This window comes from Mucilaginibacter oryzae (assembly GCF_003148845.1).
GTDB classification, from domain to species: Bacteria; Bacteroidota; Bacteroidia; order Sphingobacteriales; family Sphingobacteriaceae; genus Mucilaginibacter; species Mucilaginibacter oryzae.
Window position 1 is genome coordinate 90,928 of the sequence record NZ_QGHA01000003.1, and the last position, 115,343, is coordinate 206,270.

Below are 115,343 nucleotides of genomic sequence, written 5' to 3' on the forward strand. Positions count from 1 at the left end.
GCTGAAGGCATAAAGCATTTTTATAAGCTGAAAGCATAAGGCTGAAGGCATAAAGCGTTTATTTGCTTTAAGCTTTCAGCCTTCAGCTTTTTGCTTTCGGCTTTTTGCTTTCGGCTTTCGCCTTAAAAATCTATTTTAGCCGCATGAGTAAACGCGTTGCAGTAATGGATTTGGGCACAAATACCTTCCATTTGTTGATTGCCGAAGGCGAAAGCCATCATTACCACGAAATTGTACACATTACCGAGGCGGTAAAACTGGGCGAAGGTGGCATCAACAAAGGGTACATTATTCCCAGGGCCTTTGCCCGCGGAGTTAGCTGCATGCAACGTTTTCATGACCTTATTGAAGCCAACAAAGCAACCAAAGTGCGGGCCATTGCCACATCGGCCTTGCGCAATGCATCAAACGGACATGATTTTATTGAAGCTGTAAAAGATAAAACCGGCATCGCCATCGAAATTATTGATGGCGAACAGGAAGCAGGTTTTATTTACCAGGGTGTAAAACTGAGCGGTTGCCTTTCGGCAAAAACATCGCTGGTTATGGATATTGGCGGCGGCAGCGTGGAGTTTATTTTAGGCAATGCCGATAAGATAACCTGGAAGCAAAGCTTTGAAATTGGCGCAGCACGCCTGATGGACCTGTTTCATCGTACCGACCCGATTCCACCGGCCTCTGTCGAAGCCTTGAATTTATACCTTGAAGATAAGCTGACCGACCTGTTTACTGCCACCGCCGATACCGAAATTGATAAACTGATAGGCTCGTCGGGCGCGTTCGAAACTTTCGCTGGATTGATAGCCGCCGAAAAAGGAGAGCCTTTTAATTTAAAAAACATTCAAAGCTGTGATTTTGATGAGGAAGAGCTATTGGCGCTCACCGGAAAAATAGTCCAATCAACCCACCTGCAGCGGGCGGCAAACACGGGGATTATCCCGGTGCGGGTTGATATGATCGTAGCGGCTTCGTTAGTTACCCGCTTTATGATGCAACGGCTACATATCCATCAGGTAAGCATGTGTACCAACTCATTAAAAGAAGGTGTTTTGGCGGGGATGTTAGCTTAAAGCTTAATGCCCGCTGATGTTGACCATACCAATGCAGGTTGAAAAACCGATAACCAAAACCATAAGGGCGCTCAGCAACCAGGCCCAGCTCCGGTTAACTATAGCAAGTATGATCCCTGCACTAACATGTATCCCGATAAAAAACATATCTAAAATGGCGCCATCATTCAGGTTAAACCTGCAGATAATTGTATAAGCTATCAATACCAACAGGTTGTAGCCCACTATTTTCATGTTATTGGGCTTTTTGTTATGCCCGCCAAAAGGTGTATTGCCTGGTGCCGGGCTTCCGGCGGCCTGCGGGTTTAAATTGTGTTCATCCATTTTATATTATCTAAAACTTATAACCTGAACTCGCCGACATATACGCAGGTGGAAAAGCCGATGGCGAGTACCATAAAAGCACTTAATAACCAAACCACATCCCTGCGCACAGCCGATAAAACCAGACATATCAACACCTGCGAAAAAACAAGAAAAGCTTCGAGCATCAGGCTGCCAACATCATTAATCAGTTTACACAACAGGGTATAAACTATAAGCGCAAGTAAATTAAATCCCAATATTTTGATCCTGTTGTTATTTCTTCGGCTTTCTTCACCCGGCTGTGTTTGGTCTGTATTTATATCACCGCTCATATCGCCATCTCCTCCCGCAGCTGTTCGAGGTATTGGCGCTTATCATCCCGGTAAAAAAGGTTCATCGTTTCAAAGGGGATGATCTGCAGATCTTTATTGACAATATGTACGCACGATTTTTTGATGGCCCGCACATCAAAGTTATGCGCATCAATAAACTGCATAATAATCACCCTAAACAGGTTATCATACCCCAGGTTTGGCGCATCAATCTCGGGCAGGCAACATAGCAGCGAATGCAGATGTTCTTTAGCCTTATCAACCGAGTTGCCCGTGCTGAACATGTTAAGCAGGTGCCCTTTCAGCCGCTCATCGTTTTCATACACAATGGTATTTTTCGAGTTGTCCAGCAAATCGTCGGGGTTAATCATCCGGGTTAGCGGAATCACCTCACCCCCTATTTTAAGCGCGTAACCCATTACCAGCGCGTCGGGATTGCAGGGTACCGGAATCAGGTCGTTTTTGTTGAATACTTTGGTCTGGTCCAGTATGGCGTTACGCACTTCGGTCATGGTATACCTGTCGGTCTGGCTGTTAAAATGATCCAGCCGACCGGCCTCCTGGGTGGGTTGAAAAGTTACGCCGCGCACACAGGGCTGTTGCAGGGCATACTCAATAATTTTACCTATCTCATCGGTATTTAACCCTTTTTGCAAGGTTACCACCAATGTAGTAGACAGGTTATATTTATTCAAATGTTCGATGGCTTTTAACCTCACCTCGCGCAAATCCTCGCCCCTTAACTGCTCAAGCGCTTCTTTTTTAAAGGAGTCGAATTGCAGGTAGATCTCAAAATCGGGCATGTAAGTGGCCAGGCGTTTAACAAAGGCCTCGTCCTTAGCAATACGGATGCCGTTGGTATTCAGCATCAGGTGTTTAATGGGCTTTGTTTTGGCGATATCCAGGATCTCAAAAAACTGCGGGTGTACGGTAGGCTCTCCCCCGCTAATCTGTACAACATCAGGCTGGCCTTCGTTAGCTACCACTACATCCAGCATCTGTTCTATTTCGGCCAAAGAACGGTGTCGGCCATAAGTAGGCGATGACATGGCGTAACACGTAGGGCAACTCAGGTTACAGCGGTCGGTTACCTCCACAACGGTTAAGCACGAGTGCTGTTCATGATCCTGGCATAGACCGCAATCGTAAGGGCAGCCGTAATGTGTTTTGGCGTTGAATTTCAAAGGCATTTCGCTGCGCTTGGCATAATTGCGGCAGTTTTTATAGTATTCAACATCGGTGGCTATCAGCACTTTTTCAAAGCCATGCCGGCGGCAGTTTTTAAGCATGTAAACCTTGTCATCTTCAAAAACAATTTTAGCGTCCACACGGCGCAGGCAGGTTGAGCAAATGCTCAGGGTAAAATCATAATATATATACGGGCGTTCAGGCATGATCTGTAAACAGGGTTTTAGGGTATAAAAATACTTTATAATAATACAAAATACCGCCGATACAAACCAACTGAATCACCGATAAACCGAAACTAAAAAAATAATCGGGCTTGATAAATTCAACCAAAAGCCTGAATACAAGGTAACTTACCATAAAAACTTTAAACCTCGCCCCATCGGCAAAATGATTTTTTTTTTCGATGAGTTTCAGCACGAGCCACAGCATCAGCCAAAATAAAATCTCGTACAAATTGGTGGGGTGCCTGTGGATGCCGTCGCCAAAATCGATAGCCCAGGGTAAATCGGAAGATATTCCAAAGGTGCCATCCTCCAACCCGGCCAAAAAACAACCGGTGCGACCGATGGCCATAGCCAAAATGAGCGGGTAAACCATCATATCGCCCGATGAAACGGTTACGCCCAACTGCTTTTTGGTAAGTTCAACACCAATTAAACCACCCAGCATACCGCCAACTATGGTTTTATTCCCCATGAAATAAAACAGGCTGAAATGCGAAAACAATTGCTGCGGGTTTTCAAAAACTCCTACCAGGTGTGAGCCAAAAAAAGCGCCTGCCGCCGCGCCGATAAAAATAATGAGCCGGTGCTCGGCGGTGATCAGGTCGTGCGTATGGCGGCGCAACCAGGCATAGTATCGGTAACCCAAAAAGTACGCGAGCGTTTCGCAAACAAAGTGTACCGGTATTGCCGACCGGCCTAAAGGAATATTTACAGGAAAATGCAAGTCTGGCTTTTATAAAGCACTAAAATAGGCTTTTTATTTTATGCCATAGGCGATGAACAAAAGAATGACCAACAAAGGCGCCGCCTACAAGCTTCCATTTTACTCCTTTTTAATCGGCAAGCCTTTAACCACACCGCCCAAAACGTGCGCCGTAGTATCGGCTGCACGGATAATCTGGAAATTTTTTACCTGACTGGAATCTACGAAGGAATAGCTTACTTTCCCGACTATAGCATCATCATATGGCAAACTTGGGTATCTCACAGCTTTAACGGCGCTGTTATTATTTGCGGATGACTTGCCTCCGGCTTTTTTGTTGACTACAGTTTTTCTATTCAACGCGCGTACCTGTAATTTCCCTATATACTTTGTTTTTTGTTTTGTATATAATGAATCAACGGGCCTCAACCAGGCGGTAGTTACTTTTGCATTGGTAATAGGTGCCACACCTATTACTGAAGCAGCGATCCATATAGCCTTTCTAAAATATCGTGATGTATTTTTATCGGAGGCGGAACTATGCGTGGCGGTTAATTGTTGCCTTTTAAACCTGCCGCAAACATTTTCATTAGCTGATAAATGGGTAATGATCTCTTGATTACTCATCGCACTGAAATCAACTACCGTTTTGCAGCAATGGTCACAATAGCGGCCATCGGTTACCACAGTCATCAGTTGCCATTCCTGGTGGCATGGTTCTGGGATTGTTATACTCTGGATTGGATGCATTTATTGTCTATTTAGTTATATGATGCAGTGAGGCTTACTATTCCATAAACTCTTTTAAAACTTTTTTGGTAAACCGATTTTCCGGGCATCCTTTGTATATTGCCTGCCTAATTACACAGCATGAAATTAAAATATATCGGCATTGGCATACTGTCGGTTTTAGCTATCAGCGCGGCTGCGCAAAAACAAAAACTCAACCCAAACGATACCACATCAAATTATAACCCGGCAGCGGCATTTTCGCCGATGTTTTATACCGAAAAGGGCAATGATTACCACTCGGCCAACGGTGCACCCGGACCAAAATACTGGCAAAACCGCGCCGACTATACCCTGAATGTTAAACTTGATACCGTAAGTAAAACCATTGGCGGCACGGTGGTTATCAATTACACCAATAACAGCCCGGACGCCCTCCCGTTTTTATGGCTGCAACTGGACCAGAACACCTATAAAAAAGACGCCCGTTCAAACTTTTTTACCGATCGTACACCTGCATTTGATCAGCATACCAATGGCTACCAGATTGAGTCGGTATTGGTAGATGATGGCGGCGTTGCTAAAGCCGTGCCCTTTATAATTACCGACGCCCGCATGCAGGTACGTTTGGAGCATCCGCTGCAAAAAGGGGCCATTAAACTGCGTATTAAATATCACTACACCATCCCTGGCAACTTTGGCAACCGTACCGATTATTGTGATACCAAAAACGGCAAGATCTACGAGATAGCTCAATGGTTTCCGCGGATGTGCGTTTATGACGACAGCCACGGTTGGGACACCCTACCGTTTTTAGGCAGCGGCGAGTTTTACCTGGATTATGGCGATATCGATTATTCGGTTACCGTGCCCTGGGATATGATCGTTGCCGGATCAGGCGAGTTGCTAAACCCTAAGGATGTACTGACCGCCAAACAAATTGCCCGCCTGGAACAGGCCCGCAACAGCGATAAAACCATTATGATCCGCGATTTGGCAGAGATAAACGACCCGGCCAGCCGCCCGGTTAATAAAGGTACTCTTACCTGGCATTTTAAAATGCTCAATACCCGCGATGTGGCCTTCGGCGCATCGAAGGCCTATATCTGGGACGCGGCGCGGGTTAACCTGCCCGGCGGAAAGAAATCCCTGGCCATGAGCGTTTACCCTGCCGAAAGCTATGGTAACGATGCCTGGGGCAGGGCGACTGAATACCTGAAAAAATCGATAGAGTATTTTTCGGAAAAATGGTTTGTGTACCCCTACCCGGTTGCAATAAACGAGGCCGGCATAGCAGGCGGTATGGAGTACCCCGGTATTGTTTTTGATGGTATTACCGATAAAGGCAGCGTACTATATTGGGTAACCGCGCACGAAATTGGCCATAACTGGTTCCCGATGATCGTAGGATCGAACGAGCGCCGTTACGGCTGGATGGATGAAGGCCTGAACACCTTTATTGATATTTATGCTTCTGACGCGTTTAACAAAGGCGAATATGCCCCTAAGCGTGATAGCGAATATGCCCCGGACGGCGGCAACCCTGCCGACGAAATAATCCCCGCCATGCTTGATCCGCAAAGCCCGAGCATCATGACCGCGCCAGATGCCATTCCCGAAAAATACCGGCACCCGCTTACCTATTATAAACCGGCCTTTGGTTTGGTTTTGCTTCGCGAGCAGGTATTGGGAAAAGACAGGTTTGACTATGCTTTTAAAAATTACATTAAGCAATGGGCCTACAAGCACCCGCAGCCCGATGATTTTTTCAGGTCGATGGAAAACGGGGCTGGCGAAGACTTGTCGTGGTTTTGGAAAGGCTGGTTTTATAACAACTGGCTGCTGGATATCGCTTTGATTGATGCCCGATATGCCGGTAAAGACGCTTCAAAAGGTATCACCATCAAAGTAGTGAACAAAGAGCAATTGCCAATGCCGTTTACCGTTGAGGTGAAATTTAAAGATGGCAGCAAAAAACGTTTTTATATGCCGGTAGAAACCTGGCTGCAATACAAACAGATTACGTATACCCTGCCCACCACCCGGGAAGCCGAATCAGTAACCATAGACCCTGATGCGGCCCTACCCGATTTAAACAGGAACAATAACACCCAAAAAATAAAATAAACACCAAACCCATAAGCGTCGGCATTCTGCTAAAAGCGCTTATGGGCTTTTCCTCATTAACATCCTGCCTGGTATTACAGATGCGCTGTTATCAACGCGCCCATCAGTAACCGGCCAGGTGCTGCCCACCAGGTACTCCGGTTTAGCCGACCATTTCAAAAGTGCTCATTGCGAGGTAATTTACCTCTTGCCAATCAAAGCCATCTAAACCCATTAGACAAAAACGGGTAAAAAATTCCTCAAATCGGGTAATTTAAACTTGGAATTTAATACCCACTACATTTCCATTTTTGCAATAAAAGCGCACGTGCGGTGCCCTGTTTTTAACGCAAGTGCGTTCCGGATTTAATACTCACACCTTACAGGCATATATATTGGAATTAGCATAATTATTGCAATTGCGATCGTTAAAACCTATCATTTTGAAAACACAATTACTCCGGTTTATAGCTTGCGGCATGCTGCTTTGTTTGGTTAGTGCGGTTTCCGCACAGGAAACAAGCGACAATGCAACATATTACTATAACAACTTTGAAACCGCTACTGCCGGCAACACGGCATCGTTAGGCGCATCAAGTATGGGTAATGCCTTCCGCACAAGTTCATCTGTTACCATTGATGCCTCAACTACATCCCCCCTTAACGGATCGGTAAGTTTACAATCGCTTGTTCCGGCAACAAACGCCATCAGTGCTATCAGATGGGATTTTGTGGGTAATGGCACATCAGGTGTCGACATGACCCAAAACGATTTTGAGTGGAACTTCATCTATAAAAATAACAGCACTAATGGTCCGGACGACCCGGATGTGATGACCGTTGGCAACAACACCTGGCGTTACTGGCTGATGGCCAACAGCTATACCACCAACAACATGCAGGGCTTTTATATAACTCATACCGGCACTTCGCTCAGTTTAAGATACAGGAATAGTACCAACTCGGGCAGCGGCCATTATAATGAGTTGTTAAATACCTCGATGGCTAATGATCAAAATACTTACATGATCAAAGTGCAGAGATTAAAAGATGGAACCTGGACAATATTTAAAGACGTTTTTGTACCGGGCATGACAACGGCAAAAACACTGGTTGCATCAAGCACAAACAATACCGGCAATGGTTACAGCACTTATTACTACTCGTACCTTGAATCAACCTGTACTACCGCCGCCCGTTTCCAGTGGGATAACTTTGATATGTACACCCGTGTTTTACAATTCAGCGCAACCGGGGTTAACGGCACAGCTAATAACGTTACACAGCCCGCTTACTACCCGAATGAAAACGTTATATTTTATGGTATGAAGATTACCGCAAGGGGTAACTTTTTAGTTAACCAATTTGCGTTGAATACATCCGGTGCGGGGTTTGAAGGATATTTTAATCGCACTGGTGGCCTGTACCGTTCTGTTGATTCTTATTACTCAACCTCTGCCGACTCATATATAGGCTCAATGGACCTTACCGGAAACGCTATACAGAATTACGGCATAAGTGACCTGTTAGCAACATCGGGCAATACCGATGGAACTTACTCGATTCCAGGATATTACTTCTTTACCGGCACTATAAAATCACAACTCAATTTCGGGAACACTCCGTATGGCACAATAACCGTTACTAACATTAATACTTTTACAGGCGGCACGAAAAACAGCTCGGCAATACCGTTCACCGGCCCGTCATCAAACGGCAATGTGATCACCTTTACCAACACCCCGCCGCCTTCGCCGCCAAGTGTTGCACCGGTTACGCTTTGCGGCGCGGGTTCAGCTACTTTAACGGCAACGGGCACTTCAGGATCAGGCACTTATAACTGGTATATCGATAACACAACCACAACACCGCTTTATACCAGCACCACAAACACTTATACCCCGTTTATTGGCGGCACTACTACTTTATATGTTTCGTTTACATCGGGCGGCTCCGCAAGCTCACGCACCGCGGTAACAATTACTGTAAACCCTAAAGCATCGTCATCGATTAACAGCCCTATGCTGAGTTACCCGTTTGAAAACGGCAGTTTAACTGATTGGTCGGGCCTTGGCAATAACGGTACCCTGCAAGGCAGCACGCTCCCAACCACCGTTGCCGACAGGAACGGCCTGGCCAACGGGGCGTACAGCTTTAGCGGCAGCAACGCCAGCCCTCAATATATTTCAACCACAACACAGTATTCGCCGTTAATATTTAGCTACAGTATATGGTTTAAAACAACCACTGCCGGAGGTAAACTGATAGGCATTGGCGGCAACCAAACCGGCAGCAACGCCACCCAGGACCGTAACTTGTATATGAACGACTCGGGCCAGCTTTATTACGGGGTTTACAGCAGCAGCGCGGTAACTATTAACACCCCGGCAGGCACGGCCTACAACGACGGGCTATGGCACCACGTGGTTGTTACCGACGGACCAACCAATGGGATGCGGCTTTACGTAGATGGAACCTTACAGGCATCAACAGCAACGTATACCACACCGCAGCAAATCAGCGAATACTGGCGGATAGGCGGCGATAGCCTGCAGGGCTGGCCTGGCCGCCCCTCAAACGATTATTTTGTTGGTGTTCTGGACGATATCGCTATTTACAATCATGAACTTTCGGCTTCGGAGATCGCCTCGAACGATATGAACCTGTATAAGTTCTCCTCATCCTATTGCGCCAATAATCCTATAACTATTAACGCGCAAAGCTGGCCCGGCAGCCCTGCTTACAGCTGGGTTGACAACGCCAATACCAGCCTTACAGGTACAGGCAGCCAGGTTACTTTTAGCAAAGCCACTACAACTAACTACACGTTAACCACTACCACCAATGGCTGTACCCAAAGCACCGCTATTGTAACGCCAGCCATACCAACCTATACCTGGACGGGCGCTGCCGGTACAACTGATTTAACCAATGCCAATAACTGGACAAATACATCAACCGGCATAACGGGTGTTGCGCCGGCTTTAAACGGCACAGAGTATATTGTTATACCAACCAATAGCTCAAATATTTACCCTGTTTTAACAGCAGCTAAAAGCGTATACACACTAAATATAGCAAATGGCGCCAAATTGAACCTTGGCGGGTTTACCCTGAGTGTGGGTTGTAATATATTTAACAGCGGCACCCTAACCAAAGGCACCACAAATTATAATAATTCGGCAATAACCTGGAATGGGGTATCGCCGGTAACCGCGCAGTCATTTACGGGCAACAGCACCGCGGCTTCAACAGATGTAGGCAACATGACGGTAAATAACACCGCGACTAATGGAGTGGTAACACTTGCATCGGGCAAGCTTGACCTGTATAACGTGCTTACGTTAACCAGCGGAAGCCTCGCGGTAAGTTCGCCTGCTACTTTTACATTAAAAAGCAATTCGACACAAACAGCTACGGTAACAGCAATCCCTTCGGGTTTAACCGTTACAGGTAACGTAAGCGTTGAACGGTATATAGCAGGCGGCTCGTCAAAGCGCGGTTACCGCTTGCTAACGTCGCCGGTAAATAATGGCAATGGTGTATTCAGCATCAACTTTCTTAAAAACTCGGCTTATGTAACGGGTACAACCAAGGCCTCGGGAGGTTTTGATGTTTCGCCAAACGCCAATAACCCTTCTATTTATTTTTTCAGGGAAAATACAGCTATATCCAACACCACCTTCAGCAGCGGTAATTACCGCGGGGTAAACAACATCAATAACGCGCCCAGCTATTCTTTTGATAATGAATCAGGTACTTTCACGCTGCCGGTAGGGAATGGTTTCTTATTCTTTTTCAGGGGAGACAGGAGCGTTGCCGATATCGCTACAGAAACCGTTGCAAGCTATGTGCCAACGGGTACCACCTTCACAGCCACTGGTACGCTTAATACCGGCAATATCACCGTAAAAAACTGGTACGATCAAACAAAAAGCCTTCTCTACAGCACAACCAGCAACAACGGCGTTAAGAGTGTTTCAGGCTATAACCTTGTGGCTAACCCGTATGCCAGCACCATCAATATGGAAAAATTTAACAGGCAATCAAACCAGGCGGCATCATCCATATATGGTAACGGCTTCCCGAACCAATCGGGCACTACGCTGACCAGCCCGTTAAAAATCTGGGTTTATAACCCTACCAGCAAACAATATTCAACATACGAGCAAAAAACTTCCATCAATTCGGTGGCTGATACTACAACCAATACAAATCCGGGTATCTCGAGCGACGGCTACGCAAGTAACCTGATCGCTTCGGGCCAGGCTTTCTTTATCCGGGCCACCGCCGCGGGACAAACTTTGACGTTCCGCGAATCGGCCAAAACAAACAGTCAGCCCTCGTCGGCAATCACCCAGGCTATATTAAGCGCGCCCGACAGGCCGGTACTGGCATCGACATCAAAATTCGCAGCCTTCGCAGCCATGCCGACTGAGCAAATTGCGGCGACAGCGGCAAATACCTTAAGCAGTGGAGGAGAATCATTACTGAGGTTTAAATTGATTAAGGATAGCATTAATACCGACGCCATTGTAATAGGCTTACGAACCAACATCAGCCCGGTTTATAATGAAAATAAAGACGCTGAAGATTTAGGCGGCAACGGTGCGCAGGTAAGCCTCTCGGCCATGTCGAGTGATAGCGTTAAGGCTACGATTTACCGCAGCCCCTACCCGCATAAAGTACAGCAGGTGATCCCGCTGTACGCCGATGCTACAACCTCGGGGGCTTACCAGTTAAACTTATCGGATGTAAGCAATCTGCCCGCTTTGTATGAGGTTTGGCTTAAAGATAGCTTCACTAAAGACTCGGTGGATATTAAAGCAAGCAAGCTTTACAATTTCAATATTGATAAAGGCAACGCCGCGTCATTTGGCAAAAACAGGTTTAGCCTTGTTTTACGCCAAAATCCCGTGCTTGGCCTGCGCCTTATCGATTTTACGGCTACCAAGGTGGCAACCGGCGCTCAAACCGGCTGGCAGGTTCAAAACGAAGCTAATTATACTTTGTTCACCGTTCAGCGGAGTACGGATAATGGAAAAACATGGGATAACATTAGTGTATTTAAATCAACCGGCCTGGGCACTTACAGCTATACAGACCTTAACCCTGCCAATGGCTTGAACAAATACAGGTTGCAGCTTACCGATGTCAATAACGAGATCAGCCTGTCTAAAGAGCTGCCGCTGATGTACGCGAACACCAATAATAATTTAAGCAACAACCAGGTATTGGTATACCCTAACCCGGCAACAGATATGATTAATTTGAGCATTAAGCAAACCAAAGCATCATCAAATTACAACATCCGCATAACCAACAGTAGCGGAATACTGTTAAAAAATGTAAATATCACGCAACTTTACTGGCAAAACAACGTCAGCAACTTGATACCCGGAACTTATATGATCCAGGTTATTGATAATAAAACCAAAAGCTTATTTGGAATAGCTAAATTTGTAAAGTTGTAATAAACGATCTGTGAATATGATAAGGAAGATATTATTAACCACCGTGCTTTTTATAACAACCACCCTAAGCTGTTTTGCACAACTTGATATTCCGTGTGATGGTACCGACGCGGATGCGGTTTGTCCGCTTGATAGCTGGGTCGCCCTGTTGGCTGTAGCGGCTTTTGCCGTAACGATTGTTCATTTATATCGCAAACAAAAATCTGTCCGGGCGTAAGCCAACAGGGATTCAATTAGTTTTCATCTATAACAAAAACACCTCCGGGCTTCAGGCCCGGAGGTGTTTTTGTTTTTTTTTCTTTTTCCTGGTTTTGTTATCAGGCCTTTTTAACAGGCATTTGTTGTTGTAACTGGTTAAGTTGTAACTGATCAATAATACCGTCAACCACTTTGGGCAGTTCTTTTAAGGTTTTCTGCGGGTTGTGCAATTCGCCAACACCAAAGCCACGCCATACCAGTTTGCGGGTACGGTTATCAACCAAATCGATAATCAGGGTGCCCTCTTTATAAGGAACGCGGGCATAACCGCCGCCGCCGTAACCAAAGCCATAGCCCCAGCCGCCGTACGGGTATCCCCAACCCCAGCCGCCGTAACCGTAAAACGGTCTGCGGTAACCCCAGCCCCAGCCATAACCGAAGCCTATACCGGGATAACCCCAACCGGCATAATAGGTAGGGTAAAACTCGGTACGCATGCCTCTGCCTGTTATGGTTGAGTAACTAAGCAACAAATCAGCATCACCTTCCTGGTATTTAAGGCCTTTACTTTCAAGCGCCGCTATAGCAGCGTCTTTTACTCTTTCATCTGCCACTTCTCTTTTAACAACTGCGCCGGCTTTATTGGTCATGGTTGCAGGAGGTAGCCAGGCAAAGGTGCGGTAAGAAGAGAGATCGGTTTTGTTACGGGCTGCTGTATAATAACTATAGCTGCTACAAGCCGACAAGGTGGCCAGCAGCAAAAACGCCATCCCTGTGATAATAGATTTTTTCATGACAAATTACTCCCTTTATTTATAACATTAGACTATGCGCAAAACAAAGGTTTAATTTAGATAAATAATTTTATTAAACAACGGGATATGGAATCTGGAAGAGCCAGAGATTGATTACGAAAAAACAGATAGCAGAGGCGGAAAACAGGAAAAAGCAGACCGGCGATCGCTTTTGCTTTCCAGCGGGACGATTATTGAAGTACGGTACCGTTTAAAATGATTACCTGCTTAAGCTAAGCAACTGCGCGTAAACCTTCTCGGTAGGCAAACCAACCACATTGGTATAGGAACCGTTGATCCGCTCGATACCGATTAAACCGATACGCTCCTGGATACCGTAGGATCCCGCCTTATCAAGCGGCTGGTATTTATCAACATAGCTTTTGATCTCGGTGTCTGTAAGTTTGCGGAAAAACACTTCCGACCGATCAAAAAACATATTGTAAGTACCTTTGTAAAGCAGGCAAACGCCGGTAATTACTTCATGTACCCTGCCCGATAATCTTTGCAGCATTTCAACAGCCCCGCCCGGTGTTTCCGGCTTACCCAATATTAATCCATCTATACAAACAATGGTGTCGGCGGTGAGCACCACTTCATCGGTTACTGATTCGGTATAAGCTTCGGCTTTTTTTCGGGCTATATATAAGGCCACTTCAGGCGGGGTTAAGCCCTCCGGGTACGATTCATCAACATCCTTCAGCACAACACGAAAATCGATATCCATCAGCCGTAGCAGTTCCTGCCGCCTTGGCGATTTTGAAGCGAGAATTACAGGTGGAATACCCCCCTCTAAATCTCCCCCGGCTGGGGAGACTTTTTGATATTCGTTAGGAAAGGATGAATTCATAAATATAAAAAGATTATTAAGCCCTCTCCTCCGGGGAGGGTTGGGTGGGGTTATTACCAGCTATAGGCCTGCTCGCTCATCCATTTATCCTGTACCTTGAGCACTTTTTCGATGATATCGCGGGCGCAGCCTTTTCCGCCGCCATAGGGCGAAACATAGGCGCTTACCGCCTTAATTTCTTCTACAGCATCGGCAGGACAAACCGGCAAACCGGCAAGTTTCATTACTTCAAGGTCGGGAATATCATCGCCCATGTACAGTACGTTGGCAGCTATGATACTTTTTTCTTCAAGATAAATTTTAAATCTCTGCGATTTAGTATGCGTTCCCATATAAACATCCTGGATACCAAGACTATTTAAACGGTACATAGCGCTTTTTGAACGGCTGCCCGATATCGCGCAAACATTATAGCCGCATTTAACAGCCAGCTGCAGTGCATAACCGTCTTTAATATTAAAGGCGCGGCTTTGCTCGCCGGTATCAGTAACAAAAACCGACCCATCGGTTAATACGCCGTCTACATCAAAAATGAGGGTGGTAATATCTTTTAATTTGTTAAGGAACGATTCCATTTTTTAGGGATTACGCCGATTTCTTATTTTCGGGATTACACCGATTATTTTATGATTACACCGATTCTACCGTTTGCAGATCTGGGTTTGCTGTGCTTAACTGCAATTGCCGCTTCCACTAATGGCCAACCACCAATTGAAACTATTGGTTATCTCTCCATTCGTAAACCCAGGCCGATTGGATCTGTTCGAGATGCCCCTCGTTGGATTCGGCACGGGTACCCGCGAAGTTTGGCAGGCTCAGCACCCACTCCAGCAGTTCGGTAAAGCGGATACGGTATATCTTTGACTCGTCGAAATCGTCACCAAACTTCTCATAAAGTTCGATAGCAATATCTTCATAATCATTCCAATGAATTGGTAAGGCAAATTTATTATCGCTCATTTCTATTGATTTTACGTATTACCCCGATCTTGTTAATACGGTGCAAGTTATACGTTTTATTTAGTGTTTTAAAGGGATTGCTGCAATTTAGTGGCCTAAAAACTGCGACTGATCAGGTAAAGTAACTTCGATATCGCCATCGATGATAACACACTGGCAGCCAAGGCGTGAGTTGATGCGCGGGTTTACTGCCCTATCAATAAAATCCTCTTCCTTATCTGATATTTCCTGAATGTTGTCCATCCCCTTATTTACGTAAACATGGCAGGTGCTGCAGCCGCAAACACCACCGCAATTGTGCTGAAGCTCGATGCCATTTTCGAGGCATACGTCCAATACAGATTCTCCTTCGGCTATTGGCAACTCAATACTTTCGTGCCCTTTTTCCTCAAAGTTGACCTTTATCTTATAAATGTTCATTTAGGCAAAAGTAACAAAATTACCCGTTTGCGCTAATCTCATTATTGTTTTTGATAATACCCTGACTTAACAAAGTATAAATATCTTGTAACAGAGGCGTATCGTTCAGCATTTGCAGGTGCGCGGCCATGGTACCCGTATCGTTACGAACCGCCGGACCGGTTTGTACCTCTCCCGGCATCTGCTCCTGAACTTTCAGCGCGGTTTCCAGGATCAGGGGGCGCAACATTTCAAAGTCCATCTGGTTACGGGCAAGTACTTGCCGTGCCGTGTTATATAAGTAATTGGGGAAATTACAGGCAAATACGGCTGCCAGGTGTAATACCCTGCGCTGTGCAGAACTAACGGCATATACATTATTGCTTATGGTGTAGGCCAATTCTTTTAATTGCGCCAATATCTCATCGTTCCCGCCTTCCAAACAAAGCGGAACTGACCTGAAACTAACCTCACGTACTTTACTGAAAGTTTGCAGCGGATAAAAAACGCCTGCATTGGCAGTAAACGCAATTAGGGTATCAAGGTCGGTAGCTCCTGATGTATGCACCATCAATTTATTGTGAACGGCCAGCGCCCGGGCAACTTGCGCTATCGCGTCGTCTTTTATCGCGATTACAAATAAATCGGTATCCGGTAAAATATGGTCCAAATGATCAACGGCTTCGGCACCAACATGATAAGCTAATAACCATGCCTTTTGCAGATCGCGGCTATACACCTGTACAATACGGTGCCCGGCATTTTTAAACGCGGCTGCCATATGGGTAGACACATTGCCCGAGCCTATTATTGTTATGCGCATAATACGAAGATTAGAAATCAATAAACTACAAATCCTTTACAAACAAGATCGAAATATCAGATGCAAAGAGACACTTTTACTTTGCAAAAAAATCAATTACTAAAACCTCTCGGCCCAGCTAAGTCCGTCAGGTAATTCAGTTCTGCTAAATTCGATATGCACTACCCTCCTTTTTCTGTTATCAGAAGTGCGGCCGGAAGCATGCATCAGCAAAGGCCGCATTACCATCATGCCCCCTGCCTGCACATTGCTGGTTACAGAAGTAAAAACTTGATGATTGATACTTTCAGGACGAATAACGCCATCAAGGTGCGAACCGGGGATAACTTTCAAAGCGCCGTTACCTTCATCAGTATCATCTAAATGGATCCGGATGGTAAAATTATCTTCAAGAATGTTTAAAGGGGGCTGTACGGCAAACTGGTTATGCTTCAATGTCCAGGGGACATATCCTGCAATGTCGTTTTTTTTATCAACCGAAATTGTCAGGTCCTGGTGCCATGCTACAAACCAGTTAGATAAGGCCGGCTTATCAAAGTAAATGGACTTTACTACAAAATAGCCTTCACCAAACAGCATTTGAAGGCAGGCATGGAGTCTATTTGTAAAAATTAAGGCAGATATGCAAGGAATAGCCTTAAGAAACTGCCGGATGGCAAACAGATCATCGGTTTGCCTGAACAAGGGGCCGGTTTTATCGGCACGTTCAATGGCAGCAATGATAGTATTCACCTCGGCATCAGTATAAATAGCATTAACAACGGTAAAACCGTCGGTTTTGATTTTATGCTGATGCCGGGCAATGTCCACTTAAACGGTTTTAAGTTCTTTATTACGGCGCCTGATTGATAAAAGGAAACCTATTACCATAATTACAGACCCGCTCCAAAAGAAGTTGATATAAGGGAAGCTGATGGCGCGCATCACTATCCATGGCTTTTTATTTTGAGGCTGTTGGTAAACAGTAATCTCCATTTTTTTGCTCTCCGGGTTAATCCTCGAGAAACGGAGTTTCAGTCCTGCATCCTCAACCTTGCGGGCAAAATCAAATACGTTACCATCCTTAATCATAAATACCGGCTCGGCATTGTAAACGGTATTGTTGGCATGCACCTCGAGGTTAGCGCCAATAGCAACATCATTAGGCCCAACCTTAATATTTTGTACACTTGCCTGTTTGTTGATCGATTTCAGGATTATGAAACCATCGCGATATCTGATAGTATCGCCAACGGCTACCTCGTGCGCAACAGGTTCATCGTAGTTTTTATCGTCGTTACCTTCATCATGAGCCGCTTCGCCGCCCTGCATATTAAAGCCCTGGCTTGGCACGGCAGTAATGTGGGTATACAAATCGCTGGTTAGATAATGCTTGGTATCCGGCGATGAAGCAAAACCCGCTTCACGACTGGCCTGTACCTTTGGCTTCAGTACAAAGTTTTCGAGCACTTTTCCGTTAGCATCCAGTTTTTTGTAATCAACCTTATAAAAATGCTCGGGCGTGGAAATCGAATCGCCGAGGTAGGTAATGGTATAATCGCCCATTTTTACCGGCACATTCTTATAAATCATGATGTTTTCCTTAACGTTGCCAGCTTTTTCGTCAAAACCCTGCACAGCAAGTTCGCCGCTTGCGTTTTGCGAAACCACTTTGCTGGTACCAGCCGCTATCACCGCGCCGATTAACAGAAAACCGAAGCCAAGGTGCGCCACAGCGGCACCCGCCAGCTTAAATTTACCTTTAAAGGCATCAACCAAAACTTTGGCATTAGCCACTACCGAATAAACCGAGCCGCACATCACCAATATAAACACAACGTTTAGCTTGTAAACGCCCGTAACAACCACTATTAAAGCAGTGATCAGCATGGCGAAAACAAAGTAAACGCCCGTAGTGATGAAGAAACGGGTAATATCTGTTTTCTTATATTTTAAAAACTGTGTAAAGCCGGTAAGTATGGTAACCACAAAAGCGAATGCCGATTGAATCACATTGTAATGTTTAACGGCATCGGCAGGCGGGGCTATTTTAGTACCGAACATAGCATTCCACACCGGTACCGATGTAACAACGATAAGGTGGAAACATGACAGGCCCAAAAACACCGAGCCTACAAACATCCAGAATTCGCGCGAGTAGGTTTCTTCATCCTTTTTGGTGATCGGGAGCTCCTTCCATCGCCATACCAAAACACCAATGGTGATGGCCAGGAATATCAGGATGCCGATTACAAGCTGCCAGAACATGCCCAGATCGGTAAAGGCATGCACCGAACTTTCGCCAAGGATACCGCTGCGTGAAAGGAACGAGGTGTACCAAACCAACACAAAGCTGATCAGCACTAAAAATGTAGCTGTAAAATACGAGTGACCGCTATTTTTAAATACGATAAGTACGTGCAATGCAGCAACTATGGTTAACCAGGGAAAGATAGAACCGTTCTCTACCGGGTCCCAGGCCCAGAAGCCGCCGAAGTTTAATGATTCATAAGCCCAAAACGAACCCATAATCACCCCGGTGCCCAAAATCATCGAGCCAAATAAGGTATATGAAATAGCAGGCTGTATCCATTCTTTATAGCGTTTTTGCCAAAGGCCGGCCACTGCGTAAGCAAAGGGAACAACCAGCGAAGCAAAACCCAAAAACAATGTAGGCGGGTGAATGATCATCCAGTAGTTTTGCAGTGAAGGGTTCATGCCCTGCCCGTCTTTTATAAAATCGAGGTAGTTTGGCTGCGAGAAAATTGGCGCTTCAATACCCGAATTACGCAACAGCAAAAACGGCGAGCTGCCTATGCGGGTACCCAAAATATCAATGCCCAACACCATGGTAGCCAGGATCACCTGCGATAAGGCCACAACCGTCATCACCGGACGCTCCCACGATTTTGCTTTAACAATTAACAGGTTACCTAAAACGGCCTGCCAAAATGCAAACAGCAAAAAGCCGCCCTCCTGCCCGTTCCAAAAACCCGATACCAAATAGTAAACCGGCAACGAACGCGAAGTGTACGACCATGCGTAATGATATTCAAAGTAATGATTGTAAAGGATATAAAACAGGCAGATACCCATCCCCAAAATGCCGATTGAGTTAACGATAAAGCCTATCCGACCTAAACGCTGCCAGCTGCTGTCCAGCTTTCCGGCATCATCGGTAGTGGCAAAGTAATAGCTTAAAAACGACAACAGGGCTGCTCCAAACGAAAGAACGATAAAAAACTGGCCGATCTGCCCCGGTAGAAGGTGCTCGCCCTTAAATACTGTATTCATCAAAAATGGTTAAATGCTGGCTTGTTTGGCCTTTACTTCGGTAACGTCTAATTTATCCTGGGTATATTTAGATGGGCATTTCATCAGGATCTTGCTGGCGTGAAATTCGTTGCCAACCATTTGGCCTGTAACCACCAATTGCTCTGAACGCTCAAAATCCTCAGGTTTTGTGCTGTTGATGATAACTTTACGCTCTTCGCCTTTATTATCATTCATGTAAAATGAAAAATAATTCGCATCCTTGGTGGCATCGTAAACAAGTTCCTTCTTTTTGTTGAGGTGCCCGATCACGTGCAACTCGGTACCCGATTGCTGCGCCTCTGCAAAAGTAGCATAGGTACTTGAACTTGAATAAACACTTATAATAACCGCTATAGCAACTGCTATAACAACCAAACCAAAAATAGCGCTCTTTTTCATTTTACGGTTTATATTAATTTAAATCGATTTGCAAAAATACAAAACATGCAGCTAAATAAGTTTATTACAAGATATATGTATTATTTAGAACCATTCTTAATAATTAAAACGTACCGAATTTGCGCTTCAGATTGACAGCATAGGTAGTGTCTCATTAAATAATGATGGGTAATTAGGAGGCAATAGGTTACCCGCAAAGTATCGGCACCACGACTTTACAAGGTAAAATCAACCTGCTTTGAATAAAATTGCCGTTAAACAATTCATGAATTTGTTTAACGGCAACTTTAAATACCTGTTCACTGAACCGAAAAGGGAACAGGCAGGTTTTCGCGTATGCAAATCATCCCAAAGCTTATGTGGCTACGTACTTAAAGCCTTCAGAATTCCCGCTGAACACATTAAATAATTTTAGCCTTCTCCAACTCTGCCTGCATTTGCTGCTGTAAGCTCAATGCTTCGGCCCTTGCGGCTTCGGCAAAATCCTCTCCGCTGCCTGCATATAATATGGAACGCGACGAATTAACCAGTAAACCGCAATCTTTAGTAATGCCATACCGGCAAACATCTTCCAGGCTGCCGCCCTGCGCGCCTACACCCGGCACCAGCAAGAAATTATCAGGCGCATACTGCCTTATATTAGTAAACTCGGTGCTTTTGGTAGCGCCCACTACATACATGATCCTGTCGGCACCGGCCCAGGTATTGGCCTTTTTTATCACGGTTTCGTACAAAAAATTATCTCCCGTTTGCAGGTATTGAAAATCCATACTCCCCACCGAAGAGGTTAAAGCCAGAATAATCACCCATTTACCTTCGTAAGCCAGGTAAGGCGTAACGCTATCATTACCCATATAAGGCGTAATAGTAATAGCATCAAAACTCATCCCGCCCGATTGCTCATCAAAAAAAGCGCGGGCGTATTTATCCGAAGTATTACCAATATCACCACGTTTGGCATCGATAATACTCAGGCAGTCTTTGGGCAGATATTTATAGGTATCAATCAAGGCCTGCAGGCCTTTGATGCCATACGCTTCGTAAAAAGCGGCATTGGGTTTATACGCTACGCACAAATCTTTGGTGGCGTCAATAATCCGTTTGTTAAACTCGAATATCGGGTCGGGGTAAGATTTTAAAAATTCGGGGATCTTATTGATATCCGGGTCGAGCCCTACACATAAAAACGACTTCTTCTTTTTGATCTGTTCAATTAAATCCTGGCGCGACATCATATAAGGGTAATAAATATTTTAATTGTCAAAAAAACTAAAAATTTAGCTTACACGTTATCTCAGCACAGATATTTATTTTTAATAATTTGATTTTAAGAAATAATTGTTTACAATTGCATCGTTTTCCAATGAATTTTTCTTGCACTAAAGAAACAATTTAAATCACCACGCTTTTTATTATCACTTTCATATAATACTGGCACGGGTTTGGATGTTTACTAAAAACAGGTTTCAAGATCAATTTCTTTCAATTATTGCCTTGCGCGCTTTTGCGTACGCTGAGCTTTAACACTTGCTTGGAAATTACCATTTGAAAAAAGATACAATAAAAAATCCCTTTTGAACTATAATTCATATCATGTCTGATAAAATTGAATTGAACGACAAACTCGTTTCTGAGTTGCGCGAAATTGCCAAAAATTTAGGTATTACCGAAGCAGACGAGCTTCGTAAGGCACAGCTTATAGCCCGCATTAATGAACAACAACAATTAATTGAAGCCGCCAGGGCTCAGCAAAATATAATTGAAGCAGCATATACCCCCACCCCCGTGGCTGGCGAAGTTACTGCTGAAACCGCAGAGAAACCCCGTAAACGGACCCGTGTTATAAAACCCAAACAATCATCATCAAAACCACGGGTTGAAGTACCTTTAGACGATACAAACCTCTTTGATACGCACGAAGATGAGCCTGCACAGGATGAAGCCGAAAATGAAACGCCGGTAGCAGCCCCCGCCGAAACTGAAACACCGCAACCTGGTGAAGTAACGGCGGCGAAAATGGAAGAATTGGTTTCGGAAGCCCGTACACAAAAATTTGAGCGACGTGTTAATCCAAACAATCAACACCAGCAAAAAGCGCAGGAACCTGCAATTAACCTCGATTTTGATAACGTTATCATTAACGAAGGCGTACTGGAAATTATGCCCGACGGTTATGGCTTTCTCCGCTCATCTGATTACAATTACCTCACCTCGCCCGATGATATTTATGTATCGCAATCGCAGATCAAACTTTTCGGTTTAAAAACAGGCGATACCGTGCGCGGCAGTATCCGCCCGCCAAAAGAAGGCGAAAAATATTTTCCGCTGGTACGCGTGGAAGCCATCAATGGCCGTGTTCCTGCCGAAGTTCGCGACCGTGTTCCGTTTGATCACTTAACGCCGCTTTTCCCGTCAGAAAAACTAAGCCTCTTTACCGATCCTAACAACTACTCAACCCGGATCATGGACCTGTTTTCGCCAATTGGCAAAGGCCAGCGTGGTTTGATCGTGGCTCAGCCAAAAACAGGTAAAACCATGTTGCTGAAAGATGTGGCTAACGCAATAGCAAAAAACCACCCCGAAGTATACCTTATTATATTACTGATTGATGAACGCCCTGAAGAGGTTACAGACATGGCCCGCAGCGTACGCGCCGAAGTGGTTTCATCAACATTTGACGAGCCGGCCGAGCGCCACGTAAAAATAGCCAATATTGTACTTGAAAAAGCTAAACGTATGGTAGAATGCGGTCATGATGTGGTGATCCTGCTGGATTCTATCACCCGTTTGGCCCGCGCCTATAATACCGTTGCCCCTGCATCAGGTAAAATATTATCGGGTGGTGTTGATGCCAACGCGCTGCACAAACCCAAACGCTTTTTTGGCGCGGCCCGCAACATTGAAGATGGCGGCTCGTTAACCATCATCGCTACGGCACTTACCGAAACAGGCTCGAAAATGGACGAAGTTATTTTTGAGGAGTTTAAAGGTACCGGTAACATGGAGTTACAACTGGATCGTAAACTATCCAACAAACGTATCTTCCCTGCTATCGATATCACTGCTTCAAGCACCCGTCGCGACGACTTACTGCTTGACCGTGAGACACTTCAACGCATCTGGATTCTGCGCAACCACCTTGCCGATATGAACTCTCAGGAATCGATGGAGTTTTTACAGGCCCAGATTCGCGGAACAAAAACCAACGAAGAATTTTTGATTTCGATGAATTCGTAATATTTTAGCGATAATGAAGTTATAAGTAATGCAGAATATTATTTGTAACTTCATTATTACTTAATAAAACCCTGATAACTTCGATGGCGAAATGAAGAGACGCGTAAAAAAACACCTTCCAAATGCTATTACCTGTGCCAATCTTTTCAGCGGCTGCATCGGTATAGTTTTCGCTTTCCAGGGTAACCTTATTGTGGCTGCATATGCCATTTTTTTAAGCTCGATATTCGACTTTTTTGACGGCCTTGCCTCAAGGGTTTTAAATTCCTACTCGTTTATCGGTAAAGACCTCGATTCGCTTGCAGATATGGTAAGCTTCGGTGTATTACCATCGGCCATCATGTATGAGTTGTTTTTACAAGCCCCTCAAATAGATGGTATAAGCCACCTGTTAAAGTATGCCGCTTTTCTGTTGCCAGTATTTTCGGCGTTACGCTTGGCTAAGTTTAATAATGATACCAGGCAGTCTGACAGTTTTATAGGTTTGCCCACACCGGCTAACGCTATACTGATAGCATCATTACCTTTAATCATGCAACAGTATGATGTATTGGCGCATTACATATTAAGCCCTTACCTGCTTACTGTTTTGATATTGGTGATGTGTTCGCTGCTGGTGTCTGAAATACCGCTGATGTCGCTTAAATTTAAAAACCGCGACTTTAACAAGAACATTTTCCGTTATTTACTGCTCATGTTTTCGGCAATACTGATACTATTTTTTAAATTTGTGGCCGTTCCGGTGGTTATATTTATTTATATCACCTTATCCTTAATTCAAACAAAACTCACAAATGACAAAATTCCAGGCTGAAATAGACGTAATGCCCAAAAAAGAAATACTTGACCCGCAAGGTAAAGCGGTAACCGGTAGCATGAAAAACCTTGGCCTTGCCGAGATCCAGAACGTGCGCATAGGTAAACACATTACACTCGAACTTGAAGCCGAAAGCGCCGAAGCCGCCGAAGCCAAAGTTGACCAGGCCTGCAAAAGCCTTTTGGCTAACCTGATTATGGAAAGCTATACCTTTAAGGTTTCTGAGGTTGCTTAAAGCTGAAAGCCGAAGGCTTAAAGCGAAAAGCATATTAAAAAATATAAAAAATTCGATATAAGAAAAAAGGCGACCCTTAAGGTTGCCTTTTTTCTTATGATGTTCCTATTTATATTAGAAAAGGTTTTGGCCGTTGGCTTTATGCTTTAAGCCTTGGGCTTTCAGCTTACAAATTAGCTTCTTTCTCTTCCTTAATTTGTTTCAGGGTATTTAAATTGGCCGATACCAGGGCGTTTACCTGGTTAAATTTATCCTGGATTTCGGCAGGGTTCTGGCCTCCGGCTTTGCAGGCCAGTTCAACTTCCTGTATAATGGCCTGGCTTATGGGCATGCCAAAAAAGCCAAGGTTGGGTTTTAGTTTATGTGCAGCCTGGGCTGCTACAGGCCAATCCTGTGCGGCGATGGCATTACCGATATTTTTCAATAACTCGGGCGATTGCTCCAGGAACATGCCTATCGAATCAACAATAAAATCGTCGCTGCCGTCAGCAATCTCATATAAAAAGGATAAGTCAAGATCCTGATCTGGTGAAATATATGCCATATATAGAGCTTTGTATTATTCAAAAGTATACTTTTTTACGATTAAATTGTCTTTAAGTTGAGCCTTTAACTCTAAAATATTTTTTCCGAATACAGGATGTACCAGTTGAGGGGCAATTTCGGCCAGGGGGATAAGCGTAAAGCTCCGCTTATATAACTCGGGGTGCGGTACCACCAGGTTTGATTCATGGATAACCTTATCGCCATAAAACAAAATATCGATATCAATAGTGCGGGCGCCCCATTTTACTTCCCTCCTGCGGCCCATCTTTAATTCAATCGCCAATACCTTTTTCAATACCTGCTGTGCGGTAAGGGTGGTTTGCAGCATCAGCACCTGGTTCAGATAGTCGGGTTCATCCGTTTTCCCCCACGATTGCGTTTCGTATACCGACGAAACTGTTACCGGCACCGCAACCTCTGCCGAAATCAGCTCAATCGCCTGCTGCAGAAACAATTCGCGGTTGCCGAGGTTACTACCCAATAGTAAAAAAACATTTATCATGTTGTAACAAATATAATGGAACCCGCTCTTAGCATTATACGGTGCCTTATTATTAAGTTTGCGCATAGATAACAAGATTTATAACGTTAATGAAACAATTCTTCAAATTCGTTCTGGCTACAATTGTAGGGGTAGTTATATCTGCCATTATTATCGGTGTTATAGGAATAGGGATTATCGCAGGCCTTGTAGCCTCGGCAGGCAGCGATAAAGTAACCGAAGTTAGCCCTAACTCGGTTCTTTACATGTCGCTTAAAAACCAGATCACCGAACGTACGCCTAACAACCCTCTGGCCGGACTTGGTTTTTTAGGACTTGATGAAGATAAATCTATCGGTCTGAATGATATCCTGGCAGATATTAAAAAAGCCAAAACAGATGCCAATATCAAAGGTATTTACCTTGATGAAAGCTACATGACCGCCGGGCAGGCCACCACCGAAGAGATCCGCAACGCCCTGATCGACTTTAAAAAATCAGGCAAATTCATCATCGCCTATGCCGAAGTTTACACCCAGGGATTTTACTACCTGGCCTCGGTTGCCGATAAAGTTTATATTAACCCTAAAGGCGTTTTTGAATTTCATGGCTTTAGTTCGCAAACCACTTTCCTTAAAGGCGCGCTGGATAAACTGGGCATTGAAGCGCAGATTATTAAAGTTGGCACATTTAAAAGCGCGGTTGAACCATTGTTCCTTACCAAAATGAGCGATGCCAATAAACTGCAGGTAACCTCCTACCTCGGCTCATTATATGATCATTTTTTAACCGGCATCAGCAAAAGCCGCGGTATTAATAAAGATTCGTTGTTTACTTATGCTGATAACATGCGCATCCAGTTTCCGGAAGACGCATACAAACTTAAACTGGTTGACGGCTTAAAATATAAAGACGAAATACTTAACGATTTAAAAAAACGTACGGGCACCGATTTAAAGGATGATTTAAAAAGCGTTGATTTAAACGATTATGCCAAAAACAAAGCAGACGACGGCGATGATAAATCTGACGATTCGGCATCCAAAAACCGCATAGCGCTGGTTTACGCCTCGGGCGATATTAATACCGGCGAGGGGCAGGATAACACCATCGGCTCTGAAACGATATCAAAAGCGCTGCGTAAAGCCCGGTTAGATGACAAGGTGAAAGCGGTAGTGCTGCGTGTAAACTCACCCGGCGGCAGTTCGCTGGCTTCCGACGTGATCTGGCGTGAGGTTAAACTTATACATGAAACAAAACCAATCATTGTATCCATGGGCGATTATGCCGCTTCGGGCGGTTACTATATATCATGTGCCGCCGATTCTATCATCGCGCAACCCAACACTATTACCGGCTCGATAGGTATTTTCGCGGTACTGCCGAATATGCAGAAACTGTTTAACGATAAGCTTGGCGTAACATTTGATGGCGTAAAAACCGGCAAGTATGCCGACTTAGGCGATGTGAGCCGCCCCTTAAGCCCCAATGAACGCCTCATTTTACAAAACAGCGTAAACCATGGCTATGACGATTTTACCAAAGCCGTAGCCGAAGGCCGCAAAAAAACGCAGGCTTACATCAACAGTATTGGCCAGGGCCGTGTATGGACAGGCGAACAGGCATTGAAAAACGGTCTGGTTGACAGGTTGGGTAACATAGATGATGCCATAGCCTCGGCCGCCAAAAAAGCTAAGATCAAAAACTATAGGTTAGTGGCTTACCCGGAGCAAAAAAGCTTTTTCAACAAACTGGGTAACGGCCTGAGCGCCGAAGTAAAAACCCGAATGGTAAAAAGCGAGCTTGGCGAAAACTACCGCGTTTACGAGCAAATAAAGGGCTTAACACAAATGATGCGTACACCCCAGGCCCGGTTACCTTACGATCTGGTGATTAAATAACTGTGGGTTCAAGGTTCAATCATTTACTTTCTATCTTGATCTCATTGAAATCAATAGCACCTTCAATATCAATCACAATTTCTTTACTTATATATGAAGGAGCATCCTGTAAATAACCAATCGCATAATATTTACTATGCTCTTTTATTATTTTAAGTATTCCGCCTTTCTGCTTCGAAACAATTGCAGGTAAAAGAAAATCCATCCTTTTGTTATTTCCAACAAAAACAAAAGCCTTATCCGGTTTAGAACCATACAAAAGCTGGATTTTTTGCGAAGGATAAATTGTTATACCTTTATAAACAAGCGTGTCATTCTTTAAAACCGCATCCTGCGCCGAGGCAATACTAACCTGTGTAAGTACCAAACCCAGCAAAACCAATACTTTTTTCATAACATGTAGATAGTGTTATTATATGTCTAATATACTGATACTTTTAGAAGTATTGTATAGTATCTAAAAACAAACCCGCCCCCTAAGCTGTCATTACAATGGCTTTTTGTATTTTTACGCCCTCACTGTATTTATGGAAAATAAACCCATAGCCCGTACGCTTCGTTTGCTGTCACAACTCATGGAGCTGCATGAGGTTAACCCTTTCAAAATCAAATCGGTGGCTAACGCTGCGTTCAAAATTGACAAGTTGCCCTTCCCTATTGCGGGTAAAAAGCTGGAGGAGCTGGAAAAGATTGATGGCATTGGTAAAAGTATAGCCGGTAAAGTGGCGGAGCTGTTGGAAACCGGCACCCTGACCGATCTGCAGGAGATGCTGGATAAAACCCCGGCAGGCATTGTAGAGATGATGGGCATTAAAGGTATAGGCCCTAAAAAGGTTGCCATCATCTGGAAAGAGCTGGGCATCGAAAACACCGGCGAACTTTTTTATGCCTGCAATGAAAACCGCCTGATAGAAGCGAAGGGTTTTGGTTTAAAAACCCAGGAAGAAATTCGTAAAGCCATCGAATTCAGGATGGCCAGCAATGGCAAATTCCTTTTTGCACAGGTAGAGAAGGAAGCCAACGAGCTGATGGAAGAGGTTAAGGCGATCTTTCCGGACGCCCTGAAACACTTCGCGGGCGAGTTCAGGCGGTTGAATGAGATCATTACCGAAATTGTAATTGTAGTTGGCAGCATTAACCACCACGTTGCCTTTGATGCCCTGGTAAACTCGGCAATACTTTGCAATGTAACCCAAAACAAAAACCATGTGCAGGGCGAACTGAAAAACGGATTGTTAGTTGATATTATTTGTGTTGATAAAGCCGATTATTATAAAGAGCTGTTTATCAACACCGGTACCGACGAGCATGTACAGGCGGTTTTTGACCGGATCAATGTACCTATAGAACAACCGGAAACCGAGGAACTGATTTACACCAAGGCTGGCCTGAGCTGGATGCAGCCCGAATTGCGCGAAGGCACCCTGTTTATTGAAAAGGCAGAAAAGAACGAACTCCCTACCCTGATTAACCTGCACGACCTTAAAGGAACCCTCCATAACCACAGTACCTGGAGCGACGGGGTAAACACCATTGAAGAAATGGCCCTATACTGCCGCGATATCCTGAAACTGGAATATTTAGGCATGTGCGATCATAGCAAAAGCGCCGTATATGCCAAGGGACTGAGCATTGAAAGGGTATTGCAGCAACATGAGGAGATAGATGCCCTAAACAAGAGATTAAACGGCTTCCATATATTTAAAGGTATCGAATCGGATATATTATACGATGGCGCGCTGGATTACCCTGCCGAGATATTACAGAAATTTGATTTTGTGGTAGCATCTGTGCATTCAACCCTTAAAATGGACGAAGAAAAAGCGACGTCAAGGCTTATTACAGCAATCGAAAACCCTTATACCACCATTTTAGGGCACCCCACCGGCAGGCTGTTGCTAAGCCGCGCCGGGTACCCTATCAACTATAAAAAAGTAATAGATGCCTGTGCCGCCAACAAAGTAGTGATAGAAATTAACGCCAACCCGCTCCGGCTCGACCTGGACTGGCGCTGGCACCAGTATGCCTTGGATAAGGGTGTAATGCTCTCTATAAACCCGGATGCTCACCGTATTGAGGGCTTTAACGATGTGCATTACGGTGTGTTGGCTGCCCGCAAAGGCGGTTTATATAAAGAAAGGTGCTATAACGCGTTATCCTTGCAGGAAATAACCGAAGCGTTTGCTAAAAAAAGAGGTTAATTTTAGTGATTAGAGGTTGGGATCAGAGATCAGAGGTTGGAGATTAGAGATTAGAGGTTGGAGATTAGAGATTAGGTTAGGCAAAAATGAATTTGGCAAAATGACTCAATGACCTAATGACTTTAATGACTATAATGACTTTAATGACTTTAATGACCTAACAACAAAAAGGAGATGAATTTAAAAGATAAAGTACAAACCATACAGGCATCTGCCAAAACACCATCTATTTTGGTAGTTGGCGACCTGATGGTTGACCATTATATCACCGGCAGCGCTTCGCGCCTGTCACCCGAGGCTCCGGTGCCGGTAGTTAATGTAAAAAATGAAACTACCACCCTTGGCGGCGCGGGCAATGTGGTGCAAAACCTGGTATCGTTAGGAGCAAAAGTAGTTGTAGCCGGTATTATAGGCAATGACAGCGCGGGCGGCGACCTGATTTCGATACTATCCAAGGAAGGCGTTGAAACCGATACGATTATTAAAGATGGCAGCCGACCCACCACGGTGAAAACGAGGGTTTTGGTGGGTAGCCATCAGCTGGTGCGTGTTGACCGGGAAGTTACAGACGAGGTAAGCGAAACCATAAGCGCTGAGCTGATCGACAAACTGAACGGCTACCTTGACGAGGTTGATATGGTGCTTTTATCTGATTATAACAAAGGACTGTTTTCGCCGTTTTTAACACAGGCTGTGATCAGGGCGGCAAATGCAAGAGGTAAAAGAGTGATCATTGACCCCAAAGGGCTTAATTATAAAAAATACGAGGGCGCATTTATCATTAAGCCTAACCGCAAAGAGTTGGCAGAAGCGGCAAAAACGGAGAAAATAAACTCGGTTGAAAGCTTGCAACAGGCTGCAGGGATTATTTTGGAGCAAACAGGCGCCGAATATATAGTGGTTACCCTATCTGAAGAGGGTATGGTGATATTAAGCGAAAACGGCTACAGCTTGCTGCCCGTAAAAGCCACCGAGGTATTTGACGTAACCGGCGCGGGCGACACTGTGCTGGCAACCATGGCGTATTTTATGGCCGGAGGGCTTACGCTCGAAGAAAGCTGTGAACTGGCCAACCATGCGGCCGCCATAGTGATTCGCCGTGTTGGAAGCGCCACCACTACCATACAGGAAATTATCGAAGATATTGAGAGAGGCGAAAGCTAAAAGGTTAAAGGCGAAAGGTTATGAGCCGGAAGAAAAATGACCTAATGACTCAATGACCTAATGACTGATAAGAAATGAGTAAAATATTAAACGAACTTAAAGATCACCAGGAAACGTTGCAACGTGTAATTGATACGCTAGGGAATGATATTGAAACGGCTTGCGAAATGATCACCAAAACCATAAAAAACGGCAATAAGGTGCTATTGGCGGGCAATGGCGGCAGTGCGGCCGACGCGCAGCACATAGCGGCAGAGCTTACTGGCCGTTATATGAAAGACCGGCAACCCTTGCCTGGCATCGCGTTAACGGTTGATACATCGGCTTTAACATCGATAGCCAACGACTATGGTTATGAGCATGTGTTTTCGCGCCAGTTGGAGGCATTTGCACGCCCGGGCGATCTGTTTATAGGTATATCAACCAGTGGCAACAGTCCGGGGATATTGGCTGCCTTTGAATCGGCCGGGAAACTGGATGTTAAAACCCTGGGCCTTTCGGGCCGCGACGGCGGTAAAATGAACGGGCTTTGCGATTTGAATATCATCGTTCCATCAAACATTACAGCCCGGATCCAGGAAATGCACATTCTGATCGGGCATATCTTATGTACCGCTGTAGATGATCTTTTTTAATTGGAACATTAAGAAAAATACTAATCATCCGAAGACGGCATATTTGTGTCTCTACATCAAAAAAATAAAATGAGAACAGGTTTCGAAAAAACATTGCTTGATAAAATAACAGATCTGCCATCGCTGCGGCAAAAGGTAAAAACCTGGCAAAGCGAGGGTAAAAAAGTGGTGTTTACCAATGGCGTGTTTGATTTGCTGCATATCGGCCACCTTACCTACATGGCCAAAGCAGCCGAACTGGGTGATAAGCTGATTATAGGTCTGAACGCCGATAGTTCGGTTAAGCGTATTAAAGGCCCTACCCGGCCGGTTAACGATCAAAACAGCCGCGCGGCTTTATTGGCTGCGCTTTTTTTTGTGGATGCCATTGTGGTTTTCGAAGAAGACACACCGCTTAACCTGATCTCGACACTGCTGCCTGATATTTTGGTAAAAGGTGCAGATTACGCCGTTGAAAATATTGTGGGCGCCAAAGAGGTACTGGCTAACGGCGGAGAGGTAAAAACTATTGATTTTGTAGACGGATATTCATCCACTTCGATAATTGAAAAAATCAGGAGCCAAATTTCCTAAAGAGTTTAGCGATATGAAGATACTGGTAATCCGCTTTAGTTCGATGGGAGATATTATATATACTACTCCTGTTGTGCGCTGCCTTAAAACACAACTGCCGGATGCCGAGATTCATTTTTTAACCAAACCGGCGTTCAAATATATTTATGACAGTAATCCTTATGTTGATAAATTACTGTTGCTAAAGCCTTCTTTAACTGATACCATTAACGAGATCAAAGCTGAAAAGTATGATCAGATCATCGATCTGCATAATAACCTCCGCACCGGTATTATTAAACTACGAACCGGCATCAGGGCATCAACTTATAAAAAGCAGCCTGTACGCAAATGGCTAACGCTCAAGTTCAAGCTGAATCTGATTGCCCCGGAACACCTGGTAGACAGGTATTTAAAAGCGGTTAAGTTTTTGGGCGTGGTGAATGATGATAAGCCTATTGATTATTATGTTAAAAATCAACATGATATCAATAAACTTCTTCCTCCAGGCCACCAAAACGGATATGTAGCCTTTGTAATAGGCGCCACCCATTTTACCAAGCGGATGCCTAACTACAAAATCATCAGTATTTGTAAGCAGCTGAACATGCCGGTTTTACTTTTAGGCGGCAACGATGTAAAAGCAAATGCCGACGAAATAGCGGCTGCTGTAGGAAAACAGGTGCATAACGCCTGCGGCCTTACCTCGTTGGATGAATCTGTTTTCCTGGTATCAAAAGCTAAAAGTGTGATAGGGTTTGATACGGGCCTCACCCATATCGCCGAAGCATTTAATGTACCTATAGCTTCGGTATGGGGCGGTACCACGCCAGATTTATTGGGTGTATGGCCCTATAAAGTCAAAAACTCCTTAATTGCCGGTATTGAACTTTCATGCAGGCCCTGCTCAAAATTTGGTTTGGAAAAATGCCCGCTCGGGCATTTTAAGTGCATGAACGAGATACCCGAAACCGGGATAGCGGATTTTGCCAACACCTACAAACCATCCAACAACTTATAAATCTGCAAGTTAAATACCGATCACGTGATTTAAAGTTAAAATCCGCGTTATTTGTATTATTTATATATCTTTGCGACTTAACTTAAAATCTTTTCACACATGAAAAAAATCTTACTAAGCCTTTGCTTTTTAACAGCTTCTTTCGCGTCATTTGCTCAATTACCAACTTTTGGTGTTAAAGGTGGTGTTAACTTTGCAACCTTACATGCCACTGTTGACGGTGTAAGCGGATCAGGAAATTCAGGAAGCTTAACTACATTTAATGTAGGCGCTTTTGTCGATTTTAAATTTGACAACGTATCAATACAACCTGCTTTAAATTTTACCGGTAAAGGAGGCTCGTCAAGCGTATCAATTGATCAAGAGGCCGGTTCATCAGGCAAAGTAAAACTTTACTATTTACAGGTGCCTGTAAATGTTGTTTACCATGTACCTGCTGCTGTGGGTGAGTTTTACTTTGGCGCAGGCCCTTATGTTGGCGTGGGTGTTTCGGGTAAAGCGAAAGACGATCAGGGCAATTCTGAAAACATCAGTTTCGGCAGTACAGAAAACGACATTAAGAGAACAGATTTCGGAGCCAACGCCATTTTGGGCTTCAAATTTAAAACCGGCTTCCTGATCAATGCCAATTACGATTTAGGTTTAACCAACATTACCAATGTTAACGGTGTTAAACTTACCAATCGCGTTTTCGGCGTTTCTGTAGGTTATGCTTTCTAAACTTCGGTAAAGGAATGTATTTGATAAAAAGAGGCTGTCTCAAAAAGACGGCCTCTTTTTTATTGGCATAACTGAAAACCTATTCAAAAAAATTCACGTTATATTTACAAAGTTATCACACTATTATCCTGTTTGCTTCTCAATTATAACCATGAAAAAATTAATGCTCATTCGCCACGCCAAAGCTACTCATGAGAGTGGTTATGCCGATTTTGACAGGCCCCTTAAATCAACGGGAATACAGGATGCCGCGCTTATGGCTACGCTTTTAAGAGGGCGAATGGAGATCCCCGAAGTTGTTGTTACCAGCCCGGCGTTACGTACGCTTACTACCGCCGAAATATTTGCCAACCAGTTCAAAATCCCGGCTCCGCTTACCGATAAAAGAATTTATGAGGCCGCAGAAAATACCTGGATAAAGGTTATAAACAGTTTACCTGCCAATCACGATTTTATAGCCGTAGTAGGCCATAACCCAGGCATAAGCCAGATACTATATTATTTAACCGGGCAGGTAAAAGATATGCCTACCTGTGCCGTAGCCGTCGTTACTTTTGAAAATAACGATTGGCAATCCATCGACGAAGAAGATGGCAAACTGGTGCATTTTGATTCGCCGAAAGGGTGATTCTAAGAAGTCGGAAAGTCTGAGAAGTCAGCAGTCTGAAGTCCGTAAGTCCGAAGTTCGGAGTTGGAAAGTTTGAGAAGACCGAAGACAAAAAGCTATTTGAGAATAAGTTTCTTCTAACCTTAATTGGAAAATCCAAACGAACCGCCCGCAAACTTCGGACTTCCGGACTGCAGACTTTAAAATCAACCTATTCTATACATTTTCCCTGGTAATGAACTGATATATCCCTGCATCTCCATATTAAGCAGGTTCATAGTTAGCTGACTTAAGGGCATATTCGCTTTTAAAGTAAGATCATCGATAGCAATGGGAGTTGTGCTTTGCCGGATGAGCTCCAAAATCACGCGTTCTTCTGCCGAGAGATCTAACGGGAGCGAGAACTGCTCAATAGCCGGTTTGTTATCACCTGTCTTTTCCCAACCCAGGCTAAAAGCCAGATCGGCCATGCAGCTAAGCAGGCTTGCCTTATTATTGCGGATCAAAAAGTTGCAGCCCTCCGAAAACTCATCCCCTATCCTGCCCGGAAAAGCGAATACGTCGCGGTTGTATGAATTGGCAATCTCGGCTGTAATTAAGGCGCCGCCCTTTATACTGGCTTCTATTACCACGGTAGCATCTGCAATACCGGCCACTATCCGGTTACGCTGCGGAAAGTTCTCTCTGTCGGGATTGGTTCCTGATGGATACTCGGTTAGTAAACCACCGTTTTCAAGCATTTTATCGGCGATTGCCCGGTTTTGTGATGGATAGAGCCTGTCCAGTCCGTGGCCCAGAACACCTACCGTAGGCACGCCCGATTTAACGCATTCCTTATGGGCAGCCACGTCAATACCGTGGGCAAGTCCGCTTATGATCAATACATTGTATTGCTGCAACTCTTCTATCAGTTGCCTGCATAATTGCCTGCCATAGTCGGTTGCATTGCGGGTGCCTACAATACTGATAATATGCGGCGGGTTCAGCTCCATGTTGCCCCGGGCGTAAAGCAGCACCGGCGCGTCGTTACAATTTTTGAGCCGTTTAGGGTAACGGGCATCGGTATAAAATATAACTTCGATATTGTTTTTCCTGATAAACAGCAACTCTGCCTCTGCCTTTTTAAGCGCTTCATCAAAATCAATCTGTGCTATTGTTTTTTCGCCAATCCCGGGTACCCGCAGCATCTTTTCTTTCGAAGCTTTAAAAACCTCTTCGGCGCCGCCCATATAGGCAAGGAGTGATTTTGACGCCACCGGTCCAATATTTTTTATAAAAGTTAATGCTACCTGGTGTAGTAATGACATGGCTTAGATTTGATTTTAAGTATGCGGATTATTGATGTGCAGATTATTGATTTGCAGATGTGCAAATTACAAATGTGCAAATGAAGGAACTCCTCTCCTTTTCAATTAATTTTTTTAAATATGCCATCTGCATCTGTAATTTGCACATCTGCACATCCTATCCGGCTTCCGCTAAAGTACAAATAAATCCTAAAAAAATTAGCAATAAATAAAACTACAAAAATAGTTTGCAAACTATAAAAATAGTTATACTTTTATCTAACTATAAAAATAGTTTAGTATGCTTATAAAAGAATTAACCAAGGCCGAAGAGCAGATCATGCAGATCCTCTGGCAGCTAAATGAAGCCATTGTGAAAGATATTATTGAAGAAATGCCCGAACCCAAGCCTGCTTATAACACCGTATCAACCGTGGTTAGGGTATTGGAAGGCAAGGGTTTTATAGATCATAAGGCCTACGGAAACTCGCACGTGTACTTTCCCACCATCAGCGAAGCGGATTATAAAAAGTTTACGTTTGATAAGATGATGAAAAACTATTTCAGCAATTCGTACCAAAGCCTGGTATCCTTCATTGTTGATGAAAAAAAGATAAGTGTACAGGAACTGGATGAGTTAACCTCATTAATTGATCAACTTAAAAACAAAAAACAATGAACTGGCTGTATTACCTTTTAGAGGCAAACCTGTACCTGTGCGTATTTTACGCCTGTTATTGCCTGTTTTTAAATAAGGAAACCCATTACACGCTAAACCGGGCTTACCTGCTGCTAAGTTGTGTGGTATCATTCATTATACCGGTGGTGCAGATTGGCTGGCTGAAACCCGGCCATCAGCCGGCACAAACTTTTATAGTAAAGGGGGTGCCCCAGCTGCAAACACAGGCAGAAACAACAACTGCTGCCAACCGGTTAACCACCAACGATGTATTGATTTATGCATATATTATTGGTGTTGTGGTGCTTGCCGCGTTGCTTATTATAAAATTTTACCAGCTTTTAAGGTTAACAAAATTGAGCAAAACGCGCATCAGCGATAAATACAAACTGGTGAACATTGAAGGAACCAATACCGCGTTTTCATTTTTTAACTATCTTTTTATAGGCACTAAAACCGCGGCAAACCATATCGTTATTAAGCACGAGCTGGTACATATCCGCCAAAAGCATTCGGCCGATATTGTTTTTTTGGAACTCATCAAGATCATTAACTGGTTTAACCCATTTATTTACCTGCTGCAAATCAGCCTGAAAACCATACACGAGTACATTGCCGATGAGCAAACAGCCGCCGAAGAAAGTGACGCTATCAGTTATTCGTCGTTCCTGGTAAGCAATGCTTACGGGCTTAGCGGCAGCGCACTATCAAATTCATTTTTCAATTATAATTTACTAAAAAAGAGGATCATTATGTTAAACCAAAAACGTTCGGGGAAATTAGCCAGGCTAAAATACCTCGCGGCCGTGCCTATAAGTTGCGGCCTGCTTTGCGCATCAACGCTGGTATTCAGTAAAACTTATGGATTTATTGATCTGTTGCCTAAACACCAGGTAAACGGAATGCCGACGGCATCGGCAGCAGATACGAATAAAACCGCAACGGTTACCCGTACATACAATACTTCAAAAGGTTATAAATTTGAAGAAACCGGCTATCTTAACAATGGTAAAACCGATTACCGGGTAATGATCACCGAAAAAAACGGCGAGCAAAAAGAATATTACAAAAGCAAAACCAGCCCGGAAGAACTGGCCATGCTGAAGAATAAATACGGTTATACCTTCCCCGACGCGCAATTTTTTGCCAAACTTCCGCCGCCGCCACCGCCGGTTCAGGCTTCGCAAAAATTAAACAGGCAAGTGCCTCCGCCACCGCCCGCGCCGCCTAAAAAAGGTAAAAAAGCTAAGAGTGTAGAAGTGGATCTGCTTCCGCCTCCACCGCCGCCTGCAAACGGGGAAAATGTGGCGCCGCCACCACCGCCACCCGCTGCCGGCGAGAATGTACCGCCGCCACCGCCGCCTGCCGATCCGTTTTATGAGTTGTATAGATATATAGGAAGATACACACGCTATCCTGCAAAAGCGCGCGAAAACCACCTTACCGGCCGTGTAATTTTAACGTTTAATATTAATAACGGTAAAATAAGCGACGTAAAACTTGTAAGAGGCGTTGACGAATCTATTGATAACGAAGTGCTTAGGGTTTTAAATCAATTTGATGGTAACCTGGCAGTAAAATCAGGCTTCTACAGCATACCGGTATACATGGGGCTTCAGGATGCCAACGACCATGCACTTCCTCCAACCCAACCCAAAATTTACCAGGCAACCGCTCCCAATAAGCCTTCTACAACGCTGCGAGAGGTGGTGGTGATAGGTTACGGCGCTTAATTTCGCCTGCAATTTATCAATTAAGGGCATTCAAAGCCCTATTAATTGCCGACCGGCCTAACACCCGTCCCGGCAATTTTTGGCGTAAATAACTTTCCTCTTTTTTAGTGATTTAACGCGAAAGAAAAAACAAATACCCTTTTGCTTTTGTAGTATTAATACAGTTTATACAACCCTGAACCTGCCAGCTGATTATTCATTTTTAAACTTTATAATATGAAAAAGTTCGGTATCATTTTGGCAATTGTAGGCATTGTAGTGCTTATTGCCGGTAACTTTTTTTACGGCTCTACCGTTAACGCTGTAGATAGCTCGGGCAGTTCGATCATCACCACAGGAACCGGCGGCGGATGGACATTTAAGTTACCTGTTTTTGCAGGCGGCGCAGTTTTTTTTCTCGGTTTTGTTTTCTGGGCGGCCTCGCGGACTGATAACCAACACCACGATCACCTGATATAAACCCCACCCAACCCTCCCCGGAAGGGAGGGCTTAAAACGTTCTTAAAAGTCTCCCCTTCCGGGGGAGATTTACAGCGGGTTCTTCACGTATATCACCTGTTTAGTATCAAAAAACTCTTCGTTGAAGTAATCTTTTAAATGATATTGAACAACGTTGAGTCCCGATTCTTTGATCTCCTGCGCAAGGTCGCCACCCTTTAAATAAAGGATACCATTGGGTAATTTGTTGTTGGATTGCCTGTTAAATTTACCTTTAACCCATGGATAAAAATCCTTAAGTTGGGTAACCGCGCGCGATACAACAAAGTCGAATTTTTCAGTTAATTGTTCGGCGCGAAGGTGCGAAGCACGTACATTTTCTAAGCCTAAAGCAGCCGCAACTTCGGTAACAACCTTAATTTTTTTCCCTATCGAATCAACCAGGTGAAACCTGGTTTCAGGAAATAAAATAGCTAAGGGGATGCCCGGAAAGCCGCCGCCGGTACCTACGTCAAGCACATTTTCGCCTGGCAAAAACGCCACAACTTTGGCAATTCCGAGCGAGTGGAGTACGTGCCTTTCAAATAAAAGATCAATATCCTTACGCGAAATTACATTGATCTGGCTGTTCCAATGTTCATATAACGCGGGTAATTTTTCAAATTGCTCACGCTGTTTTGTAGTAAGATCCGGAAAATATTGTAAAACTATTTCAGATGTCATCCCTGTTAAAACGATTAATAATATTACCCAGCAGGTACCTCGCCCTGAATAATTGCGCCTTCACCGTACCCAGCGGCAAATCAAGTTGCTGCGCTATTTCCTCGTACGAAAGTTCGTCGAAATATCTTAACGTAATGAGATTTTTATAACGGGTAGGCAGGCTTTCTATCAACGTTTTTAATTCCTGGGTTTGTTGTTTTTTGATAGATGTTTCTTCGGGATTGAGCGTATCCGCCTTTATTTGCAGCGGTTTTTCATCGCCTTCATCATCCGTCATACCATGGATAGACATGGTATTGAGTTTCTTTTTGCGGATAAAATCGATACAATTATTAGTGGCCACCCTGAAAAGCCAGGTACTGAAAGCAAAATCCGGCTGGTATTTATCAAGCTTTTCAAAAGCCTTGGCAAAGGTTTCTACGGTTAAATCCATAGCATCCTCCTTGTTGTTTACCATTTTAAGCACCATAAAATAAATCGAATCTTTATAGCGGTGCATCAAATCGGCGTAAGCTTTCTGATTACCCTGGCGGGCCTTTACCACCAGGTGAAAATCATTCTTAGCATTTTCGGTAAAGTTGGCGTTTATTTCCATTGTTTCGTTTTAAAAAATGTACCGATCACTCCAAAAACAGTTAAGTACATGTAATATATCAAATCAAAAATCGGGAAATACCACAACAGGTTTTTTGCTTCGAGCTTCTTGAATATACGATTATAAATGGCCAGTTGTAGTATCATTCTCAAACCAAACAAACCCAATGCCAGTACCGGTTCGTATTTTAAACTAAAAGATAATATTAACAGAATATAAAATATAAAACCGCTTAAGGCGTCAAAACTAATCATGCGCCTGTGCTTATTTTTATAAAGTTTACCCACGCCCATGTGCCGTTTTTTTTGCCTGAACCACGATTTAAACCCGGTTTTAGCTTCTGTATAAACAAAGGTTTCCGGATTTAGTTCAATCGCCGTATTGCTGCTTGTGGCATGCTGGTTAACAAACAAATCATCATCGCCCGATAGCACATGCATGTGCGATGCAAAGCCCTTGGCGCTAAAAAACAAGGTTTTTGTATACGCGAGATTACGACCTACGCCCATGTATGGGTCGCCGGTGAGTGCTCCTGATAAATAATTTATAGCGGTTTTAACAGTTTCAAAACGGGTAAAAGCGTTTAACAAGCCGGGGCGTTTGGTATAAGGCGAATACCCCAGAACGATCTCAACGCCGCCCGAAAAATTAGCTGCCATCCGGCTGATCCAATTTTCGGACGCAGGCCTGCAATCGGCATCGGTAAATAAAAGATATTCGTTTTTTGAGGCTTTTATTCCCAGGGTAAGCGCAAATTTTTTCCCGGTTTTAAACCTGTCGTGCTCGGTTATGGTAACCACTTTAAGGTGCCTGTACCTTTTTTCCAGTTCTTCCAGCACCTCGTCCGACCGATCGTACGAGCAATCATTAATCACCACAACTTCAAAATCGGGATATTTTTGTTCAAGAATAGCGGGCAGGTTTTCCTGCAGATTTTGCGCCTCATTACGGGCGCTGATGATGACAGATACCGGGATCAACACCTGCGGAGGCGGCCCCATGGCCGGTTTATAGCCTGCAAGGCGGGTGTGCCTGCTTATCAAATAATACAGCTGAACTATAAAACAAAGCTGAAAAAGAATAAAAAGCGCGTTTTGTACGTACGTTTCCAAAGAAAAAATATAATCAGGCAAATTTGTTAAAAATCAATGAAATTAAGGCGGGGGTTCAGCGTTAATTTAAAGTTTAATCATGTATTAACACAATAGTTCTCAACAGTGCTCAACTTTATCAACATGGGTTTAATATTCAGCGCGTTCGCCAATTGCCTTCAGGCACTCTTATATAACCACACAACAGGGTTGAGGCTTTTTTTTGCTAATTTTGCCACCTCAAAATGAAATTTACTTTAACAACGCAAGATCCGCTTTCGAAGGCAAGGGCCGGCGAGATCACTACCGATCACGGTAGTATACAAACCCCTATTTTTATGCCTGTAGGTACAGCCGGCACCGTAAAGGCAGTACATCAGCATGAGCTTAAAAATGACATTGAGGCACAGATTATATTAGGTAACACCTACCATTTATACCTGCGCCCCGGCCTGAATACGCTTGAAAGCGCGGGCGGCCTGCATAAATTTAACGGGTGGGATGGCCCGATCCTGACCGACAGCGGCGGCTACCAGGTTTACTCGTTAACCGAAGTGCGTAAAATAAAGGAAGAAGGCGTTACGTTCCGCTCGCACATCGACGGATCAAAACATCTTTTTACGCCCGAAAATGTAATGGACATCCAGCGGGTAATCGGCGCGGATATCATTATGGCTTTTGATGAATGTACCCCCTACCCCTGCGACTATAATTACGCCAAACGATCAATAGAAATGACGCACCGCTGGCTTAAACGCTGCTGCGACAGATTTGACAGCACTGCGCCAAAATATGGCTACAGCCAAACACTTTTCCCAATAGTACAAGGTTCGGTTTATAAAGATCTTCGTGTGCGTTCGGCCGAGGTAATTGCATCCTTTGAGCGGGAGGGCAATGCCATTGGCGGCCTTTCGGTAGGCGAACCTGCCGAAGAAATGTACGCCATGACCGAGATAGTTTGCAACATATTGCCGGAGCAAAAACCCCGCTATTTAATGGGCGTTGGCACCCCAGTAAATATACTGGAAAACATAGCCCTTGGCATTGATATGTTTGATTGCGTAATGCCAACCCGCAATGCCCGCAACGGCATGCTGTTTACCAAAAACGGCATCATTAACATCAAAAACGAGAAGTGGAAAAACGACTTCTCAGCTATTGAAGACGACAGTGACCTGTTTGCCGATAAAGCTTATACCAAAGCTTATTTACGCCATTTAATCCACTCGGGCGAGATGCTGGGCGCGCAGATAGCAACCCTTCATAACCTTCATTTTTATTTATGGCTGGTGAAAGAAGCACGAAAAAAAATCATCGCAGGCGAGTTCTATGACTGGAAAAACACTATGGTAAAACGTTTTGGTCAGCGTTTATAAACAGACGAAAATTCACCGAAATAAAAGCAAAAAAACAAACAAAATAATCGGAAAATGAAGGCTGTTTTTCACAGATATTTAAAAATTATCGATAGGTTTATCATCGGCAAATACCTGGGTACTTTTATATTTACCATGGGTATTTTTATGGTGATATCCGTAGTGTTCGATGTATCAGAAAAGCTTGATAATTTCCTGAACAAGCACGCCAGCTTGCATGATATTATCTTCAGATATTACGCCGGATTCGTGCCGTTTTACCTGAACATGCTGTCGCCGCTGATTAATTTTTTAGCGGTAATTTTCTTTACGGCAAAGATGGCAAACCAAACAGAAATCGTTCCGATTTTAAGTGGCCGAGCGAGCTTCAACCGTTTTTTGAGGCCTTATGTAATCGCATCCACGCTAATTTTTATCGTATCATTTTTTGCTAATGTTTATCTTATTCCATATACCAATCGCTTAAAAATAGATTTTGAAAATGCGAACGGAATGATTGATAACGACCCGACCAAAAGCGAAGTACACATGCAAATTGACAAGCATACGTTTGTTTATTTAAGCAATTATGATCCTACCACGCACCTCGGTTACAATTTTATCATGGAAAAATTTAACGGTGATACGCTTCGCGAAAAGCTAATCGCTAACCAGGTACAGTATGATTCGGTGAAAAACAGATGGAGTTTAAAGGATTATTCTGTTAAATACGTTAACGGAATGAAAGAACAATTCCTGCCAAATCAATCGCAAAAAGACACTGTTTTGGACATGCATCCGAGCGATTTTATTGTGTATGATAATGTGTATACGGCCATGTCATTAAGCGATTTAAATAAGAATATCGAGAAGGAAAAACTGCGGAGGCCGGAGTATTTAAAGTCGATCTACTTTGAAAAATACCACCGCTTTGTATATCCTTTATCAGCTTATGTACTCACTTTAATCGGTGTCTCTATCTCATCGAGAAAGGTTCGCGGAGGGGTTGGCTTGCCGCTTGGCATCGGCATTCTTTTGTGCTTCGCTTATATTATATTAGAGCGGTTTGCCCTTGTATTTTCGGTAAAAGGAGGCATGCCGCCGCTGGTGGCCGTGTTCATTCCTAATGTCATTTTCGGTATGTTGGGCTATTATCTGTTATTAAAAGCACCCAAATAATGTCGCAAACAGCCCGTCAAAGCCTAAACAAGAACCTGATAATTCTCCATTTTACCGTTTTTGTGTGGGGATTCACAGGAATTTTAGGCGCATTAATCACCATTTCGGCCGTACAATTGGTGTGGTACCGGGTGTTAATTGCCTCGGTATCGTTATTTTTATATTTTAAATTCAATAAAACAGATTTCAAAGTAGACAGGAAATCGCTGGTAAAATTAATCGCCACGGGTGCAATTGTGGGCGCCCACTGGATCCTTTTCTTTGCTGCGATCAAACTTTCAACCGTTGCTGTCACCCTGGTTTGCCTCTCTTCCATTACTTTATTTACGGCAATTTTCGAGCCGCTCATCAATAAAAAGCGTATCTCCAAACTCGAGATCCTCGCGGGAATTTTGATTATCGCCGGCATTATTTTAATTTTCAAATTCGAATCACGATACACTAAGGGTATCATAGCGGGCCTTGTAAGCGCGGTTTGCGCAAGCCTTTTTTCAATTATCAACTCGCGCCAGGTTAAAAAATTCGAGGCGCCGATTATAGCCTTTTATGAGCTATCAGGTGCATTTGTGTGGATCTCCGCCTACCTTTTTGCTACCTCTGGTTTTACCCGCGACATGCTCCTGAAGCCTGCCGATATCGGTTACCTATTGTTGTTAGGCACCATATGTACATCGCTGGCTTATGTTGCCGGGGTATCAGTAATGCGCGAGCTTTCGGCGTTCCGGGTTGCACTTATCACCAACCTCGAACCGGTATATGGCATCATCATGTCGTTCATTTTTTTTGGCGATATGAATAAAATGACGCTCGGTTTCTGGGGAGGCGCGGTGCTTATTTTGTCTACCATCTTTCTATACCCGGTAGTCCGGACTCAAATTTCAAAAAGAAAAAACGCGTCTTAATCTTGTAATTTCCCCGCCGATCATCAACAATTTTTTCGCAAAAGCCGTCTCTTACCAGGACGGCTTTTCGTTTAAGTTCCATCCTGATTCAAGCTATCCGCATCCCTGATCAGCTCTCATATTTTTCAAAAGGGGAGGAAAAACCCAATTGATGACAAAGGCATTTTTAGGCTCTATAAGCCATTATAATTTTTCGACAGGTTTATCAATTCAAAAACATTTCGCGGCAAACAGGGGCAAAATTGAATTTTAAGTTAGTGTACTTAAAATTCAATACCTCAAAAAAAAGAAACAGCGCCTGTTAAGGTTTTTAAGCATAAAAAACGTCATTAAAAAATTAAAATTAGAAGAATTAACAAAATTTAAAACTTTAAAAATCAATTAAATATAAATTTTAACTAAATTAAAAATACACAAAAATAGCCTAAATAAAAAGTCAAAAAACTAATAAATTTAGCATTTCAAAATAGAGACAATTTTAAACAACACTAAAAATTATAAATCAAATACTTATATTACTTTATATAACTATAAACTTCATTAAACCAACAAGAGCGAAAGGATTTAGCTTAGTGTACAGAGTTAAAAAATGAGAATTGGTAAAAATCCGGTGCTTATCTCCCGCTTATGTTCTTCGTGGAATTTCAAGACAGATTCTGCGAATACCTTTTGACATAATAAACGCCCCCAAGAAAAAGAGATCCGGGATTTAGGAAACCATCTAACCTTACACGCGGCAGGAATTGATGGGGCTACCTACGGCTCCCATAAAACCAAATGAATGCGTTAATCATTTTTATGACAACCAACCGTGCCCGGGAGATTGAGATAGAGGCCACCCTGGTTGGATATTTGGCAGTCGTCAAAAAACCGGTAACAAAATGCGACCAGCCACCGGGGTTGCAAAAAGCCAAACAGTACTACCGTAGCTACTGCTATATTTTATTGAAGTTTTATTTAAACATTTAAAAAGCGAATATTGTATTATCTAAAATCAAGATCCGCCATGAGTATTAAAACAATTGCCGTTGTAATCGTAGCCGTTTTGCTGACCATCGTATTAATGCAAAATACCGACGAGGTTTATTTCAAATTCCTGTTCTCCACTTTCAGGGTTTCTAAACTGATGATTATGCTGGTGGTGGCCGTAACAGGTTTTGTGCTTGGCCTTATTGTTGCCTGGCCCAAAAAGCAAAAGTTTGACATAGGAGGATATCACGACGCACTGCGCGACAAAAACGATACCGATACACTAAGTGACGAAGACAGAGAATACATCAGTTAATATATGAAAACAACAATTGGCTTTATAGGCCTTGGCAACATGGGTACGCCCATCGCTAAAAACTTGCTTGCTTCAGGCTACCACTTACAGGTTTACAACCGCACACTTTCTAAAATTGACGAACTGGGAAGCGAAGGCGTTACCAAATGCCAGAGCCCTGCCGAGGCGGCTGCTTCGGTGCAGTTTGTGATCTCCATGCTATCAGACGACGAGGTTTTGCGGGAATCGACTACAGGCGACGGCGGAATTTTAAAAACGCTACAGCCAAATGCCGTACACATCTCCATGAGCACCATTTCGCCGGACACGGCCGAAGAGCTGGCCAAATTGCACCAACAGGCAGGTAGCAGTTACCTGGCCGCACCGGTGTTTGGCAGGCCCGAAGCCGCGGCTGCGCGCAAGCTCTGGATCTGCATATCAGGCGACGAAAAGACCAAGACAAATGCCCGCCCGATACTGGATTGCCTGGGCCAGGCCGTGATTGATTTTGGTGATAAAACCGGCGGCGCCAATGTGGTTAAAATCGCAGGGAACTTCATGATCATGGCCTCGATGGAAATGATGGCAGAAGCTTATACGCTCGCCGAAAAAAACGGGCTCGACCGGGTACAGGTTTCGGAGTTTTTTGGGTCGACACTTTTTGCCGCTCCTATCTTCCAAAACTATGGCAAGCTCATCGCCAATAAGCAATACCAGCCGGTAGGCTTCAAATCAAAATTAGGTTACAAAGACGCCCGCCTTGCATTTAAATTATCGCAAACCAGCGAGATGCCTATGCCAACCGTAAATACTGTACATAACCGCCTGTTAACAGCAGTAGCCAAAGGCTGGGGAGAGACAGACTGGGTGGAAGGCGTAAGCCGGGGCGTAAGCGACGACGCGGGGCTTTGATTTCGGATCTCGGAAGTTCAATTTCGGATTTTAGGAGTTAGAAGTTTTGATTTTTTGATTGGAAATTTTTGGAATCGAATTTTGAATTTAGTGAAGTATTGGATGATGTATCGGCGATTTACAGGTCAATATAATATTCCGGCATTTTCTTATCCGACCAAGAGGACTCACCCCGGCGACGCTTCGCTGACCGACCCTCTCTTAGGCACAGCCGAAAAGAGGGGTGTCGGGTGAAGCGACGACGGGGTGAGTAAGTGGAACATCCAGGTCGGAAAGCGATTCTCATTATATGCAGAATTATTCGGGCCTTACGGACGATTGTAACAAAAAAAAGGCGCCATCGCAATATCCCGCAATGGCGCCTTTTCCCTTTTTTCAGTTTTCCCAAAATCAACCAAATCCGAAATCGAAAATCCGAAATCCGAAATCAACAATAAAACACTTCGTTCTCCTGTTCCAGGAATTTCACATCGGGCGTATCTTTAAAAATACCGAATACTGAAGCCCCGCTTCCGCTCATGCTCGCGTAGATGGCACCGGCCTCATAAAGGGCTGCCTTGATACCGCGGATCTCCGCATGGTTTTTAAATATGGATGTCTCAAAATCGTTTTTGATAAACTTCTTCCAGTCGGCTATCGGCAGCTTGATCAGGTCAAATAAAGATTCCTTTGGCTGCGCGGGTACAATACCCCTGAAAGCTTCGCCGGTAGATACGTGAACAGGCGGCATCACCAGTACAATTTTATAAGCCGACAGATCAAGTTTAACAGGTTCAAACTCGTCGCCCCGCTCAAAGGCAAACACCGGTTTGTTCTCAATAAAAAAAGCGCAATCCGCGCCGAGGCGGCGGGCATATTCCGTCATGTCATCAACTGATAAACCAAGCTTGAATTCTTCATTCATCAACCTGATAAAAAACGCGGCATCTGATGAACCGCCCCCCAGTCCGGCGCCTATCGGGATTTGTTTGTGGAGGTGGATACTTACCGGCGGCAGGTTGTGATCCTGTTTCAGCATATGATAGCCTTTAACGCACAGGTTATCTTCCATCCTGCCCGGTATATCAAGGCCTGATGAGGTAAAGCTAAGCCTGCCGCTCTGCACTACTTCAAGCGCATCCTTGATATCGAGCGGGTAAAAAATGGTTTCGAGGTTGTGGTAGCCATCAGGCCTGCGCTCGGTAATATTGAGGCCAATGTTTATTTTTGCGTTCGGAAATAAAATCATACAAAGTAATTAACAGCTGTTGTTTTTGCCAACATCAGTAGGAAACCAAAAGTAGATTATTTTTCTTTGCAAATTGGTGATTGAGTTATTTGGTTATTAAGTCATTTTTTATTCCGGCTTGGTAACCCTCGCTAACGCTATCACCTTAATCTAACTAAAACAAAAATGAAACAGTATCTCGACCTGATGAGGCATGTGATGGAAACCGGCGCACAAAAGCACGACAGAACCGGCACCGGTACGATAAGTGTATTTGGCTACCAGATGCGTTTCAACCTGAACGATGGTTTCCCGATGGTGACCACCAAAAAGCTCCACCTTAAATCAATCATCCACGAACTGATCTGGTTTTTGAGCGGCGACAGCAACATTCGCTACCTGAAGGAAAACGGCGTGCGCATCTGGGATGAATGGGCTGACGAAAACGGCGACCTTGGTCCGGTGTACGGCAAGCAATGGCGCTCCTGGCCAACACCCGATGGCGGCCATATCGACCAGATCCAGCAGGTGATCAACCAGCTAAAAAACAACCCCGACTCGCGCCGCATTATGGTATCGGCCTGGAACGTGGCCGAGGTAAACCAGATGGCCCTGCCGCCATGCCATAGCCTGTTCCAGTTTTACGTAGCGCCCCCTAACCCATTGAAGGGAGAATTGAAGGGCAAGCTATCATGTCAGCTCTATCAGCGCAGTGCCGATATTTTCCTGGGTGTGCCGTTCAATATTGCCTCCTATGCCCTGCTCACTATGATGATGGCGCAGGTATGCGATCTTGACCTTGGCGACTTTGTACACACCTTTGGTGACGCCCACCTGTACAACAATCACCTTGACCAGGCACGCCTGCAGCTAAGCCGCGAACCACGCCCGTTACCTACCATGAAGATCAACCCGAAAGTGAAAGATATTTTCTCGTTTAAGTATGAGGATTTCACTTTGGAGAATTATGATCCGTGGCCGCATATCAAGGCGGAAGTGGCGGTTTAGTTTTAGTCATTGGCTTCGCGTCATTGGGTCATTGAGTCATTTTTTGCTTATCCTGTTTTATGATCCTGACTTATCATGGGTAACCGAATTGAGGATTTAGAGGTTTATAACCTTTCGGAGGCCTTTGGCGACCGTATCTGGTTTGGTTGCGAAGTGGGAATATTTTGCCAAGGATACTTTAGGGAAGCAGATTGTGCGTTCTTCCGACTCGATAGGCGCGAATATTGCCGAGGGCTTTGGCCGCTATGATTACAAGGAAAATAAAAACTTCTGCTACTTTAGTTGTGGTTCCGTAATTGAAACCAAAGGTTGGCTCAAAAAAGCAAAAACAAGAAACCTGATCAACGAAGAAGATTATCAATCGCTACTGAAAGAACTGGAAACCATTCTATAAAACTCAACATCTACATCAAATTCATCGGGAAGGGAAACCTGTAGGCAGAGGTCAAAAAAATGACTTAATGACCCAATGACTTAATGACCAAAAAGAAATGACATTATCCATCATCGTAGCCATAGCTAAAAACCATGCTATCGGCAAAGACAATAAATTACTCTGGTACTTACCTAACGATCTGAAACATTTCAAGGATACCACTTCAGGCCATACCGTGATCATGGGTCGCAAAACTTTCGATTCGGTGGGCAAGCCTTTACCCAGGCGCCGCAATATTGTGATTACCCGGCAGGCCATCAGCATTGAGGGCTGCGAGGTGGTTGATTCATTGAAGGCCGCTATAGCGCTTTGCAAGGCCGAGGACGAAGTTTTTGTAGTAGGCGGCGCTGAGATATACCGACAGGCCATTCCTTTAACAGATCGCATCTATTTGACTATAATAGACCAAAACTTTGAGGGGGACACCTTTTTCCCGGAATTAAACCAGGACGATTGGCAGGAAACGAAACGCGAAGAATTTGAACCCGACGAAAAAAACCGGTACAAATATTCGTTCATCACACTTGACCGTCGCTAACATTTTTTGTCATGATTTTGTTTTAATTTAAAATTTTGTGCTTACGAAATTTTATTAGATTTGCTGCCTTATTAAAAAAAGCTTATAAACTAATTTTTTACATATTACAAATTCGATGCAAGGCAAAGGGGTTATTAAATTTTTCGCCATACTACTGGCAGTGGTGTGCTTGTACCAGCTATCATTTACGTGGGTGGCCCATAATGTTGAGAGTGATGCCAAAGCGTACTCAAAAGGTGATCCGGCAAAATACACCGCCTATCTGGATTCAATGTCCAATCAACCGGTTTATCCGCTACTTAAACACGACTATTCTTATGTAAAGCAACGGGAAATTGCCTTAGGTTTGGACCTTAAAGGCGGTATGAACGTAACTATGCAAATTCAGTTGAATGAGCTGGTGCGTAAAATTGCCAACAATAATCCCGATCCTATCTTTAACCAGGCTTTGGCCAATGCCGATAAATTACAGGCAAACGCGCAAACCAGCCAGAAAGATTACATCGCGCTATTTGTAAGCGAGTATGAAAAGTTAAACCCTAACGGTAAGCTTGCCGCTATCTTTTCAACCAAAGACAACCAGGACCGCCTGAAATTTAACGCTTCAAACAGCGAGGTTAAAGCTTACCTTGAAGATTTGGCAGCTACCGCGGTAAAACAATCATTCACGGTATTAAACACCCGTATCAACCAGTTTGGCGTTACCCAGCCTAACATCCAGTTACAACAGGGATCGAACAGAATTTTGGTTGAGCTGCCTGGTGTAAAAGAACCGGAGCGTGTGCGCAAGCTTCTTTCAGGTTCGGCCAAGTTGGAATTTTACGAAACTTTTGACAACGCCGAAGCTTACCAGTATCTGATCAATGCGGATAACGTATTGGCTGCAAAAAACAAAACAGCCAAAAAAGACTCTGCTAAAACCGACACAACAGCTAAAGTTGCTGCAGCAAAAACGGATACTACGGCTAAAGGCGGTTCGCTGTTAAGCAAGGTTCAAAAAAGCGCTTCTAAAAACGATACATCAGCAACTTCCTTAAACAAATCAAAACAGGCATCAGAGCACCCGCTTTTTGCCGTAATGCGTTTAAACATTATACCAGGCCCTAACGGCCAGCAGCAATTAGGTGGCGGCCCGGTTGTAGGTATAGCTGCTTTACAGGATACCGCTAAAGTAAACGCTTACCTTAACAGTGCCGATGTTAAAGCGGTATTGCCCCGCAATATCAAGTTTTTGTGGGAAGTAAAACCTCAAAAAAACACCAAGAATTTCCTGTTATATGCTATCAAACTTAGTGGTGCCGATAACGGACCGGTATTATCAGGTGATGTAATTAACGATGCGCATGCCGATAATAACCAAAAAGGTTTACCTGATGTGGTGATGGTGATGAACTCGGAAGGTGCTCAAAAATGGCGTACTATTACTGCCGAGGCTTCTTCCGGTCAGAATAAAAAAGCTATCGCCATTGTGTTGGATGATAACGTATACTCGGCCCCTACCGTACAAAACGAAATTTCGGGCGGTGTATCCTCTATCGATGGTAACTTTACCATCGACGATACGCATGACTTGGCCAACGTTTTAAAAGCTGGTCGTTTACCGGCTCCCGCGCACATCGTGTCAGAATCGATTGTTGGTCCGTCGTTAGGTCAGGAAGCGATCAACGCAGGTATCCTGTCAAGCGTATTAGGCTTGGTAGTGGTATTGATCTTCATGATTGCCTATTACAACCGTGCAGGTACAGTAGCGGTGGTTGCGGTTATCATCAACGTATTCTTCCTGATGGGTGTACTTACCAGCCTTGGCGCGGTATTAACCGTACCGGGTGTTGCAGGTATCGTATTAACCTTAGGTATCGCCGTTGATGCTAACGTATTGATTTACGAACGTACACGTGAGGAACTTGGCCTGGGCAAATCATTAAAAGCTGCCATAGCCGATGGCTTTAAACACGCTTTACCATCAATCCTCGATTCGCAGATCAGTACTTTCCTTACAGGTTTAATCCTGTTTGTGTTCGGTTCGGGTCCAATACAGGGTTTTGCAACCACGTTGATGATTGGTATCGCCACTTCGTTGTTCTGTTCATTGCTGATCTCGAGGGTGATATTTGAATGGATGCTCGATAAAGGCATGGATATTAAATTTTCCAACCCATGGAGCTCACACACCTTTAAAAATGCCAACTTCGCGTTTGTTAAAAACCGCTTTAAGTTTTACATTATCTCTGGCTTGTTCATTTTAGCGGGCTTAATTTCTATCTTCACCCGCGGCTTTACCTATGGTGTTGATTTTGAGGGCGGTCGTAACTATATTGTTGGCTTCCCTAACAAATCGGTTACTACCGAGCAGATTCACGATGCCATTGATGCTACGTTGGGCCGTAGTACCGAGGTTAAAACAATGGGTACCGATAAATTCAGCATCACAACCAACTACCTGTTTAATGATAACTCAACCGCTGCCGATGCTAAAGTGAGATCGACACTGGTTAGCGCGCTGGGTAACAAAGCTGAAACTAAAATTACCGACAGCAACATCTTAGGCGGATCAAAAGTTAGCGCCACAATTGCCGATGAGTTGAAAACATCAGCTATCTATACGGTAATTTTCGCCATATTCGTGATCTCCGCTTACATCCTGATCCGTTTCCGCAAATGGCAGTTCAGTTTGGGTGCGATGGTTGCAACCGCGCACGATGCCCTGTTGGTATTATCGTTCTTCTCGTTGTTCAATGGTTTCTTACCGTTCTCGTTGGATATCGATCAGGCCTTTATCGCCGCGATATTAACGGTTATCGGTTATTCAATTAACGACACCGTGGTAGTGTTCGACAGGATCCGCGAGTTCCTTGATCACTCAGGTAATGAAAAACAGGAAGACGTTATTAACCGTGCTATTAACAGTACATTAAGCCGTACTATTATCACAGCCCTCACCGTGGTATTCGTGTTATTGGTATTGTTCATCTTCGGTGGCGACGTCATCAAAGGCTTCTCATTCGCCTTGCTGATCGGTGTATTATTCGGTACTTACTCGTCGATCTGCGTGGCAACACCGGTGATTGTAGACTTTGGGAAAAAGCAACTCAAAAAATAATGTAATAAAATAAATTTTGAAAAGGCTCCAAAGAACATTTGGAGCCTTTTTTGTTACGTTATTAGCGTAAAGCTTAAAGCCGAAGGCTGAAGGCTTTAAAAGTAAATAAAAACAGCTTTAGGCTTTTTGCCTTCAGCTTTAAGCTAAACAATATGGACAACCTCAATAAATCAAAATTTCCGTTAGTTGTTATAGTTGGCGGCGGCTTTGGCGGCCTGCAAGTGGCTAAGCACCTTAAAGACAAACCTGTTGATGTGCTGATGCTGGATAAGCATAATTACCATGTATTTCAGCCCCTGCTTTACCAGGTAGCCATGGGTGGCCTCGAATCAGAATCTATCGCTTTTTCACTCAGGAAAAATTTCGCTAACCAGAAAAATTTTCGTTTCCGGATAGCGGAGGTTACGCGGGTTAATGCCGAAACCAATACCCTGGAAACTACCATTGGTGATATCAGCTACGATTACCTGGTAATAGCAACCGGATCAACCACCAACTTCTTCGGCAATAAGGATATTGAGCACTTCGCCATGCCGATGAAATCAATCCCCGAGGCACTTAACCTCAGGTATTCGATCTTGCAAAATATTGAAGAGGCATTACTGAAAACAGGTAAAGCCGAACGCGACCCTTATTTAACCTTTGTACTGGTTGGTGCCGGCCCAACCGGTGTTGAGCTTGCAGGTTCGCTGGCCGAATTACGTAATCACGTACTCACCAAAGATTACCCGGAGTTAAAAAAAGAGGATATGAAGGTTTACCTTGTAGACTTTTTGCCAAAAGTTTTGGGCCCAATGTCTGACCAGGCTTCCAAGGCAGCTAAGGATTTCCTGACCGATATGGGAGTTGAAGTTTTGTTAGGCGTAAAGGTAGAAAGCTACGACGGCGAAGAGATTAAGTTTGAAGGCGGTAAAACCATCCGCACCAAAAACGTGATCTGGAGCGCGGGGGTTATGGGCGTTGTTCCGGAAGGATTTAGCAAAGACAGCATTGAACGCGGCAACCGCATCAGGGTTGACAATATTGGAAGGGTTACCGGCAGTAGCAACATTTTTGCAATTGGCGATGTGGCCGCTATGATCACCGACGAAACGCCTAAAGGCCATCCCGGTGTAGCCCAGGTAGCTATACAAATGGGGCAAAACGTAGCTAAAAACATCATCCACCTTATTAACGGCGAACAAACCCAGCCATTTAAATACAACGATAAAGGCTCATTGGCTACTATCGGGCGCAATAAAGCTGTGGCAGATTTAGGTAAAATAAAATTCCAGGGATTTTTTGCCTGGCTGGTTTGGATGTTTGTACACTTGATTTCGCTTTTAGGCGGCCGTAATAAGGTGATCGTATTTATCAACTGGGTATCGAGCTATGTAAACTATAATGGCGGTACAAGGCTTATAATCCGTAAATTTGAGCGACAAGGCTTAACGGAAGACCAGCATTTGCCTAACACCGTGAATTGAGTTGGAAAGTCTTAAGTCGGGAGTTTTTAAGTCTTAAGTCTGCCTTAAAAATCTGACTTAAGACTTAAGACTTAAAACTACCCGACTTATCCCTTATTTCTTACTTTTGACTTAAGACTTATAACTCCCGACTTAAGACTTCAACATCATGCCAATTAAGATAACCGAATGCCCGCGCGATGCCATGCAAGGCATTCATGATTTTATTCCGACAGATGTTAAGGCCGGATACATCAACCGGCTTTTAAAGGTGGGCTTTGACACGATAGATTTTGGCAGCTTTGTATCGCCCAAGGCTATACCACAGTTACGCGACACCGCCGACGTGTTAAGAAAACTTGATTTTGGCGGTACACGATCAAAATTATTGGCTATTATTGCCAACTACAGGGGTGCGGAAGAGGCTGCAAAACATCCTGAAATTACATACTTAGGCTATCCCTTTTCCATATCCGAAACTTTTCAGCTCCGTAATACCAATACAACCATAGCCCAGGCTTTTGAAACGGTACAACGCATTCATGAGTTGTGCTTGGTAAATAATAAATACCTGCTTGTTTACCTGTCCATGGGTTTTGGCAACCCTTACGGAGATGAATGGAATACCGGCATTATTGAACAGTGGACAGAAAAGCTGGTTACTGAAGGCATTAAAAATATAGCCTTAGCCGATACTACAGGCGTCGCCAACGAAGCGCAGATAGCCCGGATTTATCCGCGGCTGGTTGAATTATTCCCCGCCACAGAATTCGGCATCCACCTCCACTCTACTCCTAATACCTGGCAACCGAAAATAAACGCGGCCTACAGAAGCGGCTGCAAAAGATTTGACACAGCGATAAAGGGCTACGGCGGTTGCCCGATGGCGGCAGATGAGCTTACGGGCAATATTGCTACTGAAAACCTAATTGCCTATCTCGAAGCACAAAGTGAGCTTACAGGGCTTGATATGAATAATTTTAGAGAAGCGATGGATTATGCGGGAAGGGTGTTTATCTGAATCAGAATTTACAGAATTTGAGGATTAACAGAATTGCTGTTGCAAGGGAATGAAATTACAACCAATGTTCACTATTCATTCTGCAAGTTCTAAAATTCCGTAAATTCTGATTCAGACAAACCTTTTACGCGGCCGCGCTCTTAGACGCTTTAACCGGTTTACTTTTAACAACTCTGTCAAAATTTTCCATTACCAGTACCGCCGCGCCAATCAGTTCAGCATCGAAGCCTAATTCGGACACCAGCAATTCTGTTCCTGCTGAAAGGCGCGGAATGCAATATTTATGCAAGGCCTGCTGGATAGGCGCCATTAATATTTTGGCAACTCTGGCACCACGACCACTTAACACGATGATTGCTGGGTTCATGATGTGGATCAGGATGGCCAGAGCCTTCCCAATTTTGTAACCTGCATCTGATAATAGTTCGATGGCAAACTGGTCGCCGTGATTGGCAGCCTCAATCAGCGCGTCACCCATTAGTTTTGAATGATCGTCTTCGCTGTGTTTTAAACTGGTTACCCGGCCTTTTTTAATACCTGCTATGGCTTTCTGCGCCACAACCAGTAATGAAGCCTCGGCTTCGAGGCAGCCCCTTTTACCGCATTCACAGAGCGAGCCGTCTTCTGATAGCGGGATGTGACTTAACTCCCCAGCGAAGCCATTATGCCCGCGAAAAAGTTTTCCGTTCACAATCATCCCTAAACCAATACCCCAGCCAAGGTTGATCACCATCACTTCCTGCTGCGACTTAGCGATACCGAATTTTTGTTCGGCAAGTGCTATCAAACTTGAGTCGTTGTCAATATAGGTTGCAATGCCTGTTTTCTCTGTTAAATAAGCCGTTAAGCTTTGGCCTCCGGCATCGAGGTAGGTATAGTTAATGCCCTCGGTTACATTGATAAAGCCTGGCATACCAATGCCGATGCCGGCTATTTTGTCTTTTAAAATGCCCGTATTTGATATATACCGGTTAATCTCACTAACCAGTTTTGGCAATGCGTCCGGGTTATTAAGCAGCTTTAACTCGAAGGTAAGCATATCTGCCACAGGGTTGTTCAGCAAATCAAACATCTGGATGCGGGCAGTGAGCTGATCGAGCGCGATGGCAAGGATATGCATGGCGCTTGATTTTACCGAGTACATTAAGGGCCGCCTGCCCCCGCTTGACGGTGCGTAGCCCTGTTCAACCACAAAACCTTCCTGCATCAACTCATTGATAGCCTTGGCTATGGATGGGATACTCTTATCAAACAACTCGCTTAGCCCGGCGCATGACATGGCCTTATTAAAATAAAGCCTTTTAATGATCATATTTTTTAACTGACTGCCCTTTACCCCTTTAGTCGTAAGTTCCATTAACAAAATAGTATAGTTTGGTTTATAACAGGCTCCCTCTTTAATAAGTGAGTATACTTTATAAAATTATAAATAAAGTGACAAAGTACAACTGTAATAATTACAGTTTAGGCCCGCTATGCAAGTAGATGGACATCATAATGACAACATTTGCCTACAGACTGCAAAAATATCTATAAAATTTGTGTACATTAAAAAATAAGCGAAGTTTTGATGATTAACACACTTATCAAAACTTTACTTCGCGGCTAACTGTTTTTTCAGTTTTTCAAGCCCATACTCCAGTTTAAGCACATACTCATTTTGCGGGGCGAAGGCCTCTTTGATCTCATCCACAGTATAACGTGGGGTGATGTGCTGCGGGCAGTTCCAATCGAAAGCTTTTACATCAAAAATGAGCATACGCTCGGCAGTGTGTTTATATTCGGATGGATCGATCAGATCAAACAATTCCGGGTTATCGGCCAATTCAACTATATGGGCATCGGCAAATATTTTGAGGCGGGTTTTATGCGGATAATCCATCAAAAACAGGGATACCTGCGGATGCGCCAATACGTTGCCAACCGATATATACTGTTTATTCCCCCTAAAATCAACTACGCCAAGGGTGTGGTTATCAATCACCTTAATAAACCCGGCGGGCCCTCCCCGGTGCTGGATGTAGGGGTAACCGTTTTCGCCAATGCTGGCCATGTAAAAGCTGTCGCGGCTTTCAATAAACATTTGCTCATCTTCGGTAAGGCCTTCTTTATCGGCCAGCATATTTTCCATGCGGGCGTAGGCCGGGCGGCTGCCGTATTTTTCCTGGAGTTTTTTAACACCATCAGTAAAAGCGAATCGTGCGAAATTCATGATACAGGTTTTTAATAAAAATAAACAGATATGCCCGCCTTACGATAGCAAGGCGGGCATAAAAGCGTAAACTAAATTATAAACTGACAATTATTTTACTTCAGGGATAGCTGGCCAGTCAACCGGTACCTGGGTTAAGGCGTATACATAGTTGGTGATGGTTTTATCGCCTACGGCAACGGCTACGTCAATCAGGTTAGCCTGGGTATAACCGGCAGCGTAAAAGTTTTCAACCAGCTGATGATCGGCACGGCCTTTATTTTCGGTGATTGATTTGGCTACTTTAACCAAAGCATCAATTTTAGCATCGAAAGAAGCGCCACCTTTACGGATTTCAACGATCTGATCATCAGTAAAACCATTCATTTTACCGATGGCTGTGTGGGCTGCAGAACAGTAAGCACACTCATTTACCTGGCTAACAATAAGGTTAACGGCTTCTTTTTCTTTAGCGCGTAATGATGATTTACCGTTTGAAAGGGTGATGTAGTTGGCAAGCGCATGATCTGAAGTTGCGAATACGGCAAACAGGTTTGGCACGCGGCCTACTACTTTGGTTAGTGTATCAAATATGGCCTGGTTTTCAGGAGTTACTTGTTCTCTGGTTGGAATTGCGAAAGTTTTCATTTTTGTAATGTTAATTTTTGTTGTTTTGAATTAACAATACAAAGATGCGGTGCCAAAGCCCCCCAAAAAATAGACAAACTTCCCGAGCGCTTGTAACTATTTCCCGTCGGCCACTAAAACTTTGCTGTTTCTGAAATCGGTAGGTGAAAGCGAGGTGTGTTTTTTGAAAAAATTGCTAAAATAGGCGGCATCGTCAAAGCCTAAATCGTAAGTTATTTCTTTGGCAGATTTATCAGTGTAATACAATAAGCGTTTTGCCTCGAGTATTAAGCGCTCCTGGATGATTTGCAACGGTGTTTTATGATTGTACAGCGCGAATACATTGGATAGCGTTTTAGGCGATTTATTAAGCTGCTGCGCGTAATAGGCAACGGTATGATGCTGGCGGAAGTTATTTTCGACCATCAAATTGAATTTGCGGATAATGGCAAACCTTTCATCATTTTGTGCGGGATCAGTTAACCGGCTGGCCTTGGCCAAACGGGTAACCAAAATAATAAGGCGTTTCAACAGCATCCTCAGCATATCCACCTGGATGCTATCGGCGGTTTCAAACTCCTCGATAAAAATATCCAACAGGCGCTGGATTTTAAACTGCATGGCATCATCTAACTGAACAAAAACCTGCCCCGCGCTACCATAAAACAGGAAACCCACACAGCTTACTTCTTCATCATGATCAACAATACAATAAAAATCCCGGTTAAACTGCCAGGCTACAATATCCTGTGGATGTTCAAAACGGAAGGATTGGTTTACCATTAAGGGTAGCATGCTGTTGGGCAAAAAATCGTACGTTACCTCATCAATAACAACCGTTTGTTTTTCGCCCCGGTTCCAGGCAATGGTCAGGTATTTATGTTCGCGATCGCGGGTAAAAAACATCCGGTCAAAATGTTTTTCGTTGATCAGGAGGTGCAAATCGCCACCTGTGGATTGTTCTGTTACCGAGAGTTTCATTTTTAAATAGCGGCAAATATATCACAAATCGGCTACTGTTTAGCCGCTGTTAGGGAGCATGTTTTTTGTAAAACTAAACAATGCGGTAACCTGCTGTTAACACACTTCATCAAACATTCATCAAAAAGAAAGAAATTGCTTTTGTTTTACTTTATAATGCATTTTGTAAGGTAGGCATCCCTATTGATTTAATATGACTGTTACCCAATTTATAGGCACACATCAGGATACTGTGCAGATTGCTTTGTATGCTTTAATTATAACCTCGCTATGGTTAATGGAGGTGTGCTTTTCTGCCGGCCTTATCCCGGTAAAAAACCGCTGGCAACATAATAAAACCAATTTATTATTCATTTTTACCGCGCTCCCCATCCAGCTCATGTTAACTACAATTGTTTTATTGATAGTTAACTGGACCAACACACACCATTGGGGATTGATCAACTACATTCCGGGCCATCAAAATAAGTGGATTTATTACATCAGTTTATTTATGCTGCTTGACCTTTGCGAGTATATATATCATGTAGTGATGCACAAAATTGATCCGCTTTGGAAATTCCATCTTGTACACCACAGCGACCAGCACGTTGACGTTTCCACAACAGTACGCGAACACCCCGGCGAAACCTGTGTGCGTACCGGCTTCCAGATGCTTTGGGTATACTTATTGGGCCCCGCGGTAAGTGTACTGGTACTGAGGCAAACATTCCAGTCGCTGTTTAACGTGCTGGCCCATACCGAATTCAGGTTACCCGAACGGCTTAACAAAGTAGTTGGATTAATTTTTATAACGCCTAACCTGCATCATGTACATCACCACTACCAGCTACCCCACACCGATCGTAACTATGGTGATGTGCTGAGCATCTGGGACAGGCTTTTCGGCACCTTCGGTGAGCTTGATGTTAAAGAAACCCGCTTTGGTATTGATACCCATATGGATAAAAACACTACTGGCAGATTTTTAAATATACTGAAGATTCCTTTTCAAAAGCTCGAACGGCCGAAGTAGTAGTTATCTAAAGGCTACGATCTGGCAATGCATAAACATGGCCTTATACAACCATTGGCTTATTATTGCCTGATGTCCAATCATGCTTTATATTGTTCATGAGTAAAGCATTATCAAACTTTACGGAGCCTGCCGGAAATATATCATTGTTCTCGAAGAAGCTTGAACTAACTGAACTCACCTCCAGCGCCTGCACTTTCCAGTTATCGGTGTGCAGCACAAGGCATTCATATTGATTGCCATTGGGAGAATAGCCTGTTGAACCAGCTTTAAAAAACTCCGACGCGGTATCTAAATCGCCAAAAACAGAATCGGGATTGAGTTTACCGGTAACTTTCGCGTCGACACTTATAGCCGTCCCATCCGAACTTTTAAATGCCACATGATAATTACCATTAGCTTCGTTAACATCAAACACAGCCCGGTAATGCCTGCCGGGGAACACCCTGCCGCCTACCATAGCATTAAACGATGAAGAGGTATCCCGCCGGGGAATGTAAACACCTTCTTTTGTTTCGCCGTTTTCATTCCATTCAACAGCTATACGATGAGCACCGTTTTCGGAGCAGACACCAAGGAAAGCAGGCAATCCTTTTGGTCTTACCTCTTTAAGTCTGATAAGACAAATACCGGCAATGGCCTTACCATTAACTATTTTGGGGCTAAAAGGTGCAGGCACAATGGTTTTGGCAATCTCCGGATCAACCGTAAAATTAACAAGGATACGGCGATCAATAACTCCGGTTATTTTGGGGATTTTCATAGCGATATCTTAAGCTGCTTACAACTAATCGTCATCGCCAAAATCTTCTATCACCCCAAAATACTCGTCCCATTCCGGATCATCCGTAACTGTGATGTTGATTGGGAGTTCATCAAAATCGGCCAAAGCATCGTTCAGGCGTTCGCCGGCAATATCGATATTGGTGGTATACCAGGCCCACCAGCGTTCGTTTTCGCCGGTAAATACAAAGGCCAGTATACTTTGATGATCGGCCTCCAGCATATCAACCAGGGCATCTTCAACCTGCTCCATCAGTACCATTTCTTCGGCGGGCGGAAGCAATGATGAATCCGTAGCTTCGTAGTTCCAGGTAATATCCATTCGCTGAAGATATATACCACTTTCAAAAAAATTAGTCAGATTTGGCCGGTAGCGAACCAGCAGAGGGATATTATCGTCGGATACAGCTTCAATAGCTACCCAGGTATCATCTAATAGCATAGGTTTAAATTTACGTGAAAGTTAGAGAAAAAACAGGAAATGGCATCTTAAAAAGGCGGCTTAACATCAAATTAAGTCGCCTTTTTAAGATATACGCAGTTTTGGGAACATCGTATGTTTTATATCCAATTACAAGGTGTTTATTCCACTTCAAACTCCTTCTTCAATTTCAAATCAACCGATGAACTGCCTACCATCACCATAAACTTGCCGGGCTCAACTGTCCAGTTCATGTTTTTATCCAGCAGGGCCAGGTCATCGGGGTGCAGGGTAAAGTGCACGGTTTTCTTCTCGCCGGGCGCTAAAGTGATCCGTTCAAAACCGCGCAGGTCATATTCGTAAGTGGTAACACTGCTCACTTCATCTTTTAAATAAAGCTGCACCACCTCGTCGCCCTTGCGCTGGCCGGTATTGGTTACATCAACGCTAACCTGGTAAATACCTTGCGAATTTTGTTTTTCGGGAGATACCTGCAGGTTGCTATACTCAAAAGTGGTATAGCTTAAGCCGAACCCATAAGGATAGAGCGCGCCTTTAACGCTGGTTTTACCCCAGCTGTTCCCGCCGCCCTGCTCGGCCTGCGATCCGGGCTTGAACGGGAAGTTGTATTCCAGTTGCCCCAGCGTTTTCGGGAAGGTTATGGGTAACCTGCCGCCGGGGTTGTTATCGCCAAACAAGGTTTCGGCAATTACCTGCCCGCTTTGTACACTCGGGAACCAGGCTTCTAAAATGGCCGGCACATATTTGTTTTCCCAGTTAATGGTAAGCGGCTGCCCGTTAATCATCACCATAACCACAGGTTTGCCTGTAGCCTGTAAAGCCTGGATCAGTTTTAATTGCCTGCCCGGCAGGTTTAAACCGGTGCGTGAAAGGCTTTCGCCTACCCTATCCACATCCTCGCCCACAACGGCTATTACCACGTCCGACTGTTTAGCCGCAGCCACCGCCGAATCGATACCTGCCTGCTCTTGCGCAGTTAGCGGCGTTTCAATGATCTCGCTTTCGGGCCAGGTAGCATCAACCATATCGCAGCCTTTTACATAGCTCACTTTGCCATCGGCACCCATATAATTTTTTATACCGTCAAAAACCGTGGTAACCGGGTTGTGCGATGGGCCGTACCGGCTGATGGCGTAATTGGTTTCAGTAGCCAGCGGGCCGGTTACCAGGATATTAGGATATTTCCTTTTATCCAAAGGCAATAAATTACCGGCATTTTTAAGCAATACCATCGATTCGCGGTTCATTTTCAGGCTCATGGCCTTATCGTCTTCGGTATGCACAATTTTATCGGATGCTTTTGGGTCTTTAACATAGGGGCTATCAAACAAACCCAACCTAAATTTCACTTTCAAAACCTCGCTCACACGGGTATCGATAATTTTCATCGAAATGCGGTTTTCCTTAATCAACTCGCGCAGCGGCATAATAAAAGTTTGCGGCATGGTAAAGTTGGTGCGCACATTCAAGCCTGCCTCAACAGCCTGCCTTACTGCTTCTTTGTAATCTGCAGCTACATGGTGTTTGGAATACAGGTACTCAACCGCTTCGCTATCGCTTACCACGTAGCCGTTAAAGCCGAACTGCTGCCGCAAAAGCTGTGTTAAAAAGTAATAGCTGCCGGTGATGGGTACGCCATCCCAATCGTTATAACTGCTCATTACGCCCATAGGGTGAGCCTCCTGGATTACCCTGCGGAACGGATAGAGGTAAAGCTGGTGCATTTCGCGCGGGGCCACGTGCGGATCGGTACGGGCGCTGCCATCACGACCGCCTTTAGGCACACTGTACACCGCGTAGTGCTTAAGGGTTGAGGCCACACCTTCGTCCTGGATGCCCAATACCATTTGTTTGCCCATTTCGGCAATGTGGAATGGATCTTCACCGTAACACTCCACTACACGGCCCCAGCGCTGGTCGCGGGCCGGATCAAGGATGGGCGCGTAAACGTTGGTGTAACCTAAGGCTTTGGCCTCGCGGCCTACTGTTTTACCGGCCTGGTAAACCAGTTGTTTATCAAAGGTACTGCCTATACTAATGGGCGCGGGCAGCGGGGTAGCACGGTCATGGTTAAGGCCATGGATCCCCTCGTTGGTAAAATCAACCGGGATGCCGAGGCGGGTTTCTTCAACAAACCATTTCTGGATGGTGTTAATAGCTGAGGCATGCTTACTGAATGGATATGAATATTGTGTAGGCGCATCATCTGTATGCGAGGTGAGGTTGTTTAGCTCCTCGTCAATATTGGCTATGCCATCTTTCCATACTTCGTTTTTCCAGTTGGCAACGGGCATTTCATCTTTCAGTACACGTTTGTAGCCATAAAGCGTAGCCATCTGGCAGGTTTTCTCTTCCACGTTCATCTGGCTCACCAGGTCGGCCACACGTTTATCAATGCTTTGCGACGGGTCTTCAAAAACGTCCATTTTGCCGTTCTTGTTGAAATCTATCCAGCCTTTATGGTAAATATTTTTCTGCTGTGCAGAAGCCGATAGACTGAAGCTGATGAATAAAGCGGATGCCACAAAAGCGCGTGGCAGTTGGTATTTATTTCTCATGCGAAGTTGTTATCACGGTTGGTGATTCCAAATATATAAGTTTAAGGGCAACCTGTAGTGGTATCGCCGCTGAACAGTTGTGTATTTTAACTACATCGTTTGAGAAAGATAGAACATGGGCTTTAGCGCGGGCAGCAGGAAAAATTCATATCAATCGATGATGTGCCGCCCAACAGAACATTCCCGTATAAAGCAACTAATATCTTCCAAACTTTTATTTACATTAGCGTTAAATGAGTTTAAAACAACCTGTCACCCTAATTTCACGTTCACTGGTCCAGGCAGCGCTGTGCGCGCCTTTTTTGTTGATAGCACTTATTATTTATGGCATATCGCGCGAGGGGGATGAGTTTGGTGCGGCCATCATGTTTGGGCTTTTTACCATACATGGTTATGTGCTGGCATTTGTAAGCTACATTTTTTACAACATGATTGAATTTAAAGTCAACAGCAAGTGGCAACTGCTTAAATATGCTGTACCATTGATGATACTGATTATTGGTTTACTTATTATTCCATCAAACAAACCAAACAACCAGCAGGTGCTTTTTACCATCATCATTACTATCATGATGGTTGACATGGGCAAAATCCTCTACCACCGGGCTTTGAAAACGTTATAATTTAAAATCAATACTTCAGCTCCTTCCTGAAAAAACCAACAGCCAGACTATCAACCTTTAAATGAACGGCATGCCTGTTTACTGAAATATCATCTGTAAAATAGATCGGTGCTTCCTTTTTTACCGCGTCTATCGCTTCGGCAAGCATTACATAATGCCCTACCTTGCCCGGCAGTTCCATATAAGTAGATTTTGGTATGAGCCGGTGATAATGCCGCGCGTTGGTTTTCACCGGCGCTATACTATCGCTTTGCGAACCAACAATATAAAGCGGACCGGTAACATCAGCCACCTGCTGTTTACGGATAAAGCCGAAACCTAAAGCAGGCGAGATGGAAAAGAACGCTTTGATCCTTTTATCCTTTAACGGCGGCACATGTCTGGATCCGGCAATAAGTGAACTATCATCCAACAATTTAACCAGGCCCGGAAACTCCGGAATCTCCAGTTCCTTACGGCCGATGGTTTTGTAATAATTACGGGCCTGGTCAAAATCGAGTTGCGCGCCCGCAAGCGCAATTATGGTGTAGCCGCCAAATGAAAAACCGGCAGCCCCGATTTTTCGCTGATCGATCAGCGGACCGATATCCGGCATATTTAAGAGCGAGGTGATCGCGAAGCTGATATCCAGAGGGCGCTCCCATGGCTTTACAAACTCCAGCGGTATTTTATGATCATAAGTGTTACCATAATGATCAACAGCGGCTACCATACAGCCGCTGTTGGCAATGGCTTGTGCCAGCCATTCGAGCGTTAACCTCCCCCCGCCGGTACCATGTGAAAGCAGGATGAGCGGAAGTTTACCTGTTGGTAGTTTGCCGTTTTGTACGGTTGACTGCCTTAAAAACGGTGAGAAGTGCTTGTCGGCTGCTTTTAATGTATCGGCCGTCGGGTACCAGAGCTCGGTAACTACCGGGCGGTTATCGCGGCTTTTATCTTTTAAATTAAAAGTACGCTGGCCTAAATTCTGGGCCGATATGGTGTGCGTTGCAAGTAAAATGCAACAATAGCGAGTAATTGTTTAATCATGGCTGGTTGTTGTTGATATCACAAAACAACCTGTTTAGCGGGCAAAAAAGATTGACAATAGTCAATAAATCATTTTTTTGATTTAAGGCGGCTGAGGGTTTCCTGCGAGATGCCGAGGTAATCTGCAACTATTTTGTTAGGCAGCCTTTGGATAATTTCGGGATGTGTTTGCATCAGGATGTTGTAGCGTTCTTTGGCATCCATGGTAATGAGGCTTTCAATACGGCGTATGGAAGCGATATAGTCCAGTTCCAGCCCCGAACGATACATCGTTTCAAAACCGGGAATTTCTTTCAGCAGCCGGTCCCTATCGGCGTAACTTAAAACAAGCAGTTCAGACGGTTCCGGGCTTTGTACAGTTGCAACTGAGGGTTCCCTGAGGATGAAACTCGGAAATGCCGTACCCATCCGCCCCTCAAATATCAAGAAGCGGGTTGATTCGTTACCGTCATCATCCGTTAAAAAAACACGCAGGCAGCCTTTTACCACAAAAAACAAATGCCTGGCTATGGTTCCCTTCTCAATCAAAATCTCGTTACGCCGGGTGAACCGGGGTTTAAAACAACTATCAATCAGCTGCTCGTGCTGCGGAGTAAGATCAAGTTTACCTTCAATATGATGTTTTAAAGCCGGGTGCATAGCTGCAAGGTAATATTTACATGCTTAATAACAGCACCTGTTTCTAAAGGCCAACTATATTATGCGTTTCTGTGAACTTATTAATTATGCAGCAATTGTTTATACAACCCATAATTCTCATCATCAAAACAAACAAATATTACTTTTTCAACAATCTTGTTATCAATCAAAAATTCCTTGACCGTAGATACGGCGATTTCGGCAGCTTTATCTTTCGGGAAACGATAAATACCGGTACTGATATTTGGAAAAGCGATAGTGCGAACACCATTTTCGGCGGCGAGTTTCAGGCTGTTCAGATATGCAGAGCGAAGCAACTCCAACTCTTTCGGTTTTCCGCTGTTATAAACCGGCCCAACCGTGTGGATCACGTACCTGGCAGGAAGTTTGCCCCCGGTTGTAATCACGGCTTCGCCTGTTTTACAGCCACCCTGGCGGGCTACTATTTTACGGCAATCGTCCAATATAGCCGGCCCACCTGCCCGGTGAATGGCGCCATCAACACCGCCGCCACCCATTAACGAAGTATTTGCGGCATTAACAATGGCATCAGCTTCAACTTGGGTGATATCGCCCTGTATAAGTTCAATATTTGGTTGCATGATAATTTAAGTTAAAACCCGGGGTAACCGGTTTTGTTGACTTTTATATGTAAAGCTGCACCATTTTACGCCAGTAGCGGGCGCGGTGGGCCTCCTCATGCCATATGTAAAGGTCGTTTTTAATACCCTTGGCATTCAGTACCGAACTGAGGTATTTGTTATCTTCCAAAAAGGCGTCCTCCTCGCCTATTACAATAACAATATGGAGCCGTTTAAGCGCATTAATGATATCGGGGTTGCCCAGATTGGGCATAAACTGGTTGGGCATATTGAAATACACATTCTCATCGCGGTAACCGTCAAGCAGATCGCGAAAATTACCCATAGTTTGCGTTACATCATAACGACCACTCATGCCTACCACCTTTTTAAATAAATGCGGATGTTTAAAAGCTGTGGTTACCGCGTGGTAAGCCCCCATGCTGCACCCGGCCGAGATGAGCGCCGTACCTGGGTTGTTTTTCTTCATAAAGGGGATCACTTCCTGCAAAATATACTGCTCGTACTGCAGGTGCCGCTCAATGCGGTGGTGCGGGTGGCTGTACTCGTTGTAAAAACTTTCCCTGTCAATACTGTCAACGCAATAAATCTGCAGGTGACCAGCCTCAATCTTCCATTTCATGGCTTCGATCACCTTCCAATCTTCATAATCATAAAAGCGGGCTGTGCGGGTTGGAAAAAATAAGACAGAGGCACCGGAATGGCCGAAAACCAGCATTTCCATATTGCGTTGCAGGAAGGGACTGAACCACTTGTGGTACTCTCTTTTCATCTTTTAAGCCGCCGAAAGATGATAAATGGCTGTAAACCCTGTATTAAGTTAATTTGATACTTTGCAGCATCCGCTGTAAAACCGCGTTCTTCCACAAAGCGTACCCGGCGCTGCTTAAATGCAAACCGTCTTTATCATAATATTCCCTCACCGGCCTACCCGAACCATCCATCATCTGGTTAAATATATTTACAAACTGCCAGTTTTTGTGGCGATGTATAATTTCATTTTCAATAAGGCTATTGGTATACCTGTATTTATCCACAAGCGGCCAGCGGGCAATGCTGGGTTTTAATGATATAAAATAACAGGGGATATCGCCAAAAAGCCGGGCTACCTCATCGGTAAGCTGTTTAAAAAATATAAAAACTTCTTCGGGGTTACGACCGTCGCCCAGGTCATTATCGCCCGCATATATCACCATCGCTTCCGGGTTGTATGAGTGCATAATGCGCTCAAAAAACCATACACAGGCAGCAAGGGTAGATCCGCCAAAGCCAAGATTAACGGGCTGAAACTCTTCAAAATCAGTATCGAGCGTTTCCCACAACCTGATAGACGAACTGCCATAAAAAATTACACGCGGAACGTAGTTAAGTTTTGTTCGTTTAATTTCCAGTTGCTTAACGTCCTCTTCGTACCAGATCATATCACTTTTTAATAGGGCAATTCAATTTCAAAGCGCTAAAGATAACATTATAGGCTTGCAATAAAATTGTTTTAACAAAAGAATAACGCTAAACATATCATATTTTTACGCTTCACCTGCAACATCTTAACCTTGGCTGCGGTTTCAAATCAGCCCTCATCCGCCAAATTGTTATTTAAACCCACACGATCAACCGGTAACGAAACCCTGTGCGCACCAGCGTAAATATTAAACTGCGAAGCACTCAAAAGCCCTATCAACGTTATATCAAATTCTTTAGCCAATTGTATGGCCAAACTTGAAGCAGCGCCAACAGCCACTATAATGCTGATACCAGCCATTGCGGCTTTTTGGACAAGCTTAAAGCCAACCCGGCCACTTAATAACAGTATGGTTTGTTTCAATGGCAGCCAGTTATACATCATAGCAGCGCCAATGATCTTATCCAAAGCGTTGTGCCTGTCAATATCCTGGCGTAACAACAATAACTCGCCCACGGGGGTAAACAACGCGGATACATCCAGACCTGCCGCGTCATCCAATACACGCTGATGACGGCGCAGGATATCAGGGATCTGGTAAAGCAAAGCGCCATGCAAAACCGTATCATCAGGTTGACCGGCGAAGGGACTAATCGTACGGATTGCGCTGACTGCGTCTTCGCCGACAGTAGAAAAATTGAAACCGGTGTTTTGAAAATGCGGCTCTGTTTCAGGGGCAAGGCTCAGCAAAATGGCATTCCTGTTATCTTCGGTACCGGCAGCAGAAATATGCCTGGCCGATTGAACATCGTCTGCATTTTTGATAACCGCCTCCGTAAATAAAAACCCGGTTGCCAGTTCAGCATCATGCCCGGGCGTACGCATCATTACTGAAATTTTTTGTATCACCCGTTTGTCTACAGGGCCGTATTCCAGTTTTATTTCCAGGGGTTCTTCAATGGCAATCTTAGCATCCGTACGGGTACTTTGTGTATGGTTCACTTTTACAATAGGTATAATTTGTGTGGATGCCGACATAAATCAAATATACAACTAAGTTTTTGGAGCTTGTTTACCTAACACCGGCAGGTTGGTGCAACCTGCCTGAAAACCTGCGGCGAAAAATGTTGTTCATTAAATTAAATTGCAGCCCTGTTTTTATGGGCTAATTTGAATATTTTTGACATATGAAGATCAACGTATTGGCTTTTGGAGTGGCTAAAGATATTTTTGGCAGCGGTGAGGTTAGCCTGGAAATGAGCAACGATGCAACCATCTATAATTTAAAATACCTGCTCGAGCAACAATACCCGCGCCTTAAACAGCTTTCATCATACATGGTAGCGGTTAATAACGAATATGCCCTGCCCGGCGACACCATTCATGAACGCGACGAAGTAGCGATTATCCCGCCTGTAAGCGGAGGTTAATGATTCCGTCTGGATAGCTTATTTTAAGAACTGATACACTGACTGTCAAAAAACATCTACCTAACATCAGCACCCGGCTTATTTTGAATACGCAAATATTATTATCGGCGCAAACGCTCAACATCCAATCGTGTATCGAATGGACCATGTCTGCGGAATCAGGTGGGATAGACGTATTTATAGGCACGGTGCGTAACCAAACCAAGGGAAAAAAGGTTTTAAAGCTTGATTTTGAGGCTTATGAACCCATGGCCATCAGCGAGATGTATAAAATTGCCGCCCGGGCTTTTGAGCGCTGGCCCGTTCAAAAAATTTTGATCCATCACCGCACCGGCTTATTGCAAGTTGGCGAAGTACCGGTTATCATAGCCGTTTCCGCAGCCCATCGCGACGCCGCTTTTGAAGCCTGCAGATACATTATTGATACACTCAAACAAACCGTACCCATCTGGAAAAAGGAAAGTTTTGAGGATGGCGATGTTTGGGTGGCAGCGCATCCGTAGGTGAGAGATTGGAGATCAGTGATTCGAGGTTAGGGGAAGTCCCTAATCTCGAATCTCCAAAAAACAATCGCTGATTACTTAAAACTTCCCAACCCGCCTTCTAACGAGAATACATCTGCTTCGGGAATATGCTTCAGAATCAGTTTAACGCCCTCATTGCTTCTTTTGCCCGATGAACAATACAGCACCTTGGTATTGGCGCTGGTAAAATAAGCCATGTATTTTTCCAGTTCATCAAGCGGGATATGTGTTCCGCCTATATCGAAAGCATCGCGTTCCTGCAGGGTGCGTACATCTATCAATTCGAGGGTGTCATCATGCAGCATCCTTTCTTTCAGATCAGCAGCGTTAATGCCAGGGATAGCAATAGTTGCCTTTAAGCGCCTGATGTGCGTTTTGGTAACCGGACCCATTTTAAAAATTCGGCTCTGCATCGATTGCGCATCAAAAATCAGCACCTTACCGGCCAGCAGATCGCCGGTTTTGGCAATGTATTTAATCACCTCGTTGGCTTGCATAGCGCCAATAATACCGGCCAGGGTAGGGATCACGCCGCCTTCGGTGCAGTTCGGAATCTGCGTTGCATCCACCTCCGGAAACAGGTCGCGGTAATTTGGCGACCGGGTGCCTTTACCTAAGTCTATATTCCATACAGCAACCTGGCCCTCAAACTGGTAAATAGCTCCATACACCAGGGGCTTCCCGCTTAAAACACAGGCATCGTTAAGCAGGTAGCGGGTTTCAAAATTATCGGTACCATCAAGTACGATATCATAACCGGCTATAATTTCCATCACATTATCAGAGGTTACCTTTTGTGTATGCGCAACCAGCCTGATACCGGGGTTTTGCTGTGCCAGTTTCACGCAGGCAACTTCAGCTTTATTTTTACCCTCATCTGCCGGGGTATATAATACCTGCCGGTGCAGGTTGCTGATGGAAACGGAATCATAATCGGCAATGCCGAGGGTACCCACGCCTGTTGAGGCAAGATATTGCCCTGCCGGGCAACCTAAACCACCTGCGCCTACTATCAATACACGGGCCTGCCCTATTAAATTCTGCGCTTCCCGGCCAAAACCCGGCAGGGCTATCTGGCAGCTATATCGTTGTAAATCCTCATTCATTAGCGGCAACTATTTTATTGTGGATCATCGGTTTTATTTTTTCAAGGTCTTCGGGCGTGTTTACATTGGTTAACGTCGAAAAATCCGGGGCGTTAAGTAATGTAATATCACTATTGATCAAAACCTTGCGCGGACAAGAGTATCCCTGCGCCAGGAAGGATAACAAAACAGGATAGCTTTTAGGCTCCCATATGGCAATCAAAGGTTCGGGAAAACCTGTAGCCGGACTATGATAGGCCGTTGCTACGGACGAACTGTTGCGCCAGGCTACAAGGTTTCGCAATGTGGGCTCATCCATTAAAGGCAAATCGCAGGCTATCACCAGCCACGCGGCATCCGGCTGCTCCCTGAACGCGGAGAGGATAGCACCATATGGCCCCAACCCCGTGAAAGTATCTTCAATAACAGGATAGGGAAGCTCTATTTCCTGCCGCTGCCCTGGCCTGCCGGATATATAAACTTCGCTGCAAAAACTTTTCAACATATCGGCCAGGTAATAGCGCTGTTGCTTACCATGCCACATCGCCGCTCCTTTATCAAATCCCATCCGTGTGCTTTTACCGCCCGCAAGCACCAAGCCGTTTAAAACCGGCTTAGCCAACTTTAACGCCTTTTCAAAAAAAGCGATAATATTTTCCGAATCGTCAACCTTCAACACAGGGATCTGTTGCCAGTTGAGGATGGACTCCCGGATAAAAGCGGGAATTTCATGAGCGTTATCTGCGAGCAAGAACAACTGTACATTGGTTAGCTGTTCAACCCGTTTTTGAAGGGATGCTGTTTTATTGCTATCAATGATCACCACCTGCCTTGAGGCTTGCTGATGGTTACCGTTTACCAAAATCAGATCGGCAGAGGAAAATTGCTGTTTGATCTGGTACGGAAAAACCGGGTTGGGATAATTGAATTGCTGATGATTGATCTGGTCGGTATACTCTAATGATGCGCCGGTAGCTAACCTGCCGGGCAACGAAGTAAAATCATCATGGTGTGACGTATCCGCATAAGCGCATTTGTAAACAGGCGAAAGCGCCCTGATCACCTCATCGGCCAGTAATTTGATAACCGTACACGGGCCACCTAAAATTGCCCACTCATTTCGCCCGAAATTGCCGGTTGAAGGTTTGGCCAGTTTGGCATGTTTAAGATGCCCTTTTTCTGTTTCATTCTGATCGCTTAAAATCACGTTTACCTCCTGTTTTTGCTATCAGCCTGGTTTCTTTTATCACTATATGATGGCTCATGGCCTTACACATATCATAAATGGTTAGCGCGGCTATTGAAGCGCCTACCAGGGCCTCCATTTCCACGCCAGTTTTAGCGGTAATACTTGCTGTACAATCAACCACCACTTCCTGTTGTTCGTTAATTTGGATACTGATATTACAGTTATCTAAACCCAACGGGTGACAAAGCGGAATCAGATCGCCGGTTTTTTTTGCGGCCATGATACCGGCAATAATAGCCGTTTGAAAAACAGGGCCTTTTTTTGATTGCAGTTCATCGCCCGATAAAAGCTCAAAAACTTCGGGCGGCAAAACCACAATGCTGCGCGCGGTAGCTGTGCGGTGTGTAACCGGCTTCTCCGTTACATCAACCATATTTGGGTTGCCTTGTTTGTTTATGTGGGTTAACATTTTTTTTCTGGGATTACACCGATTGATATGGTGATTACACCGATTTCTTTTTAGGTGTTTTTTTGATTTTATGTCCTTCTGTCTTTAGGGTTTATTTGATCATTTAATCTACCATTTTATTCATTCATTATCGTGATTAAACCACTGAAATTATCTTTCTGATCTTCGAAATCATCCAAAAAAATCTGTGTAATCATTTTTTAATCGTTAAATCCCAAAAAACTAATCAGTGAATCTCCAAACTCTAAATACCTCCCCTTTCTTAAACTCACTCCTTTCCATGGGTAACTCTAAAAAAGCTTCGGTATCGGCTAAATTAGCAAAATCGCCAGATCCATTCCCTTCAACGGGTATGGCTATCAGTTGGGCCTGCTCATTGGTTTGTAAAGTTACCTGTAAAAAATATCGCAATTCTGGCTTAAAGGTAAAATCATTACCTAAAGCCGCATAGGTTACTTTTTTTGCCGGTAATCCTAACGTAGCGTTAAGCCATGTTAAAAAATACCGGTGCAGACACATAAATGTGGCTACGGGATTGCCGGGAAAGGCAAACACCAACGCGCCACTCTGGCCATGCCTTCCAAACCAGAAAGGTTTGCCGGGCCGCTGGGCTACTTTGTGAAACAGTTTTTCTACACCCGAATCTTCCAGTGCCTGCGGGATGTAATCAAACCGGCCCATCGAAATTCCGCCGCTTAACAGCAGTACATCATAGTTTTGAATACAGTTGCTGATCTTTTGTCTGGTGATAACAGGGTCATCGGGAATGTGCAGGAGATCGGCGTTTATATTGTGCTTTTTAAGTACTGCCTTTATGGTGTAACTGTTTGATTTACGGATTTGGAAGGACGATGGCGTTTCGTCGACATCAACCAGTTCATCGCCAGAAGATATGATCATTACCCTTGGCACCGTTTTTACCAACAACTGGCTTTTACCTATTGATGCCGCTAAACTGATTACGGCGGGGCTTACCACCACACCGGCCTTAGCCACCATGTCGCCTTGCTTTTTATCCGCGCCCCGTAAATGCAGGTTCTGCCCCTGTTTCATTTCCGCCGGAAGCAACGTTGCCTTACCCTCACTAATTTCTAAGTCTTCGTAACGAATAACGGTATCTGCCGACAAGGGCAATACTGCGCCGGTCATGATCTCGATACATTCGTCCTCTTGCGCTAACTCAACCGGCTTTTCACCGGCTGCCTGCGTAGCCTTAATCCGGAATATTTTGATACCCTTTTTAACAGACGCGTATTTTAAAGCTATGCCATCCATAGTAACCCGGTTAAAGGGTGGCAGGTCACGGTCAGCTTTAAGGTCTTCGGCCAGTACATAGCCCAAAGCCTGCTCAAACGGGAGCGTTTGGGTACCATACTCTCTTACTTGCGCAAGTACCAATTTTTCGGCTTCGGCAACGGTTATCATTTTTTTAATTTTAGTTTGCTGTTTACCCGCCAATAGTAGCCATAGATTCGTGGATGCCTGTTCTTGGCTCCCTTTTTCGCTCCGCCTCCCAGCCATCTTTTGGCCTGTGCTTAAAAGCATCCCCTAATATATCCTGTAATTTGTCGTCGGCCACACCCTCTCTAAGCAAATCCCTTACATTAAGTACTCCGTCATCGTACAAACAGGTTTTTAACTGCCCCTGCGGAGTGATCCGGATCCGGTTACAGGTACCGCAAAAAGTACGCGAATAAGCTGCTATTATACCTATACTACCTTTATGACCGGGTACCTGGTAATTATAAGCGGTAGACCAGGCAGGGTCGTCCAACTTGCTGATATCGGGATAAACTGTTTTAATTTCGTTCAAAATACGTACATAATCCCAACGCAAACCATCATAAACGTGGCCATCGCCGTTAAAAGGCATTTCCTCAATAAACCTCACATTTACAGGTAGGTTTCTGGTCAGTTCAACCATAGGTAATATATCCTGGGTGTTTTTGCCGTCCATTACTACCGCGTTAATCTTTACCTCCATATCATGGTACAGCATCGTTTCTAATGCGGTTATGACATTGGCGAACTCATCCCGCCGTGTTATGGTAAAAAAGCGATTGGCATCCAGCGTATCCAAACTCAGGTTTACCGATTTTACGCCTATCTTTTTTAATTCGGGTACGTATGGAGCCGTTAATACCCCATTGGTAGTTATGCTAAGTTCCTTTAAACCTTCAAGTTCTGAGATAGATGCAAGCAACTGCATAATATCCTTACGCGCAAAAGGTTCACCACCGGTAATACGGATTTTTTCGATGCCCATATTTACCATTACCCGGCAAACCCTAAGCATTTCGTTATAGGTCATCAGTTCAGCACGTGACAGCCAGTTGAGCCCCTCCTCGGGCATGCAGTAAAAGCAACGCAGGTTACATTTATCTGTTACCGCGAGGCGCAGATAGCTTATCGGTCGGCCGTGGTTATCAATCAGCAAAACAATCTCCTTTACCTTGTAAATTTAAGCAATAAACGTATGCCATACATTAAAGTTTATGTACATGAAAGGTAAAGGTAAACGTTAACCTTGTAGATTTTTGTTAACGAAATGTATTTTTACCGGGATATGTGTCCCGCCAAATTCAAAGTTTAACCAATAAGTAATTTATAAAAACCAAAACATTACCAACAACAATCCCAGGCATTAAAAAAATCAATTTATTATCGATTAACGCACGTAACTATAACTTTAATTAAACATTTACCGTAATAAAGACATGTCTGCTATATAGCACTATAAACGGGAAGCCCCCTGAGCCCGGATTAAAGGAAAATTTTAAAAAAGCGTTTGCAGCATTGTGCCAACCGCGCAGGATGATGAACGCAGCACATCGGCCTAACTAAACAATTTATCAATGACAGGGATCATTATTTTAGCAGCAGGCGCCTCAAGCCGCTTCGGCTCGCCAAAGCAAAACCTTATCTACCAGGGTAAAACCCTGTTACAGCGTGCTGTTCAAACGGCGCTAACCTGCCTGCATTGTCAAAAAGTTATTGTGGTGCTCGGCGCCAATGAAACGGTGATCCGTCCTAACCTATCTGAACAAGCAGTGCATATATGCTATAATAACGATTGGCAGGAAGGCATGGCCTCATCTATACGCTTGGGCGTGTCAGAAATGCTGCGGTTGCAACCACAGGTAACATCCGTTATTTTAATGTTGTGCGACCAGCCATTTGTCGATCCCTTTTTAATATCACAATTAACCGATAAAAAAGAGCATAGCGACTGCGGCATTATAGCCAGCAGCTACCGGGATGTAGTTGGCGCCCCGGCACTATTCGACGTTAAATATTTCCCCGAACTACTCCGGTTAAAAGGACAGGAAGGCGCAAAAAAAATCATCGGGGCACACCCCGATGATCTATTAACTATTCCTTTCCCTTTGGGGGCTATTGATATTGATACCACCGACGATCTGGAAAGACTAAACCAGGTCGGCTGATTTTTATTGGGCCGAAGCTACAAGCTTATTCACGCTACGGTAAACAAACTCGTTAAAAATATGCCTGCGCGCAAAACGGCCGGGCGAATCGGCATTAACCAGTTTGGTGTAAACTGCACGGGGTACGTCAAAATATTCGTACACGTTGCCATCCAAAAACTCAACTTTCAATACCTGCTGTTTGTATTCAAAATCGGCGATGTTTGATTGCGTAGTGGTTGCGGTGTATTCGGCAAGGGTTTGGGCGCGGGTTTCGGGAGCTATACTTACCAAAAAGTGATAAGCTTCGATAATGGTTTTGCTTTTTTCTTCAGCTTCAACCCTACCCTCATCCTGAAACCTGTCGGGATGCCAGGTTTTCATGAGGCTTTTATATACTGACCTTAATTCGCTTAATTCGGCTGTTTCGGTTACGCCTAAGAGTTTCCTGTAGTCGACAATTTTTTTCATGCTGATTTTGGGGTATTTCCGTTGAAAGACAGCTGTGTAAATTGTAAAATACTGACTTTTAGAAAATAACGGCGCAAAGGTACGCTTTTTAAACGAGGAAAAATCAGGAGATTAATTATGGTTTTGTTAAGGGATTGTGAGGGAGCGAGGAGGATAAGGAACCGGCCGTGAAGACACGGCCTTGCGGAGAAGTTGTAACTTCAATTACTCCCCACGAGGTCGTGTCGTCACGACCGGTTGTCGGTAATCGCTAATAGATACATTGCCTTATAGGGAAAATTCATTTACGTATCCCATAACGCCCATCCAACTCCTTCATGGTTACATCATCCAACCTTTGCTCTAAAAGTCCTCTTATTTCTAAATAAATATCTCGCTTCACCCAAGTATGCATGGCCTGTAAGGTTTCCATCCTATCGCCTAAATGCTCATAAAAACTCACGCCGGCGGCATTCCACAAATCCTTCGATTTTTGGTTGAAACACCATTCGGCAAAATCATAAACACGTTTTAGCTGAATTATATCATTGGTTTGATGCGCAACCACGGTGCCTGGGAGTAAATGCATAAATACGCTGTAGATTGAAGCTTCAGGGTCTTCAAACTCTTTTTTAAAATCAGGCAGGCATTCTATTGCTCTTCTTCTCCAGGCACTCATTCAAACTTATATATACAAGTTACTTATTTTATAAAAAAACAAAAGTCCCGCCGTTGGGCAGGACTTAATTGATATCTCCACACAAATTATTTCACTACCGAAAACTTGTAAATAGATTGCGTTTTATAAGTATCGCCCGGCTTCAACTCGGTTGATGGAAATTGCGGTTGATTAGGCGAATCAGGAAAATGCTGTGTTTCCATCGCGAACGAGGTACGGTATTCATCTTTAATGCCGCGTTTCATCACGTTTTTAGCCTGCATAAAGTTACCGCTATAAAACTGTAAGCCCGGCTCTTCGGTAAATACTTCCATTTTGATGCCGCTTTTATCACCGATAACCGTAGCAATTGGGGTAGCCATGTCATGCTTGTTTAATACAAAGTTATGATCATAACCTTTACCGTCTTTCAACTGTACATTATCCTCGTTAATGCGTTTGCCAATAGTTTCAGGTTTGGTGAAATCAAAAGGTGTACCGGCAACCTTCTCAATTTTACCTGTTGGAATCAAACCTGCATCAACCGGCAAATAAGCATCAGCATTAATTTGCACCAGGTGATCCAATATTGTTCCGCTGCCTTCGCCGTTCAGGTTAAAAAAGGCATGGTTAGTTAAGTTAACTACGGTTTTTTTATCAGTTGTAGCCTCGTACTCACATTTAAACGAGTTGTCATCAGTAAGGCTGTAGATAACTTTAACATTCAGGTTACCGGGGAAGCCTTCTTCCATATCTTTCGACAGGTAAGTAAGTTCAACCGTTGATGAATCGATCATTTTGCCATCCCAAACCACTTCCTGAAAACCGTGTTTACCGCCGTGCAGCATATTTGGCGCATTGTTGATTGACGACTGATAATCCTTGCCATCTATTTTAAAGTGTCCTTTAGCAATGCGGTTACCATAGCGGCCAATAGTAGCGCCGTAATAACGCTCGGTTGATTTTTCAAAACCCTCCACATCATCAAAACCCAAAACTACGTCGGTCAGTTTGCCGTTTTTATCGGGCACTAAAAGGCTTACTACGCGGCCACCGTAATTGGTGATGGTAGCGATAGCGCCATTTTTGTTTTTAAGGGTGAACAAATGAGTTTGTTTTCCATCGATTGTTTTTTCGAATGCCGATGCTGTTGTTTGGGTACTATCCGCCATAGTAGTGTTTTTCTGTGAGGTTGAATTTTGATTACAAGCTGCCAAATATAGGCTACACGCCGGTAAAATTGCTAACGAAATGCCTTTAAATAAATTTCTCATAAATGGCCTGGTTATAGTTTGGTTTAAAAATAGCGCTTTTTCATTTACTCCCTCGCTTTGTAGTGTACCTCGCTTAAGCCCCTTAACTTCTCCGCGGCAAATTCAGCAGTGATATCGCGCTGCGGATTGGCCAGCATTTCATAACCTACCATGAATTTTTTTACCGTTGCCGAACGCAGCAGCGGCGGGTAAAAATGCATATGCCAGTGCCAGTAAGGATGATCGCCCGAGTTAACCGGCGACTGGTGCATACCAGCCGAATAAGGGAATGAGGTTTCGAACATGTTATCGTACCTGATGGTCAATCGCCTGATGGCATCGGCCAAAGCAACTTTTTCCTCGTCGGTAAAGTAAAGGATACTGGTAACATGCCGCTTACTGATAATCATGGTTTCATAAGGCCAAACGGCCCAAAATGGCACCAATACCGCAAAATGTTCGTTTTCAAATACCACGCGGTCTTGTTTTTTCAATTCAAGCGCCAGGTAATCGGCCAGCAGGCTGGTACCTCTTTGCTCAAAATGCAGTTTTTGCTGCTGGGTTTCTTTGGCAACTTCAACCGGTAAGCTGTTTTGCGCCCAGATTTGCCCGTGCGGGTGCGGATTGCTGCAGCCCATAATATCGCCTTTATTTTCAAAGATCTGGATGTGTTTGATCCATGGATATGAAGCCAGGTCCTGAAATTCGTTTTGCCATACGTCAACCACCTTGGCAATCTCTTCGGTGGTCATTTGCGGCAGGGTGAGGTCGTGCCTTGGCGAAAAGCTGATTACCCTGCAAATTCCTTTCTGGCTGTTGGCTACCAGTAACTCATCCTCATTTAAACCACCATCAGGGGTGTTTAATAATAATGATGAATAATCGTTGGTGAATACAAAGCTGCCCTTGTAATCTGGATTTTCGCTGCCATCGGCGCGTTTATTGGTTGGACAAAGGTAGCAGGCCGGATCGTACTGCGGACGATCATCTGCCTGTACAGCCTCAACCTTGCCCTGCCACGGGCGTTTGGTACGGTGCGGCGATACCAGGATCCAGTCGCCTGTTAAAATGTTTAACCTACTGTGAGGATGCTCTTTTAAGTCGAAGTTTGTGTCCATAGTTTTTAAAATCAGGTAATAATTGGCTATACATGTAAGGCAGACAGTTATACCTTAACGATTTCAAAGGTGGCAAAAATAAATGTAAACATTACATTTAAAATAGCATTTTTTAAATAAGTAGAAATGGTAGAAAGATTGAGACGATTTGTGGAAGAAAACTAAACCTGCGATGGGTTTGAGCACATAACGTGTGTGATGGTTGCGGATTTTGCATGGCGAAGATTTTTAAGCGCGCAAAGCCGCAGAGGCGCCAAGAAAAAAGTAAGGTCCGGCTTGTAGCAGATTTAATTATGCAAAGTTTCAAATACTAAAGCCACAGGCAATCTAAAAATTTTTGCGGCTTAGCGCCTTTGCATGAAACACATTAAAAACTTGCTTCGTGTCTTTAAAATCCCAATCCACCCAGCTCCACCACTGCCGAATCGCAGATGTAGGTTGGTACAATGCCGGTTGAGGTTATGCTGCTTTCTGCATCTTTAGCCTGAGTGTTGCCGGATAGTACCAGTACGGTATCCAGTCCAAATTTATTACCGCCCAAAATATCGGTTTGCAGGGTATCCCCTACCATTACGATATCCTTTTTACTGATGGGCCTCCGCTCGCGCAGCAGATCATAGGCAAACATAAACATTTGTGAATCGGGCTTGCCAAAGCGGATGAAGGCTTTACCCACAATTTTTTCAACCATGCTGGCAAGACCGCCTATTGCTATCGATACATCCTGTTTGGTAACCGGATAAGCCTGATCGGTATTAGCTACGATAGCCGGGATGGTACGCTTCCGCATCAGGTTAACGGTTTTGTTCAGGTCGCGTTCCCATTCAAAGCCTTCATCATCTAAAAACACCAGCGCGTTTACACTATCTATATTGCCCGCGTTAACCTCGCTAACGGGTAAGGTGTGCAAGCCGGAACTATCAATATAATGGGCCGAATCGGGCGTGCCAAGGTAGGCTACAATACCATCATTCACCTTTAAATCGAGGTATTCCTTAGTCAGCATCCCTGATGATATGATCCTGTCGGGAGTTATAGCGGTAAGGCCTTTAGCGTTATATGATTCAGCCAGTTGTACCGGGCTGCGCGAGGCATCGTTAGTTACAATGAAATACTCTTTGCCTTGCTCCTGCAGATAAGCAAAAGTATTTTCAATTCCCGGCAGTAAGCCCCCGTAATTTTTCAAAACCCCGAAGGCATCAAAAAAAACAACTTCATATTTATCAATAATGGATTTAAAGTTGTCTATTCGGGTCATACTTTCAGATATTTTAGGGTTAGCACATTAAACAGGTCTGAAAGATAGTTAACCTATTTTAATTTTAAAGCCCCGATAATTTTTTCGGCATCAAAATCCCTGTCTACCGATGGTAAATACACATCAAATGCTTCAGCCTGCAGTTTTTTGGCATATTGTTCGTTAAAAAAGTGCTTTCCATCTTTAACCACGTAATTCAGGATAAAAAAGCGGTAAGCTTCTTTCAAAAACCTGATCTCATCGGCTGTAAGCGGGTTTACTTTGTGGTATTCTTTTAAAAAGATGATGAAACGGTCTTCCATCATGGTATTAATTACATAGCTGAATACTGTACGGTCGCCAACATCAGATACCACACGACTAAAGAAATAAAAATCCAGCAAACGATAGCTCATCCTGAACCAATCATAATCCCAGCGCGAATACAGTTCCAGGTCGGGCGTTACCGAGAAGTTACCGATATTCCAGTCGATAAATACCGGGATGATCTCGAACGAGCTCATATTATATTTAGAGCGGTTTTTCAGGAAAGTTTCGCAATGATATTTCAGAAAATCGGCCTGCATACCGCTACCAAATTGCTTAGGATCGGCATCCAGCTGCTGTAACAAGGCCGATATATCGGTACGTAATGTTTTTGATGATTTGGGCAATACATTTTTAACCCTCGAACAGGCTTTATGAAATTTGCCTACCTGCTGGCCCAGCTTTTTGATATGCTTTTCTTCCAGCCTACGCGGTAAACGCTCTAAAATACGGGTTGGGTTATAAAACACCACCCAGGCATCCACTTTGCCCTGCTTATGATGATAAATATAAACGCGATTATTTTTTTGTAGCGAGCGTGCCAAAAAGTTTTCAAACGGATAAAGCAGGTTAATGGCCAGGGTTTGGATAATGCGATGATCTTCTTTAAAGTTTTCAAATTTGCCAAAATAGGATAGCTTGGCAATGATAATATCGTCATCGTCGAACGTAATGCGGTAAACGTGATTGGTGGATACCATCGCGCTGATCTCTTCAATGTCGCGGATAGTTTTCGACGCGTCATACCCCTCCCAGGCCTTGCGGATAATAAAAGAATAGTCCATTTGTATAATTCTGCCGGCAAAGTTACGCCAATGGCAGCTTCGGTTTATAATGAGGATGCAAATATATGATATTTTCTGAACCGGGATTTGGGGGGATTTTTGGGATGGGTAGGATTTTAAAAAAGGGGCGCGATTTTTGTATGAACTCGAATTTATCGAATTAAGGAATTAACAGAATGCCAGGCTAATTCGAAAAATTCTAACAATTCTCCCAAATTCGAGTTCAGACAAAAAAATCCTGCCCTCCGGAAAATCCCCCCAAATCCCGGTTCAGATTATCTCAAAATAACGCTTCAATTCCCAGTCGGTAACACTTTTGGCAAACTGGCGGTATTCCCATAGCCTTGTTTGCGTAAAATGTTCAACAAAACCCTCGCCAAACAACTCTTTGGCCAGATCAGATTGCTGCATAGCGGTAGCGGCAGCATGCAGGTTAGGCCATAACACGCCGTTGCGCTTATCCTGGTAACCATTGCCAACGGTTGGTTCAATAGTCAACTCCAGCTTATTTTTAATACCATAAAGGCCCGAAGCCAACGCGGCAGCCATAGCCAGGTAAGGGTTGGTATCTGAACCGGGGATTCGCGTTTCGAGGCGGGTATAGTTTTCGGTAGTATTGATGATGCGGATGGCTGTAGTGCGGTTTTCCACACCCCATGTAATGGTGGTAGGCGCCCAGGCACCTTCAACCAGGCGTTTATAACTGTTAATGGTTGGCGCATACATCGGCAATAAATGCGGCATGCAATATAGCTGGCCTGCAAGGTAATGCTTATGTAAATCGCTCATCTTATTTAAATCACCGGTATCGTAAAACAGGTTTCTGGACTGGTCTTTGGTCCACAGGCTTTGATGAATATGGCCCGAGCAACCCGGCAAAGTTTCAGTCCATTTTGCCATGAAGGAGGCCATAATACCGTGTTTATAAGCTATTTCTTTTACCGCTGTTTTAAACAGAACAGCCTTATCAGCAGCGGCTAAAACTTCATCATGCAAAATGGCGGCTTCATATACGCCCGGACCGGTCTCGGTGTGCAACCCTTCAATAGGTACATTAAATTTGGTGAGCAGGTTAAACAGATCATAATAAAAATCGCTGTTTTCTGAAGTGCGCAATATCGAATAGCCAAACATCCCCGGTGTAAGCGGCTCGATGTTGGTAAATTTCTTATCGGCCAGGCTCTGGGGTGTCTCTTTAAAGTTGAACCATTCAAATTCCTGCGCAAATTCGGCGTGATAACCCATATCATCGCATTGCGCCTTAATATGTTTTAATAAACTGCGCGGACAGGCGGGCAGATCATTACCATCCGGCTTGCTAAAATCAGCTATAAAAAACGGAATATCATCCTGCCATGGCACATTGCGCAGGGTCGACAGATCAATACGGCACAGTTTATCGGGGTAACCGCTTTGCCATCCGGTAAGCTGTACGTTATCGTAACAAACATCGCTGCTGTCCCAACCAAAAACAACATCGCAAAAGCCATAACCGCTTTGCAAACCATCCAGAAACTTTTTGGGATGGATTACCTTTCCGCGCAAAACGCCATCAATATCGGCAAAAGCGAATTTGATTTTCTGGATGTTGTTTTGTTCGATATAAGCTTTAATTTGTTCTGCGTTCATGTTAAAAGTTATGGCCGGTTTTAAGGTTGAGCAAGATAGTTATTATGGCTTAAACTAAAAATTAAGCCGTCGCCTGTTTAATACGAACATCCCGTTACCTTTGTTTTATTATTAATGGAAACTGAAAACGCTTATTTGTTTGTTTACGGAACGTTGCTGTTGCCGGGGAACGAGTTTGGTCAATATCTCAACCAACATTGCCAACTCATTAGTTCCGGCAGATTAAAGGGCAGGCTTTATGATATAGGCCGATACCCGGGTGCAATAGCAGATGAAAATTCGCGCACCTACGTTTACGGCACCATATTTTTAATGAACGATATAACAGGCGTATTAACGGTACTTGACGATTATGAAGGCATTGGTCCTGCCGATCTGCCGCCTCACGAGTACAAACGGGTGCTTCACGAGGTTGAAACCTGCAACGGTATGGTAACCTGCTGGGTATATTTATACGCGCTTCCGGTTAATCAATATCCTCAAATAGCAAACGGAAACTATGTTGAATACCTTTCAAATAAATCTGCTTAAATAACATGCTGCTTGCCATTGATGTTTATTATACCGAAGACAAGGCCAAAGCCGTCGGCGTTTTGTTTAATTGGACCGATGAGCAACCTGTTCAAATAAAGCGATGAAAGGCGCTTACCGGATGCCATCCATATTAAAACTGATGGATACCGAAACCAAAAAAGATTAACAAAAAACCCCTCCCGAGTTTTACATCGGGAGGGGCGTATTATAAGTTATTTAAGGGGAATAATTACAATTTTGCTGATTTTACAGTTTTGATGATCACAGCAGCAACTTTGTATGGATCTGCAGCCGAGTTAGGGCGACGATCTTCCAGGTAACCGCTCCAGTTGTGCTCAACAGCGTAAAGAGGGATACGGATAGAAGCACCACGGTCAGATACACCATAGCTAAAGTCGTGAATTGAAGCGGTTTCGTGTTTACCGGTTAAGCGCTGATCGTTATCGGCGCCATAAACAGCAATACACTCGGCAACGGCAGGGCGGAAAGCTTCGCAGATAGCTGTAAAGGTTTCTTTGCTGTTGGCAGAACGTAAAGTTGAGTTTGAGAAGTTAGCGTGCATACCAGAACCATTCCAGTCTAATTGACCAAGCGGTTTGCAATGCCAGTTAACAGCAACTCCGTATTTTTCACCAATTCTTTCCAATAAATAACGTGCAACCCAAATCTGGTCGCCGGCTTCTTTAGCGCCTTTAGCAAAGATCTGGAACTCCCACTGACCAGCAGCAACCTCGGCGTTGATACCTTCAACGTTTAAGCCAGCTTCTAAACATGCATCTAAGTGCTCCTCAACAATTTCGCGACCGAAAGCGTTTTTAGCACCTACCGAGCAGTAGTAAGGGCCTTGCGGACCAGGGTAACCACCTGCCGGGAAACCAAGCGGTTTGTTGGTTGATGGATCCCACAGGAAATATTCCTGCTCAAAACCAAACCAAAAATCATTATCATCATCAGCGATAGTGGCACGGCCGTTTGATTCGTGTGGCTGACCATCGGCGCTTAATACTTCGCACATTACCAGGTAAGCGCTTTTTCTTTGCGGATCAGGAACAACAAAAACTGGTTTCAAGATACAATCTGATGAACCACCTGGTGCCTGCTCAGTCGAAGAACCGTCAAAGCTCCAGTTATCTAAATCTTCTACTTTACCGCTAAATTCTTTTACGATTTTTGTTTTGCTACGCAGGCTTTGAGTTGGTTTGTAGCCATCAAGCCAAATGTACTCGAGTTTTGTTGCCATTTTTTAATTAATTTGTAAAGTTGGGGTTCTAATTATAGTTTTTGTATTAATCTCAATAATTATTAAGGCGAATTTAAATTATTTTTACAAAAATCATTACAAATGTTAAGAAATTTTGAATTTTTTTTCAAGAATACGGCTCTAACCGCTAAAAAAACATAATATAAATCATTAAAAAACAAATTTTTAACAATTTGATATTTTACTACATAAATCCGCCTGTTTTTTTAACAATATTGCAAACAGAGGAATTTTGCGACATCATAAGATATAAAAAAAGCGAATAACAGGTGTTAATCGCTCAATTTTTCGGAGATATTTTTAATGGCATCATCCAATTTACTGGCCGAACTGTAAAGATGCTTCTCAACCTCGGCAAAATCGGCCCGCTTGTCTTTACTTTCATTCATCAGCTCAACAATACCCAATATATTGGTAAGGTGCTTGCGTACTTCGTGCGAGTTGATAAAGGCGAGTTCCTGTTTTTTGGTATCGTAAAGTAGTTTTTCGTAATGGCGCTTTTGCCTTATGCTGCGGTAAAGCAGTACAATTACGGCCAGCATAAACACAAAGGCAACAATAATTAGAATCAAAATAAGGCGCTCACGACGGTACCTTTCGGCGGTATCGGTAAATGAGCTTTCAATTTTATCTATCTTGATCTGCGCTGATATATTACCCAGCTGAGTGGTGTTGTTGATCCGCTCTTCAGATTGCTTAAGCGCGAGATCGAAATTTGCGGCTGCAGCTTCATAATCACCTTTGTCGCGGGCTATCTTACCCAACAATTCGTACAGGTGGTACTTTATTTCGGGATGATTTGCCGAATAAGGTTTAGCAAGCAATTCATCCACGATGTTTTTTGCCGAATCGGGTTGCGAATTCTTATAAAAACAATCGGCCAGGTTTTGATTATCAACATCGTTTGCCACATATTGCTTACTGGCTTGCAGCGCTTTAATTTGTTCAATGGCTTCAGGATACCTGTGGTTAAGCAATGACAGATAATACGCGGTGCGGCCCTGGTAGGTAAAAAGCTTATAACTCTTGTTTTTAGGCCCGAGCAACTGATCGTGACAAAGCTTCAGCGAATCGATCAGTCCCATTCTAAAAAAATTTTCGGCCTTGTTATAGCTGATAACCGTATAGAATCTGTCATCGTTAATCTTATTTTGCTCCTTCACCACAAAGGCCTGGTTAAGATAAAATAACGACTGATCGTACAGGTTAAGTTTATAGTAAAGATCTGAGATATTGATATTGAGCACTACCTGCAACTGCGGGTCGTTTAATTTCAAGGCCTCTTTTTGCGCCAGGCCATAACTATATATAGCGCCTATGGCATCGCCCTTATCTGTTTGGATAAAAGCAAGGTGACTTAAAAACGAGTACGTTAAAAAATCAGATTTATCTTTCGATGCCTGGTTGATAGCCTTAATCATGGCACCCTCGGCCCCGTTAAGGTTAGAATAGCGGCGTAGTATAGTACTTTCGATGAAATACTTCAGGGCTTCCCTGTCACTTACCTCGAATTTATCAAGTTCGCGGAACACTTCCAGTTTACCTTGCGGGATAGAAGCTTCCGGCCCGCTTTGAAAGCGGAGCTTGATATAGTTAACCAGTTTTTTTTGCTGCTGATTTTTATTGCTGATCTTAATAAAACTAAGCAAACTGTCTTCGGGCAGGTATACGAAGGAACGGGCCTCAGCACAGCCAATACCAAACATCACCAATAAAGCAAACAGGGATAACTTTTTAAAACAGTTGGACATTAGGCATAAAAATACACTGGCTATACGTAATATCAAACACTTTGTTTCATTATTTGGTTAACTATCAAATTTATCAAGCAATTTTAAAAGCGTTTCAAAATCCTTAGGGTACGGTGCATGTATAGTTAACTCATTATCAACACCCAAACTAAAAGTCACTTCGTATGCATGCAAGGCGAAGCGTTTCATGATAGGAAGTTCTTCCTGCTCCTTACCTAAGTGATATTTTCGTTTCAGTTTAGATAAGTAAACCGGCTGGCCTTTATACATCTCGTCGCCGGCTATTGAGGCACGTTGCGTAGCGAGGTGGATCCTGATCTGGTGCATACGACCGGTAACCGGGCGGCACTCTACCAGCGTATAATGTTTGTAGTATTTTAACGAATTAAACCAGGTTTCGGCGGCTTTACCTTCCTGGCGGCTAATGGTTACCGTGCCCTTGCCTACGTTCAGTATGGGTAAATCAACCACCAGGTTATCAAAGGTATGGGTACCGTCAATAACAGCATGGTACACTTTTTTAACCTTGCGCCTTTCAAACTGCATAGATACCGAGCGATACGCTTCCGGGTTTTTAGCAAAAATTAAAGCGCCCGAGGTTTCCTTATCCAGCCGGTGGCAAATCTGGGCATCAGCCCAGTAGGCTTTAGCCAAACGCAGCATACTGATCTCGCCTGCAGCGTCGCCACGCTCATCAAGCGAACTGATAAACGGCGGCTTGTTTACCACTATCACATCATCGTTTTCAAACAGTATCTGGTCGGCAAATTTCGGAAACTTCATAGCCTGCAAAAGTACGGTTTATAATTTAAACCGCTATCAACTGCCAGCCGATATGTTTAAAGGCGATTTCGCTGCAAGTTATTTAAACGACAGTCATCAACTCCCTGTAAAACAATATATAAACAACGGTGTTGATTGCATAATTATATCATATTCAATTAATCTATCTATAAAAACATCATGAGTACAAACTCAACTCAACCTGAAGAAAAGGGATTTTTCGAGAAGGTTAAAGAAACCATTGAGAGCCTTTGGGAAGGCACCAAAGATACAGCCGAAGACGTAAAAGAAGCGGCCGAAGAAAAAATTGACGACATAAAAGAAAAAGTAACGACCAAAAAGGCAACAGCCACTAAAAAAGCTGCTGCTACCAAAAAAGCAGCCGTTAAAAAAGCTGATGAAGTGACAGCGAAAGCGAAAACCGCAGCTGCGGATATCAAAACCAAAGCTGATACCAAAGCCAAAGCAATTACCGCCAAAGCAAAAACCGAAGTTGCCGATGCTAGAAAAGCGGCAACCGCAGTAAAAGACAAGGCCGCTGCTAAAGCAAAAACGATTGCAACAAAAGCAAAAACAGAAGCAAATACCGCCAAAAAAGCAGTTGCAACAAAAACGGCAAAAGCGGCAACAGCAGTGAAAAAGAAAGCTGCTGCTGCAGCTAAATAACACATCCTCAGGGCTTACGGAGTTAATTACTTCGTAAGCCTTGCCAGCCGGTTCATAAATCACCAATTACTTTCCTATTAAAAACTTACATTTAGTTATTGACATCAATTTATTTAATCGTAATATTGCAATATAATTTATGGGAATCACTAAAACAGAAATATTTACCGACGAGCAAAACAAACTCGCTATTCAGCTTAAAGCCATAGCGCACCCGGCCCGCATAGCTATTTTACAGCTGATCATCGAGGCTAAAGCCTGCATTTGTGGCGACTTGTCGGCTGAATTGGGGTTAGCTCAACCCACGGTGTCCCAACATCTGAAAGAATTAAAAAACGCGGGACTGATACAAGGCTCTATTGAAGGCGTTAGCGTATGCTATTGTATTGAACCTGTGGCCTGGAAAAGTTTAAATGATGAATTGAATAAACTCTTTTCATCGTACCAAAACTTTAACAACTGCTGTTAAAATTTTTTGCTTTAATTAATCGCAATATTGCAATAAATAAATGAAAACAAATCACGAATTAAAAGAACTGGTAAAGCTGAAATACAGCGAAATAGCCTTACAGGATAAGGAAACCAACCAGGCATCATGCTGCGGCGCGGGCGGCTGCTCCACCGAAGTTTATAACATTATGAGTGAGGATTATACCGAACTGGAGGGCTATAACGCCGGCGCCGACCTTGGGCTTGGATGCGGCTTGCCAACCCAATTTGCGCGCATAAAAAAGGGCGATGTGGTAATTGACCTGGGCAGCGGGGCCGGTAACGATTGCTTTATTGCCCGGGCCGAAACCGGCGAGACAGGTAAGGTGATCGGGATTGATTTTACCGAAGCCATGATTAATAAAGCCCGCGAAAACGCGGATAAGCTGGGCTATAACAATGTTGAGTTCCGCCTTGGAGATATTGAAAACATGCCGGTAACAGCCAATAAGGCCGATGTGGTGGTAAGCAACTGCGTTTTAAATTTAGTGCCTGATAAAGATGCTGTTATCAAAGATATTTATCGCGTGTTGAAACCTGGCGGGCACTTCAGCATTTCGGATATTGTTTTAACCGGATCCCTGCCCGAAAAAATCCGCTCGGCGGCAGAAATGTATGCCGGTTGTGTATCGGGCGCTATTCAAAAAGAGGAATACCTTGGGCTGATCAGCAAAAACGGGTTCAGCAATATCACTGTTCAAAAAGAAAAATCAATCATTATCCCTGATGATATTTTGGGCAATTACCTTTCAACAGAAGAAATAGCCGAATTTAAAAATGGCAGGGGCGCCATTGTAAGTGTTACCGTTTATGCCGAAAAACCCGAAATAAAGGCCTGCTGTGAGCCGGGCTGTTGTTAATAACCCAACATGAAAAACGTATTAGTATTGTGCACCGGCAATAGTTGCCGCAGCCAGATTGCCCATGGATATTTAAAGTATTTCGCAGGCGACAAAGCAAACATTTACAGCGCCGGGATTGAAACGCATGGCGTAAACCCGCGGGCTATTCAAATTATGGCCGAAGATGGTATAGATATTTCCAATCATACCTCAAACCATGTTGATGAGTATACCGGTATCCCCTTTGATTATGTAATCACCGTTTGCGATAACGCCAACGAAGCCTGTCCCTTCTTTCCGGGGAATGTAAAACGCCTTCACCATAATTTTCCAGATCCGGCAAAAGCCGCCGGGACAGAAGAGGAGATAATGACATCATTCAGGCAGGTACGCGAACAGATCAAGGAGTATACCCAAAAGTTTAGCCACCAATACCTAACTAAAACTATTTGATATGGCTGCCAATAATTGCTCCCCCGTTGCCCAACGAAAACGCCTTGGCTTTATTGACCGTTATCTTACCCTATGGATTTTTCTGGCGATGATATCGGGTGTTTCTATAGGCTATTTTATACCATCATCGCCCGCCTTTATCAATTCATTTTCGAGCGGTACAACCAATATACCGCTGGCTATCGGGTTGATATTAATGATGTACCCGCCCCTGGCTAAGGTAAATTACGGGCAAATGGGTAAGGTATTCAAAAACACCAAAGTTTTGATTGCTTCTCTTACTTTAAACTGGATAGCAGGCCCCATCCTGATGTTCATTTTGGCCCTGGCTTTTCTTCACAATTATCCACACTACATGTATGGGCTTATATTGATAGGTCTTGCCCGCTGCATAGCGATGGTGGTGGTTTGGAATGATCTTGCTGATGGCAACCCCGAATACGCGGCCGGGTTGATTGCACTCAACAGCGTTTTCCAGGTGTTTTTATACAGCGTGTACGCATATATTTTTATATCGGTACTTCCGCCGCTGTTTGGTTTTAAAGGGCATAATGTACAGATTACCATTGTCCAGATTGCAGAAAGCGTTGGTTTATACCTCGGGATTCCCTTTGCCGCGGGCGTTATCAGCCGGTATACGTTAATTAAAATAAAGGGACAGGATTGGTTTCAGCATAAATTTGTTCCGTTTATTTCACCGCTAACGCTTATTGCCTTGCTATTTACCATTGTGGTAATGTTTAGCCTTAAAGGGGCGCTGATAGTGCGCATACCTATGGATGTAGCGCGCGTTGCCATACCCTTAATAGTGTACTTTGCCATCATGTTTTTGCTTAGCTTCTTCACGGGCAAATATTTTGGCGCCGATTATTCGAAAAGTACATCTATTGCCTTTACAGCCACTGGCAATAATTTTGAGCTTGCCATTGCGGTATCCATTGGTGTGTTCGGCATTAACTCGGGCGAGGCTTTTGCCGGCGTGATCGGTCCGCTTGTTGAGGTACCCGCATTAATCGCGCTGGTTAACGTGGCTTACTGGTTCCGGGGCAAGTATTTTCCTGATACAACCAGGGCTTAGCCCCAAAGCTGTAAAAATAACCGGCATAAAAAAAGCGATCTGGTGCAGATCGCTTTTTTTATAGTAAGTTTTTACTGCTTAACTATGCTTCAAATTTGTAACCTACGCCTTTTACTGTAGCAACACAATCGTCGCCCAGTTTTTCGCGCAGTTTACGGATGTGCACATCAATAGTACGGTTGGTTACCACTACCGAATCTTCCCAGATATTTTTCAGGATCACCTCGCGGGTATAAACTTTGCCCGGTTTTGAGGCCAGCAGGTAAAGCAGTTCAAATTCCTTTTTTGCCAAAACCACTTTAACACCGTTTTTATAAACCAGGTATGCCTCGCGGTCAATCACCAGGTCGCCTATTTCCAGTTTATTATCAATTACATCTTCGGCTGGGGCGTTACGGCGCAGTATAGCATTAATGCGGCTCACCAGGGCGCGCGGCTTAATGGGCTTAGCTATATAATCGTCGGCCCCAACGTTAAAACCTGCAATTTCCGAATATTCTTCGCTGCGCGCTGTTAAAAATACCATGAATGTATTCTTAAACTCGGGCATTGTGCGCATAATACGACAGGCTTCAATGCCGTCCATTTTAGGCATCATGATATCCAGCACAATCAAATCAGGAAGCGCTTTCTTAGCTTCGGCAACAGCTTCCTGGCCATTGCGGGCTAAAAAAACCTGGTAACCTTCTTTTTTGAGGTTGTACTCAATCAGTTCGAGGATATCGGGTTCGTCATCAACAATAAGTATTTTCTGTTTGGCGGTGCTGCTCATGTTGCGTTAATTTCTTTGTGTAAAAGTATACGCTTAACAACAGCTAATGGTTAAACTAATATTAACAAATTGTTAAACGTTACCTTATATTAACCGTAAATTGAGGCTATTTAAATGTTTTATTTAAAAAAGCTTCAAGATCGGCCCCGGTGATGTTCTTGGCAACGATGTTTCCCTGCGGATCGATAATGAAATTTGAGGGAATGGCCTCTATATGATAAAGCGCTTCTGTAGGGCCTTCAAAGCCGTTCAGATCCGAGCCGTGCGCCCATGTTAACTTATCATCATTGATAGCTTTTTGCCACTCCTGCTTACCTTTATCCAACGAGATCCCTAAAATATTAAAGCCCTTATCTTTAAAGGTGTTGTATTGCTTTACCACATTAGGGTTTTCCATGCGGCAAGGCTGGCACCACGATGCCCAGAAATCGATCATTACATATTTACCTTTATAATCGGCAAGCTTTATCGGTTTGCCATCAATACCGGTAACCGTAAACTCCGGGGCTTTATGACCGATAGAGATCGGCTTTACCTTATCCATCTGCGCGATAAACTTTTGCACGGTTGGGTTATCTTTAAACTCGCCCCTGATCTCGTCGGCAAATTTTATCAACTGCGATTCGTATTTTGTAGGATCGAGTGTCGTGGCCGCGTAAAAACCTGCCAATGATTTTTTGTTATCATTTACAAACTTTAATACCGCCTGCGCGCCATCGTTAACGTTTTTCAAAAACACCGGCATGTAAATTTTCAGTAACGAATCGTTACGTTCGCCATGCGCTTTCTCCTGGTACTCGGCAAAAAGTTTGGCGTTTTTATCGCTGTAGGTATTACTGATGCGGTTAAACTCTTTGATCTTGTCCGAATCGTCCGAACCTTTAATGGTATAATCGTGCTTAGGGTCGTTATTATCGGTAGTAAATTCGATGTCATCACCGTTTTTGGCAATAAAATCGTACAGGTTTTCGCCCTGCATTTCGCTGCCCTGCGGGCTGGTATTGCCTATCTTTAACTTAAACAGGTTGGGATAAAGCGCAACATGCTTAAATTCAAACTTACCATTTTCGCCCAGCGAAGTTGAATCAACAACCTTTAAACCCGAGCTATCCACTTCGATCAGATAAATCCCTTTAAGTTTGCCCGGATTTTTGATGGTTCCCGAAACACTGAACTGCGATTCGTTTTTACAAGAGTACATGCCCGCGCTAAGCAATAGCAACGCGGCTGCAGCCATATTTTTAACTTTCATCTATTTAGCTTCTAATTCTTTTATCAACAGCTGGTTAGTTTTTTGCGGATCAATCTTCCCTTTCGAGCTTTTCATGATCTCGCCCATAAACAGGCCTAAAACGCCTTTCTTTCCCTTTTGGTATTCCTTAACCTTATCAGGAAATTTGGCAATGGCGTCTTTAATAAAACGGCTTACATCATCACCATCGGCACTGATCAGCAGGTTAAGTTCCTTAGCCAGATCATGGGGATCCTTACCCGGCTGACTGATCATGACAGGGAACAATTTGTGCGAAGCTACAGAATTATTTATCACGCCGCTGTCAATTAGTTTGATGAGGGTGGCAAGGTTAGCAGGCGTAACAGCAAAGTTACCAATGCTTTGGCCATGATCATTAAGGTATGAGCGCACAGCGCCCATCATCCAGTTGGCAGCCGCTTTGTAATGATCGGTATGTTTTATCAGTTCTTCAAAGTAAAACGCGGTATCCCTGTCGGCAGTAATTACCGAGGCGTCATAAGCCGAAAGGCCTAAGGTTTGCGTATATCTTTGAACCAGTTGCGCAGGCAAGGCCGGTAAGGCTTTGCGGATGTTGTCCACATACTCCAGGCTTAACTTCAGCGGCGGTAAATCGGGCTCGGGGAAATAGCGATAATCGTTAGCCATTTCTTTTGAGCGCAATACCGACGTTTCGCCGGTATCGGCATTAAAGTTCAGCGTATTTTGGTCGATATGGCCACCGGCCTCAATAATATTTACCTGGCGGATAAACTCATGTTCGATAGCGCGTTGCACGTTACGGATAGAGTTGAGGTTTTTAACCTCGCAACGGTTACCATAAGTAGTGGCACCTTTTAAGCGTACCGAAATATTGGCATCACAACGCATGCTGCCTTCTTCCATATTGCCATCGCAAATATCCAGGTAGCGAAGTATTTTACGCATTTCGGTAAGGAACTGGCCAACCTCTTCGGCGCTGCGCATATCGGGTTCAGATACGATCTCAACGAGGGGAACGCCCGCCCGGTTCAGGTCGATCAGGGAATCGGCATGGTGCTGATCGTGCATGCTTTTGCCCGCGTCTTCTTCCATATGGATGTGGTGCAGGGCTATATTTTTTTCAGTACCATCAGCCAGTTTCACCGGCACATAACCACGAAGGCAAATAGGCGCCTGATCCTGGCTAATCTGGTACCCTTTAGGCAAATCGGCGTAGAAATAGTTTTTACGGGCGAAGCTATTATTCAAATTGATGGTACAATTACAAGCCAGGCCCATTTTAACGGCATATTCAACCGCTTTTTTGTTGATAAAAGGCAATGTACCGGGATGCCCCAGCGATACCATGCTAACATGGCGGTTAGGTTCGGCACCAAAAGCAGCAGAGTCTGCCGAGAATACCTTACTTAGTGTAGATAACTGCGCGTGTACTTCAAGGCCTATTACCACCTCGTACTTTTCAGCTACCCCGTCTGCGAGAACTGTCATAAAAATAAAAATTCAGCTATGATTTTACTGAGCTATAAAAGTCAAATATATAAAGATTAATACAGTATCGGCAGCATTTTACTTTTAAAAACAAGGGTAAAAGTACAATACCATAGTTGTGAGGTGGAAATTATAGAGATTGGTGCCGGCACAGGTGTTCACTTTTTTAAAAACGGGTGTTCACTGTTTTAAAAGCAAAAATCGCAAGTACTTGACTATCAACAGCAATGTGTTCAGAATGGCACTTTGGAATAAAATACAACTTTCTTAAAACATTGATTAACAATAAAATACAATTTTAAAAAAAACTAAAGTGTTCACACTTTTAAAATTGAACACCCTGTACCATACAGCAGGTTGCAATGAGGCTGCATGGCGCCAAAATTAAACCATTATGACAGCTATATGTCTATCTAAGTAAACGGCACAAAAATTGAATTAAGTGCCTCAATATTTTTAGAAGATACACGTACCATGAAAAAGTTAATTTTAGGAATGCTTGCCGGATGTTTTATATTGGCTGCTTCCGTAACCCAATCACAGGCCCAGGTAAGTTTAAATGTGCACATTGGCACCTGGAACCCGCCTGCCGAATATGCCGGCGTTAATTACTATTATTTACCGGATGTGGAAAGCTATTACTATGTGCCCACCCATCAATATGTTTATTTAGATGGCGGAAACTGGGTTTGGAGAAATTCGTTACCTCCGCGCTATGCGAGCTATAACATTGCTACCGGCTATAAAGTAGCCGTAAACCGCCCAAGGGCATACACATATTTTAAACACGACCGCGACACTTACGCGCGTTACCGCGGCACCCGTAACGTAATTGTACGCGATAATTATCACACCCGCGTTGTAAACCGCACCCGAGTGGTGAACCGTACAAAGGTTATAAACCATCCGCATAACCGGGTAATAAACAGAACAGTAGTTGTAAAACATGGACATGACAACGGGCGTCATAACGGCCACCGCCATTAATTGTCCAATAGTAATTTTAATAAAAAAAGAGACGACCACCCGAATCGGGTGGTCGTCTCTTTTTTTATACCTCCAACCGTCATTGCGAGGTACGAAGCAATCGCGAACTATGCAGGGCAACCTTGCCTCCTTGCGATTGCTTCGTACCTTATAATGACTTGTAGGTTTACATTTTTTGGATTTATATTACCCTACAAAACTTCTGGCCTTTACCAGCACATTATCCAACCCGCTTACATCGCTGCCACCGGCAGTAGCATAAAACGGCTGACCGCCGCCACCGCCTTTAACCTCTTTAGCCAGCTCTTTTACAATGTTACCCGCATGCAGGCCTTTTTCCTTCACCAGGTTTTCGGCAATCATAACGGTGATGCTGGGTTTGCCATCAAAATCTGCAACCAATACCAAAAACAGGTTGCTTACGATATCTTTTAACTGGTAAGCCAGGTTTTTAACCGCATCGGCATTAGGCAGGGCAACTTTTTGGGCAATAAAATTAATATCGCCAATAGCTTCGGCTTTTTGAGCCAGTTCGTTTTTTAAGCCTGCTGATTTTTCGAGGATCGATTTTTCGATCTCCTTTTTCAGTTTTGCGTTTTCATCCAGCAGGTTTTCGATGCTTTTTGAAAGATCTTTTGGATTTTTAAGTAGCTCTTTCAGTTGATTAACCAACGCGTTTTGCGTAACGATATATTTTTCGGCAGCTACACCGGTAATGGCTTCTATACGGCGCACACCGGCGGCTACAGCGCTTTCGGCAATAATTTTAAAGAAACCGATTTGCCCGGTTGCTTTTACATGCGTACCGCCGCAAAGCTCCTTGCTGAAATTATCATCAAAAGTGATTACGCGTACGTACTCGCCATATTTTTCGCCAAACAGGGCGGTTACGCCGCTGCTAATAGCTTCGGCATATAATACGCTGCGTTCTTCTTTAAGGGGGATGTTTTCGCGTACTTTTTGATTGACGATAGCTTCAATCTGCGCCAGTTCCTCATCAGTAACTTTGGCGAAGTGCGAAAAATCGAATCGCAGGTAATCGGCATTCACCAACGAACCTTTTTGGTTTACGTGCGTGCCCAGCACCTGTTTCATGGCCGCATGCAGCAAGTGCGTGGCCGAGTGGTTGCTATTGGTTTGGCTGCGCAAAGCCGGATCAACAATGGCGGTTAAAGCATCGTCAATATCCTGCGGCAGTTTATCGGTGAAATGAACTATCAGTCCGTTTTCTTTTTTGGTGTCGGTAACTTCAATGATTTCGCCATCCGGGAAAACCAGTTCGCCCTTATCCCCTACCTGGCCACCGCTTTCGGCGTAGAAAGGTGTTTTATCCAACACCAATTGGTATTGCTCTTTGCCTTTGGCGGTTACTTTGCGGTATTTTACAATGTGGGCAACAGTTTCGGTTTCATCGTAGCCGGTGAACTCTACCGATTCGTCGTCTTTAAGGACGATCCAGTCACCGGTGTCAATGGCAGTGGCCGCGCGGGAGCGCGTCTTCTGTTCAGCAAGAGCGTCTTCAAACCCGTTCATATCTACTGTCCAACCTTTTTCACGAGCCATTAACTCAGTTAAATCAATCGGAAAGCCAAACGTATCCGATAATTCGAAAGCCAATTTACCTGCTAAAACTTTTTTTACATTTTGGTCTAATTCAACCTCTTCTACTAATCTGGATGTATTCGCGGTTTTAATGAGACTTGTGTACTCTTCAAATTTGTCTATTCCATTCTCTAAGGTCCTTAAGAAAGAATTTTCTTCTTCCAAAACAACCTTCTGCACAAAATCTTTTTGGGAATACAATTCATCAAATACCCCTTTAAACTGATCAGCCAACAAAGGCACCAATTGATTCAGGAAAGGCTCTTTAAAGCCTAAATACTGATATGAGTACCGCACAGCCCTACGCAAAATCCTGCGGATCACGTAACCCGCCTTATTATTAGACGGTAACTGACCATCGGCAATAGCGAAGCTGATAGCCCGGATATGATCGGCCATTACACGCATGGCTACAGCATCATTCCAATCAGCATCGCCGGGTTTGGCAGCGCTGTTATATTTTTTGCCCGATTTTTCGGCAATAAATTGGATCATCGGCTGGAAAACATCGGTATCATAGTTTGATGTTTTGCCTTGCAGCACGCGCACCAAACGTTCAAAGCCCATGCCGGTATCTACGTGTTTGGCAGGCAGCGATTGCAACGAGCCATCTTTAAGCCTGTTAAACTGCATAAACACGTTATTCCAGATCTCGATAACCTGGTCATGATCTGCATTTACCAGTTTGGCGCCTTCAACCCCGGCACGCTCGTTATCCGAGCGGCTATCGAAGTGGATCTCCGAGCAGGGACCGCAGGGACCGGTTTCGCCCATTTCCCAAAAATTGTCTTTTTTATTTCCGCGGAGGATGTGGGCTTCGTCTACATACAGTTTCCACAGTTCGTAAGTTTCGGTATCTGCTTCAAGGCCTTCCCTTTCGTCGCCTTCAAAGTAGGTAACGTACAGGCGATCTTTAGGCAGCTTGTACACTTCGGTAAGCAGTTCCCAGCTCCAGGCAATGGCTTCTTTTTTAAAGTAGTCGCCAAAGCTCCAGTTACCCAGCATCTCAAACATGGTGTGGTGATAGGTATCGATACCCACCTCTTCCAAATCGTTGTGCTTGCCTGATACACGTAAACAACGCTGCGTATCCGCTACGCGGGGCGCTTTGGGGGCGGCCTCGCCTAAAAATATATTTTTAAACTGGTTCATCCCCGCGTTGGTGAACATCAGGGTTGGATCGTTTTTAATTACAATAGGTGCCGAAGGAACAATGGTATGCCCCTTGGAAACAAAAAAATCAAGAAAAGCCTGGCGTATTTCGGTAGCAGTCATGGGGCAAAGGTAAATAATAGTCGGAAAGTCCGAAAGTCCGTAAGTCGGAAAGTTAGCGGTGTAAAATGTCTGTATTAAAACATTTGCAAAATCATTTGTTTATTGAGTTATAAATGATTAACAAAAATTACGGACTTTCCGACTTGCGGACTTGCGGACTTCAACAACAAACACTTACATTTGTATTATGCCGTATAAAGAACGTGAAATAAGCAAGATGTACTACACCATGGGCGAGGTATCGGCCATGTTTGATGTAAATCAGTCGCTGATCCGTTTTTATGAAAAAGAGTTCGATATCCTTCAGCCTAAAAAAAACAAAAAGGGCAACCGCTATTTTACCCCGGAAGATATAGAAAACTTCAAAATCATTTTCCACCTCATCCGCGATAAAGGCTACACGCTTAACGGCGCAAAAGAGCACCTGAAAAACAATATGGGCGATACGAGAGATAACCAGCGCGTTATCGATTCGCTCGAAAACCTTAAAAAATTCCTGTTAGAAGTGCGCGACCAGATGTAAGTACCTAATTACCATCTGAAAATTTGCTGCCGCCTCTTTAAAAAGTTATCGTTATTTTAGGAGCGTTATAACCTTGCCTTGCATGCTATCTCTCAACAAAATTTATAGCCGGATATGATCGCCAGGCACAAGGGCGAGGTACCCGTTGTTATTTTATTACTTCCGTTTTTGCTGGGAATTGCTGCTGGTATTAACTTTTCTTCGGCTCGTTACCTACCCGTTTTAAGCGTTAGCTTTTCGGTTTTGCTGCTCGTTTTTTTATCGTTCAACCTGCTTTACAAACCGTTTAATGTTTATAAAAAACCATGGGCAGGCGGCGTAATGATGCATATACTATTACTGCTTGCGGGCTGGATAGCCGTTATCAACCATAATGAACTGAACAAAAGCAATCATTTCGCGAAGCAACATGCTAAACGGTTGCTCGTAAGGATAAATAACGAGCCGCAGCTTAAAAATGGCATTGTACGTTTAACCGCCACTGTTTTAGCCGCCGATAGCGAACACCGGAGCCTGGCAACTACCGGAACTTTGTTAATCGCTATAAAAGATAGCGCGGCGCTCGCCCTGAATTACGGCGATGAACTACTGATCCCGGGCCGCTTCATCCCTATCGATCCGCCTTTTAACCCTGCCGAATTTAATTATAAACAATATCTTGCCCATCAAAACATTTATTACCAGGAGTTTTTATACCCGGGGCAGTATCGCCGGGTTAACACCGCCACCGGTAACCCTTTTATAGCGCAGGCCCTGCAACTAAGGCGACAAATGGTTGCCAGGTTTAAACAGCACCTTCATACCCCAAACGCCATTGCCGTGGCCTCAACGCTGATATTGGGCTATAAAGCCGAATTGAGTGATGATGTACTGCAGGCTTACTCAAAAACGGGCACCATCCATGTACTGTCGGTTTCGGGTGCGCATGTAGGGCTGGTTTGGGCCATACTGGCTTTCCTGCTTCAATTTTTAAACAGGTTTAAATATGGCAGGCTCATCAGGGCCTGTATCATCATCCCGTTTATATGGTATTATGCAATGCTCAGTGGTTTTTCACCGGCAGTATGCAGGGCAGCCGCCATGATCAGCATGGTTGTTATTGGCAAAACCTACAACCGTTATGTAAACAATCTGAACATCCTGGCCATATCCGCTTTTGTGTTACTGCTTTATAATCCATTGTATATTACAGACGTAGGCTTCCAGCTAAGCTACCTTGCAGTTGCAGGGCTTATAGTTTTACAGCCGGTTGTTTATAAATGGCTCGGCTTTAAGCGCAAATGGATGGATAAATTATGGCAATATTGTTCGGTATCTATCGCGGCGCAGGTAATCACTTTTCCGCTCAGCGCTTTTTATTTTCACCAGTTCCCCGTTTATTTTTTGTTCAGCAACTTGTTTATCGTTATTCCGTCGGCGGTTATTATGGGTAGCGGACTGGCTTTACTCGCGCTTTCATGGGTACCATATCTGTCATCGGCATTGGCGTTTGTGCTCGAAAAAACTATCCTGATCATGAATGATGTGTTGGGATGGATAGAACATGCGCCTTTTGCAGCTATAACTAAAATATGGCTTACCACTGCCGAATACCTGTTGCTTTACGCCATCATCATCTTTTTATTTTCCTATTTATATCACAAAAAAAAGTGGCTGTTAAGGCTAACGCTTGTAGGTACGCTGCTGCTGGCTATCAGCACCGGCGTTAAAAGATACCGCGCTTACCATACTAACACCATCGCTTTTTTAAATCTGCGCAAAAACATGGGTATTGTGTTTAAAAAAGGTAACGAAGCTGTTGTATTAAGCAACCTGGCAGATACCGACAAAAGCTTTAAATATTCGGTACAACCTTACCTTGATAGCTGTAAAATAAGCCATATTGAAGTGTATAGCCCTGAAAAAGAGATCATGCTTACCTGGCTGCATAAAAACGATGGTTTGATCAGGTTTAATGATCAAACCTTAGCTATTATTGATAAAGAAACGGCAGCCCGCGATACTGGTTCCAAAACCAATGTCAGCTACCTCTACATCACTCAAAATCCTGAAATTTTTCTTGATAGTGTTAATAAAAATTACGAATATCATACTGTAATTATTGATGCCACTAATTCGCCAAAAACAATACAACGCCTTATTGCTGAATTAGCTGCAAAACATATTAATTATATCGTTTTACGGCGTAACAAATCGTACGTTGTTACATCTAATTAGCAAAACACATTAAACTACGTACCTTAAAATTTGTCTTTTAATTAAAAAAAGTTAATTTGGTATTAAATCAAACTAAAAACATGAACATTAAAATTTTCAACGTTGCCTTAGGCCTTGCCCTTACCGCAACAGCTATCAGTGCAAAAGCTCAAAAAGTTTACAAAGAAGGTGTTGTAACTATCTCAACGGCAATGCAGGGACAACAAGTTGAAGCAAAAAGCTATTTCAGGGCTGATTCAGCTGCATCGCAATTCACTACCGGACCTGCTACCATTAAAATACTTACAGATGCCGAAGGCAAATCATTAGTAGTTATGGTTGATGTACCTGTGGCATCAATTAAAAAAGCCGCTATCGCAACCCCTGATGAAGTTGACCAGGCTATGGCTACCCTGCCTACTTTAACTTTCGCGCCAGGTACCGAAACCAAAGTAATTTCGGGTTTTAACTGCAAAAAAGTAGTTGCTACCGATACCAAAACCAACAAAACCTACGATGTTTGGGTAACCAATGATGTTACTTTACCGGTAACAGGTATTGCTAAATATTACCGCAACGCGGGTGGCTTCCCTATCCAGTACACCTCGTTTTCGCAAGGGCAAACTACCGAGGTTACCGTTAAAAGCATTGTAGAACAAAAAAACCCGGCCGGCACCTTCGGTATCCCTGCTGATTTCGACAAGATCACCATGGATGACCTAAAAGCTATGAGCGGCGGCAGATAATTAAAAGATAGCTTTCATCAAACAAAAACGGGGTTCTTGATGTCAAGAAACCCGTTTTTGTTTGCAATGACGCTTCGGAACTTAAACAAACATTTTAGCAATTCGTTTTAAGCGGCTATATCTCTCCCTAACTGCTCAACCCATTGGTTAAACAGCTTCGTTTCAAATTCAACGGCCTTTTGAGCATGAAGTTCCCAATCGGGTGAAAAGTGTTTTAACTGGTTGATCATTTCTTCCAGGTGCCCTTCCTCTTCTAAAATAATTGATTTAACGTTTACCTTGCTACCGGCCTCTTCAAGCGCTTCCTGGTAAATTGGGTAAAGTTCATCGGCGCGAACCTCTATAGCGTAGGTAACCAATAAGTAAGCTGCAAAACGTAATTCAGCACCTTTCAAATCCAGTTCGGTTTTAAGGTAACGGCACACATCAACATCCAGCTGATTTAAAAAGTATTTACTTGAGCCCGGAGCTAAAAGATACTCCGCAGCATAAGTAGGCAAGGTAACGCCTGTTTTTTCCAGTTGTTTTTTCAGGTAGAAGGCATGGCGGTGCTCTTCGGCAGCGTGCTTCAGTATAATGTAGGTTACGGTAAGCGGATCTTCACTGGCCGAAATTTTACGGGCACCGGTGTTTTCCATCAACGATAACGTATTTAACCATCGCGAATGCAATTGGTTATCGGCAATTATAACAGGTAGTATCTTATTTAGCATAGTTATATTTCTTCGAGCGCCTGCTCAATTTTGCTGTAAACATAATTGAGTTGCTCATGAGTAATGCAATACGGAGGTAAAATATAAATAACGTTGCCCAGCGGGCGCAATATAATACCTGCCGCTAAAAAGTAATGGTAAAGCTTATCGCGCAGCAAACTGAAATAAGAAGTATTATCTCCCGTTTCCCATTCCATAGCCACAATGGTACCGGTTTGCCTGATGGTTTTAACTTTAGGGTGATTGCGTACCCTCCCGGCAAAAGCAGCATGAGAAGCCGCTATCCGGGCTATATTTTCGGCGGTTTCAGGCTGTTGAAATAAATCAAGACTGGCCAGTGCCGATGCACAGGCTATAGGGTTAGCGGTAAATGAATGCCCGTGAAAAAGCGTTTTGAGTTTATCATCTGATAAAAACGCGTCGTAAATTTGCTGCGTACAGGTTGTTAGCCCCAAAGCCATGGTGCCACCAGTAAGCCCTTTAGAGAAACACATGATATCGGCCTCAACTTCTACATGGTTGGTAGCAAAAGGCTTTCCTGTACGGCCAAAGCCGGTAAACACTTCATCTGCAATCAGCAATACCCCCTCTTTACGGCAATGCGCCATCAGCTCGTTCAGATATTCGGCCTCATACATGATCATCCCCGCCGATCCCTGAACCAATGGCTCGAAGATAAAACAGGCGGTTTGAGATTTGAGATCAGAGATTTGAGATTTGAGAATTTCAATATTCTCCTTTGTGGGAATATCGATAAACTCAACCTCAAACAGCAAACTGTCAAAGGCTTTGGTGAACGCGCTTCTTCCGCTTACGGCCATAGCTCCGAAAGTATCGCCGTGGTATGCGTTATTGAACGCGATAATTTTAGTGCGCTGATCGCCTTTATTCAGCCAGTATTGCAGGCACATTTTTATGGCTACCTCAACCGCGGTCGATCCGTTATCGGAGTAGAATGCTTTTTTCTGGTTTGATGGCAGGATGGCCAGCAGGCGCTCGGCCAGTTCAACCGCACCCTGGTGGGTGAAACCGGCAAAAATTACATGTTCCAGCTTGTGCAATTGCTCGGATACCTTTTTAGCGATGTAAGGGTGCGCGTGCCCATGGATATTTACCCACCAGGATGATACCGCGTCGATATACTGTTTGCCTTCTTCGTCAAAAAGCAGCGCCCCCTCCCCCCGCACAATGCCAATGGGCGGTTGGGCGGTTTTCATTTGGGTATAAGGATGCCATATTACCTGTAAATCTCTTTCGGTAAGGCTCATAATTCATTTTGTAATAATTCAACCACACGTTTATCTGTCGGAAATTCAAAATCGGCGGTGCTTAATGCCGTTAGCGGCACCCACCTGAAAGCCTGCAATACTTCTCCTTCCCCGTCAAAATCAAAAGCCGCCGTTTTTATATTGAGGTTAACCGTGCCCAGACTCCTCACCTGGTAATACACGCTGATTACCTGCGAATTATTAAAGGCCGACTTTACGGCGAAATCGGTAGTATAAAAATGACCGACAACTTCAATTTCCAGGTTACACTCTTCCATAAACTCGCGTTTAAGGCCATCTATCAGCCCCTCGCCCAACTCCAGCCCGCCACCCGGAAACTTGGAAAAGCGCATGCCATATTCCTGCTCGTCGCTTATCAGCAACTCATCGTCATCATTCAGCAGCAAACCGTAAACCCTTACATTAAAGTATTCCATTTATTCAAAGTGTTTTTTGTTACGTACAACCTTATCCATTGTCCATACTATGGTTTCCGTTTGCGCTTCCGACCGGATGGGGCAATTGGGCATACTACAATAATGGCAACAATCGGGCAAGCATGGATCGGCATGGATAAACAGTTCAGTCTTGATCCCCATATCCTGGTTAATCATCTTGTCGACCAACGAGATCTCGGTATGTACAGTGTTCAAATCAAAGTAATTTGGCAAAGTCATGTGGCAATCAATATGCAGCTCATGCCCGTATTTTTGCGCGCGCAGGTTATGCACATCAATCCATGATTCGCGGCGTTTTTCGCTTAGTACCTGAATAATATCATTCACCACCTGGGTATCAGCTTCATCCATCAGCCCCCCTACCGATTTACGTACCAGTTTGTAACTGCTGTAAACTATATACAAACCAACCAAAATGGATAAGGCGCTATCCAGCCATAATATATGGGTAAATTCTATCAGCAACAAACCAACTACCAGGCCGCCACTGGTAACGGTATCGGCCAGTAAATGGCGCCCGTCGGCATCTAAAGTCATGGAACGGAGCGCTCTTCCCTTGCGGATCATGTAGTAACCAAGCCCGCCGTTTATGGCACCCGTAATACCGATAATCACCGCGCCGGTAAACAGATCATGGATAACGCTCGGATAAAAAAAGCTGTAAACTGATTTTACAATGATGATACATCCGGCTATACCTATTAAAGCCCCCTCAATAAACACCGAGAAAAACTCTACCTTACCGTGCCCGTAAGGATGGTTTTCATCGCGGGGAAGCGATGACAGGTAGATACTGTAAAAAGCGAAGGAACTGGCTATTACATTGACAATGCTTTCGGCGGCATCGGTTAGTACAAAGTTGGAGGCCGTTAAAAAGTAGGCACCGAATTTCGCCGACATCAGCACTATACCCGTAACAAGCGAAATTAATATGATCCTTTTTTGTTGATTCAAAGCAAGGGGTTATTAGGCCGCAAATTTAAAAAATAACAACCGTAAGTAGCAGTAAAGTTATTTTCTATATTTGCCGCGATAACATAATTTATATGAGCGCATTAAGTACCCGGATACAAAACCTGTCCGAATCTGCAACAATTAAAATGGCCAAACTGGGCCGTGAACTTGCCGCTAAAGGTGTCGACGTGATCAGCCTTAGCTTTGGCGAGCCTGATTTTCATACCCCTGAACATATCAAGGAAGCCGCCAAGCAGGCCATGGATAAAAACTTTACCTACTACACACCGGTTGCGGGCTACCCCGACCTTCGTAAAGCAGTAGTTGCCAAGCTCAAGAACGAGAACAACCTGGATTACGATGCTGCCGATATAGTTGTTTCTACAGGCGCCAAGCAGGCTATAGCCAACGCGGTGTTGTGTTTGGTTGATCCGGGACAGGAAGTAATTATCCCTACGCCTTACTGGGTATCCTACAGCGAAGTTGTTAAACTTGCCGAAGGTAAAAGCGTATTCATCAATACTACTGTTGATACCAACTTTAAAATTACGCCTGAACAATTGGAGGCCGCTATTACGCCAAATACCAAATTGTTTATGTTTTCATCGCCATGTAACCCTACCGGCAGTGTTTATAGCAAAGACGAGCTGGAAGGCCTGGCCAAAGTATTTGAAAAACACCCCCACGTTTATATCCTGAGCGACGAAATTTACGAGCACATTAACTTTGTTGATAAACACGAGTCGATCGCGCAGTTTGACGCCATTAAAGATCGCGTGGTGATCATCAACGGCTGGTCGAAAGCATTTGCCATGACCGGCTGGAGGATTGGCTACACCGCCAGCACTAAAGAACTTGCAGCCGCGTTTGACAAAATGCAGGGCCAGGTAACTTCAGGCACCTGTTCAATTACCCAGCGCGCGGGTATTGCCGCTTACGAAGGTGGCCTGGAAAGTGTGTTGGAGATGCGGGCCGCGTTCAAAAAACGCCGCGACATTGTTTATAAATTATTAAGCGAGATTGAAGGCATTAAAGTAAACCTGCCGGATGGCGCGTTTTACTTCTTCCCTAATGTTACCGCTTTCTTCGGTAAGAGCTACGAAGGCCGGGTAATCAACGATTCGGATGATTTGAGTTTATATTTATTGGAAGAAGGCCACGTGGCTACCGTAGGCGGCGATTCATTCGGCGACCCATCGTCTATCCGTTTATCCTACGCTGCCGCTGAAGATAAGCTGATAGAAGCCATGAGAAGGCTGAAAGAGGCGTTGGGCAAATTAGCTTAGATTTCGATTTTGGAATATTGTCTGAATCAGAATTTCCAGAATTTTAGAATGAACAGAATGGAATACTGCTTTTCTAAAAACTGTATGATTCAAAATAACATTTTGGGAATTCTAAAATTCTGATTCAGACAATCCCGTTCATACCAAAAAGGGTCGGTTTGCATGGCAAACCGACCCTTTTTGGTATAGCATTAAGGTAATCCTTAAAAAGGTTTATTACAGACCAAAGCCATAAGCTAAACGTAAACCTACCAGGCCGTAATTATTGCTCTGGCCTGAGAAGTTTTCGTAACGTACACCTATATCCCAAGATTTGGTAGCGTAGCCAACGCCGGGAGCAAGGATCAGTTTGGTGTTTTTATCTGCGCCAGCCACTATAGGATGCACTTCAAAACCGGCACCTACCTCACCGGCAAAATAAAAGCCATCGCCAACAAAGGCTTTAATACCTGCCTTCACAGGGATCATACCTAAAGACCTTCCTTTTACTGAAATGGTTGTTGTAGAGTTGTTATCAGAAAAAGAAGTGGTATAGGTTTTGCCAAAAAAATTGTAGTAACCAGAAGTTAATGTTAAAGCCAAATCATTGCTAACACCGTATTGTAAACGTGCAGTACCACCCAATTCAAAATTTGAATGATCATGAGCATTACCTGTTGGGATACCTGCTTCCAAACCAACACCAAAACGCAGCGCGTTAGCAGGTGTAGTTTGAGCTTTTACGTTTGTTCCGATAAAAATAGCCGCCGCGGTAAACGCCGAAGCCATCATTTTAGTCATTGTTTTCATAGTTCTCTTTTTTAGTCAAATTCTACAATGTTGTTGGTTAAGTTTTCATTGTATTAACCCCTCCTTAACAAATACTTTGCCATTGTAACTAAAATTTGACGGTATCTAAGTGCAATCATCAACCATAACAGATTACAAATCCCCTATGTTAAATTGCTTATTTATTGACTATCAATCAGATTTCGATAATGATTTTGGCGATATTTATACATTTCAACAGCCTGCTTCCAATTGATTTTTTTTTGAAAAACTGTTCTGCTTAGGCTCCAAAAGTGTACACAAACCTGAATTTTTTGGAACGAAAAAACGTCGATTAACGATATGCAATAACGTACCAAAGAAAAAGAGAGAAGCTTGCGCCACTCTCTTTTTACAAAAATTAAACAATGTATTTTGAAATTAAACTTCCGGCTCGTGCCCTTTTCCGGGTTTGTAGTTTTTCTCAAGTTCGGCCAGCTTTTCTTTACCGTATGCCGCCTTAGTGATAATATAAAACAATACCGGTACTATAAATATAGCGAGCGATGTGGCGGTAAGCATCCCGCCAAATACCGTCCAGCCGATAGTTTTACGCGCTTCGGCACCTGCACCAGATGCGATCATTAAGGGCACTACGCCTAAAATAAAGGCCATCGAGGTCATGATGATTGGCCTTAAACGGAGCCTTACCGCCTCCAGTGTCGCTTTTTCAAGCTCCATACCGGCGTCCACACGCTCCTTGGCAAACTCCACAATCAGGATAGCGTTTTTGGCCGCCAAACCGATCAGCGTGATCAAACCGATCTGCGCGTAAACGTTATTGGTTAAGTCGGGCCAGAAGGTCAGGAACAATATCGCACCAAAGGCCCCCAATGGTACCGATAACAATACCGAGAAAGGTACCGACCAGCTTTCATACAATGCCGCAAGGAACAGGAACACGAAACCTATTGACAGCGCGAAGATGTATACTGTTTTCGATCCTGACAACAACTCTTCACGACTTAAACCAGAAAACTCGTAACCGTAACCCTGGGGCAGTACCTGCGCGGCGGTTTCCTTGAGCGCGGTGATCGCGTCGCCGCTGCTGTAACCAGGTTTGGTACTGCCGTTAATCTCGGCCGAGCGGAACAGGTTGTAGTGCGAAATCAATGGCGAGTTCTCAATTACTTTATAGGATGTGAGCGTACTTAAAGGCACCATAGCACCGGATGAATTTTTTACAAAGTACTGCCCTATGTTTTGCACATTGGTACGGTAACTGGTATCGGCCTGGGCCACTACCCTGAAGTTACGTCCATAAATGGTAAAATCGTTAATATACGTACTACCTAAATAGGTTTGCAAGGCGGTATTTACATCAGATATGGCAACGCCTAATTTTTTTGCCTTTTCCCTGTCGATGGTTAACTGGTAAGCGGGTGTACTCGCGGTGAAGAACGAGAATGCCCTCGCTATCTCCTTACGCTGGTTGATAGCACCGAGGAAAGTACGCAGCGTTTTTTCAAACACCTTGATGTCGCCACCGGCCTGTTTCTCTTCCAATATAAAGGAGAAACCACCTGTGCTACCCAAACCCGGAATTGCCGGTGGTTGGATTACCACCACGTTTGCTTCTTTATATTTGGCCAGCTTTTGATTTAAGCGACCAACAAGCGCGGTTATCTGCTGCGATTTATCTTTACGCTCATCCCAGGGTTTAAGCTGCACAAATATGGTGGCGCTGTTTGATTTACTGGCGAAACTGATCGCGTTTAACCCGCCCAAAGCTGCATAATGCGCAATTTCGGGCACACTGTCAAGCGTGTGCATCATCCTGTTCAGCACATCAACGGTACGGCCTGTTGACGAAGCCTCGGGAAGGTCATAGGTAATATAAACCCGGCCATCATCCTCCAGCGGAATAAAGCCTGAAGGTTTATTTTTGAATAATAATATCGTACCGATAATGATACAAACCAGCACAATGATCACGTAGCGCGAGTTTTTGATACTCTTATCCACCGTGTTACGGTACCTGCCCGTTACTCTTGTAAACCAACTGTTAAACTTAAAGAAAAACTTATTTAAGCCTGTTGATTTTTCGTCGATCTTATGCGGTCTTAATATCAGCGTACACAAGGCCGGTGTTAAAGATAGCGCCACAAACGCCGAGATCAATACCGAGATGGCAATAGTGATGGCAAACTGTTGGTACAGCCTGCCTACTATACCCGGCACAAAGCCTACCGGCACAAATACCGCCGCCAAAATTAAAGCGATGGCTATTACCGGCGCCGAGATATCGGCCATGGCGTGCTGCGTTGCTTCCTTCGGGGTCATGCCCTCCTCATCCATATAGTGCTGCACCGCTTCTACCACCACAATAGCGTCATCCACCACAATACCGATAGCGAGTACGAAGCCGAAGAGCGTTAGCGTGTTGATAGTAAAATTAAGCGGTATAAAAAAGATGAAAGTACCAATAATAGATACCGGGATAGCCAATACCGGGATCAGCGTGGTGCGCCAGCTTTGCAGGAACAGGAACACCACCAGGATAACCAATGCCAGTGCGATAACGAGTGTTTCAACCACCTCATCAACCGATACTTTTACCACGGTAACCGCTTCAAACGGTACTACGTAGTCAATATCAGCCGGGAAGCTTTTCTTGAGCTCTTCCATAGTGGCATAAACGTTATCTGCGGTTTCGAGCGAGTTACTGTTGGGGGCCTGGTAAACCAGCAGGTAGGAAGCACGCTTGCCATCCACAAACGAGTTGCCCGAGTAGTTGAATTTACCTAACTCAATACGGGCAACATCTTTCAAATGCACTATACCGCCGTTGTTAGGTTGTGTTTTGATCACTACATTACCAAACTCTTCGGGCTTGGTTAAACGGCCCTTTACAATTACCGAGTATTCAAAGGTCTGGCCCTTCAGCTGTGGGGTGGCTCCTACCGTACCGGCGGCTACCTGCGCGTTCTGCTCCTGCAGGGCCGCTGTAACTTCGGCAGCGCTCATGCCTAAAGCGGCCAGTTTATCCGGGTTAAGCCAGATACGCATACTGAAATCATCGGCACGGGTAACTACGTCGCCCACACCTTTGGTACGCAAAATGGCGTCTTTAATAAATACGTTGGTATAGTTATCGGTAAAGGTAACATCATGTGTGCCTTTAGGGCTGTACATGGCCACCAGCATTAAAATACTTGGGTTACGTTTACGTACCACCATACCCAAACGCTGTACCTCCTGCGGTAAGGTTGGCAGGGCTATGCCTACGCGGTTTTGCACATCGAGCGCGGCAATGTTGATGTCGGTACCTACGTCAAAGTTAACGGTCATGCTCATCTGGCCGTTGCTACTGCTGTTACTTTGCAGGTAGGTCATGCCCGGTACACCGTTCACCTGCACCTCAACAGGGGTGGCAACGGTTTGCTCAACGGTTAACGCGTCGGCGCCTACGTAGTTACCGCTAACCGATACGGTTGGCGGCGTAATATCGGGGTATTGGCCTATAGGCAGGCTGGTTATTGACAGGATCCCAACAATTAATATCACCAGGGATATTACAATGGCGGTAACCGGTCGTTTTATAAAGGTATCTGCGATCATTATTTTTTACATTAAGTTTTCCGGGGTAGATGTCGCCCCTTTTTAAGCTTAAATTTTTTGCTGCTGAACGGTTATTTTTTTGGCGCGGCACCTGCAGCCGGAGCGGCGGCGCCGGTGGTAATCCTGCCCCCGTCACGCAAGCGGGTAAAGCCATCGGTTATCACATTATCGCCTTGCTTAATGCCATCCATCACCACTACATCATCATTAACGCGGGGACCCAATTTTACCTTAACCTGTTTGGCAATGGTATCGCGCCTGTCTTTAACAGTTTTATCAGCCGCTGTATCTTTAACAACGGTATCGCGGGCGGTGAATACGAAAAACTCGCCCATTTGCTCGGTAACCGCTTTATAAGGGATCTGTACCCTGTTGCCCGATTGGTTGTTCAATACCTGCAGCACAGCGCTCATCCCATCTTTCAACACATCATCCTCATTCGGGAACTGAACTCTCACCCTGATGCTGCCTGTTTGATTGCTTACCCCCCTGTCAACAGCCAGTACTTTACCCGGCTTATTATATTTGCTGCCATCAGGCAATACCAGTTTAAAGGTGCTGTCGGTGCTTGATTTTTGAAGATTGTAAAAACGGTTAATATCCTGCTCATTAATCACTACGTCAACGCCTATAGGATGCTCGGCCGAAATGGTATTTAACAGCGTTGTACCCACTGCCACCTGTGCGCCCAGCCTCACCTGCGAGATACCGATCCGGCCTGTAAAAGGGGCGGTTATGGTAGCATACGACAAATCGGTACGTGCCGACTCCAAACCCGCTTTGGCTACAGCTACCTGGCTTTTACTGGTCTCGTAAGTAGCTTGCGCCTGGTCTACCGTTTGGCGGGCAATGGCATCGTTTTTCAACAGCATGTTATACCTGTCTATATCTTTCTGCGCTTTAACCAGGTTCGCCTCAGCACTTAACACGTTAGCCTTAGCCTGATCATAGGCGGCCTGGTATTTACGTTTATCAATTTCATACAATACCTTTCCCTTCTGCACCACATCACCTTCTTTAAAAAATATTCCGGTTACAAAACCCGGCACCTGGCTGCGCAGCTCAACTGTATTGATAGAAACAACAATGCCCTGGTATTTATCATAATAAACGGCTTCGGCGGTTTTAGCTTTGGCAAGGTATACGGATGTTGGCGGCGCTGCCGGTGCGCCGGCCTGTTGTTTTTTACCGCATGCTGCCCATGTGAGTAATGCCGCAGGGGCTAACCAATATATATATCTGTGTTTCATGTAGAAAGGGTTGTTCGTGTTTATAGTGTATTCTCGTTTCGTTTTATCGAATTGTTATTGCGGCTGCTCAACCGGTAAAATGCCCAAAGCGCGCTGTACATCAATTTTACTGCTTAAAAGATTGAACAACGCGTTATAATAACTCAGTTGCGCCGTGCGCAGATCTGACTGGGCTACTATCACATCAAGGTATGTTTTCACGCCCTCACGATATTGCAGGCTCACCACCTTATAAACATCCGATGCGAGATCGACATTTTCGCGAATCAGCCTGTAGCTGGCGTAGTTACTTTTGTATGCCGCAAGAGCCTGGGTGTACTCTGTATTGATGGCATTTTTGGTATTTTCCAGATCAAGATCGGTGCGCTGAACCTGTAGTTTGGCCTTCGCCAGGTTTTGCAGGCGCTTTGTTCCCTGGAAGATAGGCACGGCCAGGGTTAAGCCTACATAACCGGTATGAAAGCCATTATTGTACAAATCTGACAGGTCATGACTGAAATAAGCATTCTGGTAGCTGCCCGTTGCCGATAACGAGGGTAAGAAGCCGTACCGGTAATAACTTACATTAAGGTTATTCAAAGCCTTTGTACTTTCCAACAAACGGTATTCGATGCGGTTGTTTACATTGAGCGCCTGCAGGGTATCGATACTGATTTCCTGTTCGTACCTGGTCGAATCGTAGGAAAGGCTTAACGGTGTAGAACCGTTAACCCCCATGATCTGCTTCAGCAAAGCGGTTTTACTTTTAATAGCTTCTTCGGTTTGCTTGCGTGTGGCCAGCGAATTATTTAGGGCGATGGTAGCCTGCTTATAGTCGGTAGGATCAGATACGCCGGCGGTATACCTGTTTTTGGCATCCTTAAGGCTGCGTTGTAAACGTGTAATATCGGCAATGGTGATGTCAAGCTGTTTTTCTGACAATAAAACATCGAAAAACGCTTTGCTTACATCGCTTACCACGTCAATCTGGCTGCTCAGCGTATTGTCCTTATAATACTGGCGGGAGTATTTTTTGGCTCTCGACGCCAAAAAAACGTCATTATTATAAATTGCCTGGCTTGCTGTTATACCCAAAGTTGAAAGGTTGCGGATACTCCCTACGTTGCTTGGGATGTTAGCGCCCGAAGCGCCAGCCTGCGGGCTGCCTTTAAAATAATAGTTATACAAGCCCGAACCGTTAACCTGCGGCAGCCAGCCCGATAAGCCAATGCGGATATCGCGCTCATTGATCTGCTCATCAATCGATGCCTGTTTAACAGCAGGCTGATTCCTTAATGCATAGTTAATAGCCTGCTTTAAAGTTATCGGCCCGGCAATGCTGTCGGTTAAATTCTGGGCAAAAACAGTGCTGTGTAAAGTTAGTGTTAATAAAAGTACCAATTGAGATAGAATGTACTTGCGTTTTTTCATAGGGCGAAACAGTATCGGTGTATATCAAGCAAAAATGGCCAACAAAAGTTTTAAAATTTATGATTGATTTGTACAGGGGAATGCGAATATGTAATTAATATTACGATTTTTAATTTAAGAACAAGAATTTTACGTAAAATTTGCAGAACTTCAACAAATCCGCAGACTTTATGGGGTTTTTACAAAAAAATGAAAATAAGAGCCTCGAAATAAACAAAAAAATTAATTAATTTGCTGTGTAAGAATTTGTGTGCTTCTTAAGTACTATTAATACGTAATAAGCATTATTTAAAAAAAATTACACACACCGTATAAGTTATATGCTTATTCATGGTATTTTTACACAAAATTTAAGCAGAGTTAATATACATGGTTAAAAAACTACATGGGAAGATTGCTCAGTTCCAGGTGGCTAATATGCTGCGGGAGCGTGGTCTGTACCCTTACTTCAGGCCTATCGAGTCTGCCCAGGACACAGAGGTTATCATTGATGGCCAGCGGGTTTTAATGTTTGGTTCTAACTCGTATTTAGGCCTTACCAATCACCCTAAAATTAAAGAAGCTTCAAAAAAAGCAATCGACAAATACGGTACAGGTTGTGCCGGCTCACGTTTTTTGAACGGTACACTTGATATCCACATCGAGCTTGAAAACAGGCTTGCCAGTTACGTTGGTAAACAGGCTACTGTTTTGTTCAGTACCGGTTACCAGGTTAACCTGGGTGTACTTTCGTGCGTTACCGGCAGGAACGACTATATCATCCTTGATGAGTATGACCACGCCTGTATCATTGACGGAAGCCGCTTATCGTTTTCAAAAGTGATCAAGTACGCCCATAATGATATGGCCGACCTGGAGCGTAAATTAAGCATCCTGCCCGAAGACGCCGTTAAGATCATTGCGGTTGACGGTATTTTCAGCATGGAAGGCGATATTGTTAAATTGCCTAAAATTGTTGAGCTTGCAGATACTTATGGCGCCAACATTATGGTTGATGACGCGCACAGCCTTGGTGTAATTGGCTACAAAGGAGCAGGTACAGCCTCGCACTTTAACCTTACCAATGATGTTGACCTGATTATGGGCACTTTCAGCAAATCATTAGCATCATTAGGAGGTTTTATTGCCAGCGATCAGGACACTATCGATTATATCAAACACCGCGCACGTTCATTGATGTTTAGCGCAAGTATGCCGCCGGGTTCGGTAGCGAGCGTTATTGCTGCTTTGGATATCATCGAATCTGAGCCCGAAAGGATCGAAAAGCTATGGGATAATACCAACTATGCCATGAAGCTTTTACTGGAAGAAGGTTTTGATCTTGGCCCAACTGAAAGCCCTATTTTGCCGATTTATGTTCGCGACAACGAAAAAACTTTCGCGGTTACCAAATACCTGCAAAACCTTGGCGTGTTTGTAAATCCTGTGGTGTCCCCTGCCGTTCCTTCCGATTCATCATTACTCCGTTTCTCGTTGATGGCAACCCATACCTTCGAGCAAATTGATGAAGCCGTTGATAAACTTACAAAAGCCTTTAAAGCTGTTGGCGTAGACGCCGCTTCTGTTAAGGAAAAAATATAATGAAATATTGTTTTGTGCATCCG

At 44.1% G+C, this 115,343-nt stretch carries 110 protein-coding genes; 47 read left to right on the top strand and 63 right to left on the bottom strand.

The genetic code is table 11. The features are described from left to right. Nucleotides 1-143 precede the first annotated feature (143 nt). On the top strand, nt 144-1,070 hold the full coding sequence (locus tag LX99_RS09585) for a Ppx/GppA phosphatase family protein (RefSeq protein ID WP_146203090.1): 927 nt from the start codon (nt 144-146) through the stop codon (nt 1,068-1,070). Between the two features lie 3 nt (nt 1,071-1,073). Here the strand turns inward: LX99_RS09585 and LX99_RS09590 are convergent, their stop codons facing one another. The 5 genes from LX99_RS09590 to LX99_RS09610 all read right to left on the bottom strand — a co-directional run bounded on the left by LX99_RS09590 (nt 1,074) and on the right by LX99_RS09610 (nt 4,576). After that, nucleotides 1,074-1,394, bottom strand: a complete 321-nt coding sequence (locus LX99_RS09590; protein WP_109607692.1) for a hypothetical protein — start codon at nt 1,392-1,394, stop codon at nt 1,074-1,076. 17 nt (nt 1,395-1,411) lie between these two features. Then, entirely contained in the window at nt 1,412-1,708 is a 297-nt protein-coding gene (locus LX99_RS09595; RefSeq protein WP_022830191.1) for a hypothetical protein, read from the bottom strand. Next, a complete protein-coding gene (locus LX99_RS09600) occupies nt 1,705-3,102 on the bottom strand; it encodes a radical SAM protein (RefSeq protein WP_109607693.1) in 1,398 nt (465 codons plus the stop codon). Before LX99_RS09600 ends, LX99_RS09595 begins: the two co-directional genes overlap by 4 nt. Beyond that, nucleotides 3,095-3,847 carry a prolipoprotein diacylglyceryl transferase gene (locus tag LX99_RS09605; protein WP_109607694.1) on the bottom strand — a complete coding sequence of 251 codons (753 nt, stop codon included), beginning with the start codon at nt 3,845-3,847 and terminating at the stop codon, nt 3,095-3,097. Before LX99_RS09605 ends, LX99_RS09600 begins: the two co-directional genes overlap by 8 nt. Before the next feature lie 99 nt (nt 3,848-3,946). Next, the gene (locus tag LX99_RS09610; RefSeq protein ID WP_146203091.1) at nt 3,947-4,576 is read right to left on the bottom strand and encodes a hypothetical protein; all 630 of its coding nucleotides are present in this window, start codon (nt 4,574-4,576) and stop codon (nt 3,947-3,949) included. 120 nt (nt 4,577-4,696) lie between these two features. Here LX99_RS09610 and LX99_RS09615 point away from each other — a divergent pair, with 120 nt between their 5' ends. The 3 genes from LX99_RS09615 (at nt 4,697) to LX99_RS09625 (ending at nt 12,352) form a co-directional block, all read left to right on the top strand. Next, complete coding sequence (locus LX99_RS09615; protein ID WP_109607696.1) at nt 4,697-6,682, top strand: M1 family metallopeptidase; 1,986 nt, start codon at nt 4,697-4,699, stop codon at nt 6,680-6,682. A gap of 422 nt (nt 6,683-7,104) precedes the next feature. Then, nucleotides 7,105-12,135, top strand: a complete 5,031-nt coding sequence (locus LX99_RS09620; protein WP_146203092.1) for a LamG-like jellyroll fold domain-containing protein — start codon at nt 7,105-7,107, stop codon at nt 12,133-12,135. A gap of 16 nt (nt 12,136-12,151) precedes the next feature. Then, nucleotides 12,152-12,352 carry a hypothetical protein gene (locus tag LX99_RS09625; RefSeq protein ID WP_109607698.1) on the top strand — a complete coding sequence of 67 codons (201 nt, stop codon included), beginning with the start codon at nt 12,152-12,154 and terminating at the stop codon, nt 12,350-12,352. Nucleotides 12,353-12,452: 100 nt separating this feature from the next. Here LX99_RS09625 and LX99_RS09630 read toward each other — a convergent pair whose 3' ends face one another. The 10 genes from LX99_RS09630 to pyrF form a co-directional block, all read right to left on the bottom strand. Beyond that, nucleotides 12,453-13,127 carry a DUF4136 domain-containing protein gene (locus tag LX99_RS09630; protein WP_109607699.1) on the bottom strand — a complete coding sequence of 225 codons (675 nt, stop codon included), beginning with the start codon at nt 13,125-13,127 and terminating at the stop codon, nt 12,453-12,455. Between the two features lie 220 nt (nt 13,128-13,347). Continuing rightward, entirely contained in the window at nt 13,348-13,977 is a 630-nt protein-coding gene (locus LX99_RS09635; protein WP_109607700.1) for a Maf family protein, read from the bottom strand. Between the two features lie 53 nt (nt 13,978-14,030). Continuing rightward, a complete protein-coding gene (locus LX99_RS09640) occupies nt 14,031-14,552 on the bottom strand; it encodes a KdsC family phosphatase (protein WP_109607701.1) in 522 nt (173 codons plus the stop codon). A 142-nt stretch (nt 14,553-14,694) separates the two neighbouring features. Continuing rightward, a complete protein-coding gene (gene iscX / locus LX99_RS09645; RefSeq protein WP_090524422.1) occupies nt 14,695-14,937 on the bottom strand; it encodes a Fe-S cluster assembly protein IscX in 243 nt (80 codons plus the stop codon). 87 nt (nt 14,938-15,024) lie between these two features. Further along, on the bottom strand, nt 15,025-15,357 hold the full coding sequence (locus tag LX99_RS09650; protein ID WP_109607702.1) for a 2Fe-2S iron-sulfur cluster-binding protein: 333 nt from the start codon (nt 15,355-15,357) through the stop codon (nt 15,025-15,027). Nucleotides 15,358-15,376: 19 nt separating this feature from the next. Further along, nucleotides 15,377-16,180 (bottom strand): Rossmann-like and DUF2520 domain-containing protein, encoded by an 804-nt coding sequence (locus LX99_RS09655; RefSeq protein ID WP_342769421.1) that lies wholly within the window; start codon nt 16,178-16,180, stop codon nt 15,377-15,379. A 78-nt stretch (nt 16,181-16,258) separates the two neighbouring features. Further along, entirely contained in the window at nt 16,259-16,969 is a 711-nt protein-coding gene (locus LX99_RS09660) for a phytanoyl-CoA dioxygenase family protein (RefSeq protein ID WP_109607704.1), read from the bottom strand. After that, complete coding sequence (ccsA, locus tag LX99_RS09665) at nt 16,970-19,432, bottom strand: cytochrome c biogenesis protein CcsA (protein WP_109607705.1); 2,463 nt, start codon at nt 19,430-19,432, stop codon at nt 16,970-16,972. It lies immediately after the preceding gene. A 9-nt stretch (nt 19,433-19,441) separates the two neighbouring features. Beyond that, a complete protein-coding gene (locus LX99_RS09670; RefSeq protein ID WP_022831998.1) occupies nt 19,442-19,852 on the bottom strand; it encodes a cytochrome c maturation protein CcmE domain-containing protein in 411 nt (136 codons plus the stop codon). A 401-nt stretch (nt 19,853-20,253) separates the two neighbouring features. Continuing rightward, nucleotides 20,254-21,084 carry an orotidine-5'-phosphate decarboxylase gene (gene pyrF, locus LX99_RS09675; protein WP_109607706.1) on the bottom strand — a complete coding sequence of 277 codons (831 nt, stop codon included), beginning with the start codon at nt 21,082-21,084 and terminating at the stop codon, nt 20,254-20,256. A 361-nt stretch (nt 21,085-21,445) separates the two neighbouring features. On the opposite strand from pyrF, the gene rho reads away from it, so the two are divergent. The 3 genes from rho (at nt 21,446) to purS (ending at nt 24,141) form a co-directional block, all read left to right on the top strand. Beyond that, nucleotides 21,446-23,089 carry a transcription termination factor Rho gene (gene rho, locus LX99_RS09680; protein WP_109607707.1) on the top strand — a complete coding sequence of 548 codons (1,644 nt, stop codon included), beginning with the start codon at nt 21,446-21,448 and terminating at the stop codon, nt 23,087-23,089. A 91-nt stretch (nt 23,090-23,180) separates the two neighbouring features. Beyond that, nucleotides 23,181-23,903, top strand: a complete 723-nt coding sequence (gene pssA, locus LX99_RS09685) for a CDP-diacylglycerol--serine O-phosphatidyltransferase (protein ID WP_109607708.1) — start codon at nt 23,181-23,183, stop codon at nt 23,901-23,903. Beyond that, entirely contained in the window at nt 23,884-24,141 is a 258-nt protein-coding gene (gene purS / locus LX99_RS09690; protein WP_109607709.1) for a phosphoribosylformylglycinamidine synthase subunit PurS, read from the top strand. Before pssA ends, purS begins: the two co-directional genes overlap by 20 nt. 166 nt (nt 24,142-24,307) lie before the next feature. Here the strand turns inward: purS and LX99_RS09695 are convergent, their stop codons facing one another. Both LX99_RS09695 and folK read right to left on the bottom strand, forming a co-directional pair. Then, on the bottom strand, nt 24,308-24,685 hold the full coding sequence (locus LX99_RS09695) for an Hpt domain-containing protein (protein WP_109607710.1): 378 nt from the start codon (nt 24,683-24,685) through the stop codon (nt 24,308-24,310). A 15-nt stretch (nt 24,686-24,700) separates the two neighbouring features. Continuing rightward, nucleotides 24,701-25,189 (bottom strand): 2-amino-4-hydroxy-6-hydroxymethyldihydropteridine diphosphokinase, encoded by a 489-nt coding sequence (gene folK, locus LX99_RS09700; RefSeq protein WP_109608058.1) that lies wholly within the window; start codon nt 25,187-25,189, stop codon nt 24,701-24,703. A gap of 89 nt (nt 25,190-25,278) precedes the next feature. On the opposite strand from folK, the gene sppA reads away from it, so the two are divergent. Then, the gene (gene sppA / locus LX99_RS09705; RefSeq protein ID WP_109607711.1) at nt 25,279-27,069 is read left to right on the top strand and encodes a signal peptide peptidase SppA; all 1,791 of its coding nucleotides are present in this window, start codon (nt 25,279-25,281) and stop codon (nt 27,067-27,069) included. A gap of 19 nt (nt 27,070-27,088) precedes the next feature. On the opposite strand, the gene LX99_RS09710 is transcribed toward sppA, so the two are convergent. Further along, on the bottom strand, nt 27,089-27,463 hold the full coding sequence (locus LX99_RS09710) for a hypothetical protein (protein ID WP_109607712.1): 375 nt from the start codon (nt 27,461-27,463) through the stop codon (nt 27,089-27,091). A 133-nt stretch (nt 27,464-27,596) separates the two neighbouring features. Here LX99_RS09710 and LX99_RS09715 point away from each other — a divergent pair, with 133 nt between their 5' ends. The 7 genes from LX99_RS09715 to LX99_RS09745 all read left to right on the top strand — a co-directional run bounded on the left by LX99_RS09715 (nt 27,597) and on the right by LX99_RS09745 (nt 33,990). Then, the gene (locus LX99_RS09715; protein ID WP_109607713.1) at nt 27,597-29,270 is read left to right on the top strand and encodes a DNA polymerase/3'-5' exonuclease PolX; all 1,674 of its coding nucleotides are present in this window, start codon (nt 27,597-27,599) and stop codon (nt 29,268-29,270) included. A gap of 174 nt (nt 29,271-29,444) precedes the next feature. Beyond that, nucleotides 29,445-30,434, top strand: coding sequence for a D-glycero-beta-D-manno-heptose-7-phosphate kinase (gene rfaE1, locus LX99_RS09720; RefSeq protein WP_109607714.1), 990 nt, complete (start codon nt 29,445-29,447; stop codon nt 30,432-30,434). 74 nt (nt 30,435-30,508) lie between these two features. After that, complete coding sequence (locus tag LX99_RS09725; RefSeq protein ID WP_109607715.1) at nt 30,509-31,069, top strand: D-sedoheptulose 7-phosphate isomerase; 561 nt, start codon at nt 30,509-30,511, stop codon at nt 31,067-31,069. Between the two features lie 69 nt (nt 31,070-31,138). Next, complete coding sequence (gene rfaE2 / locus LX99_RS09730; RefSeq protein ID WP_109607716.1) at nt 31,139-31,642, top strand: D-glycero-beta-D-manno-heptose 1-phosphate adenylyltransferase; 504 nt, start codon at nt 31,139-31,141, stop codon at nt 31,640-31,642. A gap of 13 nt (nt 31,643-31,655) precedes the next feature. Continuing rightward, a complete protein-coding gene (locus LX99_RS09735) occupies nt 31,656-32,642 on the top strand; it encodes a glycosyltransferase family 9 protein (RefSeq protein ID WP_109608059.1) in 987 nt (328 codons plus the stop codon). 99 nt (nt 32,643-32,741) lie between these two features. Continuing rightward, nucleotides 32,742-33,362, top strand: a complete 621-nt coding sequence (locus LX99_RS09740; protein ID WP_109607717.1) for a porin family protein — start codon at nt 32,742-32,744, stop codon at nt 33,360-33,362. A 151-nt stretch (nt 33,363-33,513) separates the two neighbouring features. Further along, nucleotides 33,514-33,990 (top strand): SixA phosphatase family protein, encoded by a 477-nt coding sequence (locus LX99_RS09745; RefSeq protein WP_109607718.1) that lies wholly within the window; start codon nt 33,514-33,516, stop codon nt 33,988-33,990. Between the two features lie 185 nt (nt 33,991-34,175). Here the strand turns inward: LX99_RS09745 and dprA are convergent, their stop codons facing one another. After that, a complete protein-coding gene (gene dprA, locus LX99_RS09750) occupies nt 34,176-35,276 on the bottom strand; it encodes a DNA-processing protein DprA (protein WP_109607719.1) in 1,101 nt (366 codons plus the stop codon). Between the two features lie 280 nt (nt 35,277-35,556). Between dprA and LX99_RS09755 the strand changes: the two genes are divergently transcribed. The 3 genes from LX99_RS09755 (at nt 35,557) to LX99_RS09765 (ending at nt 38,126) form a co-directional block, all read left to right on the top strand. Next, nucleotides 35,557-35,934, top strand: coding sequence for a BlaI/MecI/CopY family transcriptional regulator (locus tag LX99_RS09755; protein ID WP_022834227.1), 378 nt, complete (start codon nt 35,557-35,559; stop codon nt 35,932-35,934). Beyond that, nucleotides 35,931-37,667, top strand: coding sequence for a M56 family metallopeptidase (locus LX99_RS09760; RefSeq protein ID WP_109607720.1), 1,737 nt, complete (start codon nt 35,931-35,933; stop codon nt 37,665-37,667). The genes LX99_RS09755 and LX99_RS09760 overlap by 4 nt, the downstream gene beginning before the upstream one ends. A gap of 216 nt (nt 37,668-37,883) precedes the next feature. Then, nucleotides 37,884-38,126 carry a hypothetical protein gene (locus LX99_RS09765; RefSeq protein WP_109607721.1) on the top strand — a complete coding sequence of 81 codons (243 nt, stop codon included), beginning with the start codon at nt 37,884-37,886 and terminating at the stop codon, nt 38,124-38,126. 69 nt (nt 38,127-38,195) lie between these two features. Here the strand turns inward: LX99_RS09765 and rsmG are convergent, their stop codons facing one another. The 3 genes from rsmG to LX99_RS09780 are packed head-to-tail and all read right to left on the bottom strand — an operon-like array spanning nt 38,196 to nt 40,535. Next, nucleotides 38,196-38,828, bottom strand: coding sequence for a 16S rRNA (guanine(527)-N(7))-methyltransferase RsmG (gene rsmG / locus LX99_RS09770; RefSeq protein WP_109607722.1), 633 nt, complete (start codon nt 38,826-38,828; stop codon nt 38,196-38,198). Beyond that, nucleotides 38,818-39,423 carry an RNA polymerase sigma factor gene (locus tag LX99_RS09775; protein ID WP_022834230.1) on the bottom strand — a complete coding sequence of 202 codons (606 nt, stop codon included), beginning with the start codon at nt 39,421-39,423 and terminating at the stop codon, nt 38,818-38,820. The genes rsmG and LX99_RS09775 overlap by 11 nt, the downstream gene beginning before the upstream one ends. Then, entirely contained in the window at nt 39,414-40,535 is a 1,122-nt protein-coding gene (locus LX99_RS09780) for a glycosyltransferase (protein WP_109608060.1), read from the bottom strand. Before LX99_RS09780 ends, LX99_RS09775 begins: the two co-directional genes overlap by 10 nt. A 224-nt stretch (nt 40,536-40,759) precedes the next feature. Here LX99_RS09780 and tgt point away from each other — a divergent pair, with 224 nt between their 5' ends. From tgt to LX99_RS09810, 6 genes are all read left to right on the top strand, one after another. After that, the gene (gene tgt, locus LX99_RS09785) at nt 40,760-41,890 is read left to right on the top strand and encodes a tRNA guanosine(34) transglycosylase Tgt (RefSeq protein WP_109607723.1); all 1,131 of its coding nucleotides are present in this window, start codon (nt 40,760-40,762) and stop codon (nt 41,888-41,890) included. A 54-nt stretch (nt 41,891-41,944) separates the two neighbouring features. After that, nucleotides 41,945-43,048: an LptF/LptG family permease gene (locus tag LX99_RS09790; protein WP_109607724.1), complete on the top strand. Its 1,104-nt coding sequence runs from the start codon at nt 41,945-41,947 to the stop codon at nt 43,046-43,048. Further along, entirely contained in the window at nt 43,048-43,950 is a 903-nt protein-coding gene (locus tag LX99_RS09795) for a DMT family transporter (RefSeq protein WP_109607725.1), read from the top strand. Before LX99_RS09790 ends, LX99_RS09795 begins: the two co-directional genes overlap by 1 nt. A gap of 798 nt (nt 43,951-44,748) precedes the next feature. After that, entirely contained in the window at nt 44,749-44,919 is a 171-nt protein-coding gene (locus LX99_RS25615; protein ID WP_170122666.1) for a hypothetical protein, read from the top strand. Nucleotides 44,920-44,956: 37 nt separating this feature from the next. Continuing rightward, nucleotides 44,957-45,235, top strand: coding sequence for a lipopolysaccharide assembly protein LapA domain-containing protein (locus LX99_RS09805; protein ID WP_022832847.1), 279 nt, complete (start codon nt 44,957-44,959; stop codon nt 45,233-45,235). Between the two features lie 3 nt (nt 45,236-45,238). Next, nucleotides 45,239-46,126 (top strand): NAD(P)-dependent oxidoreductase, encoded by an 888-nt coding sequence (locus tag LX99_RS09810; protein ID WP_109607727.1) that lies wholly within the window; start codon nt 45,239-45,241, stop codon nt 46,124-46,126. 427 nt (nt 46,127-46,553) lie between these two features. Here LX99_RS09810 and ispE read toward each other — a convergent pair whose 3' ends face one another. After that, nucleotides 46,554-47,354: a 4-(cytidine 5'-diphospho)-2-C-methyl-D-erythritol kinase gene (gene ispE / locus LX99_RS09815; RefSeq protein ID WP_022831669.1), complete on the bottom strand. Its 801-nt coding sequence runs from the start codon at nt 47,352-47,354 to the stop codon at nt 46,554-46,556. Nucleotides 47,355-47,519: 165 nt separating this feature from the next. On the opposite strand from ispE, the gene LX99_RS09820 reads away from it, so the two are divergent. From LX99_RS09820 to LX99_RS09845, 6 genes are all read left to right on the top strand, one after another. Continuing rightward, the gene (locus LX99_RS09820; protein WP_109607728.1) at nt 47,520-48,341 is read left to right on the top strand and encodes a thymidylate synthase; all 822 of its coding nucleotides are present in this window, start codon (nt 47,520-47,522) and stop codon (nt 48,339-48,341) included. Nucleotides 48,342-48,465: 124 nt separating this feature from the next. Then, a complete protein-coding gene (locus tag LX99_RS09825) occupies nt 48,466-48,735 on the top strand; it encodes a four helix bundle protein (protein WP_211318991.1) in 270 nt (89 codons plus the stop codon). Nucleotides 48,736-48,832: 97 nt separating this feature from the next. Then, nucleotides 48,833-49,315, top strand: a complete 483-nt coding sequence (locus LX99_RS09830; RefSeq protein WP_109607729.1) for a dihydrofolate reductase — start codon at nt 48,833-48,835, stop codon at nt 49,313-49,315. Nucleotides 49,316-49,430: 115 nt separating this feature from the next. Continuing rightward, nucleotides 49,431-52,415 (top strand): protein translocase subunit SecDF, encoded by a 2,985-nt coding sequence (gene secDF / locus LX99_RS09835; RefSeq protein ID WP_109607730.1) that lies wholly within the window; start codon nt 49,431-49,433, stop codon nt 52,413-52,415. A 152-nt stretch (nt 52,416-52,567) separates the two neighbouring features. Next, nucleotides 52,568-53,881: an NAD(P)/FAD-dependent oxidoreductase gene (locus LX99_RS09840; RefSeq protein WP_109607731.1), complete on the top strand. Its 1,314-nt coding sequence runs from the start codon at nt 52,568-52,570 to the stop codon at nt 53,879-53,881. Nucleotides 53,882-54,029: 148 nt separating this feature from the next. Further along, nucleotides 54,030-54,881, top strand: a complete 852-nt coding sequence (locus LX99_RS09845) for a hydroxymethylglutaryl-CoA lyase (RefSeq protein WP_109607732.1) — start codon at nt 54,030-54,032, stop codon at nt 54,879-54,881. A 124-nt stretch (nt 54,882-55,005) separates the two neighbouring features. Here LX99_RS09845 and LX99_RS09850 read toward each other — a convergent pair whose 3' ends face one another. The 4 genes from LX99_RS09850 to LX99_RS09865 form a co-directional block, all read right to left on the bottom strand. Then, nucleotides 55,006-56,238, bottom strand: a complete 1,233-nt coding sequence (locus LX99_RS09850) for an ROK family transcriptional regulator (RefSeq protein WP_109607733.1) — start codon at nt 56,236-56,238, stop codon at nt 55,006-55,008. Nucleotides 56,239-56,475: 237 nt separating this feature from the next. Beyond that, nucleotides 56,476-57,093, bottom strand: coding sequence for a pyridoxamine 5'-phosphate oxidase family protein (locus LX99_RS09855; protein WP_109607734.1), 618 nt, complete (start codon nt 57,091-57,093; stop codon nt 56,476-56,478). Nucleotides 57,094-57,183: 90 nt separating this feature from the next. Continuing rightward, nucleotides 57,184-57,720 (bottom strand): carboxymuconolactone decarboxylase family protein, encoded by a 537-nt coding sequence (locus LX99_RS09860; protein WP_109607735.1) that lies wholly within the window; start codon nt 57,718-57,720, stop codon nt 57,184-57,186. A 96-nt stretch (nt 57,721-57,816) separates the two neighbouring features. Continuing rightward, on the bottom strand, nt 57,817-58,680 hold the full coding sequence (locus tag LX99_RS09865; RefSeq protein ID WP_109607736.1) for a helix-turn-helix domain-containing protein: 864 nt from the start codon (nt 58,678-58,680) through the stop codon (nt 57,817-57,819). 193 nt (nt 58,681-58,873) lie between these two features. Between LX99_RS09865 and LX99_RS09870 the strand changes: the two genes are divergently transcribed. Next, a complete protein-coding gene (locus LX99_RS09870; RefSeq protein ID WP_109607737.1) occupies nt 58,874-59,695 on the top strand; it encodes a sterol desaturase family protein in 822 nt (273 codons plus the stop codon). Nucleotides 59,696-59,738: 43 nt separating this feature from the next. Here LX99_RS09870 and LX99_RS09875 read toward each other — a convergent pair whose 3' ends face one another. The 3 genes from LX99_RS09875 to LX99_RS09885 all read right to left on the bottom strand — a co-directional run bounded on the left by LX99_RS09875 (nt 59,739) and on the right by LX99_RS09885 (nt 63,478). Then, complete coding sequence (locus LX99_RS09875) at nt 59,739-60,458, bottom strand: DUF2071 domain-containing protein (RefSeq protein ID WP_109607738.1); 720 nt, start codon at nt 60,456-60,458, stop codon at nt 59,739-59,741. 24 nt (nt 60,459-60,482) lie between these two features. Further along, nucleotides 60,483-60,920, bottom strand: a complete 438-nt coding sequence (locus tag LX99_RS09880; protein ID WP_109607739.1) for a DUF695 domain-containing protein — start codon at nt 60,918-60,920, stop codon at nt 60,483-60,485. 140 nt (nt 60,921-61,060) lie between these two features. After that, nucleotides 61,061-63,478 carry a glycoside hydrolase family 3 N-terminal domain-containing protein gene (locus LX99_RS09885; RefSeq protein ID WP_109607740.1) on the bottom strand — a complete coding sequence of 806 codons (2,418 nt, stop codon included), beginning with the start codon at nt 63,476-63,478 and terminating at the stop codon, nt 61,061-61,063. A gap of 233 nt (nt 63,479-63,711) precedes the next feature. On the opposite strand from LX99_RS09885, the gene LX99_RS09890 reads away from it, so the two are divergent. Beyond that, a complete protein-coding gene (locus LX99_RS09890; RefSeq protein ID WP_109607741.1) occupies nt 63,712-64,101 on the top strand; it encodes a hypothetical protein in 390 nt (129 codons plus the stop codon). A 7-nt stretch (nt 64,102-64,108) separates the two neighbouring features. On the opposite strand, the gene LX99_RS09895 is transcribed toward LX99_RS09890, so the two are convergent. The 6 genes from LX99_RS09895 to LX99_RS09920 form a co-directional block, all read right to left on the bottom strand. Then, a complete protein-coding gene (locus LX99_RS09895) occupies nt 64,109-65,119 on the bottom strand; it encodes an alpha/beta hydrolase (protein WP_109607742.1) in 1,011 nt (336 codons plus the stop codon). Nucleotides 65,120-65,199: 80 nt separating this feature from the next. After that, nucleotides 65,200-65,769: a Crp/Fnr family transcriptional regulator gene (locus LX99_RS09900; protein WP_109607743.1), complete on the bottom strand. Its 570-nt coding sequence runs from the start codon at nt 65,767-65,769 to the stop codon at nt 65,200-65,202. Between the two features lie 80 nt (nt 65,770-65,849). After that, nucleotides 65,850-66,371, bottom strand: coding sequence for an O-acetyl-ADP-ribose deacetylase (locus tag LX99_RS09905; protein ID WP_109607744.1), 522 nt, complete (start codon nt 66,369-66,371; stop codon nt 65,850-65,852). Nucleotides 66,372-66,414: 43 nt separating this feature from the next. Further along, nucleotides 66,415-67,143: an esterase family protein gene (locus tag LX99_RS09910; protein ID WP_022829775.1), complete on the bottom strand. Its 729-nt coding sequence runs from the start codon at nt 67,141-67,143 to the stop codon at nt 66,415-66,417. A 43-nt stretch (nt 67,144-67,186) separates the two neighbouring features. Further along, a complete protein-coding gene (locus LX99_RS09915; RefSeq protein WP_109607745.1) occupies nt 67,187-67,792 on the bottom strand; it encodes a GDSL-type esterase/lipase family protein in 606 nt (201 codons plus the stop codon). A gap of 149 nt (nt 67,793-67,941) precedes the next feature. Then, nucleotides 67,942-68,811 carry a formate dehydrogenase accessory sulfurtransferase FdhD gene (locus LX99_RS09920; RefSeq protein WP_109607746.1) on the bottom strand — a complete coding sequence of 290 codons (870 nt, stop codon included), beginning with the start codon at nt 68,809-68,811 and terminating at the stop codon, nt 67,942-67,944. Nucleotides 68,812-68,960: 149 nt separating this feature from the next. Between LX99_RS09920 and LX99_RS09925 the strand changes: the two genes are divergently transcribed. Both LX99_RS09925 and LX99_RS09930 read left to right on the top strand, forming a co-directional pair. Then, a complete protein-coding gene (locus tag LX99_RS09925; protein WP_022829772.1) occupies nt 68,961-69,203 on the top strand; it encodes a MoaD/ThiS family protein in 243 nt (80 codons plus the stop codon). Between the two features lie 83 nt (nt 69,204-69,286). Then, nucleotides 69,287-69,706 carry a molybdenum cofactor biosynthesis protein MoaE gene (locus tag LX99_RS09930; RefSeq protein WP_245927886.1) on the top strand — a complete coding sequence of 140 codons (420 nt, stop codon included), beginning with the start codon at nt 69,287-69,289 and terminating at the stop codon, nt 69,704-69,706. A 74-nt stretch (nt 69,707-69,780) separates the two neighbouring features. Here the strand turns inward: LX99_RS09930 and LX99_RS09935 are convergent, their stop codons facing one another. The 5 genes from LX99_RS09935 to moaA all read right to left on the bottom strand — a co-directional run bounded on the left by LX99_RS09935 (nt 69,781) and on the right by moaA (nt 74,907). After that, nucleotides 69,781-70,833, bottom strand: a complete 1,053-nt coding sequence (locus tag LX99_RS09935; RefSeq protein ID WP_109607748.1) for a HesA/MoeB/ThiF family protein — start codon at nt 70,831-70,833, stop codon at nt 69,781-69,783. Beyond that, nucleotides 70,826-72,019, bottom strand: a complete 1,194-nt coding sequence (locus LX99_RS09940) for an NTP transferase domain-containing protein (protein ID WP_211318992.1) — start codon at nt 72,017-72,019, stop codon at nt 70,826-70,828. The genes LX99_RS09935 and LX99_RS09940 overlap by 8 nt, the downstream gene beginning before the upstream one ends. After that, nucleotides 71,997-72,470: a cyclic pyranopterin monophosphate synthase MoaC gene (moaC, locus tag LX99_RS09945; protein ID WP_109607749.1), complete on the bottom strand. Its 474-nt coding sequence runs from the start codon at nt 72,468-72,470 to the stop codon at nt 71,997-71,999. Before moaC ends, LX99_RS09940 begins: the two co-directional genes overlap by 23 nt. Nucleotides 72,471-72,692: 222 nt before the next feature. Then, nucleotides 72,693-73,895 carry a molybdopterin molybdotransferase MoeA gene (locus LX99_RS09950; RefSeq protein WP_211318993.1) on the bottom strand — a complete coding sequence of 401 codons (1,203 nt, stop codon included), beginning with the start codon at nt 73,893-73,895 and terminating at the stop codon, nt 72,693-72,695. Nucleotides 73,896-73,917: 22 nt separating this feature from the next. Further along, nucleotides 73,918-74,907, bottom strand: coding sequence for a GTP 3',8-cyclase MoaA (moaA, locus tag LX99_RS09955; RefSeq protein WP_109607751.1), 990 nt, complete (start codon nt 74,905-74,907; stop codon nt 73,918-73,920). A gap of 418 nt (nt 74,908-75,325) precedes the next feature. Here moaA and LX99_RS09960 point away from each other — a divergent pair, with 418 nt between their 5' ends. Further along, entirely contained in the window at nt 75,326-75,916 is a 591-nt protein-coding gene (locus tag LX99_RS09960; protein WP_109607752.1) for a nucleotidyltransferase family protein, read from the top strand. A gap of 3 nt (nt 75,917-75,919) precedes the next feature. On the opposite strand, the gene LX99_RS09965 is transcribed toward LX99_RS09960, so the two are convergent. The 7 genes from LX99_RS09965 to LX99_RS09995 all read right to left on the bottom strand — a co-directional run bounded on the left by LX99_RS09965 (nt 75,920) and on the right by LX99_RS09995 (nt 83,352). Beyond that, nucleotides 75,920-76,366: a KTSC domain-containing protein gene (locus LX99_RS09965; RefSeq protein ID WP_109607753.1), complete on the bottom strand. Its 447-nt coding sequence runs from the start codon at nt 76,364-76,366 to the stop codon at nt 75,920-75,922. 280 nt (nt 76,367-76,646) lie between these two features. Beyond that, the gene (locus LX99_RS09970; RefSeq protein ID WP_109607754.1) at nt 76,647-77,024 is read right to left on the bottom strand and encodes a DUF7674 family protein; all 378 of its coding nucleotides are present in this window, start codon (nt 77,022-77,024) and stop codon (nt 76,647-76,649) included. 86 nt (nt 77,025-77,110) lie between these two features. After that, on the bottom strand, nt 77,111-78,175 hold the full coding sequence (locus LX99_RS09975; protein WP_245927887.1) for an aldose epimerase family protein: 1,065 nt from the start codon (nt 78,173-78,175) through the stop codon (nt 77,111-77,113). 146 nt (nt 78,176-78,321) lie between these two features. After that, a complete protein-coding gene (locus LX99_RS09980) occupies nt 78,322-79,374 on the bottom strand; it encodes a UDP-glucose--hexose-1-phosphate uridylyltransferase (RefSeq protein ID WP_109607756.1) in 1,053 nt (350 codons plus the stop codon). 388 nt (nt 79,375-79,762) lie between these two features. Beyond that, nucleotides 79,763-80,632 (bottom strand): HAD-IIA family hydrolase, encoded by an 870-nt coding sequence (locus LX99_RS09985; protein WP_109607757.1) that lies wholly within the window; start codon nt 80,630-80,632, stop codon nt 79,763-79,765. 53 nt (nt 80,633-80,685) lie between these two features. After that, complete coding sequence (locus LX99_RS09990; RefSeq protein ID WP_211318994.1) at nt 80,686-81,723, bottom strand: hypothetical protein; 1,038 nt, start codon at nt 81,721-81,723, stop codon at nt 80,686-80,688. A 270-nt stretch (nt 81,724-81,993) separates the two neighbouring features. Further along, nucleotides 81,994-83,352 (bottom strand): glutamine synthetase family protein, encoded by a 1,359-nt coding sequence (locus LX99_RS09995; protein WP_109607759.1) that lies wholly within the window; start codon nt 83,350-83,352, stop codon nt 81,994-81,996. Nucleotides 83,353-83,466: 114 nt separating this feature from the next. Here LX99_RS09995 and LX99_RS10000 point away from each other — a divergent pair, with 114 nt between their 5' ends. Next, nucleotides 83,467-83,883 carry a gamma-glutamylcyclotransferase family protein gene (locus LX99_RS10000; protein WP_109607760.1) on the top strand — a complete coding sequence of 139 codons (417 nt, stop codon included), beginning with the start codon at nt 83,467-83,469 and terminating at the stop codon, nt 83,881-83,883. 232 nt (nt 83,884-84,115) lie between these two features. Here the strand turns inward: LX99_RS10000 and LX99_RS10005 are convergent, their stop codons facing one another. From LX99_RS10005 to LX99_RS10015, 3 genes are all read right to left on the bottom strand, one after another. After that, nucleotides 84,116-85,126 (bottom strand): glutamine synthetase beta-grasp domain-containing protein, encoded by a 1,011-nt coding sequence (locus tag LX99_RS10005; RefSeq protein ID WP_109607761.1) that lies wholly within the window; start codon nt 85,124-85,126, stop codon nt 84,116-84,118. 293 nt (nt 85,127-85,419) lie between these two features. Next, entirely contained in the window at nt 85,420-86,898 is a 1,479-nt protein-coding gene (locus LX99_RS10010) for a tetratricopeptide repeat protein (protein WP_109607762.1), read from the bottom strand. Between the two features lie 57 nt (nt 86,899-86,955). After that, complete coding sequence (locus LX99_RS10015; RefSeq protein WP_022830378.1) at nt 86,956-87,681, bottom strand: RluA family pseudouridine synthase; 726 nt, start codon at nt 87,679-87,681, stop codon at nt 86,956-86,958. Between the two features lie 180 nt (nt 87,682-87,861). Between LX99_RS10015 and LX99_RS25620 the strand changes: the two genes are divergently transcribed. The 5 genes from LX99_RS25620 to arsB all read left to right on the top strand — a co-directional run bounded on the left by LX99_RS25620 (nt 87,862) and on the right by arsB (nt 91,209). Next, nucleotides 87,862-88,347, top strand: a complete 486-nt coding sequence (locus LX99_RS25620; protein ID WP_170122667.1) for a hypothetical protein — start codon at nt 87,862-87,864, stop codon at nt 88,345-88,347. Nucleotides 88,348-88,486: 139 nt separating this feature from the next. Then, on the top strand, nt 88,487-88,816 hold the full coding sequence (locus LX99_RS10025; RefSeq protein ID WP_022830379.1) for an ArsR/SmtB family transcription factor: 330 nt from the start codon (nt 88,487-88,489) through the stop codon (nt 88,814-88,816). A 40-nt stretch (nt 88,817-88,856) separates the two neighbouring features. Next, complete coding sequence (locus LX99_RS10030) at nt 88,857-89,696, top strand: arsenite methyltransferase (RefSeq protein ID WP_109607764.1); 840 nt, start codon at nt 88,857-88,859, stop codon at nt 89,694-89,696. A gap of 9 nt (nt 89,697-89,705) precedes the next feature. Continuing rightward, complete coding sequence (locus tag LX99_RS10035; protein ID WP_109607765.1) at nt 89,706-90,131, top strand: arsenate reductase ArsC; 426 nt, start codon at nt 89,706-89,708, stop codon at nt 90,129-90,131. Nucleotide 90,132: 1 nt separating this feature from the next. Next, nucleotides 90,133-91,209: an ACR3 family arsenite efflux transporter gene (gene arsB, locus LX99_RS10040; RefSeq protein ID WP_109607766.1), complete on the top strand. Its 1,077-nt coding sequence runs from the start codon at nt 90,133-90,135 to the stop codon at nt 91,207-91,209. An 82-nt stretch (nt 91,210-91,291) separates the two neighbouring features. Here arsB and LX99_RS10045 read toward each other — a convergent pair whose 3' ends face one another. The 3 genes from LX99_RS10045 to gatB form a co-directional block, all read right to left on the bottom strand. Continuing rightward, nucleotides 91,292-91,981, bottom strand: a complete 690-nt coding sequence (locus tag LX99_RS10045) for a response regulator transcription factor (protein WP_022831601.1) — start codon at nt 91,979-91,981, stop codon at nt 91,292-91,294. Nucleotides 91,982-92,087: 106 nt separating this feature from the next. Next, nucleotides 92,088-93,233, bottom strand: a complete 1,146-nt coding sequence (locus tag LX99_RS10050) for a TlpA disulfide reductase family protein (protein WP_109607767.1) — start codon at nt 93,231-93,233, stop codon at nt 92,088-92,090. Further along, a complete protein-coding gene (gatB, locus tag LX99_RS10055) occupies nt 93,234-94,703 on the bottom strand; it encodes an Asp-tRNA(Asn)/Glu-tRNA(Gln) amidotransferase subunit GatB (RefSeq protein WP_109607768.1) in 1,470 nt (489 codons plus the stop codon). It lies immediately after the preceding gene. Nucleotides 94,704-95,177: 474 nt separating this feature from the next. On the opposite strand from gatB, the gene LX99_RS10060 reads away from it, so the two are divergent. Further along, on the top strand, nt 95,178-95,690 hold the full coding sequence (locus tag LX99_RS10060) for a hypothetical protein (RefSeq protein ID WP_109607769.1): 513 nt from the start codon (nt 95,178-95,180) through the stop codon (nt 95,688-95,690). Nucleotides 95,691-95,876: 186 nt separating this feature from the next. Here LX99_RS10060 and alaS read toward each other — a convergent pair whose 3' ends face one another. Next, on the bottom strand, nt 95,877-98,567 hold the full coding sequence (gene alaS / locus LX99_RS10065; protein WP_109607770.1) for an alanine--tRNA ligase: 2,691 nt from the start codon (nt 98,565-98,567) through the stop codon (nt 95,877-95,879). A gap of 187 nt (nt 98,568-98,754) precedes the next feature. On the opposite strand from alaS, the gene LX99_RS10070 reads away from it, so the two are divergent. The 3 genes from LX99_RS10070 (at nt 98,755) to LX99_RS10080 (ending at nt 102,032) form a co-directional block, all read left to right on the top strand. Continuing rightward, the gene (locus LX99_RS10070; protein WP_022831743.1) at nt 98,755-99,090 is read left to right on the top strand and encodes a MerR family transcriptional regulator; all 336 of its coding nucleotides are present in this window, start codon (nt 98,755-98,757) and stop codon (nt 99,088-99,090) included. A gap of 114 nt (nt 99,091-99,204) precedes the next feature. Next, nucleotides 99,205-101,307, top strand: a complete 2,103-nt coding sequence (locus LX99_RS10075; protein ID WP_109607771.1) for a ComEC/Rec2 family competence protein — start codon at nt 99,205-99,207, stop codon at nt 101,305-101,307. An 80-nt stretch (nt 101,308-101,387) separates the two neighbouring features. Beyond that, entirely contained in the window at nt 101,388-102,032 is a 645-nt protein-coding gene (locus LX99_RS10080) for a hypothetical protein (RefSeq protein WP_146203093.1), read from the top strand. A 107-nt stretch (nt 102,033-102,139) separates the two neighbouring features. Here the strand turns inward: LX99_RS10080 and LX99_RS10085 are convergent, their stop codons facing one another. Genes LX99_RS10085 through LX99_RS10100 form a run of 4 tightly spaced genes read right to left on the bottom strand, consistent with a single transcriptional unit; the run spans nt 102,140 to nt 105,425 of the window. Next, the gene (locus LX99_RS10085) at nt 102,140-102,745 is read right to left on the bottom strand and encodes a hypothetical protein (protein WP_109607773.1); all 606 of its coding nucleotides are present in this window, start codon (nt 102,743-102,745) and stop codon (nt 102,140-102,142) included. Nucleotides 102,746-102,747: 2 nt separating this feature from the next. Continuing rightward, complete coding sequence (gene bioA, locus LX99_RS10090; protein WP_109607774.1) at nt 102,748-104,013, bottom strand: adenosylmethionine--8-amino-7-oxononanoate transaminase; 1,266 nt, start codon at nt 104,011-104,013, stop codon at nt 102,748-102,750. Next, nucleotides 104,010-104,450 carry an NUDIX domain-containing protein gene (locus tag LX99_RS10095; RefSeq protein ID WP_109607775.1) on the bottom strand — a complete coding sequence of 147 codons (441 nt, stop codon included), beginning with the start codon at nt 104,448-104,450 and terminating at the stop codon, nt 104,010-104,012. The genes bioA and LX99_RS10095 overlap by 4 nt, the downstream gene beginning before the upstream one ends. After that, entirely contained in the window at nt 104,451-105,425 is a 975-nt protein-coding gene (locus tag LX99_RS10100) for a cation diffusion facilitator family transporter (protein ID WP_109607776.1), read from the bottom strand. 92 nt (nt 105,426-105,517) lie between these two features. Here LX99_RS10100 and LX99_RS10105 point away from each other — a divergent pair, with 92 nt between their 5' ends. Next, nucleotides 105,518-106,711: a pyridoxal phosphate-dependent aminotransferase gene (locus LX99_RS10105; protein ID WP_022830254.1), complete on the top strand. Its 1,194-nt coding sequence runs from the start codon at nt 105,518-105,520 to the stop codon at nt 106,709-106,711. A 216-nt stretch (nt 106,712-106,927) separates the two neighbouring features. On the opposite strand, the gene LX99_RS10110 is transcribed toward LX99_RS10105, so the two are convergent. The 4 genes from LX99_RS10110 to LX99_RS10125 all read right to left on the bottom strand — a co-directional run bounded on the left by LX99_RS10110 (nt 106,928) and on the right by LX99_RS10125 (nt 113,739). Then, nucleotides 106,928-107,500: a hypothetical protein gene (locus tag LX99_RS10110; RefSeq protein ID WP_146203094.1), complete on the bottom strand. Its 573-nt coding sequence runs from the start codon at nt 107,498-107,500 to the stop codon at nt 106,928-106,930. A 399-nt stretch (nt 107,501-107,899) separates the two neighbouring features. Next, nucleotides 107,900-111,079: an efflux RND transporter permease subunit gene (locus LX99_RS10115; RefSeq protein WP_109607778.1), complete on the bottom strand. Its 3,180-nt coding sequence runs from the start codon at nt 111,077-111,079 to the stop codon at nt 107,900-107,902. Between the two features lie 71 nt (nt 111,080-111,150). Beyond that, nucleotides 111,151-112,329: an efflux RND transporter periplasmic adaptor subunit gene (locus LX99_RS10120; RefSeq protein ID WP_109607779.1), complete on the bottom strand. Its 1,179-nt coding sequence runs from the start codon at nt 112,327-112,329 to the stop codon at nt 111,151-111,153. A 54-nt stretch (nt 112,330-112,383) separates the two neighbouring features. Beyond that, the gene (locus LX99_RS10125) at nt 112,384-113,739 is read right to left on the bottom strand and encodes a TolC family protein (RefSeq protein ID WP_109607780.1); all 1,356 of its coding nucleotides are present in this window, start codon (nt 113,737-113,739) and stop codon (nt 112,384-112,386) included. A gap of 369 nt (nt 113,740-114,108) precedes the next feature. On the opposite strand from LX99_RS10125, the gene spt reads away from it, so the two are divergent. Beyond that, nucleotides 114,109-115,320 (top strand): serine palmitoyltransferase, encoded by a 1,212-nt coding sequence (gene spt / locus LX99_RS10130; RefSeq protein WP_022830576.1) that lies wholly within the window; start codon nt 114,109-114,111, stop codon nt 115,318-115,320. Nucleotides 115,321-115,343 lie beyond the last annotated feature (23 nt).

What these genes read in the sequence shown, in the direction of transcription:
- LX99_RS09760 (WP_109607720.1), top strand. Translation starts at nt 35,931, where the DNA reads ATGAACTGGCTGTATTACCTTTTAGAGGCAAACCTGTACCTGTGCGTA.
- LX99_RS09905 (WP_109607744.1), bottom strand. Translation starts at nt 66,371, where the DNA reads ATGCAACCAAATATTGAACTTATACAGGGCGATATCACCCAAGTTGAA.
- LX99_RS09890 (WP_109607741.1), top strand. Translation starts at nt 63,712, where the DNA reads ATGAGTTTAAAACAACCTGTCACCCTAATTTCACGTTCACTGGTCCAG.
- LX99_RS10000 (WP_109607760.1), top strand. Translation starts at nt 83,467, where the DNA reads ATGGAAACTGAAAACGCTTATTTGTTTGTTTACGGAACGTTGCTGTTG.
- LX99_RS09950 (WP_211318993.1), bottom strand. Translation starts at nt 73,895, where the DNA reads ATGATAACCGTTGCCGAAGCCGAAAAATTGGTACTTGCGCAAGTAAGA.
- LX99_RS09630 (WP_109607699.1), bottom strand. Translation starts at nt 13,127, where the DNA reads ATGAAAAAATCTATTATCACAGGGATGGCGTTTTTGCTGCTGGCCACC.
- bioA (WP_109607774.1), bottom strand. Translation starts at nt 104,013, where the DNA reads ATGAGCCTTACCGAAAGAGATTTACAGGTAATATGGCATCCTTATACC.
- LX99_RS09855 (WP_109607734.1), bottom strand. Translation starts at nt 57,093, where the DNA reads ATGAATTTCGCACGATTCGCTTTTACTGATGGTGTTAAAAAACTCCAG.
- LX99_RS09670 (WP_022831998.1), bottom strand. Translation starts at nt 19,852, where the DNA reads ATGAAAAAGAGCGCTATTTTTGGTTTGGTTGTTATAGCAGTTGCTATA.
- LX99_RS25615 (WP_170122666.1), top strand. Translation starts at nt 44,749, where the DNA reads ATGACAACCAACCGTGCCCGGGAGATTGAGATAGAGGCCACCCTGGTT.
- tgt (WP_109607723.1), top strand. Translation starts at nt 40,760, where the DNA reads ATGAAATTTACTTTAACAACGCAAGATCCGCTTTCGAAGGCAAGGGCC.
- LX99_RS09985 (WP_109607757.1), bottom strand. Translation starts at nt 80,632, where the DNA reads ATGACCCGAATAGACAACTTTAAATCCATTATTGATAAATATGAAGTT.
- LX99_RS09745 (WP_109607718.1), top strand. Translation starts at nt 33,514, where the DNA reads ATGAAAAAATTAATGCTCATTCGCCACGCCAAAGCTACTCATGAGAGT.
- purS (WP_109607709.1), top strand. Translation starts at nt 23,884, where the DNA reads ATGACAAAATTCCAGGCTGAAATAGACGTAATGCCCAAAAAAGAAATA.
- LX99_RS09810 (WP_109607727.1), top strand. Translation starts at nt 45,239, where the DNA reads ATGAAAACAACAATTGGCTTTATAGGCCTTGGCAACATGGGTACGCCC.
- LX99_RS09695 (WP_109607710.1), bottom strand. Translation starts at nt 24,685, where the DNA reads ATGGCATATATTTCACCAGATCAGGATCTTGACTTATCCTTTTTATAT.
- LX99_RS09640 (WP_109607701.1), bottom strand. Translation starts at nt 14,552, where the DNA reads ATGGAATCGTTCCTTAACAAATTAAAAGATATTACCACCCTCATTTTT.
- spt (WP_022830576.1), top strand. Translation starts at nt 114,109, where the DNA reads ATGGTTAAAAAACTACATGGGAAGATTGCTCAGTTCCAGGTGGCTAAT.
- LX99_RS10085 (WP_109607773.1), bottom strand. Translation starts at nt 102,745, where the DNA reads ATGCTAAATAAGATACTACCTGTTATAATTGCCGATAACCAATTGCAT.
- LX99_RS09995 (WP_109607759.1), bottom strand. Translation starts at nt 83,352, where the DNA reads ATGAACGCAGAACAAATTAAAGCTTATATCGAACAAAACAACATCCAG.
- LX99_RS09865 (WP_109607736.1), bottom strand. Translation starts at nt 58,680, where the DNA reads ATGAAACTCTCGGTAACAGAACAATCCACAGGTGGCGATTTGCACCTC.
- LX99_RS09755 (WP_022834227.1), top strand. Translation starts at nt 35,557, where the DNA reads ATGCTTATAAAAGAATTAACCAAGGCCGAAGAGCAGATCATGCAGATC.
- rsmG (WP_109607722.1), bottom strand. Translation starts at nt 38,828, where the DNA reads ATGACATCTGAAATAGTTTTACAATATTTTCCGGATCTTACTACAAAA.
- LX99_RS09590 (WP_109607692.1), bottom strand. Translation starts at nt 1,394, where the DNA reads ATGGATGAACACAATTTAAACCCGCAGGCCGCCGGAAGCCCGGCACCA.
- pssA (WP_109607708.1), top strand. Translation starts at nt 23,181, where the DNA reads ATGAAGAGACGCGTAAAAAAACACCTTCCAAATGCTATTACCTGTGCC.
- LX99_RS10025 (WP_022830379.1), top strand. Translation starts at nt 88,487, where the DNA reads ATGGGAATCACTAAAACAGAAATATTTACCGACGAGCAAAACAAACTC.
- rfaE2 (WP_109607716.1), top strand. Translation starts at nt 31,139, where the DNA reads ATGAGAACAGGTTTCGAAAAAACATTGCTTGATAAAATAACAGATCTG.
- LX99_RS09885 (WP_109607740.1), bottom strand. Translation starts at nt 63,478, where the DNA reads ATGAGAAATAAATACCAACTGCCACGCGCTTTTGTGGCATCCGCTTTA.
- LX99_RS09840 (WP_109607731.1), top strand. Translation starts at nt 52,568, where the DNA reads ATGGACAACCTCAATAAATCAAAATTTCCGTTAGTTGTTATAGTTGGC.
- LX99_RS09990 (WP_211318994.1), bottom strand. Translation starts at nt 81,723, where the DNA reads ATGGACTATTCTTTTATTATCCGCAAGGCCTGGGAGGGGTATGACGCG.
- LX99_RS09915 (WP_109607745.1), bottom strand. Translation starts at nt 67,792, where the DNA reads ATGATCTGGTACGAAGAGGACGTTAAGCAACTGGAAATTAAACGAACA.
- LX99_RS09765 (WP_109607721.1), top strand. Translation starts at nt 37,884, where the DNA reads ATGAAAAAGTTCGGTATCATTTTGGCAATTGTAGGCATTGTAGTGCTT.
- LX99_RS09935 (WP_109607748.1), bottom strand. Translation starts at nt 70,833, where the DNA reads ATGAATGAGGATTTACAACGATATAGCTGCCAGATAGCCCTGCCGGGT.
- LX99_RS10010 (WP_109607762.1), bottom strand. Translation starts at nt 86,898, where the DNA reads ATGTCCAACTGTTTTAAAAAGTTATCCCTGTTTGCTTTATTGGTGATG.
- LX99_RS09735 (WP_109608059.1), top strand. Translation starts at nt 31,656, where the DNA reads ATGAAGATACTGGTAATCCGCTTTAGTTCGATGGGAGATATTATATAT.
- LX99_RS10015 (WP_022830378.1), bottom strand. Translation starts at nt 87,681, where the DNA reads ATGAAGTTTCCGAAATTTGCCGACCAGATACTGTTTGAAAACGATGAT.
- sppA (WP_109607711.1), top strand. Translation starts at nt 25,279, where the DNA reads ATGAAACAATTCTTCAAATTCGTTCTGGCTACAATTGTAGGGGTAGTT.
- alaS (WP_109607770.1), bottom strand. Translation starts at nt 98,567, where the DNA reads ATGACTGCTACCGAAATACGCCAGGCTTTTCTTGATTTTTTTGTTTCC.
- LX99_RS09845 (WP_109607732.1), top strand. Translation starts at nt 54,030, where the DNA reads ATGCCAATTAAGATAACCGAATGCCCGCGCGATGCCATGCAAGGCATT.
- LX99_RS09875 (WP_109607738.1), bottom strand. Translation starts at nt 60,458, where the DNA reads ATGAAAATCCCCAAAATAACCGGAGTTATTGATCGCCGTATCCTTGTT.
- ispE (WP_022831669.1), bottom strand. Translation starts at nt 47,354, where the DNA reads ATGATTTTATTTCCGAACGCAAAAATAAACATTGGCCTCAATATTACC.
- LX99_RS10095 (WP_109607775.1), bottom strand. Translation starts at nt 104,450, where the DNA reads ATGGAATACTTTAATGTAAGGGTTTACGGTTTGCTGCTGAATGATGAC.
- LX99_RS10030 (WP_109607764.1), top strand. Translation starts at nt 88,857, where the DNA reads ATGAAAACAAATCACGAATTAAAAGAACTGGTAAAGCTGAAATACAGC.
- LX99_RS25620 (WP_170122667.1), top strand. Translation starts at nt 87,862, where the DNA reads ATGAGTACAAACTCAACTCAACCTGAAGAAAAGGGATTTTTCGAGAAG.
- LX99_RS09860 (WP_109607735.1), bottom strand. Translation starts at nt 57,720, where the DNA reads ATGAAAACTTTCGCAATTCCAACCAGAGAACAAGTAACTCCTGAAAAC.
- folK (WP_109608058.1), bottom strand. Translation starts at nt 25,189, where the DNA reads ATGATAAATGTTTTTTTACTATTGGGTAGTAACCTCGGCAACCGCGAA.
- LX99_RS09805 (WP_022832847.1), top strand. Translation starts at nt 44,957, where the DNA reads ATGAGTATTAAAACAATTGCCGTTGTAATCGTAGCCGTTTTGCTGACC.
- LX99_RS09710 (WP_109607712.1), bottom strand. Translation starts at nt 27,463, where the DNA reads ATGAAAAAAGTATTGGTTTTGCTGGGTTTGGTACTTACACAGGTTAGT.
- LX99_RS10070 (WP_022831743.1), top strand. Translation starts at nt 98,755, where the DNA reads ATGCCGTATAAAGAACGTGAAATAAGCAAGATGTACTACACCATGGGC.
- secDF (WP_109607730.1), top strand. Translation starts at nt 49,431, where the DNA reads ATGCAAGGCAAAGGGGTTATTAAATTTTTCGCCATACTACTGGCAGTG.
- LX99_RS10120 (WP_109607779.1), bottom strand. Translation starts at nt 112,329, where the DNA reads ATGAAACACAGATATATATATTGGTTAGCCCCTGCGGCATTACTCACA.
- LX99_RS10035 (WP_109607765.1), top strand. Translation starts at nt 89,706, where the DNA reads ATGAAAAACGTATTAGTATTGTGCACCGGCAATAGTTGCCGCAGCCAG.
- LX99_RS09980 (WP_109607756.1), bottom strand. Translation starts at nt 79,374, where the DNA reads ATGGACACAAACTTCGACTTAAAAGAGCATCCTCACAGTAGGTTAAAC.
- LX99_RS09725 (WP_109607715.1), top strand. Translation starts at nt 30,509, where the DNA reads ATGAGTAAAATATTAAACGAACTTAAAGATCACCAGGAAACGTTGCAA.
- LX99_RS09900 (WP_109607743.1), bottom strand. Translation starts at nt 65,769, where the DNA reads ATGCACCCGGCTTTAAAACATCATATTGAAGGTAAACTTGATCTTACT.
- LX99_RS09965 (WP_109607753.1), bottom strand. Translation starts at nt 76,366, where the DNA reads ATGAAAAAAATTGTCGACTACAGGAAACTCTTAGGCGTAACCGAAACA.
- dprA (WP_109607719.1), bottom strand. Translation starts at nt 35,276, where the DNA reads ATGTCATTACTACACCAGGTAGCATTAACTTTTATAAAAAATATTGGA.
- LX99_RS09820 (WP_109607728.1), top strand. Translation starts at nt 47,520, where the DNA reads ATGAAACAGTATCTCGACCTGATGAGGCATGTGATGGAAACCGGCGCA.
- LX99_RS09595 (WP_022830191.1), bottom strand. Translation starts at nt 1,708, where the DNA reads ATGAGCGGTGATATAAATACAGACCAAACACAGCCGGGTGAAGAAAGC.
- LX99_RS10045 (WP_022831601.1), bottom strand. Translation starts at nt 91,981, where the DNA reads ATGAGCAGCACCGCCAAACAGAAAATACTTATTGTTGATGACGAACCC.
- LX99_RS09610 (WP_146203091.1), bottom strand. Translation starts at nt 4,576, where the DNA reads ATGCATCCAATCCAGAGTATAACAATCCCAGAACCATGCCACCAGGAA.
- LX99_RS09850 (WP_109607733.1), bottom strand. Translation starts at nt 56,238, where the DNA reads ATGGAACTTACGACTAAAGGGGTAAAGGGCAGTCAGTTAAAAAATATG.
- LX99_RS09635 (WP_109607700.1), bottom strand. Translation starts at nt 13,977, where the DNA reads ATGAATTCATCCTTTCCTAACGAATATCAAAAAGTCTCCCCAGCCGGG.
- LX99_RS09975 (WP_245927887.1), bottom strand. Translation starts at nt 78,175, where the DNA reads ATGGCGGATAGTACCCAAACAACAGCATCGGCATTCGAAAAAACAATC.
- iscX (WP_090524422.1), bottom strand. Translation starts at nt 14,937, where the DNA reads ATGAGCGATAATAAATTTGCCTTACCAATTCATTGGAATGATTATGAA.
- LX99_RS10125 (WP_109607780.1), bottom strand. Translation starts at nt 113,739, where the DNA reads ATGAAAAAACGCAAGTACATTCTATCTCAATTGGTACTTTTATTAACA.
- LX99_RS09615 (WP_109607696.1), top strand. Translation starts at nt 4,697, where the DNA reads ATGAAATTAAAATATATCGGCATTGGCATACTGTCGGTTTTAGCTATC.
- LX99_RS09585 (WP_146203090.1), top strand. Translation starts at nt 144, where the DNA reads ATGAGTAAACGCGTTGCAGTAATGGATTTGGGCACAAATACCTTCCAT.
- pyrF (WP_109607706.1), bottom strand. Translation starts at nt 21,084, where the DNA reads ATGTCGCGCCAGGATTTAATTGAACAGATCAAAAAGAAGAAGTCGTTT.
- rfaE1 (WP_109607714.1), top strand. Translation starts at nt 29,445, where the DNA reads ATGAATTTAAAAGATAAAGTACAAACCATACAGGCATCTGCCAAAACA.
- LX99_RS09880 (WP_109607739.1), bottom strand. Translation starts at nt 60,920, where the DNA reads ATGCTATTAGATGATACCTGGGTAGCTATTGAAGCTGTATCCGACGAT.
- LX99_RS09775 (WP_022834230.1), bottom strand. Translation starts at nt 39,423, where the DNA reads ATGGAAATAAACGCCAACTTTACCGAAAATGCTAAGAATGATTTTCAC.
- LX99_RS10080 (WP_146203093.1), top strand. Translation starts at nt 101,388, where the DNA reads ATGAACATTAAAATTTTCAACGTTGCCTTAGGCCTTGCCCTTACCGCA.
- moaC (WP_109607749.1), bottom strand. Translation starts at nt 72,470, where the DNA reads ATGTTAACCCACATAAACAAACAAGGCAACCCAAATATGGTTGATGTA.
- LX99_RS09740 (WP_109607717.1), top strand. Translation starts at nt 32,742, where the DNA reads ATGAAAAAAATCTTACTAAGCCTTTGCTTTTTAACAGCTTCTTTCGCG.
- ccsA (WP_109607705.1), bottom strand. Translation starts at nt 19,432, where the DNA reads ATGAATACAGTATTTAAGGGCGAGCACCTTCTACCGGGGCAGATCGGC.
- LX99_RS10105 (WP_022830254.1), top strand. Translation starts at nt 105,518, where the DNA reads ATGAGCGCATTAAGTACCCGGATACAAAACCTGTCCGAATCTGCAACA.
- LX99_RS09795 (WP_109607725.1), top strand. Translation starts at nt 43,048, where the DNA reads ATGTCGCAAACAGCCCGTCAAAGCCTAAACAAGAACCTGATAATTCTC.
- LX99_RS09715 (WP_109607713.1), top strand. Translation starts at nt 27,597, where the DNA reads ATGGAAAATAAACCCATAGCCCGTACGCTTCGTTTGCTGTCACAACTC.
- LX99_RS10060 (WP_109607769.1), top strand. Translation starts at nt 95,178, where the DNA reads ATGAAAAAGTTAATTTTAGGAATGCTTGCCGGATGTTTTATATTGGCT.
- LX99_RS10115 (WP_109607778.1), bottom strand. Translation starts at nt 111,079, where the DNA reads ATGATCGCAGATACCTTTATAAAACGACCGGTTACCGCCATTGTAATA.
- LX99_RS09925 (WP_022829772.1), top strand. Translation starts at nt 68,961, where the DNA reads ATGAAGATCAACGTATTGGCTTTTGGAGTGGCTAAAGATATTTTTGGC.
- LX99_RS09870 (WP_109607737.1), top strand. Translation starts at nt 58,874, where the DNA reads ATGACTGTTACCCAATTTATAGGCACACATCAGGATACTGTGCAGATT.
- arsB (WP_109607766.1), top strand. Translation starts at nt 90,133, where the DNA reads ATGGCTGCCAATAATTGCTCCCCCGTTGCCCAACGAAAACGCCTTGGC.
- LX99_RS09970 (WP_109607754.1), bottom strand. Translation starts at nt 77,024, where the DNA reads ATGAGTGCCTGGAGAAGAAGAGCAATAGAATGCCTGCCTGATTTTAAA.
- LX99_RS09650 (WP_109607702.1), bottom strand. Translation starts at nt 15,357, where the DNA reads ATGAACATTTATAAGATAAAGGTCAACTTTGAGGAAAAAGGGCACGAA.
- LX99_RS10075 (WP_109607771.1), top strand. Translation starts at nt 99,205, where the DNA reads ATGATCGCCAGGCACAAGGGCGAGGTACCCGTTGTTATTTTATTACTT.
- LX99_RS09600 (WP_109607693.1), bottom strand. Translation starts at nt 3,102, where the DNA reads ATGCCTGAACGCCCGTATATATATTATGATTTTACCCTGAGCATTTGC.
- LX99_RS09830 (WP_109607729.1), top strand. Translation starts at nt 48,833, where the DNA reads ATGACATTATCCATCATCGTAGCCATAGCTAAAAACCATGCTATCGGC.
- LX99_RS09960 (WP_109607752.1), top strand. Translation starts at nt 75,326, where the DNA reads ATGACAGGGATCATTATTTTAGCAGCAGGCGCCTCAAGCCGCTTCGGC.
- LX99_RS09625 (WP_109607698.1), top strand. Translation starts at nt 12,152, where the DNA reads ATGATAAGGAAGATATTATTAACCACCGTGCTTTTTATAACAACCACC.
- LX99_RS09910 (WP_022829775.1), bottom strand. Translation starts at nt 67,143, where the DNA reads ATGAAAAGAGAGTACCACAAGTGGTTCAGTCCCTTCCTGCAACGCAAT.
- rho (WP_109607707.1), top strand. Translation starts at nt 21,446, where the DNA reads ATGTCTGATAAAATTGAATTGAACGACAAACTCGTTTCTGAGTTGCGC.
- LX99_RS10005 (WP_109607761.1), bottom strand. Translation starts at nt 85,126, where the DNA reads ATGGCAACAAAACTCGAGTACATTTGGCTTGATGGCTACAAACCAACT.
- gatB (WP_109607768.1), bottom strand. Translation starts at nt 94,703, where the DNA reads ATGACAGTTCTCGCAGACGGGGTAGCTGAAAAGTACGAGGTGGTAATA.
- LX99_RS09920 (WP_109607746.1), bottom strand. Translation starts at nt 68,811, where the DNA reads ATGTCGGCATCCACACAAATTATACCTATTGTAAAAGTGAACCATACA.
- LX99_RS10110 (WP_146203094.1), bottom strand. Translation starts at nt 107,500, where the DNA reads ATGAAAACAATGACTAAAATGATGGCTTCGGCGTTTACCGCGGCGGCT.
- LX99_RS09790 (WP_109607724.1), top strand. Translation starts at nt 41,945, where the DNA reads ATGAAGGCTGTTTTTCACAGATATTTAAAAATTATCGATAGGTTTATC.
- LX99_RS10050 (WP_109607767.1), bottom strand. Translation starts at nt 93,233, where the DNA reads ATGAAAGTTAAAAATATGGCTGCAGCCGCGTTGCTATTGCTTAGCGCG.